99 protein-coding genes are annotated in these 113,919 nt (G+C 69.3%); 57 read left to right on the top strand and 42 right to left on the bottom strand.

All coding sequences use genetic code 11. The annotated features are described in order from the left end of the window. From ACN469_RS21810 to ACN469_RS21820, 3 genes are all read right to left on the bottom strand, one after another. Window positions 1–252, bottom strand: a 252-nt coding sequence (locus ACN469_RS21810; RefSeq protein WP_498770668.1) for a PqqD family peptide modification chaperone, incomplete at its 3' end; no start/stop codon positions are given. 5 nt (window positions 253–257) lie between these two features. Continuing rightward, window positions 258–1,079, bottom strand: coding sequence for a hypothetical protein (locus ACN469_RS21815; RefSeq protein ID WP_498770669.1), 822 nt, complete (start codon window positions 1,077–1,079; stop codon window positions 258–260). A 114-nt stretch (window positions 1,080–1,193) separates the two neighbouring features. Further along, on the bottom strand, window positions 1,194–1,373 hold the full coding sequence (locus ACN469_RS21820) for a hypothetical protein (RefSeq protein ID WP_498770670.1): 180 nt from the start codon (window positions 1,371–1,373) through the stop codon (window positions 1,194–1,196). Between the two features lie 163 nt (window positions 1,374–1,536). Here ACN469_RS21820 and ACN469_RS21825 point away from each other — a divergent pair, with 163 nt between their 5' ends. Beyond that, complete coding sequence (locus tag ACN469_RS21825) at window positions 1,537–2,289, top strand: pyridoxine 5'-phosphate synthase (RefSeq protein ID WP_498770671.1); 753 nt, start codon at window positions 1,537–1,539, stop codon at window positions 2,287–2,289. A 65-nt stretch (window positions 2,290–2,354) separates the two neighbouring features. Here ACN469_RS21825 and ACN469_RS21830 read toward each other — a convergent pair whose 3' ends face one another. The 6 genes from ACN469_RS21830 to ACN469_RS21855 form a co-directional block, all read right to left on the bottom strand. Continuing rightward, window positions 2,355–3,404, bottom strand: a complete 1,050-nt coding sequence (locus ACN469_RS21830; protein WP_498770672.1) for a hypothetical protein — start codon at window positions 3,402–3,404, stop codon at window positions 2,355–2,357. Next, window positions 3,401–4,276 (bottom strand): SDR family oxidoreductase, encoded by an 876-nt coding sequence (locus tag ACN469_RS21835; protein WP_498770673.1) that lies wholly within the window; start codon window positions 4,274–4,276, stop codon window positions 3,401–3,403. The genes ACN469_RS21830 and ACN469_RS21835 overlap by 4 nt, the downstream gene beginning before the upstream one ends. 28 nt (window positions 4,277–4,304) lie before the next feature. Then, complete coding sequence (locus ACN469_RS21840) at window positions 4,305–5,222, bottom strand: carbohydrate kinase family protein (protein ID WP_498770674.1); 918 nt, start codon at window positions 5,220–5,222, stop codon at window positions 4,305–4,307. Window positions 5,223–5,288: 66 nt separating this feature from the next. Next, entirely contained in the window at window positions 5,289–5,933 is a 645-nt protein-coding gene (locus tag ACN469_RS21845; protein ID WP_498770675.1) for a hypothetical protein, read from the bottom strand. Window positions 5,934–5,954: 21 nt separating this feature from the next. Then, window positions 5,955–6,992 carry a zinc-dependent alcohol dehydrogenase gene (locus ACN469_RS21850; protein ID WP_498770676.1) on the bottom strand — a complete coding sequence of 346 codons (1,038 nt, stop codon included), beginning with the start codon at window positions 6,990–6,992 and terminating at the stop codon, window positions 5,955–5,957. Window positions 6,993–7,015: 23 nt separating this feature from the next. Further along, the gene (locus ACN469_RS21855; RefSeq protein WP_498770677.1) at window positions 7,016–8,329 is read right to left on the bottom strand and encodes an aspartate aminotransferase family protein; all 1,314 of its coding nucleotides are present in this window, start codon (window positions 8,327–8,329) and stop codon (window positions 7,016–7,018) included. 144 nt (window positions 8,330–8,473) lie between these two features. On the opposite strand from ACN469_RS21855, the gene ACN469_RS21860 reads away from it, so the two are divergent. Next, window positions 8,474–9,250: an HAD family hydrolase gene (locus tag ACN469_RS21860; RefSeq protein WP_498770678.1), complete on the top strand. Its 777-nt coding sequence runs from the start codon at window positions 8,474–8,476 to the stop codon at window positions 9,248–9,250. Window positions 9,251–9,365: 115 nt separating this feature from the next. After that, complete coding sequence (gene fba / locus ACN469_RS21865) at window positions 9,366–10,460, top strand: class II fructose-bisphosphate aldolase (RefSeq protein WP_498770679.1); 1,095 nt, start codon at window positions 9,366–9,368, stop codon at window positions 10,458–10,460. A gap of 79 nt (window positions 10,461–10,539) precedes the next feature. Here the strand turns inward: fba and ACN469_RS21870 are convergent, their stop codons facing one another. After that, a complete protein-coding gene (locus ACN469_RS21870) occupies window positions 10,540–11,022 on the bottom strand; it encodes a hypothetical protein (protein ID WP_498770680.1) in 483 nt (160 codons plus the stop codon). Window positions 11,023–11,311: 289 nt separating this feature from the next. Here ACN469_RS21870 and ACN469_RS21875 point away from each other — a divergent pair, with 289 nt between their 5' ends. After that, on the top strand, window positions 11,312–12,295 hold the full coding sequence (locus ACN469_RS21875; protein ID WP_498770681.1) for an NYN domain-containing protein: 984 nt from the start codon (window positions 11,312–11,314) through the stop codon (window positions 12,293–12,295). 251 nt (window positions 12,296–12,546) lie between these two features. Further along, entirely contained in the window at window positions 12,547–15,492 is a 2,946-nt protein-coding gene (locus ACN469_RS21880) for a M36 family metallopeptidase (RefSeq protein WP_498770682.1), read from the top strand. 131 nt (window positions 15,493–15,623) lie between these two features. Here ACN469_RS21880 and ACN469_RS21885 read toward each other — a convergent pair whose 3' ends face one another. Further along, window positions 15,624–17,672 carry a PilZ domain-containing protein gene (locus tag ACN469_RS21885; protein ID WP_498770683.1) on the bottom strand — a complete coding sequence of 683 codons (2,049 nt, stop codon included), beginning with the start codon at window positions 17,670–17,672 and terminating at the stop codon, window positions 15,624–15,626. 183 nt (window positions 17,673–17,855) lie between these two features. Further along, on the bottom strand, window positions 17,856–19,424 hold the full coding sequence (locus ACN469_RS21890; protein WP_498770684.1) for a Kelch repeat-containing protein: 1,569 nt from the start codon (window positions 19,422–19,424) through the stop codon (window positions 17,856–17,858). 238 nt (window positions 19,425–19,662) lie between these two features. On the opposite strand from ACN469_RS21890, the gene ACN469_RS21895 reads away from it, so the two are divergent. Beyond that, window positions 19,663–20,154: a YkgJ family cysteine cluster protein gene (locus ACN469_RS21895; protein ID WP_498770685.1), complete on the top strand. Its 492-nt coding sequence runs from the start codon at window positions 19,663–19,665 to the stop codon at window positions 20,152–20,154. An 83-nt stretch (window positions 20,155–20,237) separates the two neighbouring features. Then, window positions 20,238–20,972: a hypothetical protein gene (locus tag ACN469_RS21900; protein WP_498770686.1), complete on the top strand. Its 735-nt coding sequence runs from the start codon at window positions 20,238–20,240 to the stop codon at window positions 20,970–20,972. 6 nt (window positions 20,973–20,978) lie between these two features. Here ACN469_RS21900 and ACN469_RS21905 read toward each other — a convergent pair whose 3' ends face one another. Both ACN469_RS21905 and ACN469_RS21910 read right to left on the bottom strand, forming a co-directional pair. Continuing rightward, window positions 20,979–22,907, bottom strand: a complete 1,929-nt coding sequence (locus ACN469_RS21905; protein WP_498770687.1) for a tetratricopeptide repeat protein — start codon at window positions 22,905–22,907, stop codon at window positions 20,979–20,981. 75 nt (window positions 22,908–22,982) lie between these two features. Continuing rightward, the gene (locus ACN469_RS21910) at window positions 22,983–24,881 is read right to left on the bottom strand and encodes a ribonuclease R family protein (RefSeq protein WP_498770688.1); all 1,899 of its coding nucleotides are present in this window, start codon (window positions 24,879–24,881) and stop codon (window positions 22,983–22,985) included. Between the two features lie 343 nt (window positions 24,882–25,224). Between ACN469_RS21910 and ACN469_RS21915 the strand changes: the two genes are divergently transcribed. From ACN469_RS21915 to ACN469_RS21940, 6 genes are all read left to right on the top strand, one after another. Beyond that, complete coding sequence (locus ACN469_RS21915; RefSeq protein WP_498770689.1) at window positions 25,225–25,623, top strand: helix-turn-helix transcriptional regulator; 399 nt, start codon at window positions 25,225–25,227, stop codon at window positions 25,621–25,623. Window positions 25,624–25,728: 105 nt separating this feature from the next. Continuing rightward, the gene (locus tag ACN469_RS21920; protein ID WP_498770690.1) at window positions 25,729–28,332 is read left to right on the top strand and encodes a protein kinase domain-containing protein; all 2,604 of its coding nucleotides are present in this window, start codon (window positions 25,729–25,731) and stop codon (window positions 28,330–28,332) included. An 88-nt stretch (window positions 28,333–28,420) separates the two neighbouring features. After that, a complete protein-coding gene (locus ACN469_RS21925; RefSeq protein ID WP_498770691.1) occupies window positions 28,421–29,140 on the top strand; it encodes a head GIN domain-containing protein in 720 nt (239 codons plus the stop codon). A 152-nt stretch (window positions 29,141–29,292) separates the two neighbouring features. Continuing rightward, complete coding sequence (locus ACN469_RS21930) at window positions 29,293–30,741, top strand: tetratricopeptide repeat protein (protein WP_498770692.1); 1,449 nt, start codon at window positions 29,293–29,295, stop codon at window positions 30,739–30,741. A 554-nt stretch (window positions 30,742–31,295) separates the two neighbouring features. Further along, window positions 31,296–32,438, top strand: a complete 1,143-nt coding sequence (locus ACN469_RS21935; protein WP_498770693.1) for an SRPBCC family protein — start codon at window positions 31,296–31,298, stop codon at window positions 32,436–32,438. Next, entirely contained in the window at window positions 32,435–34,030 is a 1,596-nt protein-coding gene (locus ACN469_RS21940) for a DUF4166 domain-containing protein (RefSeq protein ID WP_498770694.1), read from the top strand. Before ACN469_RS21935 ends, ACN469_RS21940 begins: the two co-directional genes overlap by 4 nt. Here the strand turns inward: ACN469_RS21940 and ACN469_RS21945 are convergent. Together ACN469_RS21945 and ACN469_RS21950 are read right to left on the bottom strand one after the other, a co-directional pair. Then, entirely contained in the window at window positions 34,015–34,470 is a 456-nt protein-coding gene (locus ACN469_RS21945) for a VOC family protein (protein ID WP_498770695.1), read from the bottom strand. The genes ACN469_RS21940 and ACN469_RS21945 overlap by 16 nt on opposite strands. 126 nt (window positions 34,471–34,596) lie before the next feature. After that, window positions 34,597–36,786 carry a tenascin-X gene (locus ACN469_RS21950; RefSeq protein ID WP_498770696.1) on the bottom strand — a complete coding sequence of 730 codons (2,190 nt, stop codon included), beginning with the start codon at window positions 36,784–36,786 and terminating at the stop codon, window positions 34,597–34,599. A gap of 137 nt (window positions 36,787–36,923) precedes the next feature. On the opposite strand from ACN469_RS21950, the gene ACN469_RS21955 reads away from it, so the two are divergent. From ACN469_RS21955 to ACN469_RS21965, 3 genes are all read left to right on the top strand, one after another. Further along, the gene (locus ACN469_RS21955) at window positions 36,924–37,835 is read left to right on the top strand and encodes a DUF8740 domain-containing protein (RefSeq protein ID WP_498770697.1); all 912 of its coding nucleotides are present in this window, start codon (window positions 36,924–36,926) and stop codon (window positions 37,833–37,835) included. 259 nt (window positions 37,836–38,094) lie between these two features. After that, window positions 38,095–38,385, top strand: coding sequence for a hypothetical protein (locus ACN469_RS21960; protein ID WP_498770698.1), 291 nt, complete (start codon window positions 38,095–38,097; stop codon window positions 38,383–38,385). A 22-nt stretch (window positions 38,386–38,407) separates the two neighbouring features. Then, entirely contained in the window at window positions 38,408–38,704 is a 297-nt protein-coding gene (locus tag ACN469_RS21965; RefSeq protein ID WP_498770699.1) for a hypothetical protein, read from the top strand. A gap of 11 nt (window positions 38,705–38,715) precedes the next feature. On the opposite strand, the gene ACN469_RS21970 is transcribed toward ACN469_RS21965, so the two are convergent. Both ACN469_RS21970 and ACN469_RS21975 read right to left on the bottom strand, forming a co-directional pair. Further along, window positions 38,716–39,603, bottom strand: coding sequence for a hypothetical protein (locus ACN469_RS21970; RefSeq protein ID WP_498770700.1), 888 nt, complete (start codon window positions 39,601–39,603; stop codon window positions 38,716–38,718). Between the two features lie 32 nt (window positions 39,604–39,635). Beyond that, a complete protein-coding gene (locus ACN469_RS21975; protein ID WP_498770701.1) occupies window positions 39,636–40,454 on the bottom strand; it encodes a hypothetical protein in 819 nt (272 codons plus the stop codon). 470 nt (window positions 40,455–40,924) lie between these two features. Here ACN469_RS21975 and ACN469_RS21980 point away from each other — a divergent pair, with 470 nt between their 5' ends. From ACN469_RS21980 to ACN469_RS21990, 3 genes are all read left to right on the top strand, one after another. Further along, window positions 40,925–42,568 carry a serine/threonine protein kinase gene (locus ACN469_RS21980; RefSeq protein WP_498770950.1) on the top strand — a complete coding sequence of 548 codons (1,644 nt, stop codon included), beginning with the start codon at window positions 40,925–40,927 and terminating at the stop codon, window positions 42,566–42,568. A gap of 93 nt (window positions 42,569–42,661) precedes the next feature. Then, window positions 42,662–43,627: a glutathione synthase gene (gshB, locus tag ACN469_RS21985; RefSeq protein WP_498770702.1), complete on the top strand. Its 966-nt coding sequence runs from the start codon at window positions 42,662–42,664 to the stop codon at window positions 43,625–43,627. A 292-nt stretch (window positions 43,628–43,919) separates the two neighbouring features. Next, complete coding sequence (locus tag ACN469_RS21990; RefSeq protein ID WP_498770703.1) at window positions 43,920–45,800, top strand: extracellular catalytic domain type 1 short-chain-length polyhydroxyalkanoate depolymerase; 1,881 nt, start codon at window positions 43,920–43,922, stop codon at window positions 45,798–45,800. A gap of 259 nt (window positions 45,801–46,059) precedes the next feature. Here ACN469_RS21990 and ACN469_RS21995 read toward each other — a convergent pair whose 3' ends face one another. After that, window positions 46,060–47,367, bottom strand: a complete 1,308-nt coding sequence (locus ACN469_RS21995; RefSeq protein ID WP_498770704.1) for a TIGR02270 family protein — start codon at window positions 47,365–47,367, stop codon at window positions 46,060–46,062. Then, window positions 47,364–47,828: a DUF4150 domain-containing protein gene (locus ACN469_RS22000; protein ID WP_163868660.1), complete on the bottom strand. Its 465-nt coding sequence runs from the start codon at window positions 47,826–47,828 to the stop codon at window positions 47,364–47,366. The genes ACN469_RS21995 and ACN469_RS22000 overlap by 4 nt, the downstream gene beginning before the upstream one ends. Window positions 47,829–47,922: 94 nt before the next feature. Here ACN469_RS22000 and ACN469_RS22005 point away from each other — a divergent pair, with 94 nt between their 5' ends. Further along, window positions 47,923–49,080, top strand: a complete 1,158-nt coding sequence (locus ACN469_RS22005; RefSeq protein WP_498770705.1) for a hypothetical protein — start codon at window positions 47,923–47,925, stop codon at window positions 49,078–49,080. A gap of 6 nt (window positions 49,081–49,086) precedes the next feature. Here the strand turns inward: ACN469_RS22005 and ACN469_RS22010 are convergent, their stop codons facing one another. The 5 genes from ACN469_RS22010 to ACN469_RS22030 are packed head-to-tail and all read right to left on the bottom strand — an operon-like array spanning window position 49,087 to window position 52,138. Continuing rightward, window positions 49,087–49,671, bottom strand: coding sequence for an imm11 family protein (locus ACN469_RS22010; protein ID WP_498770706.1), 585 nt, complete (start codon window positions 49,669–49,671; stop codon window positions 49,087–49,089). A 25-nt stretch (window positions 49,672–49,696) separates the two neighbouring features. Then, window positions 49,697–50,044: a hypothetical protein gene (locus ACN469_RS22015; protein ID WP_498770707.1), complete on the bottom strand. Its 348-nt coding sequence runs from the start codon at window positions 50,042–50,044 to the stop codon at window positions 49,697–49,699. A gap of 7 nt (window positions 50,045–50,051) precedes the next feature. After that, on the bottom strand, window positions 50,052–50,636 hold the full coding sequence (locus ACN469_RS22020; protein WP_498770708.1) for an imm11 family protein: 585 nt from the start codon (window positions 50,634–50,636) through the stop codon (window positions 50,052–50,054). Window positions 50,637–50,665: 29 nt separating this feature from the next. After that, on the bottom strand, window positions 50,666–51,250 hold the full coding sequence (locus ACN469_RS22025) for an imm11 family protein (protein ID WP_498770709.1): 585 nt from the start codon (window positions 51,248–51,250) through the stop codon (window positions 50,666–50,668). 15 nt (window positions 51,251–51,265) lie between these two features. After that, complete coding sequence (locus ACN469_RS22030) at window positions 51,266–52,138, bottom strand: MXAN_0050 family toxin nuclease (RefSeq protein ID WP_498770710.1); 873 nt, start codon at window positions 52,136–52,138, stop codon at window positions 51,266–51,268. 102 nt (window positions 52,139–52,240) lie between these two features. Here ACN469_RS22030 and ACN469_RS22035 point away from each other — a divergent pair, with 102 nt between their 5' ends. Beyond that, complete coding sequence (locus ACN469_RS22035) at window positions 52,241–53,035, top strand: Imm49 family immunity protein (RefSeq protein ID WP_498770711.1); 795 nt, start codon at window positions 52,241–52,243, stop codon at window positions 53,033–53,035. Window positions 53,036–53,093: 58 nt separating this feature from the next. Here ACN469_RS22035 and ACN469_RS22040 read toward each other — a convergent pair whose 3' ends face one another. Next, the gene (locus ACN469_RS22040; protein ID WP_498770712.1) at window positions 53,094–54,158 is read right to left on the bottom strand and encodes a DUF2169 family type VI secretion system accessory protein; all 1,065 of its coding nucleotides are present in this window, start codon (window positions 54,156–54,158) and stop codon (window positions 53,094–53,096) included. Window positions 54,159–54,256: 98 nt separating this feature from the next. Between ACN469_RS22040 and ACN469_RS22045 the strand changes: the two genes are divergently transcribed. Beyond that, entirely contained in the window at window positions 54,257–55,057 is an 801-nt protein-coding gene (locus tag ACN469_RS22045) for a tRNA1(Val) (adenine(37)-N6)-methyltransferase (RefSeq protein ID WP_498770713.1), read from the top strand. Window positions 55,058–55,141: 84 nt separating this feature from the next. Here ACN469_RS22045 and ACN469_RS22050 read toward each other — a convergent pair whose 3' ends face one another. After that, a complete protein-coding gene (locus ACN469_RS22050; RefSeq protein ID WP_498770714.1) occupies window positions 55,142–56,098 on the bottom strand; it encodes a hypothetical protein in 957 nt (318 codons plus the stop codon). A gap of 178 nt (window positions 56,099–56,276) precedes the next feature. Here ACN469_RS22050 and ACN469_RS22055 point away from each other — a divergent pair, with 178 nt between their 5' ends. The 6 genes from ACN469_RS22055 to ACN469_RS22080 all read left to right on the top strand — a co-directional run bounded on the left by ACN469_RS22055 (window position 56,277) and on the right by ACN469_RS22080 (window position 63,978). Next, the gene (locus ACN469_RS22055) at window positions 56,277–56,810 is read left to right on the top strand and encodes a DoxX family protein (RefSeq protein WP_498770715.1); all 534 of its coding nucleotides are present in this window, start codon (window positions 56,277–56,279) and stop codon (window positions 56,808–56,810) included. A 581-nt stretch (window positions 56,811–57,391) separates the two neighbouring features. Beyond that, the gene (locus ACN469_RS22060) at window positions 57,392–58,999 is read left to right on the top strand and encodes a CapA family protein (RefSeq protein WP_498770951.1); all 1,608 of its coding nucleotides are present in this window, start codon (window positions 57,392–57,394) and stop codon (window positions 58,997–58,999) included. 281 nt (window positions 59,000–59,280) lie between these two features. Beyond that, complete coding sequence (locus ACN469_RS22065) at window positions 59,281–60,516, top strand: MFS transporter (RefSeq protein WP_498770716.1); 1,236 nt, start codon at window positions 59,281–59,283, stop codon at window positions 60,514–60,516. Between the two features lie 157 nt (window positions 60,517–60,673). Beyond that, the gene (locus tag ACN469_RS22070; RefSeq protein WP_498770717.1) at window positions 60,674–61,678 is read left to right on the top strand and encodes an alpha/beta fold hydrolase; all 1,005 of its coding nucleotides are present in this window, start codon (window positions 60,674–60,676) and stop codon (window positions 61,676–61,678) included. Window positions 61,679–61,776: 98 nt separating this feature from the next. Continuing rightward, the gene (locus ACN469_RS22075; protein WP_498770718.1) at window positions 61,777–63,540 is read left to right on the top strand and encodes an alkaline phosphatase D family protein; all 1,764 of its coding nucleotides are present in this window, start codon (window positions 61,777–61,779) and stop codon (window positions 63,538–63,540) included. A gap of 117 nt (window positions 63,541–63,657) precedes the next feature. Then, window positions 63,658–63,978, top strand: a complete 321-nt coding sequence (locus ACN469_RS22080) for a hypothetical protein (protein ID WP_498770719.1) — start codon at window positions 63,658–63,660, stop codon at window positions 63,976–63,978. A gap of 57 nt (window positions 63,979–64,035) precedes the next feature. Here ACN469_RS22080 and ACN469_RS22085 read toward each other — a convergent pair whose 3' ends face one another. Together ACN469_RS22085 and ACN469_RS22090 are read right to left on the bottom strand one after the other, a co-directional pair. Beyond that, window positions 64,036–65,553, bottom strand: coding sequence for an insulinase family protein (locus ACN469_RS22085; protein WP_498770720.1), 1,518 nt, complete (start codon window positions 65,551–65,553; stop codon window positions 64,036–64,038). Next, window positions 65,553–66,959: a M16 family metallopeptidase gene (locus ACN469_RS22090; RefSeq protein ID WP_498770952.1), complete on the bottom strand. Its 1,407-nt coding sequence runs from the start codon at window positions 66,957–66,959 to the stop codon at window positions 65,553–65,555. The genes ACN469_RS22085 and ACN469_RS22090 overlap by 1 nt, the downstream gene beginning before the upstream one ends. 198 nt (window positions 66,960–67,157) lie before the next feature. Between ACN469_RS22090 and ACN469_RS22095 the strand changes: the two genes are divergently transcribed. After that, entirely contained in the window at window positions 67,158–67,946 is a 789-nt protein-coding gene (locus ACN469_RS22095; RefSeq protein ID WP_498770721.1) for a DUF4190 domain-containing protein, read from the top strand. 87 nt (window positions 67,947–68,033) lie between these two features. Continuing rightward, window positions 68,034–68,519: a DUF2267 domain-containing protein gene (locus ACN469_RS22100; RefSeq protein ID WP_498770722.1), complete on the top strand. Its 486-nt coding sequence runs from the start codon at window positions 68,034–68,036 to the stop codon at window positions 68,517–68,519. A gap of 12 nt (window positions 68,520–68,531) precedes the next feature. Here ACN469_RS22100 and ACN469_RS22105 read toward each other — a convergent pair whose 3' ends face one another. Beyond that, window positions 68,532–70,463, bottom strand: a complete 1,932-nt coding sequence (locus ACN469_RS22105; protein ID WP_498770723.1) for a HEAT repeat domain-containing protein — start codon at window positions 70,461–70,463, stop codon at window positions 68,532–68,534. Between the two features lie 94 nt (window positions 70,464–70,557). Then, window positions 70,558–71,910 (bottom strand): chromosomal replication initiator protein DnaA, encoded by a 1,353-nt coding sequence (gene dnaA, locus ACN469_RS22110; protein WP_498770724.1) that lies wholly within the window; start codon window positions 71,908–71,910, stop codon window positions 70,558–70,560. Between the two features lie 551 nt (window positions 71,911–72,461). Here dnaA and rpmH point away from each other — a divergent pair. From rpmH to ACN469_RS22150, 8 genes are all read left to right on the top strand, one after another. Further along, window positions 72,462–72,614: a 50S ribosomal protein L34 gene (gene rpmH / locus ACN469_RS22115; protein ID WP_141648952.1), complete on the top strand. Its 153-nt coding sequence runs from the start codon at window positions 72,462–72,464 to the stop codon at window positions 72,612–72,614. Window positions 72,615–72,626: 12 nt separating this feature from the next. Then, the gene (gene rnpA / locus ACN469_RS22120; protein ID WP_498770725.1) at window positions 72,627–73,049 is read left to right on the top strand and encodes a ribonuclease P protein component; all 423 of its coding nucleotides are present in this window, start codon (window positions 72,627–72,629) and stop codon (window positions 73,047–73,049) included. Next, complete coding sequence (gene yidD / locus ACN469_RS22125; protein ID WP_176435996.1) at window positions 73,046–73,264, top strand: membrane protein insertion efficiency factor YidD; 219 nt, start codon at window positions 73,046–73,048, stop codon at window positions 73,262–73,264. Before rnpA ends, yidD begins: the two co-directional genes overlap by 4 nt. 48 nt (window positions 73,265–73,312) lie before the next feature. After that, window positions 73,313–75,130 (top strand): membrane protein insertase YidC, encoded by a 1,818-nt coding sequence (yidC, locus tag ACN469_RS22130; RefSeq protein WP_498770726.1) that lies wholly within the window; start codon window positions 73,313–73,315, stop codon window positions 75,128–75,130. Then, a complete protein-coding gene (locus ACN469_RS22135; protein ID WP_498770727.1) occupies window positions 75,127–75,960 on the top strand; it encodes a hypothetical protein in 834 nt (277 codons plus the stop codon). Before yidC ends, ACN469_RS22135 begins: the two co-directional genes overlap by 4 nt. Before the next feature lie 11 nt (window positions 75,961–75,971). Next, complete coding sequence (locus tag ACN469_RS22140; RefSeq protein WP_141648817.1) at window positions 75,972–76,199, top strand: hypothetical protein; 228 nt, start codon at window positions 75,972–75,974, stop codon at window positions 76,197–76,199. A gap of 39 nt (window positions 76,200–76,238) precedes the next feature. Continuing rightward, the gene (mnmE, locus tag ACN469_RS22145; protein WP_498770728.1) at window positions 76,239–77,570 is read left to right on the top strand and encodes a tRNA uridine-5-carboxymethylaminomethyl(34) synthesis GTPase MnmE; all 1,332 of its coding nucleotides are present in this window, start codon (window positions 76,239–76,241) and stop codon (window positions 77,568–77,570) included. A 78-nt stretch (window positions 77,571–77,648) separates the two neighbouring features. Continuing rightward, the gene (locus ACN469_RS22150) at window positions 77,649–78,260 is read left to right on the top strand and encodes a Uma2 family endonuclease (protein WP_498770729.1); all 612 of its coding nucleotides are present in this window, start codon (window positions 77,649–77,651) and stop codon (window positions 78,258–78,260) included. A 15-nt stretch (window positions 78,261–78,275) separates the two neighbouring features. On the opposite strand, the gene ACN469_RS22155 is transcribed toward ACN469_RS22150, so the two are convergent. The 4 genes from ACN469_RS22155 to ACN469_RS22170 all read right to left on the bottom strand — a co-directional run bounded on the left by ACN469_RS22155 (window position 78,276) and on the right by ACN469_RS22170 (window position 82,976). Then, the gene (locus ACN469_RS22155; RefSeq protein ID WP_498770730.1) at window positions 78,276–79,319 is read right to left on the bottom strand and encodes a GspE/PulE/PilB domain-containing protein; all 1,044 of its coding nucleotides are present in this window, start codon (window positions 79,317–79,319) and stop codon (window positions 78,276–78,278) included. Between the two features lie 342 nt (window positions 79,320–79,661). Then, a complete protein-coding gene (gene sppA, locus ACN469_RS22160; RefSeq protein ID WP_498770731.1) occupies window positions 79,662–81,452 on the bottom strand; it encodes a signal peptide peptidase SppA in 1,791 nt (596 codons plus the stop codon). A gap of 207 nt (window positions 81,453–81,659) precedes the next feature. Continuing rightward, entirely contained in the window at window positions 81,660–82,313 is a 654-nt protein-coding gene (locus tag ACN469_RS22165; RefSeq protein WP_498770732.1) for a metallophosphatase domain-containing protein, read from the bottom strand. Between the two features lie 129 nt (window positions 82,314–82,442). After that, the gene (locus ACN469_RS22170) at window positions 82,443–82,976 is read right to left on the bottom strand and encodes a hypothetical protein (RefSeq protein ID WP_498770733.1); all 534 of its coding nucleotides are present in this window, start codon (window positions 82,974–82,976) and stop codon (window positions 82,443–82,445) included. Between the two features lie 280 nt (window positions 82,977–83,256). On the opposite strand from ACN469_RS22170, the gene ACN469_RS22175 reads away from it, so the two are divergent. Further along, a complete protein-coding gene (locus ACN469_RS22175) occupies window positions 83,257–86,091 on the top strand; it encodes a M16 family metallopeptidase (RefSeq protein ID WP_498770734.1) in 2,835 nt (944 codons plus the stop codon). A gap of 129 nt (window positions 86,092–86,220) precedes the next feature. On the opposite strand, the gene ACN469_RS22180 is transcribed toward ACN469_RS22175, so the two are convergent. Then, a complete protein-coding gene (locus tag ACN469_RS22180) occupies window positions 86,221–87,441 on the bottom strand; it encodes a multidrug effflux MFS transporter (protein WP_498770735.1) in 1,221 nt (406 codons plus the stop codon). Between the two features lie 875 nt (window positions 87,442–88,316). Between ACN469_RS22180 and mnmG the strand changes: the two genes are divergently transcribed. The 5 genes from mnmG (at window position 88,317) to ACN469_RS22205 (ending at window position 92,348) form a co-directional block, all read left to right on the top strand. Then, complete coding sequence (gene mnmG / locus ACN469_RS22185) at window positions 88,317–90,164, top strand: tRNA uridine-5-carboxymethylaminomethyl(34) synthesis enzyme MnmG (protein ID WP_498770736.1); 1,848 nt, start codon at window positions 88,317–88,319, stop codon at window positions 90,162–90,164. Window positions 90,165–90,262: 98 nt separating this feature from the next. Then, complete coding sequence (rsmG, locus tag ACN469_RS22190) at window positions 90,263–90,916, top strand: 16S rRNA (guanine(527)-N(7))-methyltransferase RsmG (RefSeq protein ID WP_498770737.1); 654 nt, start codon at window positions 90,263–90,265, stop codon at window positions 90,914–90,916. Window positions 90,917–91,072: 156 nt separating this feature from the next. Continuing rightward, window positions 91,073–91,237, top strand: a complete 165-nt coding sequence (locus tag ACN469_RS22195) for a hypothetical protein (RefSeq protein ID WP_498770738.1) — start codon at window positions 91,073–91,075, stop codon at window positions 91,235–91,237. 51 nt (window positions 91,238–91,288) lie between these two features. Then, window positions 91,289–91,741 carry a hypothetical protein gene (locus ACN469_RS22200; RefSeq protein ID WP_498770739.1) on the top strand — a complete coding sequence of 151 codons (453 nt, stop codon included), beginning with the start codon at window positions 91,289–91,291 and terminating at the stop codon, window positions 91,739–91,741. 214 nt (window positions 91,742–91,955) lie between these two features. Next, window positions 91,956–92,348 carry a VOC family protein gene (locus ACN469_RS22205; RefSeq protein ID WP_498770740.1) on the top strand — a complete coding sequence of 131 codons (393 nt, stop codon included), beginning with the start codon at window positions 91,956–91,958 and terminating at the stop codon, window positions 92,346–92,348. Between the two features lie 52 nt (window positions 92,349–92,400). Here ACN469_RS22205 and ACN469_RS22210 read toward each other — a convergent pair whose 3' ends face one another. Beyond that, on the bottom strand, window positions 92,401–93,285 hold the full coding sequence (locus ACN469_RS22210; protein ID WP_498770741.1) for a hypothetical protein: 885 nt from the start codon (window positions 93,283–93,285) through the stop codon (window positions 92,401–92,403). Between the two features lie 3 nt (window positions 93,286–93,288). Here ACN469_RS22210 and ACN469_RS22215 point away from each other — a divergent pair, with 3 nt between their 5' ends. From ACN469_RS22215 to ACN469_RS22250, 8 genes are all read left to right on the top strand, one after another. Then, on the top strand, window positions 93,289–93,423 hold the full coding sequence (locus tag ACN469_RS22215; RefSeq protein ID WP_498770742.1) for a hypothetical protein: 135 nt from the start codon (window positions 93,289–93,291) through the stop codon (window positions 93,421–93,423). Window positions 93,424–98,061: 4,638 nt separating this feature from the next. After that, window positions 98,062–98,385 (top strand): hypothetical protein, encoded by a 324-nt coding sequence (locus ACN469_RS22220; RefSeq protein WP_498770743.1) that lies wholly within the window; start codon window positions 98,062–98,064, stop codon window positions 98,383–98,385. Window positions 98,386–99,322: 937 nt separating this feature from the next. Beyond that, window positions 99,323–100,123, top strand: a complete 801-nt coding sequence (locus ACN469_RS22225) for a ParA family protein (protein WP_498770744.1) — start codon at window positions 99,323–99,325, stop codon at window positions 100,121–100,123. 67 nt (window positions 100,124–100,190) lie between these two features. Then, window positions 100,191–101,081, top strand: coding sequence for a ParB/RepB/Spo0J family partition protein (locus ACN469_RS22230; protein ID WP_498770745.1), 891 nt, complete (start codon window positions 100,191–100,193; stop codon window positions 101,079–101,081). Between the two features lie 3 nt (window positions 101,082–101,084). Continuing rightward, window positions 101,085–101,540, top strand: coding sequence for a bactofilin BacM (bacM, locus tag ACN469_RS22235; protein WP_498770746.1), 456 nt, complete (start codon window positions 101,085–101,087; stop codon window positions 101,538–101,540). A gap of 1 nt (window position 101,541) precedes the next feature. After that, a complete protein-coding gene (locus tag ACN469_RS22240) occupies window positions 101,542–102,090 on the top strand; it encodes a hypothetical protein (RefSeq protein ID WP_498770747.1) in 549 nt (182 codons plus the stop codon). A 133-nt stretch (window positions 102,091–102,223) separates the two neighbouring features. Continuing rightward, window positions 102,224–102,694: a CoA-binding protein gene (locus ACN469_RS22245; protein WP_498770748.1), complete on the top strand. Its 471-nt coding sequence runs from the start codon at window positions 102,224–102,226 to the stop codon at window positions 102,692–102,694. A gap of 265 nt (window positions 102,695–102,959) precedes the next feature. Beyond that, window positions 102,960–103,145 (top strand): hypothetical protein, encoded by a 186-nt coding sequence (locus ACN469_RS22250; RefSeq protein WP_498770749.1) that lies wholly within the window; start codon window positions 102,960–102,962, stop codon window positions 103,143–103,145. Between the two features lie 65 nt (window positions 103,146–103,210). Here ACN469_RS22250 and egtD read toward each other — a convergent pair whose 3' ends face one another. Together egtD and egtB are read right to left on the bottom strand one after the other, a co-directional pair. Further along, window positions 103,211–104,239: an L-histidine N(alpha)-methyltransferase gene (egtD, locus tag ACN469_RS22255; RefSeq protein WP_498770750.1), complete on the bottom strand. Its 1,029-nt coding sequence runs from the start codon at window positions 104,237–104,239 to the stop codon at window positions 103,211–103,213. 9 nt (window positions 104,240–104,248) lie between these two features. Next, complete coding sequence (gene egtB / locus ACN469_RS22260; protein WP_498770751.1) at window positions 104,249–105,592, bottom strand: ergothioneine biosynthesis protein EgtB; 1,344 nt, start codon at window positions 105,590–105,592, stop codon at window positions 104,249–104,251. A gap of 297 nt (window positions 105,593–105,889) precedes the next feature. Between egtB and ACN469_RS22265 the strand changes: the two genes are divergently transcribed. Then, a complete protein-coding gene (locus ACN469_RS22265; RefSeq protein ID WP_498770752.1) occupies window positions 105,890–106,279 on the top strand; it encodes a response regulator in 390 nt (129 codons plus the stop codon). A 28-nt stretch (window positions 106,280–106,307) separates the two neighbouring features. Here the strand turns inward: ACN469_RS22265 and ACN469_RS22270 are convergent, their stop codons facing one another. Beyond that, the gene (locus tag ACN469_RS22270; protein ID WP_498770753.1) at window positions 106,308–106,577 is read right to left on the bottom strand and encodes a hypothetical protein; all 270 of its coding nucleotides are present in this window, start codon (window positions 106,575–106,577) and stop codon (window positions 106,308–106,310) included. A 366-nt stretch (window positions 106,578–106,943) separates the two neighbouring features. Here ACN469_RS22270 and ACN469_RS22275 point away from each other — a divergent pair, with 366 nt between their 5' ends. Next, a complete protein-coding gene (locus ACN469_RS22275; protein ID WP_498770754.1) occupies window positions 106,944–107,471 on the top strand; it encodes a hypothetical protein in 528 nt (175 codons plus the stop codon). A 185-nt stretch (window positions 107,472–107,656) separates the two neighbouring features. Then, a complete protein-coding gene (locus ACN469_RS22280; RefSeq protein ID WP_498770755.1) occupies window positions 107,657–108,037 on the top strand; it encodes a helix-turn-helix domain-containing protein in 381 nt (126 codons plus the stop codon). A gap of 148 nt (window positions 108,038–108,185) precedes the next feature. On the opposite strand, the gene ACN469_RS22285 is transcribed toward ACN469_RS22280, so the two are convergent. Then, the gene (locus ACN469_RS22285; RefSeq protein WP_498770756.1) at window positions 108,186–109,451 is read right to left on the bottom strand and encodes a serine/threonine-protein kinase; all 1,266 of its coding nucleotides are present in this window, start codon (window positions 109,449–109,451) and stop codon (window positions 108,186–108,188) included. A 298-nt stretch (window positions 109,452–109,749) separates the two neighbouring features. Here ACN469_RS22285 and ACN469_RS22290 point away from each other — a divergent pair, with 298 nt between their 5' ends. Both ACN469_RS22290 and ACN469_RS22295 read left to right on the top strand, forming a co-directional pair. Beyond that, window positions 109,750–110,244, top strand: a complete 495-nt coding sequence (locus tag ACN469_RS22290; RefSeq protein WP_498770757.1) for a hypothetical protein — start codon at window positions 109,750–109,752, stop codon at window positions 110,242–110,244. A gap of 21 nt (window positions 110,245–110,265) precedes the next feature. Continuing rightward, window positions 110,266–110,745 (top strand): cupin domain-containing protein, encoded by a 480-nt coding sequence (locus tag ACN469_RS22295; RefSeq protein ID WP_498770758.1) that lies wholly within the window; start codon window positions 110,266–110,268, stop codon window positions 110,743–110,745. 10 nt (window positions 110,746–110,755) lie between these two features. Here the strand turns inward: ACN469_RS22295 and ACN469_RS22300 are convergent, their stop codons facing one another. Continuing rightward, window positions 110,756–113,602 (bottom strand): Ig-like domain-containing protein, encoded by a 2,847-nt coding sequence (locus tag ACN469_RS22300; protein ID WP_498770759.1) that lies wholly within the window; start codon window positions 113,600–113,602, stop codon window positions 110,756–110,758. Between the last annotated feature and the right edge of the window lie 317 nt (window positions 113,603–113,919).

Here is a 113,919-nt window from a genome sequence, read left to right on the forward strand (position 1 = left end):
CTCCTGCTCGGCGAAGGCGCTCAGCGTTTCGCGGGTGATGGACCGGGCAAGCTCCAGCTCCCAGCCCCGCTCGCGGTGCAGCGCCTCCGCCACCTGGGCCACCGTCCTCACGCCGTCACAGGCGCGCCAGACGGCGTCGGTGCCTTCGTCCAAATCAAAGTAGTAGTTGTCGAGGATGAGGTGCACCTGCCCCTCGGCTCGACGGCGCCGCACTCGCAAGTGCGTGACGGGAACGAGCACGTTCAGGTCCATGGCGCTCATTCCTCGATGACATCCGTGAGCTGGTTGCACAGCCGGATGCACGTCTCCAGATAGGCCTTGAGGTCCTCGGGGCGCTCGCGCAGCCGCGCGCCGTCCGCGAACTGGAGCTCCCAGAAGCGCTTCTCGAACTTGCGCGCCTCCTCGTCTCCACCCGCGGCGAGCTGTCCCAGGATGCGCGTGCGCCACTTGCGGCGGATGTTCGTGCTGCCCCGGTAGTGGCAGAAGGCATCACAGGTGGAGTTGAGCAGCTCCCGCGCGCGCATCAGCGCCACGTCCGGCTGCTCCATCATCCCGTAGAGGTCCTCGAGCGCGTCGTCGACCTCGCGAATCTTCACCTCCAGCAACCACCGCGACAGGCGACGGAAGTCGAAGCGCGAGCGCAGCCGCTCCAGCCGGCTGTCGTGCATCAGCGCCACCCCCGTGCGTACGCGGTGCAGGAAGACGATTTCGTCCTCCGTCATCCGCCGCTCCATCATCACGTTGTCCCGCCCGCCCTCCTGCAAGTCCAACGCGGCGAGCTTCGCGGCGAGCACCTCCACCGACGCCTCGCTCCAGTACTCGAAGTCCACGCGGCGCTTGCCGAGCATGTGCACGGAGAAGAGCGCGTCCCCGGCCTTGTGCAGGCTGGTGCCCGTCGGCTCACCCCCGCCGACGATGAACACGTCGATGTCGGAGAAGGCATTGCCCATGCCCTCCACCAGGGAGCCGGACAGGAACACGGCGGCCTCGACCGCGGGCGTCAGCGACTCGAGCGCCAGCAGCTGGCCGAGGTCCACGCCAAGCAGGTTCATCATTTCGTCACGCGAGGGCTGAGTCATGAGGGCGGCGACACCAGAAGCGAGAAGAGGAAGGAAGGCGCGAGCCGGGTTGAGTGGCCCGCGCCTCCCCTGCATGAACCTCAACGGCTCACGCGGTCAGCCTTCACTTGCGAATCACAGCACCGGGAAGACGCGGCCCGGCCCGACGATGATGGGACCCGTGATGATGGGACCCGTGACGATGGGGCCGGGCAGCGTGACCACGGGACCCGGGATGGTGGAGATGGAACCACCGACGACGCACTTCATGGTGTCGGCGGACAGCTTGATGGCAACGCTACGGGGCTTGTTCATGGTGTTGCTCCTTGATGGGTCTTCGTTCACTGCGTGCTGCGTGCTGCACCTGGCGCGGCCACTCGGCGCCGCTGAACTCGGAAGGAAGCGCTCACGCCACGCGGCGCGTGTCGCGACACGGCGGCCATGCGAGGATGGCCACCTGGAACCGGGAGGTCCGTCGATGCGTGCCGCTGTGCCGACACCCCTGCTGCGCGTGGGGCTCAACAAGGTCGCCCTGCTGCGCTCGTCGCGCGGCGGCGCCGTGCCGGATTTGACGGAGGCCGCGCGCACGCTCATCGAAGGCGGCTGCCGCGCGCTGATGGTCCACCAGTGGTCCGACCACCGGCACGTGAAGCCCCACGACGTCACCGCGCTCGCCGCGCTGGCTCCCGTGCGCGAAGGCCTCGCCACGCTGCATGTCGGCGGAGACCTGCGCGAGGACCTCGGCGCGCTGCTGGAGCGCACCCCCGGCGTCGGCTGCTGGGTGGTGACCCCCTTCGAGGCCCAGCACCTCACCACCCAGCGCGGCTGGCGCCCGGAGGATGACCAGCCCCGACTGGCGCACTGGGCACGAACCCTGAGCGGACACACGCGCATCTCCGTGTTCGTGGACCCGGAGTTGGAGGCCGTGGACCTGGTCGCCCGTGCCGGCGTCGCCGCCGTCGAGCTGAACTGTCGCGACTACGTGGAAGGCTTCGGCACGCCCTCGCAGGAGCGCGCGCTGGAGGCACTCGCGCGCGCGGCGGACCGGGCCCGCGAGCACGGCCTGGACGTCAATGCCGCGCATGACCTCGACAAGCGTCATCTGTCTCCGCTGATTCGCGCTGTACGCCCCACGCTCGTCTCCGTGGGTCATGCCTTCGTGGCCGCCGCCGTCATCGCGGGCCTGCGGGCGGTGCTGCCCGGCTTCCTCCACGCGGCCTCGGAGGAATGAGCACTTCCTCGTGGCGCGCGTCATGACGCCGCCTCGACGGACCGAGGGGCTCCTCACGGTGCGCGTCATGACCCCACCTCGCTCCGGGTGCCGTGACGCTCCAGCGCCTCCGCCAGCATCCTCACGCCCGTGGCATGCAGCACCATGGCGATGTCCTCGGTGCGCGGATTCACTGGCGCCAACTGGAACGGCGCGTTGGCCAGGAGCAGCAGCGGCGTGACGAAGTCACACCGCACGCGCCATTCAGTGTCACCTCGGGCCAGCGCTCGCGCGGGCAGCTCCTCGTCCAGCCACGCATCCAGCGCGGCGAAGCGCTCCAGGGCGGGCCGCGCCCACAGGGCCCAATCCCAGGACAGGCCCTCACCGCTGTCCGTCACCCGGGCCGCGCCCGCGCGCACCAGGTCGTAGAGCCCGCTCGTGCAGGTGCGCAGCTTGGCCAGGTCCTCCAGGTAGTCGCTGTCCGAGTCCCCCGTGGCAGTCGAACCCCGCGGGTCCAACAGCAGGAACCGGCCCGTGGCCGGCTCCAAGAGGACGTTGTCGAACTTGAAGTCGCCGTGGAACCGTCCCACGCGAGGCGGGTTCAAGCGCTCGAGCAGCGTCGTGTCCCGCTCCAGCGAGCGCACCAGCTCGGCGGCGCTCCGGTGAAGCCGGCCATTGATTTCCAGACTCCCCGCCGCACACAGCCGGTCGAAGCGCGCGGACAGGCCCCGGCCCGCGCTGGCTCTTCTCCAGAACTTGTCCACATAGCTGTCGTGGAAGAAGCCCTCGGGCGCGGGCCGCTGGTGGTCCGCGTAGAGCGCGTCGAAGGCGAAGGACACGAAGCTCCGCGTGCCGCTCACGGCCTCGCCCACCGTCAGCGTTCCGTCCACCAGCACGCGCGACAGCTCCGGCCACGGACAGAAGTCCATGTCGTACTCGGCCCAGTCCGCGCCGGTGCGCACCTCCAGCACGCGAGGAAAGCGCTCCGCCGCGCGCGGAGGCAGCGCCTCCAACCACGCGACTTCTCGCAACAGCTTGTCGCGCCCGTGCGTGGCCCGCTTGGTGATGCGGCTGCCCGACACGCGCACGTCGCGCACCACTCCGCGCCAGTCGCCCTCGGCTCGCGCGCCGCTCATACGCCCGCCTCCCGCTGGTGCCGGAGGACATCCAGTCCCTCCGAGAGGGAGAACGGCGCCTTCAGGCCCAGCGCCGCCAGTCGCGTGGACGCCAGCCGGTTGTCGCGAGGACGCACCGCGAGCGACGACTCCTTGCGCGTGCGCACCAGCGACACGTCCAGGTTGAAGGCATGGGCCAGCCGCCGCGCCCACGAGTACTTGGTGGTGGCCTCGCCGCCGCTGAAGTGCAACACGCCCCGCACGCCGCCCCCGGCGAGCCGCGTCAGCAGGCCCGCCACCTCATCCACCAGCACCGGGTAGCGCACCTGCTCGCCATCCACGTACACGGGCTGTCCCGTGGCCAGTTGCTCCAACGTGGACGTGACGAAGGTGGACTTCTCGTCCGGCCCCGTGAGGCCGTAGAGCAGCGGCACACGCAGCACCAGCGCGTCCTCCAGCGTCAGCGCGAGCAGCTCTCCCTCTCGCTTGGTGACGCCGTAGTGCTGGAGCGGCCGGGGCTCGTCCGTCTCCACGTACGTGCGAGCGGGGGCGCCGTCGAAGACGTGGTCGGTGGACACGTAGAGCAGCCGCGTGCGCGTGCGTCGGCACGCCTCCACCACGTTGCCCGTGCCTCCCACGTTGATGTTCGTCGCGGCGGACCGGTGACGCTCGCAGTCGTCCAGGTTGCAGCGCGCCGCCGCGTGGATGCACACGTCGAAGTCGCCCTCCGCGAAGGCGGTGTCCACGGCGCGCGCGTCGGTGATATCCAGGCGCATCAGCCCCTGGCGCGGCGTCGCGCTCCAGGTGCCCCGGGCCTGGACTCCCTCCATCCGCAGCGCGCGCATCAGCCTGCGCCCCAGAAATCCGCTGGCCCCCGTGACGATGACGTTCATGGCTGGCTCCCCCGTGTCCCCATCGCCGCTAGAGCAGCGAGAGAGACGCGCCCCCGCTCGTGCCCAGTCCCACGCCCAGCAGCGCCAGCCGGTCCACGCCCGCGCGCGGCCCCGGGACTCCGCACTTCACCGCCGCCACTTGCGTCGCGAAGCGCAGCGCCTCACCAAAGCCCTGCCCCGACTGCACCGCCGCGATGTAGCCCGCGTGGAACGCATCCCCCGCGCCCGTGGTGTCCACCACCTCGCAGCGCTCCGCGGGGACGCGGTGGTGCTCACCCTCGGCCGTCCACCCCTCGCAGCCCTCCGCGCCCAGCGTGCCCACCACCACGCGCAGACCTCCGGCCAGCAGCGTCCGCGCGGCGGCGGACAGCTCACGCTCCCCCGTCAGCTCACGCAGCACCTTGCCCGGCGCCACCAGGCTGGTGAGGTACGGCAACAAAGGCCGCGCCTCGTCGGCCACCTCCGCGTCCGCCAGCACCGGCAGCCCCAGGGCCCGCGCGCGCTTCGCCAACGCCAGCGAGAAGGCGGGCTCGTGCCCGTCCAGGTACACCAGGCCACACTGCTCCAGCGGCGCGGCCTCGGCCGGAATGCCATCCATGCGCAGCCGCGCGTCCTTGTGCATGACGAGCGAGCGCGTGCCGTGCGTGGTGTCCACGACGATGGCCGCCGAGTGCTGCGGACAGTCCGCCACCGTGAGGCTGCCCTCCACCACCACGCCGGACTCCACCAGCGAGCCGCGCGCCAGCCGTCCGAAGTCCCCGCCGCCGAAGACGCCGAAGTAGCGCGTGCGCACGCCCAGCGCGCCCAGCATCGCCGCGACGTTGGCGCCCTGCCCGCCGCCGAAGAAGCGCAGCCCGTCCGCCTGCACCTTCCCGTCCGTCACCAGCGCCTCGCGCGTGGAGAAGACGATGTCCACCGTGTTGTTTCCGATGACGAGCACTTCCATGGCGCCCTCCCGTGCCTGAATGGCCTCACCCTTCCCGGTGCTCCGCCTGCCGCTCACCGAGCCCACCTAGCGAGCCACCGCCGGCCGCACCTGCGCCGGGGCCTCCGCATGCAGTCGGCGCAGCACGTCCGTGGCGATGCGCTCGGCCACCTGCTCCGGCCGCAGCTCGCTGGTGTCCACCACCGTCCAGCGCTCCTCCGCGGGCAGCAGCGACACGAGGAACTCGTCGTAGGCCTGGTGCCGCTCCGGGTTGTCGCGCAGGTACGTGTCCCGCACCGACTTGGAGGGACGCAGCAGCGCGCGCTCCCGCTTCACCTTCGGCGTGGACGTCAGGTAGTAGTTGAACGCGAACGGCAGGTGCTCATCCCAGATGAGCTGGCTGGGCAACCCCGGTACCTCCGGATGGAAGAAGCGGTTGCGCCCCACCTGGCTGAGCCAATGTCTGTCCTGGACGAGGAAGCCCGACGGCAACCCACGGTGACAGCGCGCCAGGTCCAACAGGATGTTCGCCGAGTAGAACCAGTCAATCTGGAGCAGGTCCGGCGTGCGCTTCGCCTCGGCCAGGAAGTGGTCGAGGATGGGCATGTCGAACACGTAGCAATGTCCCAGCCGCGCCGGCAGTCCCGCCGCCGTCAGGCGCGCGCCCAACAGCTTGCACACCGTCGTCTTGCCCGCGTAGTCCGTGCCTTCAATCAGCAGTCCATGAATCATCGTGAGTGCCTCGCTCGGACTTCAGGGTTGGAGGACGACCTTCAGCGCACCCGCGGGAGCGCCCTGACGCCGGGCCCCCACGTCGCAGCCCACCAGCGCCAGTCCCTCGCGGAACGACGCCAACGGCAGGCGGTGGGAGACGAGCCTTCGCGCGGGCACCACGCCCGAGCTGATGAGGTGCAGCGCGGTGGCGAAGCTGCCATCCAGCGAGTCGATGGAGCCCTGCACGGACAGGCTGCGGTCCGCGATGCCGCCCACGTCCAGCGCCACCTCGTGACGCTTGAGGCCCACCAGCAACAGCTGCCCGCCGCGTGACAGCTTCGACAACGCCTCACCGGCCAGCCGCCCCGTGGTGTCCACCACCACGTCCAGCGGCGTCGCATCCGAGGCGTGGCGCGCGCAGACCTCGTCCAGTGACTCGGCCACCGTCCAGCGCCGGTCCACGACTTCGCGGCACAGCTCGCGCCGCGCCGCCGAGCGCTCCACCAGCGTCCCCGTCAACCCCAGGCCCGCCAGCACCCACGCGTACAGCACACCCATGGGCCCGCCGCCGAGCACCACCGTGCGCAGCGAGGGACGCAGGCGCAGTTGATTGGCGCCCGTGACGGCGCAGCTCAAGGGCTCGGTGAGGCTTGCCTCCTCGAAGCCCACGTGCGCGGGCAGCGTGTAGAGGAAGCGCTCCGTCGTCTTGTGCAGCGGCGCCATGGTGCCGTCGGCGCTGACGCCCGTCTCCGTCTCCCCCTTGCGCTGGCAGTGGTTCTGCCTTCCGGTGCGGCACAGCCGGCACTGGCCACAGTGGAAGGTCGGGTCGATGACGACGCGGTCCCCCACCTGGACATGGCGCACGGCGGGGCCCACGGCGACGACCTCGCCCGAGGACTCGTGGCCCAGCACCACCCCGGGCTTCGCCGCGTACTCACCGCCGATGATGCCCAGGTCCGTGCCGCAGATGCCGGTGGCGCGAACGCGCACCATCACCTCGTCGTGCACGGGCGCGGACGGCTCGGCGCGCTCGCGCAGCTCCAGCTCCCAGGCTGTCGTGTACACCACTGCCCTCATGTGCTCCCCCTCGAGTCCCCGACTCAGCCCACGTCCGCGAGCGTGCGCGCCAGCCGCGCCACGATTTCTTCCAGGTCGTCCTGCGTCGCGATGAGCGGAGGCCGCACCTTCACCACGTTGCCGAAGCTGTACCGGGAGCCGCGCAGCACCAGCTGGTGCCGCTCCCCCGCCACGCGGATGAGCGCCAGCGTCTTCTCCACGTCGGGCGAGCCATCCGCGCGAACAATCTCCAGGCCCCACATGTACCCGAGACCTCGCACGTCACCGATGCACGGGAAGCGCGTGGCCAGTTGGTTCAGCAGCTCTCCCAACACGATGCCGTTGCGCCGCACGTTGGCCAACAGGTGGCCGGTCGTCATCGCCTTCAGCGTCGCGGACGCTGCGGTCAGCGCCAGCGGATTGCACCCCGAGGTGAAGGAGTGCTCGTGGCTCTCCATCACATCCAGCGCGCCCTCGAACAACACCGCCGCCACGGGGATGCCGATGCCGCCCAGGCCCTTGGCCAGCGTGACGATGTTGGGCTTGAAGCCGAGCGCCTCCGAGGCGAACAGGTGCCCGGTGCGCCCCATGCCCGTCTGCACCTCGTCCGCGATGAGGAGGATGCCCCTCTCCTCACACAGCTTGTTGAGTGCCTGGAAGTAGCCAGGGGGCGGAACCACGTTGCCGCCGTTGCCCAGCACGGGCTCCACCAGCATGCACGCCACCGAGCCGCTGCTCGCGTACTCGACGAAGTCGCTGATGCGCTCCACACAGAGCATCCCGCAGCCGGGATACTTCGCCTTGTAGAAGCAGCGATAACAGTACGGCGCCGGCACCTTCACCGAGTGCGGTGACACCGACTCCGGGAAGCCCTTGCGACGAAACGCATTGCCCGAAATCGCCGTGGTGAACTGTGTCTGTCCATGGTGCGAGAGGAAGAGGCTGAGGATGTCCGTCTTCCCCGTGGCCTTCTGCGCCACCTGCACCGCGCACTCGTTGGCGGTGGAGCCGGTGATGTCTCGCATCCACCCGGCCGTCAGGTGCGCGGGCGCATGCGCGAGCAGCTCCGAGAGCACCTGCTTCGCCTGCCCCGCCATCAGCGAGGAGCTGGCGTGCGCCATGCGCCGCAGCTGCTCCATCACCGCGTTCGTCACCTCCGGGTGGTCATAACCGAGAGGTACGTTGAAGGTGCCGGAGGCCGCGTCGAGGAAGGCCGTGCCATCCTCGCGGATCAACCGGATGCCCCGCCCCCGCACGAACTCCTCGGACGAGCGAGTCCCCGCCGACGCGACTTCGGACGCACCCTCTCGTACATCCGGTCCCTCCCCAGAGAGGACCTTCAGGTTGAGATTGGACAAGCGTGTTCCCCCAACGGCGTGAAACGTCCCCCCTTGGACGTTTCAAATCCCCGCGCTGCTGGAGAGTGAACGGACCCTCGAAAATTCCTTCGGTGAATCATCGGGGGTTGGCCGCGCGAAGCCATCCAGCCAGGATGTCTCACCATGAAGATGGAGCACGTGGAGCAGACGCTGGAGCGCATCGCCCGCGAGGCGCAGGCCACGCCGGGGGGCCTGCTGGCGTTCGATGGAGACGGCACGCTGTGGAGCGGTGACGTCGGCGACGACTTGTTCATGGCCGTGACGGGACACGACGCCGTGCGCGACGAGGCCCGCCCCCGGATGGAGCAGGTGGCCGCCGCTCACGGCCTGGAGCTCGCGGGAAGCAACAGCACGCTGGCCCGCAGGTTGTTCACCGCCTTCCAGGCCGGCCGAATCCCGGAGCACGACATCTGCGAGATGGCGACGTGGCTGTTCGCTGGCTGGCAGGTGGAGGAGCTGCGCGCCTTCGCTCGCGGCGTGGTGGAGTCACACGGCGTGGCCGAGCGCGTCCACCCGGAGGTCCGCCTGGTGGTGGACTGGGCCCGCGAGAAGGACATCCCCTGTTACGTGGTGAGCGCCTCGCCGCTCGCCGTCGTCGAGGCCGCCGCGCGCGTGGTGGGCATCCCCTCCGAGCAGGTCATCGCCAGCACCCCCCAATCCTCGGGCGGCACGGTGCTGCCGGACATCATCGCCCCCATCCCCTACGGCCCCGGGAAGGTGACGTGTCTGAGGGCGCGCACCGAGCGGCCCCTGTACGCCGCCTTCGGGGACAACGTGTTCGATTTGGAGCTGCTCACCGAGTCCCGGGTGCCTGTCGCGGTGCGTCCCAAGCCCCGCCTGCTGGAGCGCGCGGACCGCCTGCCCCCGCTGGTCCAATTGCACCCGGTGACCACCCGCTGACAGCGTCGGGTGGGGAACGCGTCCGGAGAGCTTTTGGCGGCGCCCGCCAGCGCGGACGTGCTAACTGGAGGGCGCCTGCACTTACTCGGAACATCCGCCACGGAGAGACACAGTCATGCCGCTCATCGCCCTGCGTCCCCTGCTCGACTACGCCGCCGCCAACAACTTCGGGGTCGCCGCGCTCAACGTCAACAACATGGAGCAGATCCAGTCCATCATGGAGGCCGCTCGCGCAACCCAGAGCCCGGCCATCATCCAGGCGTCGCGCGGTGCGCGGAAGTACACCAATGACTTGTTCCTGCGGAACCTGATGCAGGCCGCGGTGGAGCTCTACCCGGAGATTCCGGTGGTCATGCACCAGGACCACGGCAACTCGCCGGAGACGTGCATCAGCGCCATCCGCATGGGCTTCACCAGCGTGATGATGGACGGCTCGCTCGAAGACGACGGCAAGACGCCCTCCACCTACGAGTACAACGTCGCCGTCACGCGTGAAGTCGTCAACGTGGCCCACCGCTTCGGCGTGTCGGTGGAAGGTGAGCTGGGCGTGCTGGGCTCGCTGGAGCACGGCATGGGCGAGAAGGAAGACGGCCACGGCGCCGAGGGCAAGCTGACGTTGGACCAGCTCCTCACGGACCCGGACCAGGCGGTGGACTTCGTCAACCGCACGGGCATCGACGCGCTCGCCGTCGCCATGGGCACCAGCCACGGCGCCTACAAGTTCTCCCGCAAGCCCAGCGGCGACGTGCTCGCCATGAGCCGCATCGAGGAGATCCACAAGAAGATCCCCAACTGCCACCTGGTGATGCACGGCTCCAGCTCCGTCCCCAAGGAGCTGTGCGACATCATCAACGCCAACGGAGGTCGCATCAAGGAGACCTACGGCGTGCCGGTGGAGGAGATTCAGCGCGGCATCCGCGCGGGCGTGCGCAAGATCAACGTCGACACCGACAACCGGCTCGCCATCACCGGCGCCATCCGCAAGGCCTTCATGGCCAAGCCGGAGGAGTTCGACCCGCGCTACTACCTGACCCCCGCGCGCGCGGCCATGCAGGCCATCTGCGAGGAGCGCATGAAGCAGTTCGGTCAGGCGGGCCACGCGAAGAAGGTGCCGCACGTCACGCTGGAGCAGATGGCGCGCGACTACACGGCCGGCAAGTTCGGCGACAACGCGCGGCCCGACACCGTCGTCGGCACCCAGAAGAAGTAGTCCAGCGCGTCGAGCAGCTTCGGGGGAGGACCGCCGAGCGTGGCGGCTCCCCCGAGTCGTTTCGTCAGGCGGCGCTGGCTCACTTCTCTCCCGCCAGCGCGGTCGCCATGTTCTGCGTCTCGTTCTCCACCTGGTAGTCGGCGATGACGCGCCGGCCCTCCTTGGGAGTCTGCTTCAGCCTGAGCGCCTCCAGGCTCAGGGGCACCACCGCGCCCTCGTCGGGCTGGACGTAGAGCACGCTGCCCTCCAGCGCCACCACGTCACCCTCTATCACCTGGGTGCGCTTGGGGTCCGGTGTCAGCTCCACGTCGGGCCCCTGGACGATGCGGGTCATGCCCTGGGTGGGCGTGACGTCGGCGCCAATCATGCCGCCCAGGTTCAGCGGGGGCACGTTGCCGGCGAGGTTGCCCGTCAAATCCAGTTCGGGCTCCAGGCTCCGCTGCTCCGTGGCGGTCCCATTGGGGACCTCCGCCAGGCCAATGGTGGGTGACAGCAGCGCGGCCAGCGCCGGGGCCACCCAGGCGATTCGCTTCCATCGGCTGGACATCATTCTTCGCGTCATGACTCGTACTCCGGCTGGGGGTCCTTGGACCCGTCTCCCCCGAAGGTAGGCCACGACGTGGCGCTCACGCCTGGACCGTGCCCCGGCCACCTCCCTGAGGGACAGGCCACCGCTCCCACCGAGTGTTCAGCCGGCGAACGCCAACGCCCCAGGGCGTCTGGAACAGGCTAGGGTGCACCCGCAGGGCCCGGCGGGCGCCCTCCGGATGGAGGAAGCGCCAGGGCTCCATCCGCGCCGCACACCGGCGCCCATCGCGCCGTACACCGGCGCCCTATCGCAGAGGCCGCACGTGAACGGTCGCACCAACGAACACCGCATCGCCCTTTTCCTCGACTTCGAAAACCTCGTCACCAACACCGGCATCAGCGCCTCCAACTTCGACCTCCAGCCCTCGCTCGACCGGCTGCTGGAGAAGGGGAAGGTCGTCTTCCGCCGCGCCTACTGTGACTGGTCCCGCTTCAACGAGGCGAAGATGGGCCTCCACCGCTTCGGCGTGGAACTCATCGACGTGCCCCCCTCCACGCGCGCGGGGAAGAACGGCGCTGACATGCGCCTGGTCATCGACTCGCTGGAGCTGTGCTACGCGCGGGAGAGCATCGACACCTTCGTCATCGCCTCCGGCGACAGCGACTTCTGTCCGCTCGCCTACAAGCTGCGTGAGAACGGTCGCACCGTCATCGGGCTGGCGGTGAAGGAGTCCACCTCCCCCCTCTTCGTCAACGCGTGCGACGAGTTCATCTACCTGCGCACCACGCGCCAGCGCTCGGAGAAGGGCGACAAGGACAAGGGTCGCCACGCCACCGAGGAAGTGGGGCACGGCAAGCGGGGCCGCCATGGCCGCGACGCGGGGGGCAAGGCCAGCAAGGCCGAGGCGGAGAAGGCCGCGCCGTCGGGTGGCAAGAACCACTCGAAGACGGAGGTCCCCGAGATTGCGCGCGAGGTGGTGCAGAACCTGATTGCCCGCGCCACCGGCCCGGTCAATCCCTCGCTCATCAAGGAGACCATCGTCCGCAAGGAGCCGGACTTCGACGAGCGCGAGCACGGCTTCCCCACGTTCGCCAAGCTGCTCGCCGCGCTGGAGACAGAAGGCGTGCTGCGCCGCATCCAGCAGGGCCGTCAGTGGTACGTCGTCGGCCCCGATGCGGACCTCGCCGGTGGCAGCGAGGCCAAGAGCGAAGGCAAGGGCAAGAAGCAGGGCCGGGGCCGCAATACCGAAGAGTCTGAAGACGAGCTCGAGTCCTACCCGGACCCCGAGGAAGACGACGGGCTCTGAGTCTCAATCGGAGAGATGGAGTTGCAGCTCCGAAAGAAGACTCCATCCACGAAGAACAAGGGGTTACAAACAACCCCCTGGCATCTGTAACGTGATGGGCCACAACTCGAGCCACGTTGTGACTTCGTTTGTCACATTGATTTCAGGCGTTGCCTGAAAGGCTTCGAGGACTCAGTTGGCACGTCCACTGCTCTGTGCGGGGTAGCCGGTTCTTCATCCCCCACCGGCTTCACCGCAGAGCAGGAGTCCACATGTCACAGGGTCATTTCCGCCGCCGCCTCACCCAGGCGCTGGTGCTGATGGGAGCGCTCGGCGCTCCCACCGCCCTCGCCGCCACGCACGAGGCGAGCGACGCGCGCAACCACGACGCCCGCGTCGCCCGCAACCTCGGCCTGAAGAAGGGCGTGAGCGCGCTGCAGCAGGACAAGGAGTCTGCGCTGCGCCGCAGCGTGCCCGAGCTGCGCGTGGAGCACGACGCCTCCACCGGCCTGGTCCGCTCGCTCGTCAACCCGGTGGGCGCGCTGTCCGGCCGCAGCAGCGGCGACGCGCTCGCCGTGGGCCTCTCCTTCGTCCAGGCGCAGCGGGAGCTGCTCGGCCTGGAGCTGACGGACCTGGCGAACCTGGAGGTCACCGACCGCGTCTACTCGCGGCAGAGCGGTGTCACCCACCTGTACCTGCGCCAGACGCACCAGGGCCTGCCGCTCTACAACGGCCAGCTCCAAATCAACGTGGACAGCGAAGGTCGCGTGCTCAGCGTGCACAGCGACTTCCTGCCCGCGCTGGCCCGCGCCGTCCCCAGCACGCAGCCCCGCCTGGGCGCCGCCGCCGCCGTCTCCGGGGCCGCGCGCCACCTGGGCCTCAAGTCGCTCACCGCGCCCCGCGAGTTGGAGAAGCAGGCCGGCCCGCGACAGCTCACCCGCGTGGAGCAGACGGGCATCTCCCTGGAGCCCATCGACGCGCAGCTCGCGCTGCTCCCCGTCAACCAGGGCGACGCCCGGCTGGTGTGGAACTTCCAGGTCCACACGCCGGATGAGCAGCACGTCTATGACATGACGGTGGACGCGACGACGGGCGAGGTGTGGACGCGCTTCGACTGGGTCGCCTCGGATGCCTACTCCGTCTATCCGCGCCCGGTGGAGAGCCCCAACCACGGCCTGCGGGTGAGCGTGCTCAACCCCGCCAACCTGACGGCCTCCCCCTTCGGCTGGCATGACACGGACGGCGTCACCGGCCCCGAGTTCACCATCCACCGCGGCAACAACGTCCACGCCTACGATGACGCGGACGCCAACAACCTGCCGCCCACCACCCCGCAGCCGGACTGCGGCCCGTCCATCCTCTGCAGCTTCCCGTTGAACCTGGCCAACGCGCCCGGCACGTACATCCCGGCCGCCGTCACCAACCTGTTCTACTGGAACAACATCATCCACGACATCCAGTACCAGTACGGCTTCGACGAGCTGTCCGGCAACTTCCAGGTCAACAACTACGGCAACGGCGGCCTGGGCAACGACGACGTGCGCGCCGAGGCGCAGGACGGCACCAGCGTCAACAACGCCAACTTCCTCACGCCGCCGGACGGCCAGCGTCCGCGCATGCAGATGTACCGGTGGACCACCACCACCCCCAACCGCGACGGTGACCTGGACAGCGGCATCATCGTCCACGAGGCCGGCCACGGCATCTCCAACCGCCTCGTCGGCGGCCCCAGCAACGTGTCCTGCCTCAACAACGCGCAGGCGCCGGGCGAGGGCATCAGCGACTTCCTGTCGCTCGTCTACACCGCGCGCGCCACGGACACCGGCCCCCAGGGGCGCGGCATGGGCACCTACGCGCTGGGTCAGGCGACGACGGGCCTGGGCATCCGCGCGCAGCGCTACAGCACCAGCCAGCTGGTGAACAACTGGACGTACGCCAGCATCAACGGAATGGCCGTCCCCCACGGCGTGGGCTCCGTGTTCGCCCAGGCGGCGTGGGAGGCGTACTGGGCGCTGGTGGACCGCTGGGGCTTCAGCACCAACCTCTACAACGCCGCGGGCACCGCCGGTAACCAGCGCATGATGCTGTACTTCACGGAGGGCCTGAAGAACACGCCCTGCAGCCCCACCTTCACCCAGGTGCGTGACGGCATCATCGCCGCGGCGACGACGCTGCACAGCGGTGAGGACGTCTGCCGGCTGTGGACGGCGTTCGCCGCCTTCGGCCTGGGCAGCGACGCGGTGTCGGGCACCCCCAGCAGCACCTCGCCCACCAACGGCTTCGCGGTGCCCACCGCCTGCCGCACGGACGTGTGGGGCAAGGACAAGCCGTGGGACACCGGCAACGAGCCGGACGCGGCCACCGCGGGCAACGGCATGTGGGAGAGCGAGGACATCTGGGTCCGCAACTCGGCCACCCCCGGTCCGCACGAGAACCCGGAGTTCGGCCAGACGAACTACGTGCACGTGAAGGTGCGCAACCGCAGCACGGTGGACGCGCACAACGTGGTGGTGAAGCTGTACGGCACCAACGCGGCCACCAGCACCTCGTGGCCGGCGGGCTGGACGGAGATTGGCCAGACGACGCTGGTGCACCTGGCTGGCGGCGCGGATGACGAAATCGTCGTGCAGTGGAGCCCGCCCTTCCAGGGCCACTACTGCCTGCTGGCGCGGCTGGTGACGCCGGCGGACCCGATGACGTTCGTGGAGATTGGCAACCCGGACTACAACACGCGTCAGAACAACAACATCATCTGGCGCAACACCAACGTGGTGAACATGGTGCCGTTCGGCTTCTCCAACGCCACGTTCATCCTGCGCAACACGCTGCGCGAGGACCGCCTGTTCAACGTGCGCTTCCGCGAGCTGGCGACGGACGGGAAGCGCCCGTTCATCGCGCGCGGCACCATCATCGTGGACCTGGGCGCGGAGCTGACGGCGCTGTGGAAGGCCGCCGGCGGCAAGTCCGAGGGCATCGAGCAAGTGGGTCAGACGCAGTTCCGCGTCGCCGACCCGACGCGCGCGGTGTTCCAGATTCCCCTCAAGCCGCTGCAGGAGTTCAACGTCGGCCTGGAGTTCAAGGACGACGAGTTCACCGGCAAGCAGACGGAGGACTTCGAGCAGTTCGACTTCGCGGCCGTGCTGGAGGACCCGTCCGCTGACGGGAAGACCCGCGATATCGGCGGCGTGACGTACTACCTGCGCGTGGCGAAGCAGTAAGCCCCTCGCCAGCCGCTTGAAATGAATGAGGCCGGGTGGAGCCGTTCGGGCCACCCGGCCTTTTCATGTCCGCTGACCGGGGTCAGCGGGTTCGTCGGCCCCGAGGCTCGGGGCCCGGAGACTCGCTCAGCTCAGGACGCCGCGCGGGGCGTGGTCGCCTCGCACAGGTGCTCCAGGAACTCGGGCAGCAGCGCGGAGGAGATGATCCACAGCTTGCCCTCGCCCAGGTCGGCCAGGGCGGCGCGCTCGACGTACTCCACGCACGTGGACTCCACGTAGTGGACGAAGACGCGGCGACCGCGCGGCCGGTACCACTCCGCCGCGTGCGCCAAGAGCGCCAGCATGGCCTGCTGTGCCTCCGGCAGCGCGTCATCCACCAGCGGGAACAGGCGCACGCCGTCCAGCACGTTGAAGAGGTTGAGGCCCGGCTGCGCGGACTCCAGCACCGCCAGCGCGACAGGGCGACCGTCGACACGGGCCACGCGCAGCTCGCGCTCGCGGCCCAGTCCGGCCTCGCCCCACTTCGTCCTCGCGCGCGACAGGTCGAAGCGCTCCTCCACCAAATCCAGCGCCTCGCGGTAGGCCACCGGACGGGTGCGCTCCACTTCCTGGAAGAAGCGCGCGCGCTCGGCTTCGGTGGGCACCGCCACCTCCACGTCCGAGGGCACCTCCCACTGGCGGTCGACCTCCGCCTCCATCAACCGGAAGGGCGTCAGGCTGGCCTGGCCGGTGTGCTCGTACCAGCTGGCGAAGTCGAACTTGGTGAAGCGCACCCAGCGCACGTTCGCCTCGCAGAAGGCGATGAACCACTTCACGTCCGGGTCCACCTGCGTGGGCTCGTAGCCGCGCAGGTAGATGTCGCGCAGCGCTTCCCGCGCCGAGGAGCGCTGACCGGGCACGGCCTGACGCGCCAGCTGGTGCGCCATCCACGTGCCCTCGTACGGCTTCACCACGGACAGCGTGGCCTCCAGCGAATCACCCGACGGGCGCACCACCCGGTAGCCCAGCCGCGTGCGGCCCTCCAGCCGCTCCTGCGTGGCGTCGAACCAGGGGCGCTCCTCCGTGAAGTCCTCCTGCGACTTGCCCGGCAGACCGAAGTAGCCGGAGCCCTGGAAGAGCTTCCACGTCGCGTCGCCCCAGTCGCCCTCCACGCGGGTGGACGGGTGCATCTGCGCCTCCACCAGCGCGCGCCACGCCCGGGCACCCTCGGCGTCCAGCGGACGCACGGACATGCCGCACCGACGTCCCGCCGCCGTGCCGGAGATGTTGCGAACCTCCGCGCGCAGCCGAACCGGCGCCAGGCCCTCCATGGCCACCTCGAGCACCGGCTGACGCAGGCCCGGATACAGGAGGTCCTCGCCCGGCTCGGTCATGAAGGCCAGGCCCTCATAGGACAAGTCGAGCACGGGCCGCTTCACGTGCACCTGCGGCCACATGGGGTGGTTGAAGGACAGCGTGCACGTGCTGCTCGGCGGCGCGCGACGCAGCCAGCGGTGGCGGTAGCGCACCAGCTCCGAGGGCACCGGCATCACCACCCAGCCGTCCTCCTCGCGCGCCTCCGTCACCTCCAGGTGCACCACGCTGCTGTAGCCGAAGGCCTCCACCACGAAGGGGCCGCGAGGCATGGGGCCATCGAAGCGCCAGCCCATCCGGTCCTGGAGCGCGTCGAAGGAGACCGCCGTCACGGAGACCTTCTGCCCATCCGCCGTGCGCGCCATGCCGCGCGCCTGACGGCCCGCGAGCGCATCGCAGATGCGCGCGACGCGCTCCTTGCGGTCGATGCGCTCCTTCCACACCGGCCTCGTCTCCGGCGGCAACAAGAGGCCGTTGTCGCGCAGCGCCTCCAGCACCGTGACGATGCGACGACCCGCGTCCAGCGGCGGCGACACGAAGCGGAGGCTGACCTCCGGCTTTCCGCCGCGCACCTCCATCACCTCCGCGTCCAGCGACGTCGCCCAGCGCTCACCCTGGCCCAGCACCACCGAAGCGGCCTGTCCCGGACGCGGCATCGCGTTCGAATCCAGGCTCAGCGTCAGGTGCTCCAGCGAGAGCTGAATCAGCCGGCCCGCCGCATCGCTGTTGCCGTTGCCAAACGAAGCCACCGCGGTCAGCTCCGTCCCCACCCGGTAGCCGAGCACCGACTCCCGGCCGCGCGTCCCGTCCCGTGTGTCCGCCTGCATGCCAGCTCCGTTGTGTGAATGGAGACGATTGTACGACGTCGGGCGAAAGGAAGCAGTCCCCCGGTATGCGTACCACCAGGGTGAACCGGGGTTCATATAGCCTGGGCACTCTCAAGAGTCTGGAAACTTGTTCTCCAGTACAGGCGCAACGGAACCACATCAGGCGTGTGGCGCCCCTGGGATTCAAGGGCAGCGCGGCTCAATGGACCATGACAGACCGTCCGAACCGGCGTCGGGTCTGCTTCCGCCCACGACATAAACGCGTCCGTCGACACCGCCCACCAGGGCATGTCCCCGTCGAGGTGTCGACAGAGAGACGGCGGGGGTGAAGCGCTCCGAGGCCGGGTCGAACCATGCGGCAGCCGCCCCTTCCCTGTCCTCGACGTACACCCAACCGTTGCCCGCTCGAACCGCGCGCGGCGCGCCCCGGGGTGCATCCATGGAGGACAGCTCCCGAACCCGCACCACCCCCGCATTCCGCTCCAGGAGGAATGCGCGCGAGGACGCGACGATGCCGGCTTCTCGTCCGCCGAGAATCAGCGCCCGGCCCGACTTCAGCTCCACCACCGCGGGCGACGTGAGCGAGGTGGGCAGGAGCGGCCCCGCGCCGAGCAGTCCTGGTGGCGCCACGACATCCGTCCGCTCGGAGGGAGGAGCGCTCGCGCAGCCTCCGGCGAGCACGAAGGCGTCTCCCAGCATCGCGCCTCCCGCGGGACACCTCAGGGAGAGCCGGCCCAGCGACGCCCAGGAGCCCGCCTCCTCGCCGCGCAGCGTCATGCGGATCGCCGTGTCCATCGAGGGCCGGGTGCTCCCGCCCATCGAGATGGTTCCTCCGGCGATCAACCCCTCCCCTTCAAGCCGGCCCGCGAGCGCGCCACGAATGCCTATCGGTGGGGTGAAGGGGATGCGGGTGGTGCCGCCATCGGCGTCGAGCCGCTCGGCGCTCGGTTCGAGCTCGTCTTCCTCGCGCACGCCGCCGAGCACCACCACCTGGCCATCCTCCAGCACCAGCGCGGAGGCCTCCGCGCGGGGCACGGCGAGGTTGCTCGCCAGGAAGCGGCTGGTGGCGGGGAAGAAGATCTCCACGGTGGAGACGGGCTTGCCCGAGTCGTCGCGGCCTCCCACCATCACCAGCGCTCCGGCATGAGGGCCGGTGCCAGGCGCGACGACCAGGGGGTCCGAGCGGCGCGCGAAGCCCGGGCGCTCGGAGATGACGCCGGTGACGCCACCGGGACAGGCGCAGACGCTGTTGGCGCAGACGAGTCCTCCGGGCTGGCAGCTGGCGCCCACGCAGTCCGGGTCCGCGCAGTCACCGAGCCCGTCACCGTCGTCGTCCACGCCGTTGTCGCAGGACTCCACGGGAGGGCCCGCGTCCGGGGTCTCTGGAATCGCGGGCAGGGTGAGGGACAGCCTGGCGCCGGAGCCGGCGGTGAGCGCGGCTTCACCGGAGGCGGTGGACTGGATGATGCCGGCGCGCTCGGCGGTGGCGCGCACGGAGACGCGGGTGCCCTCGGGCGTGGCGGGGCCGGACTCGAAGTTGAAGGTGGCGGGGAGCCGGAGCGCCGCGCCCTCCAGCGTGGCCACGGCGAGGGGCACGCCGTCGGGGAGGGAGGCGATGACGGACAGCCGGTCGAAGTCCACGCCGGGCGTCAGGGGCCCGTCCACCACCACATGGACACCACCGGGCGTCTTCTCGCACGCGAGCAGCGTCGACAGCAGAGCGAGCGTCAGGACTCGAAACGCGGCACGCATGGGCCGCACTGTAGTGCAGCCCGGCGCGCGAGCCAGGGCCCCCTCGAGAGAGAGTGTCCTCCGCGTCGTCCCGACACAGGGCTCCCCGAGCGTGTCCTCCTCCCAGGCCCGGCGCGGAGCCTCCCGAAGCGGGGGCGCCTCGCGAACGAGAGAGCGGGCGTGCCTTCCCCGCCTCGCCGCGATGGAACGCCGTCCCGTGGCGGGTTAGTGGAGGGATTCCTTCCCGTTCCGAGGCCCCATGCCCCTGTCCACCCTCTGCCTGCGCTGCGGCATGTGCTGCGACGGAACCCTCTTCACCCACGTCTCGCTCCAGCCAGAAGAAGCCCAGGCACTGGAGCGGCGCGGAGTTCCCATCGACCGGCGTGAGGATGGTGCCCCCGCGCTCGCGCAGCACTGCTCCGCGCTGGATGGGCGCACCTGCACCGTCTACTCGGACCGCCCCGCCAGCTGCCGCCGCTACCACTGCCAGCTCTTCGCCGCGCTGTCGGAGAAGGAGGTCACGCTCGACGAGGCGCTCGGCATCGTGGACCAGGCCCACGCATGGGTGGACGCCATCGCACGCGAGCTGCCTCCCGCGACTCCGGAGGAGCCCCGCTCGGTGATGCAGCGCGCCCGCCGCGCGGCCCGGGCCCACCCCGAGCAACCCCTGTCCTCCAAGGCCCAGGACGCCTACGCGAGCGCCGAGTACCACCTCGACAAGCACTTCCGCGGACGCTTCGGCCGACGCTGACGACCGCGGGAATCCGGGTGCCTCGGGGGTCCGCGTGGATACGATGGGGCCTCTGGCTTCAGCGCCCTCACGAGGTCCCTTGCATGAAGACGCAGCTCCCCGCTCTCGCCGTGACGACCTTCGCGCTGCTCGGCGCTCCGCTGGCCCTGGCCGGTGACGAGCTCCCCACGCAGTCCGCCTCCGCCGACCTGAACGGCGACGGCAAGCCGGAGGCCATCGCCGTGAAGTGGAAGGACGGCGACGCGGAGTTCGTCCTCACCGCCGGCCCCGCCACGGTTCGAGGCAAGACGGACTCGGAGGTCCACGGCATCTCCATCATCGACGTGGACAGCAGCGACTCGCGCAAGGAAGTCGCCGTGCACACGGGCATGACGGACAGCGACCAGCTCACCACCGTCTATGCCTTCGACGGCAAGAGCCTGAAGGCGCTGGGCAACGTCCACGCCCTCACCGAGGTGAAGGGCAACGGCATCATCCTCTCCGACACCTGGGAGACGTTCTGGAACCGGCGCGACAAGTTCGCCCTGGATGCCAAGGCCGGCAAGCTCAACCCGGTGCCGCAGGAGCTGTTCTACGTGGGCCAGGAAGCCACCGTGCGCGAGGGCTTCCCCATCACCCACTCGCGCACCGACAAGAAGCCCGTCGCCACCCTCGCGGCGGCCTCGAAAATCCTGGTGCTCGCCGCCGCGCCCGTCCCCGTGCAGGGCGGACGCTTCACGTCCTACGTCTACCTCGTGAAGTCCTCCACCGGGCTGCTCGGCTGGGTGAGCCAGGACACGCTGCTGGCCAAGACGGAGGGCCTCACCATCGCCGGGTAGTCCCGCTCACCGGGACACATCGAGCGACGCGCGCGCGAGCAGGGCCTCCTCCAACAAGGGCAGGCGCTCGTCCTCGGGCCGGGCCTGACGCAGCCACTCCAGCGCGCGCTTCGCCCGGCCCAGGTCTCCCTCGAACACGAGGAAGCCCGTCGCCTGCAAGCGCTGCTCGGCCGTCGCATCCGGCGCGCCCAGCACCGCCTCCCAGCTCAGCGCCGCTTCATGTGGCGCGCCCAGCTCCTGGAACAGCTTCGCCCGCGTCTCCGCCATCGACGCGGGCTCCGCCACCCCGGGAGCTCCTCGCGGGAGCCTCGCCAGGGTGTCGCGCGTGCGCTCGAACAACCCACGCAGCTCTGGGATGACCGGGTCCCCCGAGGACAGCGTCTCCAACTGCTGGAGCCGTGAGAGCGCGGCCTCGAAGCGCCCCGCCCGCGCCAGGGCCATGGCGAGGTTGAGGTGTCCTCTCCGGTAACCCGGTTGCTGTCGCACCATGTTCTCGAAGAGGGAGATGGCCTCCTCGTGCTGGCCCAGCTTCGTCAGGCACAGCGCCAGGTTGTTGTAGCCCTTGATGCCGGTGAGCCGGCTCTTCTGGCGCACCGACTGACGCAGGTGTCCGAGCGCCTCCTCGTACCGGTGCGCCTCCATGTAGAGCCCGCCGAGCTGCTGCTGGACAAAGGCGTCCTCCGGGCCCGACACCTGCTCCGCCACCCGCCACAGCCGCAGCTCGTCCATCCAGTCGCGGTTGCGCAGGTGCGTCGCTCCGGTGAAGGCCGTCAGCGTCACGAGCGACATGCCCAGCGCCACCTTCGGCCGCGTCCGAGCGGCGCGCTCCAGTGGTGCCGCCAGCGCCACCGCGAGCATCGCCACGGGCACATAGAGGAAGCGGTCCGAGGCCAGCGTGTGCAGGCCCAGGGGAATGGCGTGGAGCACCAGCGCCAGCGCGCACGCCCCCGCCGCCAGCGCCGCCTTCTCCAGCGGCGTGAGCTTGCCTCCCCACTTCCACACGGCCAGGCCCAGCGCGACGAGGACTCCCACGCCCAACAGGACCCACGGGAGAGGATGTTCACCCAGGACGCCCTGCTGGAGCCGGGGCCGCAGCGCGGCCACCAGCATCACTGCGTAGTGCCCCAGCGCGGCGAGCCCCGCCTGGACGCGCTCGAACAGCGACAGCCCCGACGTGGCGCCCGCGTCCAGCTCCCGCACGTCCGAGCGCAGCGCGTTCAATCGCAGGCCGCCATACAGCGCGAGCGCCGCTCCCATGGGCAGCAGGTTGCGCACGGCCTGTCCAAGACTTCGCTCCCGCGCGCGCACGGCGGACAGCTCCAGCACGGCGAGCCCCACCACCCCGGCCACCGCCACCTCCTTGCAGAGCAGGCCCAGCAGCACCAGGCCCGCCGCGCCCCAGCGTCGCGAGGCCTTGTCCGAGCGGTAGACGAGCAGCGCGCCCAGCATGAAGACCGCGGCCAGCACATCCGTGCGACCGGAAATCCAGGCCACCGACTCCGTCAGTCGCGGGAAGACGCCGAAGGCCGCCGCGCCCACCGCCGCGCCCCAGGGCGAGGCCCCCGTCCTCCGACACAGCAGGAACACCCACCCCACCACCACCAGGTGGAAGAGCAGGTTCATCAGGTGGAAGCCCTCGGGCGCGCCCGCGAAGAGCGCGTGCTCCACCGCGTACGCGAGCGTCACCAGCGGCCGGTAGTAGCCGCGCGAGACGCCCATCGGGTCGCTCCAGAACATCCGCGTGAAGTAGTCCGTCAGCGGCGCCAGCTCGCGCACCACCTGCTGCTCCTCGATGAGCGAGTGGTCGTCCCAGACGAAGCCGCCTCGCACCGCGTTGCCGTAGGCGAGCGCCACCAGCAGCAACGGCAGCAGCACGGCGCGGCGTCGCAAGCGGGCGCGCGCGTCCTCGGCGACGGGAGGTGAGGGTTCGCTCATGGAGAGAGAGGGAGTCTATCCCCCTCGTTCCTTCAGGGGGGCGGGCAGGAAGGCATCCCCCCGCCGTGCACCCGCCTACTCGACCAGGGCCAGCTCCACGCGGCCGAGCTGCTCGTCCGTGGAGGCCACCTTCACCTTCACCGGCATGCCCACGGTGAAGGTCCGCTCCTTGCCCACCAGGGACAGCTCGCGCGCGTCCGGACGGAAGGGGCCTCCTCCCGGCAGTCCCTCCGCCGGCAACATCCCCTCCACCAACATGCCGTCCAGCTGCGCCACCAGGCCGAAGGGCCGCACCCGGACGATGCGCGCGGAGAACTCCTTGCCCACGTGGCCCGCCAGCCACCGCGCCTCCAGCACGTGGTGCCGGTCCGCCTCGGCGCGACTCGCGGCGCGGGCCCGCGCGTTGATGTGCACGGCCAGCGTCTCCACCGCCGGGTCCTCGTCCAGGTAGTCGCGGCGGCCGTGCAGGTAGCCCTTCAGCGTGCGATGCACCGCCAGGTCCGCGTACCGACGGATGGGCGACGTGAAGTGCAGGTACAGCGGCGCCGCCAGTCCGAAGTGCGGCCCCGGCTTCACCGTGTAGCGCGACGGGCCCAGCGAGCGTCGCAACACCGAGCGCAGCGCCGGCTCCGCCGCGGCGCCCGCGATTTGCCGGTCGAACGCCGTCAGCGCCAGCGGCGTCAGCTCGCGCCCGAAGCCCGCCGCGAAGCCGGAGTGCTCCGCGAAGGCATTCAGGTCCGCCACGCGAAGCGGGTCCGGCTGCTCGTGCACGCGGTACACGCCCGGCAGGCCGCGCACCAGCATCCACATGGCGATGGCCTCGTTCGCCGCCACCATGAAGCGCTCAATCATCCCGTGCGCGGACGTGGGCTGCTCGCTCACCAATCCGGAGACCTCGCCCGTGGCGGCGTCGAAGGTGAACCGCGCTTCATCTCGCGCGAACTCCATACCGCCGCGAGCACCACGCGCCACCGCCAGTCGCGCCGCCGCCAGCCGGAACCACGGCATCACGTCCCGCACCGGCTCCATGGGCGCTGACACCTGCCCCCGGTCCAGGAAGGCCGCGACCTCCTCGTAGTTCAGCCGCGCCCAGGAGCGGATGACGCTCTCGTAGACGTCCGCCGCCGTCACCCGGCCCTGCGGGTCGATGCGCAGCTCCACCGTGAGACAACGGCGCTCCTTGCCCGGCACCAGGCTCAGCCAGTCCGAGGACAGCGACTCCGGCAACATGGGAAGCACGCGCCCCGCCATGTACACACTGGTGGCCCGCTCGCGCGCCTGCAGGTCCAACGCGCTGCCCTCCTTCACCAGCTCGCTCACGTCGGCGATGGACACCAGGAGCCGCAGCGCTCCGTCCGGCCCCGCGGGCAGCACCGAAATCGCGTCGTCGATGTCTCGCGTGGACGGCGCATCCACTGTCACCGTCGGCACGTCGCGCAAGTCCCGCCGCGCGCCCACGTCGTGCGGCACCTCGCGGGCGACTCGCGCGTCCTCCAGCGCCTCTGGGGAGAAGTCCTTGTTCAGCGCATGCCGGGCGATGATGCGCTCCAGCGAGCGGTCCTCCCCGGGCTCCACCTTGTAGAGCAGCGCGAGCTTGCCCTCGTGGATGCTCGCCACCACGGCGTCACCGTGCTGGACGCGCGTGGTGCCCGCATCCAGGGCCCAGTCCGCGTTGCCTACCTCGCGGTCGATGCGCAGGAAGAACGCCCCCTTGCGGGCGACGACTTCACCGTAGACGCGGGTGCGGGGCCGCTCCACCAGCGTCAGCCCGCTGGCCGTCCAGCGCCCATCCGCGGCCGCCGTCACGGTGCCAGTGACGATGTCACCAGCCAGCAGCGGGTTGAGGTCCGGGGGTGGAATGAAGGCGGACAGCACCTCTTGCGTGCCGGGCGCCTGCACGGTGAGGAAGCCGAAGCCCCGGGGGTGGACGTCGATACGGCCGGTGACGGAGCGGGGAGAAACAGAAGTGTCCATGGAATCTTGAGAACCTTGGGAGCGCGTCTTAGCCCAGGTCCACCGAGGGACGGGCAGGAGGGACGCGCGGAATGTGAAGTGAAAGGGGCAGTCCCGGGGCCGACTCGAGTGAGTGGCCTGTGCTCGCCAGGGACCGCGAAAAGTCAGCGAACGTCCCGCTGGACGCGGCGCGCGACAGGCTCCTGACGCCCCTCCCCCGGCCTTCAACCCGCCGGGTACACCTCCGTCACACATGGCATCGCGCGAGACTCTCTTCACGGAGGGTGCGTCCCGCGAGGAGCGCGGAGTAGGGTGTCCTTTGGCGGTGGCGAGCGAGCCCCGCGTCCTTCCCGACGGGCACCGAATGAAGACCGAGCTTGGAGTCCACCTGGGTTTGTCCGCGCGCGCGGCCCGCAGGAATCTGGGACTGACGCAGGCCGCCGTCGCCCAGCGGCTCGGCGTGGCCCGCGAGGTGTACGCCCGCCTGGAGCGCGGCCACATGCTCCCGAGCATCCACACCCTGCGGGGCCTCTGCACCGTGCTCCACGTGCCTCCCCACGCGCTGCTCGCCCTGGACGCCTCCATCGAGACGCCCCCCGGCCGCAAGCGCCCGCCCCCGTCCACCCGCGCCGAGCCCCCCGCCCTCGTCGACCTCCAGAAGAACCTGCGCGGCCTGTCCCGCTCCGACTTGCGCCTCCTCAACGCCCTCGCCGTCACCCTCCCCGCCTCTCCCGCACGGCGACGCTCTTCTCCCGAGGACTGAGAATGTGAATTCACGGCAAAGTCAGAGATGTCGATATTCATGGACTTTTCTTCGACCCTGACTTTCGCGTCCGTCCAGGTGCCGGTGTAGATTGAGCACCTTCCGATGAGTGGGACGACGCTGCCGCTCGCGCCGGATGCCTCCAAGGGCCGGTCGCTGGGCAAGTATGAGGTTCTCAGCCGCCTATCCACGGGCGGGATGGCGGAGATCTTCCTAGCGTCTCAGCGTGGGCTCGCTGGATTCCGCAAGTTGGTGGTTCTCAAGCAGATTCTGCCGGACATCCGAGGCGAGGAAGAGTTCATCCGGATGTTCCTGGACGAGGCCAAGGTGACGGCCGCGTTCAACCACCCACACATCGCCCAGGTGTTCGATTTGGACATCGCGGAGGGCGAGCTGTTCCTGGCCATGGAGTTCGTGCCGGGGGCCACGCTGGTGGAGGTGGCGCGCGCGTGCCGGCAGGCCAGCCACCCCATCCCCGTGGGCTTCAGCTTGATGGCGGTGCGGGACACCGCCGTGGCGCTGCACTACGCGCACACCTTCACGGATCCGCTCGGCCACCCTTCGCCCGTCATCCACCGTGACGTGGCGGAGAAGAACATCATGGTGACGTACGAGGGCGTCACCAAGCTGTTGGACTTCGGCATCGCCAAGAGCCTGGCGCGCGCCAGCCGCACCGCGGTGGGCATGGTGAAGGGCACCAGCGGCTACATGTCGCCCGAGCAGATCATGGGCGAGCCGCTGGACGCGCGCAGTGACTTGTTCAGCCTGGGCGTGGTGCTGCACGAGCTGCTCACCGGCATGCGGTTGTTCTACGCGAAGCAGGCCGAGGCGATGATGAACGCGGTGCTGAAGTGCGACGTCACGCCGCCTTCCCGCGCCAACAAGCAGATACCGCCGGAGCTGGACGCCATCGTCCTGCGCGCGCTGTCCAAGCGCCGCGAGGACCGCTACGCCTCCACGCTGGAGTTCGCCCGCGCCCTGGAGCGCGCGGTGGGCCCGCTCATCTGGCACCCCGAGCAGAGCAGCGAGGTGATGCGCCGCCTCTTCGCCGACCGCCGCGAGCAGACGCGCCAGTTGCTCATGGCCGGCCCCGCGTCCGGTGACGTCACGGGCGAGACGAGCGTGGCGGCGATGCTGGCCAAGGGCAGCGCCTCCAACGCGGCCCCGGCTCCGGAGGCGCCCGAGCCACTCACCCTCAACAACACGACGTCCTCGGGCCCCCCGGAGCCCCCGCCCCGCCGCCCCACGGTGACGGCGCCCGCGCCGAAGCAGCCCTCGGCCTCTCCTCGTAAAGCCACCAACACGCAGCCAGCGACGACGCCTCCCCCGCCGCCTCCGCCAGACCCGGAGCCGCGCAAGGCCGTGCTCAAGGCGCCGCCCCAGAAGCGCCTGGCGGGACGTGGCGCCTCCTCGGAGCCCGCGCGTCCGCCGCCTCCTCCTCCGTCGGAGTCTCCGCCGCCTCCTCACGAAGAGCACACGGCCCGCACCCAGCCGGGGCGGCCCGCGCTTGCTCCCTCCGAGCACACCATCCGCGCACAGGCGCCCTCGCGCCCCGCGCCGCCCGTGTCGGAGGAGCCCGTGTCCCGGAGCGAGGCACGTCCGCGCGCCAACCGCGGCGCGGACACGCCGCGTCCCGTGGCGGCCCCGCAGCCTCCCGCGCGCAACGAAGAGACGGCCATGGTCCGCGTGCCCACGCTCTCCGCGGAGCCAGGCAGCCACGCGGGAGTCCCTTCCCGGCGCGGCGCACCGGCCCGACGCAGGCCCCCGCCCCAGCTCCCCGCCGCCTTCCCCACTGGCGACGGCGACATCACCGCCAAGCCTTCCCGCGGCTTCCCCGCTGGCGACGACGAAACCACCGCCAGGCCTTCCCGCGGCTTTCCCTCCGGCGACGGCGAAGCCACCACCAAGCCTTCTCGCGGCTTCCAGGAGAACCGTCGTCCTCGTCCCGAGCACCAGGACGACGACGAGGACGCCCACGTCCACACCCAGCGCGGCATCCCCGCCGTGGGCTCCGAGTCCCGGGTCGGACGCAAGGTCCTCGCCGGGTTGCTCGTCCTGCTCGCGGTGGGCGCCGGAGTGGTGGGACTGGGACTGGATGGGGGCCTCGTGTCCTCCCAACTGGGGCTCGGCCAGGAGGACCCGGACGTGGCGCGGCCCACTCCGATTCCTCCCCCGAAGCAGCGCGCCCCTCCTCAGGAGCAGGGCAAGGCGCCTCCCGCCAACAACGGCGCGGGGACGGGCACTCCTCCGCCCGCCATCGTCGAGAACGTCCCGCCCCAGGCTCCCGTGACGCCGGTGGTCGTGGACACGGTGGAGGCCCCGCCCGAACCGGAGCCGGACCAGGCCGCTCCCGTCGCTGACGTGGAGGAGGACAAGCCGGCGAAGAAGCCGGGGCGCACCACGGTGAAGCGGTCCAAGGAGTCGACCCGGAACAGTCGGCGCGTCACCCCCGACTCGAGCGAGAGCAGCCCGGTGGCCCCCACGGGGGAGCCGGGGTTCCTCACCCTCGTCACGGAGCCCTACGCCAAGGTGTACCTGGGCGGCCAGTCGCTGGGTGACACCCCGCTCTTCAAGGTGAGCCTGCCTTCGGGCAAGCACACGCTGAAGCTGGTGGACGGCGACGGCAGGGCACTCAAGCTGTCGGTCGACATCAAGCCCGGCGACACCACCGCCGTGCGAGTTCCGCTGGAGATGCTGTCCCGTCAGTAGTTTCCCAGGGGCGGCAATCGCTCGGAGCGCCGTGCGTAGCTCGCCATGATGGGGCCCCTCCCGGGCCCCCTGCTCTTGGGAGCGCGCCATGAAGACCGCCCGGATGTCCCTGCTCGTCCCCCTGCTGATGTTCTCGGGGGTGTCTTTCGCGGAGGACTCCCACGCCCAGAAGACCGAGACGCGCGAGGTCGATGACTTCGAGAGCCTGGCGGTGGGTCACGGCATCAAGGCCAAGGTGAAGGTCGGCCCCAAGTCCGTCCGCGTCGAGGGGCCCTCGGAATTGCTCTCCCGCCTGCGACTCGTGGTGAAGGACGGGCAGCTCACCACCGAAGTCGAGCGCAAGGGCGTCTTCAGCAACAACTTCTCCGGCGGCAAGGTCCGCCTGTACGTCTCCAGCCCCCACCTGGAGGGCGTGGACGCCAGCGGTGGCAGTCACGTCGAGGCGGAGGTCGCCGCCTCGGACGAGTTCTCCGCCGAGGCCAGCGGCGGCGCGGCCCTCACCATCCGGGGCCTGGACGCGGACAAGGTCGAAGTCGAGGCCAGCGGCGGCGCAGCCGTCAACCTGGAGGGTCGCGCCCGCCAGTTGGACGTCGAGGCCAGCGGCGGCGCCGTCATCAAGGCCATGGACCTCAAGGGCGTGAAGTCCCTGGAGGTCGAGGCCAGCGGCGGCGTGCACCTGGAGGCGGACCCCTCGGAGAGCCTATCCGTCGACGCCAGCGGAGGCACCACCGTCCAGTGCGTCTCCCGTCCTCCCCGCACCGAGGTGAAGGCACGCGGAGGTACCCGCGTCGTCTACCTGAAGGACTGAGCGGGGTGTGCAAGGTGTCCGGGGAGGTCCCGGACGTGGGTGGAGGCCCCCTGGGTAGGGACTGACACTACCTCTGTCGGTGAGGGCCACCTTGCTCCGGTGCGCGGGGACGATTGGAATGCGGGTCCCCCCACCGCCGGAGACGCCTCACCATGACGGACCCGATTCCTCCTCCTTCCTCGCAGGGTGCATCGGGACGCAACAAGGCAGCGCTGTGGAGTGGCGTGGGGCTGGCCGTGGCCCTCGCCGCCGGCGGTGCCCTCTACTTCCGGGCAGGCCGCTCGACGAGCCATGACGGGCACGGGGAACACGGCCACCACGACGAGCCGTCAAGAGCGCCGCGCGCCGCGAAGCCCGCCGCCTCCATGGAGGTGCTGCGACACACGGACCGCGCCGCGCGCGCCGCCGCCACGGGGGAGTTGAAGAAGGCCCGCGAGGCGCTCGGCGAGGCGCTGATGCTGGCGCCCCAGCACGCGCCCGCCCTGCTGGTGCACGCGTGTCTCGCGCTCGAGGAAGGCAACGACGCCGAAGTCACCACGGTGCTGGGGCAGCTCAAGGCCGCGGCGCCGGAGAGCCAGGAGGCGAAGCTGCTGGAGACGCTGCGCGAGCTGCGACGCGCGCCCGGTGTCTCCTGGCAGCAGGCCTTCCGCGAGGCCTGGGTGAAGCTGGGCCGCCCCGACTTCCGCAAGAGCGAGCTGCTGCCGGGCGCCACGCCCCTGCCGCCGGACCCCACGCTGCCGGACTGGGAGAAGGCCGCGTGGGAGACGGCCACCTCGGACGACGTGAAGCTGCGGCTCGCGCTCACCACGCGCAAGCTGGACGCGGACAAGTCCCTCTTCCTGCTGTCGCAGGTGCCCAGGCTGGAGAACCCGGACCTCTACCTGGCCACGCGGGACGCGCTGAGGGGCGAGTCCCTGCCGGAGTCCGAGCACGAGCGGGCCCGCAAGACGTTCCGCGAGAAGCTGGAGTCACTGGCCAAGGCGCACCCGCGCTCGATGCAGCTCCAGTTGCTCCTGCTATTGGGTGACACGGAGGCCGGCACGGAGCTGACGACCGCGGAAATCGACGCGTTGGAGCGCGTGGCCACGCTGCCCGCGTGGCGGGAGACCTCTTTTCACGACGGCTACGCGGCCACTCGCCAGCTCCTGAAGGAAGCAGGCGTGCCGGATGCCAGCGCGTTGGCGATGGGCGTGGCCATGCGGGGCATCAACGAGCGCGGGACGTGGATTCTGCGCACCCGCAACGTGGGCACGCGAGGCGCGCTCTCCGAGGAGGGCCGCAAGCGCCTGGGCCGCATCACCCGAGACATTGGCGCGAGCATGGTGAAGCAGAACACCGTGGTGGAGCGGATGACGGGCCTGCAGCTGGTGCGCGGCGGCGCGACGGACATGGGAGACGACGCGGGCCGGACGCTGGCGCTGAATCAAATCCAGGCGCTGGAGCAGACCATCGCGCGGTTCCAGCAGACGGCGATGGAGCGCTGGCCGTTGAACTCGCTGACGGAAGAGCTGACGCAGGAGAGCACCCGGGACGAGCTGCGCTACCTGCAGTCCTTCTCGGCGGAGACGCCCACGGGCACGGCGGCCCGGGTGGCGCCGTAGTCAGCGGGAAGATGACGAGGTGACTCGGGCCCCAGGGAACACGCTTCCCCCTGGGGCCCGAGCGGGCCCCCCACGATGCAACGGAGCCGCCGCACGCCGGACCTCCAAGGTCGTCCGGGCAACCGCACTCCTTCCACTCAAGCGCCGGGACCAAGGGGGTGCATCCCGGACAGGCCTCGCGTGGGCAATGTGGAACACGTCTACGTCTTTCAACGCAACGATGGCCGAAGAATATCGGGTACGCGTGGCATGTCCACCCGCAGGGTCGGTGGCCCCGGGTGTGCCGTGTCAGGCTGGGTTCCCGAGGGTCGCATTCACCGCCGGCCCTGGAAATCTTTCCGGAAAAATTCGAGCACGACCGATTGACAGCGCGCCCGGGCTGGATTTCGCCCACGCGCGGCGTCCCTTGTGGACACGTCGGGGACGTCAACGCGGGTTGTCAGGGCTGTCTACCGTGTTGACAGTTCCTCGCGTCGAATCCGCTGAATCCCTGGCGTTCCATGGGCTTGCATCCGCGGGAGACGCTGGCCGTGCCGTTGCACTGAGGCCGGTGCATGCACGTCGCCTTCTACCTGTTGCTCGCCATTGGCCTGCTGGGGACCTTCGACGTCCTCTACTTCCACCTCTGGCGCGGCCGACTCCAGGAGCGTCCCGAGTGTCAGCGCGAGGTGCTCTGGCACACCGCGCGTCACCTCATCTACGCGCTCCAGTTCCTCTGGGTGCCGCACGTGCGCTTCCAGGGGTGGGCGCTCGGGCTGCTCGGGGTGCTGTACGCCGCGGATATCTTCGTCGCGCTCGGAGACGTCTGGGAGGAGCGAGACAGCCGAGCCTCCCAAGGCGGTGTCCCTCGCGGTGAGTACTTCATGCACGTGGTGCTGAGCGTGCTGGTGGGGCTGTACCTGATGGCCACGCTCCAGGCGGTGTGGAGCGACTGGCTCTTGCCCACGGGCCTGCGCGTTGACCCGCCCGCCGTGCCCGTGGCGCTGCGCGCGCTGATGACGGTGATGGGCGTGACGGCGCTGGTCGCCTTCGTGAAGGACCTGGCGCAATGGCTCGCCTTCCGTCGGCGGCCCGTGGCCACTCCATTACGACAACCCACGCTCCAAAGGATTGTCGTGGAGGTGCTCATCCCCGCGCCCGTCGAGGTGGTGTGGGAGCGCACGCAGGACCCGGAGCTGCACACGGCGTGGGACGTGCGCTTCACGTCCATCCGCTACCTGCCGGAGGCCGATGCCCGGGGGTTCCACCTGATGGACTACCGGACGCACCTGGGCTTCGGGCTCGAAATCGTCGGGTGGGGTCGCTACCTGGCGAACACGCCGCACGTGCGCTCGACGTTCGAGTTCGGCTCGGAGGACTGGCGGAGCCTCATCCTCCGCGGCCGTGGCGTGTGGCTCTACGAGCGCAGGCCCGAGGGGACGTTCTTCAAGACGGTGTTCGACTACCGCGCGCGGTACGGAGTGGTGGGGGAGGTGCTCGACGCGCTGCTGTTCCGTCCGGTGATGCGGCTGGGCACGGAGTGGGGCTTCGAGACGCTGCGGCGGTGGTGCGCGGGGGACGAGCACGCTCCGGCGCGAGGCCGCTCGCGCTGGCGCTTCGGGCTGTTCGTCCTCGCGCGCCTGCTCGGCAGGGCGCCGGCACCGGGCGCGGCCACCTCTTCAAAACCCTGTGGAGAACTTGTGGAGGTGTCGTCATGAGCGCCGGAGCCGTGGAGCGCGGCGTGTTCCAAATGAACTCGACGAGGGATGCGCGACTGGAGGCCTTGCTCCGTTCGGAAGCCTCCCTGCTCGCGGACGCGCAACTGGAGGCGCTGATGCATTCGGGAGAGCTCCACCCCGGGGACTCTCAGTTGGAGGCCCTGCTCCTGACGGACGCGAAGCTGGAGGCCCGGCTCCACCCGGAGGAGCTCGAGGAGGCGCGGACGGCCCTGCCCCAGGCGTCTGTCGAGGAGCTGCGGGACTTCGCGCTCCGCCACCGGGCCTGTCGACGCTCGCTGGGCCTTCTCGCGGACTTCTACCGCGCGCATCCGTGCCGCATGGCCAGGGTCCACGTGCTGGCGGCGAGCGCGGTGACCCTCGGCCGCTTCTGGGGGGTGTCGAAGCCCTTCGCTCGACTGGGCGCGGCCGTGATGCCCGTGGATGAGCAGGGCCAGCCTCGGACTCCGGAGTGGGCCTCCTACGCGCGCGCCTGCGAGGAGCACCTCCCCCTCGAAATCCGGGACGAACACTGGATTGAAGCCCACATGCGGGACGTGGCTCGGGCCCGGGACGTGGGCCATGAGGCGGCCTTCCTCGAAGAAGCCCGGGCCCATGAACATGAGCCCCTGTGGCGTCTGCTGGTGCAGCACGTGGAGATGACGCTCGGCGCGCGCCTCTTCGACCAGCCCGCCCTCGCCGGCGCTGTCCCGGGTGAGACGGCCATGGCCCACGGACTGGCGCTGTCCCTGTCGCGCATGGTGAGCGCGAGCTGGAGCCTGCTGCGCCACTACGCCTTCGCCACCTTGCGCGCGCTGTGCCTGCCCCGCTGGCGCGATGACTCGGGCCTCGTCGACGAGCGGCGCACGGCCTGTCTGCTGCTCGCGAGCTTCGTCACCGCGTGGACGGCGGCCAGTGTCTACCGTCGCGGGGTGAAGGCCATGCACCGGGGCCAGCGCTCGCGGCCCTCGGATGTCTGGCCGTTGCTCGCGGCGGCGCTGGGCCCGGACCTGCACCGCGTGGATCCGCGTGTCATCCGCTTCTATGCCAACCCCGGCGCGTGGGGAGCGCGCGCCTCCGTCACCTTCTCCTCATGCACGGCGCGGCTGTTCGCCTGGGTGGCCACCCGACTCTCCGGCCAGGGCCTCTTCGAGCACGGGGCACATGCCTTCCCCGGACGCTTCCTCACCTTCCGGCGCGCGGACGGCTCCATGCACTTCGTCCGGGAGCTGTACTGCGACGGCGTGCTGCGCAGGTTCGACTCGGACTTCGTCCTGCGCGGCGGCCGACTCCACGAGGTCTTCGTCGAGCACGGCCTGGCTTTGGAGCTGGACGTGTCGGTCCTGGAGGACGGTGGCATCTGTCTGCGCGGCCAGACGCTGCGCTGGCACGGCCTGGTGCTGCCGCCCTTCGGGCGCGGCGTGGAGTTCCGCATCCACCCCGCGTCGGACTCGACGGAGCGCGTGGACATCATCGGGACCTTCGGCGGAGGGCCGACGTCGAGAAGAGCCCCCCTGGCCCGCATCCACTACGAGGCCTGGCGTCAGGTCGACGCCGCGCCTCCCAGGACGAGGGAGCCTCAGTTGCCCGCGTAGGCGCGCTCCAGGGCGGCGATGTCGATTTTCTGCATCCCGAGCATCGCCTGCACCACGCGCCCGGCCTTCGCCGGGTCCTTGTCCCCCATCAGGCGCATCAGCGTCCGGGGGATGATCTGCCAGGACACGCCGAAGCGGTCCTCCAGCCAGCCGCACTGCTTGTGCTTTCCACCAGCGGAGAGCTGGTCCCAGAGCGCGTCGACCTCGGCCTGCGTCTCACAATCGACGAAGAGCGAAATCCCCTCGGAGAACTTGAACTTGGGGCCTCCGTTGAACGACAGGAACGTCTGCCCTTCCACCTCGAAGGTGACGGACATGGCCGCGTCGTCCGGGCCTCGCGTCACCGAGACAATCTTCGAGTTCTTGAACACCGACGTGTAGAGCTTCGCCGCCTCTTCCGCCTGGTTGTTGAACATCAGGAACGGGGTGATCTTCTGCATGGGGGACATCCTGGGTGGGGGCGGCACCAGGAGGGTGCCGGCCTTTTGCCCTACGTCGAAGCCACCTTCGATTCTTCGACATGCCCCTCATTTTTTCTTCGAGAAAGGCATCCCGCCCTCTCGACCTCAGTGGTCGGCCCCCTCGTGGTGGTCATGGCCCGGGCCACCAAAAGTCCCCGGCCACGGCTCCTTCGCGGGCAGCAGGCCCGGCATGGGGAAGCGCTGGAAGCGGGACTGGCTGTAGGCAAAAGGTGGGTCACACTCGCCACAGGTGGTGGCCCCGTCCATCAGCAGCAGGGCCCCGGGTGCCAGCTCCATCAACTGCGGAGTCGTGCGGGCCGAGTAGTCGAGCCGGCACTGGAAGGCCTCGGCGCCGTCCGACATGCTCACGCCCACCAGCAGTTGGTGGTTCTCGCTGTTGGTGGCCGTCGTGAGCACCAGCGTCCGGGGTGGCAGGCCCGGCGCATCCGGCCAGGACGCGAGCCGCAGCTCCTTCGTCGTGAGCTGCTGTCCCGAGCGCAGCGAGTACGTCCACGCGGGGTTCAGCGAGGGCAGCTGGAAGCCCTTCAGCTCCGTGGCCATGGGCAGCGCGCCGCCCTCGTTCGGATTCACGGTGGTGCCCGGCGCGCTGGGCACCAGTCGCTCCCGCGTGGCCACCATGCGGCCGAACTGCTGGGGAATGGTCGCCGCCACCGAGCCATCCGCCGTGAGCAGCGCCTGCGCCGCGCGCTCCTGGAACAGCAGCCCGTTCACCACCGCGAGCTCTCCGGCGCGCTGCGACTGCGGCTTGCGCCAGCGCGGCACCCCGTCCGAGGAGAAGGCCATCAGCAGCGAGGGCGCGCCCGCCTGGAGCGGAGCCCCCACGTTCAGCGTCTGCGAGAAGGAGACATACAAGTCCCCCAGCGCGTCCGAGACGACGCCGAAGGGGTGCGGGTGGTTGCACTCGGACAACAGCGGGTCGGTCAGCTCCTGGGCGGACACCATCTGTCCGTACGCGTCCAGCACCACCAGGAAGTACAAGCGACACAACGTCTCGCGGTTCAGTCCCACGGGGTAGGCCTCGAACAAGGCCGCCAGCCGGTCCGGCGCCATCACCGCCAGCCGCGCCAGGAAGAGGCTGGACGTGCGCTGCGCGATGTCCGGCCGCGCCTGCTCCAGGGAGAAGGTCCACCGGGGCGCGCCCGTGTAGCGCTCCACCAGCGACACCGAGCCGTCCTCCGGCAGGTCCATGCACAAGAGCCTGTCGTTCCACAGCATGCAGCGCCGGGCCGCGTCGCCGCTGAGCATGGGCACCGGGGCCGCCGCGTCCAACAGCGCGGACGTGTAGAAGCCCGCCAGCGTCACGTCGCCCTCCGGCCCCACCAGCAGGTCATGCAGGTTCACCCCCCGCACCCGCGCGTCGAGAATCCAGTCCGGCTCCAGCGGCACGGCGGCGGGACGCGCGCACACAGGCCCCCGGCAGCGGCCCTCCGCCTGACACGGACTGGCCGCCGCGCAGACGAAGCCGTCCGGCAAATCTCGCCGCGCGCACGCGCCTTCGATGCACACGTCGGCGGCATCACAGCCGCGCTCCTCGCCGCAGAAGGTGCCATCCGGCGCATCCGCCAGACCGCAGCCGAGCTTCGAATCACACGTGCCCACCTGACACGCTCCCGCCCCGGGACAAGGGGGCGCGGCCACCGCGCGACAACCATCCAGCGCGTGGCACACGTCCGTGGTGCAGGCGTTGGCGTCGTCACACGGCCGCTCCAGGCCCTTGCACCGGCCCTGCTGACACATGGCCATGGAGAGGCAGGCGTTGCCCGGGTCGCACCCGGTGCCATCCGGCAGCAGCGTCTCCACACAGCGCTCGGACACGGGGTCGAACACCGCGCTGGCGCACACCACCGCCTGACACGCCGGCGTCGGCCGCGCCTCGCCCGCGAGCACCAGCTCCGCGCGACCTCCATCCGACGCGGTGCCGATGAGCCGGGCCTCGTACGTACCCGCGGCCTGGGGGCTGAAGCGCAGGCGCACCGGCACCTCGCTCCCGCCCACGCGCGCGGGCAGCGCATCCACCAGCGAGAAGGGCGCTTCCACCGAGGTCCAGGTGACATCCAGCGGCGCGCGCCCCGCGTTGAGCACCCGCACCTCCGCCTCGCGCACCCCGCCTGGGAATGTGACGGGGAAGTCCAGCCGCGACAGCGACAGCCTGAGCCGGCCCTCGGCCCCGGTGAGGGGAGGGTCCTCGCGGCACGCCGTCAGACAGGTGCCGAACACCGTCACCCACAGGATGAATGCCCACCCCACCCCGCCTGCCCTCGTCGCGCGTGCCATGGGTGCCTCCCGTGCTCCTGTCACCGCGTATAGTCCTCGGGCCCGGAGGATGCGAGGGGTGCGCCTCGCCGCGCTGTCGGCCACCCGGCCTCTGGCGCCTGTAGACTCCCCGCGTCCGTTCTCCATTGGGAGCCCCCATGTCCTCGCGTCCCACCCTCGTGCTCGTCCTGGCCCTGCTCGCGACCTGGGCCCTCCCCGCCTTCGCGCAGGACGTGCCGCGCACGATGACCTTCCAGGGGCGCCTGGTGCGCGCGGACGGCACCCCGGAGAGCTCGCCGCAGGACCTCACCTTCACCCTCTACGCCGCGCCCGTGGGCGGCTCCCCGCTGTGGCAGGAGAACCACCTGGCCGTGCCGGTGACGAATGGCTACTACGCGGTGGTGCTCGGCTCCTCCGTCGCGCTGGGGGACGACCTGGTGCGGCGCTCGGAGATGCACCTGGGCGTCGCGCTCGCCAGCCAGTCGGAGCTGACGCCGCGCTTCCGCATGGCCTCGGTGCCCTTCGCGTTGCGCTCGAGCGACAGCATCCGTCTGGAGGGCCGCGCCGCCAACACCTTCGCGCCCGTGAGCCACACCCACGCCAACGCCACGGCGACGACGGCGGGCTTCATGTCCGCGGCCGACAAGGTGAAGCTGGATGCGCCCGCTCCCACGTATGGCGAGGGCCTCATCGCCACCGGCACCCCCCTGGCCGTGCGCGTCAGCTTCCCGACGACGGGCGGCACCAACGGCACGGCGCGCGTCGCGGCGCGCTCCGACCACACCCACGCGAAGCCCGCGCTGTCATGCGGTTACAAGAGTGCCACCGGCAACGATTCGGCGGACACGCGCGCCGCCATCGCCTGGTGCGCCACGGGTGAGACGTTGATGGGCGGCGGCTGCGTGGGACTGGAGGAAGGGCCCACCGGCGTCGCCTTCCATCCCACCGGCGTCACCTTCGAGAACAGCCCCACGCAGGCCGCCCCGGGAGTGCCCGGCTACCGCTGCCGCAGCCACGCCAGCAGCAACAGCGCCCCCACCGCCTACGCCATCTGCTGCCGCATTCCGTGAGCCTCGAGACAGCGCGCCGGATGTGTCACCCACGCAGGCAATCCGTCGCAGTCTCGCCGGAGAGCTGAACATCGAACGGAATCCCCATCCTCTCGGGGCTGGAGGCGAGCGAACCCACGGAAGCCCTGCTTGCTCGCGGACACTTCAGGCAGCGGGTGATGAAACCCTGTCATTTTTTCAGATGGTCTCTCTGGACCCACTGCAACCGCGCGGAATAGTTGGATCACAGAAGGGTATGGTTCTAGCAATCGGGGACGGCATGACCTCCGTCTCGGACACGGGCTCGCAATCCTCCCAGGCCTTCACCGTGCTCATCCCACGCGGGCTACAAGGCAGCGTGGACGGCCTGCCTCAGGATGTGCGGCAGGCCCTGCTCTCGGAGCTTTTCCGCATGGCCTCGCTGGCGCACCAGGAACGAAGCCTGTTGCCCGCGTCGGGGCCGTATGCGTTGAACCTGGACCTGGATGGATGCCACGTCACCGTGGAGATGGACCCGTCCCGCTCGCGGCTGACCCTGGCTGGGCTCACGCGCGCACGAGCGCTGGGCTGAGCCCGGCGATACGTGAACCACGATGTCTCGACGGGCCGGCTACGAAGAATCCTGGGACCTCACCTACCTGGTGGAGCAGCTGCGTGAGCTCATCAGCCGCGACCTGGAGCTCGATGACGCGCTCGCGGAGGAGCTCGAGGACACCCTGGCCCGGCTCGTGCTGCGCAACCAACGCCTGCGCGGGCTTCAGCGCATGGTGAACGCGGAGCGCGACGCGGAGGACCTCGAGGTGCTGCGCAACGCGCTGGAGTACACGGACCGAGAGCTGCTCGCCCACCTGCCCCAGCTCCTGGAGCGCCTGCGAGAAGTGCACGCCTGAGCCGCCCTGCCCTACGGCGTGGCGCCCGGATACAGCGTGTGAGTGGGCCCCCGCGCGGGAGGACCTCCCACGCCCATGCCCACCGAGCCCGGGCCGACAGGGAGCACGCCCGCGGCCGGCACCAGGCTCCCGGACTCGGCGCGCACGGGGCCCTCGCACGCGCCCGCGCGACAGCCCTCCAGGCCCTGACACGGCCTGCCCGCGCCACACGCCACCGCCTGACACGTGCCCGCGCGGCACACCTGCCCGGAGGCACACGGGCCCACGGCCGCGCACGCCTCCGTGGCGGACAGGCACGCGCCCGCGCGGCACACCTCACCCGCGCCACACTGCGCCGAGGTGGTGCAGGACAGCGCCAGACACGCGCCCTCGCGGCACACCTGCTGCGCGGGGCAGCTCACCGTGGCGCACCCCGCGTTCGACACGCAGCGGCCATCCACGCCACAGCGCTCGTCCGACGCGCAGGCGAAGTCCGCCGTGCAGAGGACACCGCGGCACTGTCCACCCAAGCGGCACACCGTGCCCTGGGGACAGGCGACGCCCAGGCAGCCATCCCTCACGCACTCCGAGCCCAGGCAGCGCTCGGTGGGAAAACACGTCGCGGTGCCGTCGCAGCCCACGCGGCGGCACGTGCCTCCGCGACACACCTCGCCAGCCGCGCAAGCCGTCCCCAGACACGAGGGCTCCACGCACGCGTCCAGCTCGCACACGCGCCCGGCGCCACAGGCCACGTCCTGGCACGTGGTGGCCAGGCACCGGCCCTCCACGCAGGCTTGCGCGTCCGGGCAGACCACGCTGGAGCACAAATCCGGCGGCACCAGCGGGACACTCTCGTCGCAGCCCGCCAGCGCCACGAGCACCATCAGCAGCAGCCCCCTCAGCGGCATCCGGGCCTTCATGGCAACAGCCCCCCTCGGAGGCCTCCGGGGGCTCATGGCAGCCGCTCCGTGCGGTCCGCCGCCGGCAGTGCCAGCGACTCCGGCCGCGTCAGCACCACGCCCAGCACCACGCCCGCCGCGGCCAGCCCCACTCCGCCCACGACGTAGGGCCAGAGCGCGCCGCGCGGGGCCTCTTCCACCGCCGTCTCCGACGTAGGGAACGTCGCGGCGTCACGCGCCGAGGCCACCGCCGCTGGCAGGTGCTCGGTGGCCTCCAGCCGCAGCGGCGCGCGCGGGCTGCCCTGCTCGAAGAGGACGAGGCCCCCGGCGTCCCTCGCCACCGCGTAGGCCTCCACGGCGCGCGCGGGAGGTGCCTTCACGGACACGGGTCCCGACGGCGAGCCCACCGCCGCGGAGAAGCCCGCCGCGCCCGGCAGGCGCACCGCCACCATCACCTCCGTGGCCACCTTCCGGGGCTGCTTCAACACCGCCGACACCCGGCCATCCGGCAGCCGCGTCACGGTGAGTGTGGGCTGCTGGCCCTCCAGGGCCGCCCGTGCCGCCAGGAACGGCACCTGGACCTTGGGCCCCAGCGAGTCCTTCACCTGGGCGGAGGGCTCCAGGACGAGCAAGACCTCGAAGGCCTCCTGGGCCTCCTGGCGCTGCCCCATGAAGGCGCGAGCCAGTGCCAGCCCCCGCCATGCCCGCAGACGCTCCACGCGCGTCCCAGGGCCCTCCAGGGCCTCCAGGAAGGACGTGGCGGCGGCATCGAACTCCAGGGCGTCGAACTGTTGCTCGGCGCGCACCAGCGGCGGCACCGCGCCCCATGCCTGGGTGGCGAACAGCCAGAGCATGATGAGCAGCGCGCGCACGGTTCATCAGTCTACAACCGTGTTGCACCCATCCACAGATGTTGTCCCCAGCGGCCTGCTGCTTCTTCAAAAGCTTAATGTAGGTATTGATCAAATGGTCGAAGCAGTAGAGGGCTCGGATTTGGGGATAAGTCAGCAAGCTCGCGGGATGACTGACGAATTCGGCCGATGCTACATGTGGGTAAACTGGCGGTTTCCCCCGGCTTCCCACAGGCGCTGATCCACGCCACCGTTTCTCCACAACCCGACCCCCGCTATCCACAGGCCATCCACAGGTCTCCAGTGGACGAGGGGGCGACCGGGCGTGACGGTGCATTCTCACCGCACGTCCGCGCCCTACAAGCCTGTTATCCTCCGTTGCGGTGCTGCTCCGGTGTCGGGGCGCTGTCGTGGAGGTTGCACCCATCGATTTCTATCGGGGCGAGCGCATCGGGAAGTACGAGGTCGTCACGCAGCTGTCCGTGGGTGGCATGGCCGAGCTGTTCCTCGGCTTCACCTCGGGTCCGGGTGGCTTCCGTAAATACGTGGTCGTCAAGCGCATCCTGCCGGACGCTCGGGACAACGAGCAGTTCGAGCGGATGTTCCTGGACGAGGCGCGCATCACCGCGGCCTTCAACCACCCCAACATCGCGCAGGTCTTTGACTTGGGGCAGGAGGAGGACGGCCTCTACCTGGCGATGGAGTTCATCGCCGGGCAGAACCTGAACCAGATTACGAGCGCGTGCCTGCGCGCCCGGCAGCCGGTGCCGCTGGGCTTCACGCTGTCGGTGGCGCGCGACGTCTGCATGGCGCTGCACTACGCGCACACCTTCACCGCGCCCTCGGGCGAGCCCAGCCCCGTCATCCACCGTGACGTCGCCCAGAAGAACATCATGGTGACGTACGACGGCATGGTGAAGCTGCTCGACTTCGGCATCGCCAAGGCGAAGGGCAGCCTGGAGCGCACCCACGCGGGCACGGTGAAGGGCACCACCGGATACATGTCTCCGGAGCAGGTGCGCGGCGACAAGCTGGATGGTCGCAGCGACTTGTTCTCGGTGGGTGTGATGATGCACGAGATGCTCACCGGCGCGCGCCTGTTCGCGGGACGGACGGAGCGCGACGAGATGATGAAGATCCTCGAGGCGCCCATCCCCTGGCCCACGCACGTCACGCCGCACGTGTCCGAGCAGGTCTCCAAGGTGGTGATGCAGTCGCTGGAGCGCAGCCGCGAGAAGCGCTTTGCCAACGGCCGGGACATGGCGCGGGCGATTGAAGCGGCGGCGGGCTCGCTGATTCAGGACGCGGACCACCGTGGCTCGCTGATGAAGGAGCTGTTCACGGAGCGGATGGCGGCCACGCGCGCGCTGCTGGAGAGCGCGGACGGCACCACCAACGGCCTGATGCTGGACGCCGCCAAGCGCGCCCTTCGCGGGGATGACGGGCCGTACCTGCCGGCGCGCGAGAACCAGGCCACGCCCCGGACGGGCAACCCGTCGGTGCCGAACCTCAAGAAGGCCTCTCGCAAGATGTCCACGGTGAAGCCCCGGGACGGACAGCCTCCGGCGGACACGGACCTGACGCCCGGACAGCGCTTGCGCTCGAACGCCCTTTGGGGGCTGGTGCTGCTCGGCATCCTCGGGGGCGGTGGCTATGGCGCCGTGCGCTTGAGCAGCGTGATGGACGAGACGATGACGCCCGTGGTGGAGCAGGAGCCGCCTGGGGGGGAGCTGAAGAGGTTCGACCCGGGACTGCCCATCTACCCGGGGCCCGCGGATGGGGGAGCGGTGGCGGAGGCGCCAGAGCCGGTGAAGAAGCCGGAGAAGGTCAAGCCGACCTCGGCCCATCAGGAAGAAGACAAGGACAGGAAGCCGGCGCTCGCCGTGAAGTCCTCACGGGCGATGGGCATGCTGACGTTCGTCGTGAATGACGCGGCGACGCCCACCTATAAAGCGCCCCTCAAGGTGGACGGCAAGGATGCGGGAAAACTCCCCATGTTCAAGATGTTGCTGCCAGTGGGCAAGCACACCCTGAAGGTGCTCGACCCCGAGGGAAAGTGGCGCACCCTTCCGGTGGTCATCGACGCGAAAGAACCGATGATCCTCAACTTCAAGCACTGGAAGGACTTGCCGTAGGGGCGGCGGGCTTGCCTGCTGGCCCATGAAGCTGGGGATGTGACACGCGGTCCTGTTATCGTCGCGCCCCCTTCAACCACCTGCGACGAGACTATGGCCGCGCTCACCATTGGCTTCCTGATGGACCCGCTCGAGACAGTGCGAGTGGACCATGACTCCACCTTCGCGCTGATGCTGGAGGCGCAGAAGCGCGGCCATCGGGTGCTCTACTTCGAGCAGGGGTGGCTGCGGTTCAACGGGCGCTGCGCGGAGGCGCGCATGCGCCATGTCACGGTGCGCCGGGAGCCGGGGCGGCACTTCGACGTGCTCGACGAGACGGCGCGGCCGTTGTCGGAGCTGGACGTGCTCTTCCTGCGCAAGGACCCGCCGGTCGACGCGGAGTTTCTCCACGCCACGCAGCTGGTGGAGCTGTGTCAGGGCCGCAAGCCCGTCTTCATCAACGACCCGGCGGGCATCCGCGACGCGAACGAGAAGCTCTTCGCCCTGCGCTATCCGGACCTGATGCCGGACACTCGCATCACCAGCGAGCTGCCGGTGCTGCTGGACTTCATCGCCCGCAACGAGCAGGGCACCATCATCAAGCCTATCGACGGCTTTGGCGGCAAGGGCATCCTCTTCCTGTCCCAGGGAGACCGGAACGCGCGCTCCACCGTGGAGCTGCTCACCCAGGGAGGCCGCGAGGCCGTCGTCGCGCAGGCGTACATCCCGGAGAGCCGCCTGGGCGACAAGCGCATCATCATGGTGGACGGCGAGCCGGTGGGTGGCGTGCTGCGCGTGCCGTCCGGTGATGACCACCGGGGCAACATGGCCGCCGGTGGGACGCCTCACAAGGCGGTGCTCACGGCGCGTGATTTGGAGATCTGCGAGCGGCTCAAGCCGGAGCTGCGCAAGCGGGGCCTGCTGCTCGTGGGCATCGATGTGCTCGGCGACTACCTCACCGAGGTGAACGTGACGAGCCCCACGGGCCTGGTGGAAGCCAACCACCTGGATGACGTGTGCGTGGAGGCCCGCGTGCTCGACGTGGCCGAGCGACTCGCCGCCGAGCGTCCTTCGGCCTGAGGGACGCAGGGCAGCGCCGAGTCGCACTCCGCGAAGGTCGGTTGTTTCGCGCCGGACGGAGGACGTTGGCTCGGCGTTTCGGGCGGTGCCGCGTCCGGAGCCGGATTCCCGAGCGAAGCGTGAACTGAAGAATGGTTCATGTTTCATGGAACTTCGACGCGGTGCATAAAATGAATCCTGGTTCAGATTTCACCGTCGAGGCGACGCGGCGCGCCTTGAACCCGGGAAGTGCGGGGGAGTCACGTTGCGGCCCGTGGCCGTCCTTTCCCCCCATGGCGGCCCGGGAGGCACCATGTCCTCGCAGCGTCCTCGCTTCACTTCGACGTGTTCTCGATTCACCCTCGCCGCGTGGTTGTTCGCGGGAGTCGTGGGCTGTGGCGGGCTCGACGCCGAGCCCTCCGCGCTGACCGAGCCGGAGCTACAGCAGTCCGAGCAAGGGCTGACGCAGGTGACGGGCTTTGGCAGCAACCCGGGCAACCTGGCGATGTATCGCCACGTGCCGACGGGCGTACCGGCGAACGCGCCGCTGGTGGTGGTGCTCCATGGCTGCACGCAGAACGCGACGGGCATGGAGGCGAGTGGTTGGAGTGCGGCGGCCAACGTCTACAAGTTCTACGTCGTGTATCCGCAGCAGGCGAGCGGCAACAACGCCACCAGCTGCTTCAACTGGTTCGAGCCGGGTGACATCGCGCGCGGCTCGGGCGAGGCGCTGTCCATCAAGCAGATGGTGGACGCGATGAAGGCGGCGTACTCCATCGACGCATCGCGGGTGTACGTCGTGGGCTTCTCGGCCGGTGGGTACATGGCTCCGGCGCTGCTCTCCGTGTATCCGGACGTCTTCTCCGCGGGAGCCATCAACGCGGGAGGGCCGTACAAGTGCGCCACGTCGATGAACGCGGCGTTCTCGTGCATGAGCCCGGGCACGGACAAGACGCCCGCGGCCTGGGGCGATTTGGTGCGAGGCGGCTACCCCGGCTACACCGGTCCGCGTCCTCCGGTGTCCATCTGGTACGGGACGAGCGACTTCACCGTCCGGCCGATGAACGGCACGGAGGCGATGGAGCAGTGGACCAACGCGCACGGCATCGACCAGACGCCTGACACGACGGAGACGGTGTCGGGCTTCCCGCACAAGGTCTACCGCGATGGCGCGGGCCGGGCGCTGGTGGAGACGTGGGAAATCACCGGCATGGGTCACGCGGTGGCGTTCGACGCGCAGTACAACTTCCCCGGGAGCACCACGGCGTGTGGCTCCGTTGGCGGGTTCGTGACCGACATGAACATCTGCGCCGTCTACCACCAGGCGAAGTTCTTCGGAATCACCGGTGGTGGTGGCGAGCCGAGCGGTGACACCACGCCGCCCGCGGTGAACGTGACGTCTCCGGCGAGCGGGACGACGGTGAGTGGCGCGGTGAAGGTGGTGGTGAGCGCGTCGGACGCAGTGGGAGTGACGCGGGTGGAGCTGCTGGTGGATGGCAGCCCGGTGGCCTCGGCCTCGGCGGTGCCGTACGAGTTCACCTGGAACAGCCAGGGCGTGGGCAACGGCGCGCACACGCTGGGGGCGCGGGCGTATGACGCCGCGGGCAACCAGGCGACGGACAGCGATACCAGCGTCACGGTGAACAACACGGGGACGCCGACGTCCATGACGGCCACCTTCACCAGCATCGCGGCGGAGGATGGCTATCTGAAGGCGAACGCGGACGGCAGCGGCGCGGCGCTGGGGACGCTGACGAACCTGGCGTTGGGGCGCGGGACGGATGGGAAGTACAACCGCTCCTTCCTCTCGTTCGACACGTCGAGCCTGCCGGATGGCGCGACGGTGACGCGGGCGTATCTCACGGTGAGCTACTCGTCGGGCTCGGGAGACCCGTGGTCGTCGCCGGCCGGGAACACGGTGGTCATCGACGTGAAGGCGGGGACGTTCAACGCCGCGTCCACGGAAGTGGGTGACTGGGCGGCGGCGGCCGGTGCGAGCGCGGTGGCGAGCATCGACAAGTTCGCGAGCGGGGCGAAGGCCTCGGCGGACTTCAGCGACTCGGGCCTGGTCTCCCTCAACAAGACGGGGAGGACGCAGCTCCGGCTGCGCTTCAGCCAGGAGCAGACGGCGACGCAGTACCTGTTCGTGAAGGACTCGACGAACGCGGTGCTGACCGTCGTGTACACGCAGTAGCGTGAAACGGAGGGGACGGTGGCGTGCCCACTGTCCCCTCTTCCGCCGTGGCTTCAGGTGTCTCGCGTGAGTGGGTGATGCGCGCCTGTATTCACGGTGGGCTCGGACCTGTGGGGTGCGGCGGCCCGTCGAGCTGTCTCCCGCGCGAGTCAGACACGTTCTCGATGAGCACGTGGGGCAGATGGCTCAGCGGCCCATCGAGCTGTCTCCTGCGTGAGCCAGACATACGGCCTCAATGAGTGCGTGGCGTAGAGGGCTCTCATCGGCTCTGCAAACGGTTCCAGCCGCGCGTGAGCTGCGCCACCAGGGTCCGTGCCTGCTGTCGCTGCGAGTGGCTCCACAGTCGGGGCTCGATGAAGAGCGCGCCGCCGCTGCGCAGGGCGGCCTCCCAGGCGAGCGCGGGACGGCGTCGCATCGGCTCTGTCTCCAGCGCCGTGGCCAGTCCCTCCACCGTGAGGCGGACACCCCGCAGGTAGCGCTCCGTCTGCGTCAGGTGCGCGCGTCGCCCCGTCCACCAGTGCTCCACGGCGTGGGCATCCACGCGTCCGGGCAGCACCCGAGGCCCGGGCAGCGTCTCGCGGAAGTCTTCTGGCGAGGGAGCTTCCTCTTCCTCCTCGGCGGAGTCCTCCTCGGAGAGCTCCTCCAGGATGAAGGGCGGTTCGAGGGGCAGGCCGGTGATGGCGGCGAAGGACGACGCGGCGAGCAGCCCGCAATCCTCGTCATGAAGCAGGGGGAGCAGTGCCTCCGCGGCGGCGAGCTTGCCGCTGAAGCCCAGTGCCCAGATGACCTCCTCGCGGACGTGTTCATCCGAGAGCCGACCCACCAGGTCCGCGAAGTCCTTCGAGTCTCCCGCCACGGCCAGCGAGAGCAGCGCCGTGCGCGGAGAGGGCTCCTGGGACAGGGCCCGCTCACGAGCCAGGTTCCATGCGTCACGTGAGCCGAACAGCAGGCCCACCTCCAGCGCGGCGTCACGCAGGACGGCGCTGTCGTGGCCGAGCGCGCGCTTCACCTGGGTGTCGCCCAGCGCGGTCCGAGGCGAGAACGGCAGGGCGCGGAGGACCTCGGCCTGAAGGGCTTCGTCCCTGTTCAGCGTGTCGGGCAAGGCGAGCCGCTGGAGTCGTCTCGCGCGGACGAGTCCCGCCTGGACCTCCGGTGGAAGTCCGGGCAGTCGCTTCAGGAAGGCCGCGTGGAGGTCATCACGCGCGAGCAACTCGAGTGCGCGGAGGATGCCGGGTCCCGCCTCCTCGGGAGTGGCTTCGAGGCACTTGAAGACGGCCTCGTGTCCGCTCGTATCCTCGGAAGTGAGCAGCACCCAGGTGGCCACGGCGATACGAGCGGGTTCCTCGGAGGCGAGGGCGGGCAGCAGGAAGCGCCGGGCCGCGGGAGGACCTCCCAGGACGAGCGCATCCAGATGGGCGAGCAGACGTCCCTCGTCCCCCTGCGAGACCTCCGGAAGGGTGAGCTCCGGACTCCAGAGAGCCTGTTCCCATTGGGTCCAGAGGAACTCGGCTTCTTCGAGGTGATGCTCGAGCAGCTCCCAGCGAACGGTGGGCCGGCGAAGCCTCACAGCTCCTTTTCGCAGACCAGGCACCTGGCCTTCATCTCGTCCTGGCCGAGCGCGATGACGGGCCCCTGGAGCAGCGGCGCGGGCGGGGTGTTCTTGTCGTTGTGGAGCATGAGGTCGAAGGTCCGGGCGACGCTCTTTCCCTCGAACTTCACATCGAAGGAGTAGTTGACGAACTCGGCCTTGCCCTTGGTCTTGCTGGAGGCGACGCCGCCGCCCGCGGTGCCGGCCTCGTCACCGCTGCTGGTGCTGAAGTTGGAGTCCTCGACGCAGACGGGCTTGCCGTCCACGGAGACCTTCTTCGTGCCCTTCGCGGTGTCGGAGGACATGGCGATGTTGGGGTACGGGATGGGGATGGGGCCGGCGGGGCTGGGCGTCTTGCACACGTCCGGGAAGGCGATGGTGTTTCCGCCGGTATCCTTGTGGACGACGGACAGCTTGTTGACACCGACGGTCGCGCTCATGGTGGGTGACTCCTGACGAGGCCGGGGCCTCGTGTGTCGTGAGACAAGTGTATCGCTCCCGGGGCGCTGGCACGAGCGGGGGCGGTGGTTCGTGATGACGCCTCGTGGAAGACTCTGTTTCACGGCGATGGAGGCCGAGGCGCGCATGGTGGGATGGGTCCAGGTGATGGGAATGTCGTCGTCGTTGGGGGGGCTCTGGCCCGCCTCGGCGGCGTTTCGAGCGGGGACGGCCTGGCCGTCGGCGGCGCCCGACTTCGAGGTCTTCCTGAAGGGCGACGAGGAGCCGAGCCCCGTCACGGTGCACGCGGCGGGAGATGCCACCCTGGGGTTCTCGGGCGTGGGGCGGCTGGTGGCGCTGCTGGCGGAGGCGCTGGTGGACCTGGGCGCGCGGGAGGACCTGCGGGCGCTGGGGCCCCACGTGGGGCTCTACCTGGTGTTGCCGGACCCGGAGGCGCGGGGCTTCACGACCCAGAAGGACCCGTTCGAGGAGGACCCGGACCTGGTGTCGGAGCGCATCGCGTTGCTGGTGGACCGGCTGGTGAAGGGGACGTGGCAGGCGTTGGGTTTGCCGGCGTGGAGGGGACAGGTGAAGGCGTTCCACGCGGGGAACGTGGCCTTCGCGCAGGCGTTGGCTGCGGCGGGAGACGACCTGCGAGGTTCGAAGGTGGAGCGGGCGCTGGTGTGCGCGGTGGACAGCTTCGTCTCGCCGGAGACGCTGACGTTGTTGCATCAGCGGGAGCGGCTCAAGACGCCGGGGATGGCCACGGGGTTGATGGCGGGAGAGGCTGCGGTGGCGCTGTTGCTGGGGCGTGAAGCACCGGTGGAGCCGAGCCTGGCGGTGGTGCGGGTGGCGCAGGGGCGTGATGCGGCGCTGTTGGATGGGGAGCAGCCGCCGGATGGTCAGGAGCTGACGCGGCAGGTGCTCGCGGCGCTGGGGCCGATGGGGGCGGAGGCGTCCGCGCCGTTGCTCGTGTCGGACCATGATGGCCAGTACGCGAGGGCGTTCGAGTGGGGGATGCTCCAGGTGCGCCTGAGGGACACGGATGCCCGCTTCGAGCGAGGCGCGGTGTGGATGCCGGCGAAGAGCTTCGGGCACACGGGAGTGGCGTCAGGAGCCGTGGCGACTGCGCTGACGTTTCGGGCACTGGAGCGGGGTTACGCGCCTGCGCCCGTGGTGCTGGTGCTCTCCTCGGCGGAGGCAGGAGAGCGGGCGGTCATCCACCTGACGGCGGGGCGCAAGCGGGGCACGTAGCGGGGCTCAGAGCTCCATGCCGTTCCAGCCTTCGGCCTCATAGACCTTGAAGCCGGTGAGTCCTGCCTGCTCGAAGGCGGCGAGGACGTCTTCGCTGATGAGGATGAGGCGGAGATACGTGGTGCAGCGGAACATCTTGGCCTGTGGATGGATGGTGCCGGATTTGAGCGCCAGCTTCTCAATGAGACCAATCTGGTCCTTGACGATGAAATTCATGTCGTAGACCGAGCGGTCCATGTCGATGGCATCTTCGGCGCCGAGCAGATTGAGGAAGGCATAGTCAGGACCGACGACGTTGCCCTCTTGGTCCTTGAGCACAACGGGGAGCCACTCGGCGTTGGTGACTCCCAATGACTCGATGACCTTGCGAGCCCGCCCTGAAACCAGGAGGGCGCTCATCAGGTTGGGTTGGAAGTCGTAGAGGTTCCGGCTTTCGGGGTAGTTGTCCGAGAAGGAAACCTCGCCTCCCATGGGGAACGCCCTTGCGAGGCTGATTCCTTTCGAGAACTTCCAATCCGTCGGACTGCCACGAGGGTACTCGTCGACGAATCCTGCTTCCTCGGCCATGACCTTGAAGACGAAGTACTTCACAGCCGGTCCTGTGCTCGAACGTACTTCATGCTTCCTCTTCGGACTCTTCCATCCAACGCAGGAAGCGCATGGCGCCCACCAGTGCGAGGACGGGTTCCCCCTCTTCATCACTGAAGCGGATGGCGTCATGTTCGTCCGAAAGGCTGACCTGGATGCAGTACATGGCCATGTCCTTGCCGGGTCGGACCAGGTCCTTCATCTGGGCGTCGATGACGCGAGAATGCAACTCCAGGACCTCGGTGTAGACCTCATCCAGGGGAAGCAGAATCCCACGGACTCCCTCGCGCGCCGTGACGAAGCACGGCACCTGTTCCTCGAGGACCCGAGCGACGATGTCAGCGGGCTGTTCTTCGATGCAATTGGCTTCGAACATGGCGATTTCAGAGCTCCAGGCCGTTCCAGCCTTCAGCATTATAGACTTTGAAGCCAGTCAGTCCCGCTTCGACGAAGGCAGTATGTACGTCTTCGCGGATAAGGATGAGGCGGCGCTCCATGGTGCAGCGGAACATTTTGGCTTGGGGACTGATTGCGTCAGACTTGAGTACCAGCTTCTTGACGCGACTGATCTGGTCCTTGGCGATGGCATTCATCCGATAGACCGATCGCTCCAGGTCGATGGCGTCTTCAGCGCTCTGCAAATTGAGGAAGGCGTAGTCCGGACCAACGATGTTGCCCTGCTGGTCCTTGACCACGACGGGGAGCCACTCGGCGTTGGTGACCTCCAGCGACTCGATGAGTTTACGCGCCCGTCCGGAGACGAGCAGATCGCTCATCAAATTGAACTGGAAGTCATACAAATTCCCATGGTCAGGATAGTTAGCGGAGAAGGAGACCTCGCCACCCATGGGAAATTCCCGGACGAGGCTGATGCCTTCATCGAACTTCCATTCCGCCGGACTTCCACGTGGGTAGCTATCGATGAAACCTGCTTCTCCATTCGTGACCTTGAAGACGAAGTATTTCATGAAAATGGTTACCTTCGGCTCTAGGGGACTCAGACTTCCAGGCCATCCCAGCCTTCGGCTTCGTAGACCTTGAAGCCTGTCAAACCTGCCTGCTCGAAGGCATCGTGAACATCTTCGCGGATAAGGATGAGGCGGCGCTCCATGGTGCAGCGGAACATTTTGGCCTGAGGACTGATGGCGTCATGCTTGAGCACCAGATCCTTGACGCGATCAATTTGCTCCTTGTCGATGGCATTCATCCTGTACTTGGAGCGGTCCATGTCGATGGCATCTTCGGCACCTTGCAAGTTCAGGAAGGCATAGTCGGGACCGACGACGTTGCCTTTGTGGTCTTTGACCACAACAGGAAGCCACTCGGCATTGGTGAGTTCCAGCGACTCGATGAGTTTGCGCGCCCGTCCTGAAACCAGGAGGGTGCTCATCAAGTTGGGCTGGAAGTCGTAGAGGTTCCGGTCATCAGGATAGTTCTTGGAGAAGGAGACCTCTCCGCCTGTTGGAAACTCCTTGGCGAGGCTGATGCCTCTGTCGAATTTCCAGTCCGTCGGGCTACCACTAGGATAACTCTCGATGAACCCTGCTTCTTCTGCCGTGATCTTGAAGATGAAGTAATTCATAAAGCCTTTCGCTTCTTAATAGAGAGAGCCCCACTCGTAACGGCTCTTGGCCTTCGGATCCTTGGGGGCGTAGCGCACGAGGGCATGCTTGTATTCTTTGCCCTTGGTGACAGATGCCACCACGGCTCGGCTCAACTTCACGAGGACATCCCAGTAGTCTTCCTCCAAGTTTTTCAGTTGGGTGAAGATGTCCAGAACAAGCGCTTTGTGGTCTTTGTTGGCGTCGATCTTCGCCTGGATGTCACTGGCGATGCGCTTCATGTGCCGCATCACCTGCTGCGTGTAATTGGGATGGTCACCCGGATGTTGCAGGAGCGCGTGGACCGGCACTGCCCACGCCTGGTCCGGCAGCATGATGATGTTGTGACCGTGATTCAGGTTGTACTCGGACTGAAGAATCAGTCGGAGCTGCTGGTAGGTGAAGACCGGTCCATTCTCCAGCTCGTAGTAGAACGCCGAGCCCGGGAGGATGTGGTGGGCCTCCCATGCGTACGGATACTTCTGGAGCGCGGGCTTCTTCTCCTTGTCCTTCGCCCCCGGATTGAAGTTCTCCGGCGGTCCTCCCGGGAACTCCGCTGTCTCGCGCACCATGTCCCGGATTTCATCCAGGTGTGGATGGTCGAACACCCGGTACACGCCGCGCCCATCCAGCGACCCGATGTAGTTCGAGCCATTCTGCGCGTAGTGGTTGTCCTTGCCGAGCACCCCGCGTGGCGGCGCGTTGCTGTCGACATGGTCCGCGTCGTCCGCGGACTCCTCCGCGGGCTTCGGCTTATTCTTCTTGGCTTCCTTGGCCGCCGCGTACTTCCGGTCCCGGCTTCGCTCGAAGATGGCCAAGAGGCGCTGCGACAGCGCCGTGTTCATCTCGTTCGCACTGAGGTTGCTCATGAGCACACCCACCTGGAGCGAGGCTGGCGCAAGGTCGCCGCCTCTTGACGTCAATGCTGCCCGAAGGCTCGTTTCCAGGCTACGCTCACCCGCACTTCTCCCATGGCTCGCCTGATTTCCCTTCGCGCTGACGCGGCTGACTCACTGGGTGAAAAACTGAGCCGGTTCGAACCCGGTGCCGACCGCCCCAGCCTCCTGACCCGGCTCGACGGCATCACCCTCGACCTGCACGTCATCGCCGTCGCCACCCTGCTCGTCGATGGCAACCCCCAGGGGTTCTTCCTCAACCTCTGCCGGATGGCCGAGAACGCTCGCCGTCTCCACCTGCTCCTCGGCACTCGCGGCCTCCCCCCTCCCCCCGCCCGGCGCAATACACCCCTCCTGGGTGCCCTCGCCGCGGGCCACTTCCCTCTCGCCGAGGCCGTTGCCGCCACCTCCAGCACTCAGTGGCAACAAGGCGCCGAATACGAAGACGAGTTCCTCTGGGCCTCTACCCTCCAGCTCCTCGCGCGCACTCCACCCGCCTCGCCCGTCGCCCTGGAGCGCGTGCTCGTTCCCCTGGAGAAGGTGGGCAAGGAGCCCTACTCCAGCCGCGTCGCCGTCGCTCGGGCCCTGGCCTCCTCTGACCGGACCGCCTTCGTCGAGGCCTTCTCCACCGCGTGTCTCGAACATGGCCTCGACATCGAGAAGCGCGCTCGCTCGCAGTCGACGCCCGTGACGTCCTTCGCGCCACATCGGTTCATCTGGCTGGAAGGACTCGCCCTGCTGCGACTGGCCGAGCGTGCCGGCATCGCTCCCGAGGACACGAGCTTCCGCTACTGCCCTCCCCTCGCCCGCGTCCCCATGACGGTGACGTACACGGGCGACTGGGCCCTCCAGACGACTCCGACGCAGTAGCCCGCGTTACCTTTGGCGACGGATTGACCGGGGACGAGCTTCGCCGCGCCTTCGGACGTCACCCCGTCCCGACGGGCTGCCCGGCTACGAGCTTCTCCGCGCCATCACACGTCACCTGGATGGAACGCAGCTCCGTCGGCTCGCGCTGCAGGGTGAACGTGCCTCGCCACACGAGGAACAGCTTCATCGCATCCGTGTCGATGACGACGGTGTCCAGCTTCAGCTCCAGGTCCACGTCGTCCAGGTTCCGTGCTCGCGGGGCCACCACTCGTGGCGGCGACAGCGCGGGCAGCTTGAAGCCCATCACCCCTCCGGGCGCCACGTGCGCGAGCAACACGGACTCACCGCCCCGCAGGTACTCCGTGACGAGCTGGTCCTTGGGCGCGCCATTCAGGAAGCGCCGGTCAAAGTCCTTCGGCAGCAGCGGGCTGCGCGACTTGCGCCACGCGTCGTCGTACGTCCCAGCGTAGGACGCACGAGGTTGCCAGTGCGGCTCAATGAAGCCGAACCCCATCGGCGTCGGGCACTGGCCCCACAACTTCAACACGTCGTTGGGCGACTCCAGATTGGGCAGCCGCAGCCCTTCCTCGAACCGACTCCCCTTGGCTCGGAAGCCCGTGCCCAGCGGGTTGCGAGGCTCGAACGCGTGTTTCGCGGCGTCCTGCGCGCTCTTGTCCCAGCCACCGAAGGACCGCTCGTAGCGCAGGGGAATGCGCTCGAAGGCGAGCGGCTGGGTGATGCCGATACCACCCAGGCTCTTGAACCAGGTCCGGTTCCCCACCACGCGCACCTGCTTGTGGATGGGGCCGACATGCAGCTCCGCGAGCAGCTCGCGCGTCCCCACCTTGGGCGCATGCGCGTGTCCCAGCAGCACCACGTCCGTGCCGACCTTGGTGAAAGCGCTCTCGGGCTCCAGGCGCAGGCTGGCGGTCTCCTCTCCGTCCCAGCGCTCGCCCGCCACCATCAAGGGCGCCTGCTCCTCCGCGAGCACCGGCGCGCCGCGAGGCTTCAAGTCGAACGTCGCCTTCACCACCGGCACGAACAGGGGGCGCAACACCTCATCGGTGAGGAACAGGGGCTCGAAGGTGAACGGGGTGCGATTCTCGGTGGACGGGTGCCCCATGTTTCATCTCTATCAGTCCCCGTGAGCCCACGACAGGACGGCAGGGCCCGCCGAGTGGACGCGTGTGCGACGCGGATGCAAGCTTGCTGGAATTCCCCGTGACGCCCTCCCACCTCCAGCCCGGCCCGGACGAAACTGTCGACTCCATCGGCACCGCGGGCGTGCGCGTGTTTCAGCGACGCAATGGCTACCGTTTCACGCTGGATGCCGTGCTGCTCGCGCACTTCACGGCCACCGAGTCCACGACGGGCACAGCGAGTCCTGTCCTTGAGCTGGGAGCTGGCAGCGGTGTGGTGTCATTGCTCCTGGTGAAACAATTCGGCCTGGGGCCCGTGGATGCGCTCGAACTCCAGCCCGCGGTGTTTGCTCGGCTCACTCGTGCCGTGGCGCTCAATGACTGTGAGGCCCGAGTGCGGCCGGTGCTCGGAGACCTGTGTCGCATCCGGGAGTTCGTCACCGGCGGTGCCTACGGCCACGTCGTGTCGAACCCTCCGTTTCGAGTCGCCGACGCGGGAATCCGCAGTCCGGATGACGAGCGCGCCATCTCCAAGTCGGAGGTGGCCTGTGATGCCCAGGCCGTCATCACGGCGGCGCGCTACGCACTCGCTCCCGGTGGACTGGTGAGCCTGGTGTATCCCGCGTCGCGCGCGGCGGCGGTGCTGGGGTTGCTGGCCCAGGCGAAGCTGCATCCGCGTGTCCTGCGCTTCGTGCACGCGCGCGTGGATGCCCCCGCGACGCGGTTCCTCGTTCAGGCCGTGCGGGACAGGGACAGAGGCCTCACCGTGCGCCCACCGCTCGTCGTCCACGGCGAGGGGCCTGGAGGCTACGCGCCCGAGGTCGCCGCGCTGATGGACCCACCCCTCGCGGAGCAGACCCTGCCGTCGAGCGAGAGCAACTGAGCGGCTCCGCGCCCGAGGTCGCCTCGCTGATGGACCCGCTCCTCGCGGAGCAGGACCTGCCTCCGCGCGAGAGCGACTGAGCGACTACTCAGCGCCCAGGGGCTTCGTGTTCGTCACCTGGAGGCCGCCACCCTCGGACGCGGTGATGAACACCTCGCTGCGCGGGGGCACGTCGAGTGTCACGCGGCGCTGCTGCTTGCCCAGGGTGAACGTCACCGCCATCTCGCGCCGCCCTGGCTTCACGTCCTGGATGACTCCACCCGAGCCTCCTTCTTCACCCTTGCGAGCGCCGTCCAGTGACACATCGCAGGACTTGAGACAGCGGACATGCAAGCGCGACGCGTCCGCGAGCCCCGCCCGCTCACGGGCCTCCTCGACGTCCGCGAGCGCACGGTGTCGCGTGAGGATGACCCGGCCCTTCGAGTCACCCTGATACGTGGCCTCCGTGCCCGCGGGCACGTCGATGTAGCTGGCGAAGAGCTTCCGGCTGAGCAGGTCCGCCGTGCCCTCCACGCGGCGCTTGCCGGGCTCAACGTTCCGGAACTCCCAGGTCCGCTCGTCTCGACGCGTTCCCCTGCGCTCGTCGAGCATCACCGTGCAGGTCTCCAGACAGCGCACGAGGGCCACGCTCTTCTCGGTGGACGGTGGCGGCGGAGGAGGGCTCGGGGTCTTCTCGGTGCCGGGGGAGACTCGCGCGGTTCCCTCCACCCACTCGGGAGTTCCGGGTGAGGTGGTGCTCTCCTTGCGCACGACGATGCGCTGATTGCTGACGAGGTAGACGGTCGCCAGGGCCGTGTCGGGGATGTTCGCGAAGCCGCTTGCCAGCGGTCGTCCGAGCACTCCCGTGGCCTCGACTCGACGGGCTCCCGGGGTGATGCCCTGGAACTCCCAGAGGGCCTCGTTGACTCGGCGCCCTCGCTTCCCGTCGAAGACCACCGTGCATGTCTCCGTGCAGCGCACGCTCACGGTGACGCCTTCTTGCGCGAAGGCCGGGGCGGACAGCGACAACGCCAGGGACAGCAACACGTCGCGGAGGGCCATGGGCGGACCGGTCTGGCGCCGGCCGTGCTCCGGGTCGAGCCGCCGGGTCTTCCACCCGTGAGGCATCGAGTGGAGCGGCCGTGAGCCCGCCTGTTCACCGAGGGAGGGCGATGGGGCCCTGCGTGCGATGCGCTCGGTCCGTTCCCAACGTACCCAGGTTTCCCGGAGGGGCTCATGCATGGCCCCCCAGCAAGGAGAACAGGGCATGAACGCGGTGATGCTGACCGAGCAACCCGACATCCTCAAGGCGGCGGCCTTGCTGCCTCCGCGCCTGTCACTCGGCTCGACGATGGTGGTCCATGGGCTGGCCAAGCTGCGCAAGGAAGGCACCGAGCAGCACGCGGGCTTCTTCGAGCAGCTCGGACTCACTCCCGCCCGGCCCCTGGTGCTGGCCACGGGCGTGACGGAGGTCCTCGCGGGCGTGAGCGCCATCCTGGGCTTCGCCACCCGACCCGCCGCGTTGGCCGTGCTCGTCACCCAGGCCTTCGCCATCGCGAAGGTGCATGGCTCCAAGGGCTTCGACAACACCAAGGGCGGGTACGAGTTCAACGTCGCCCTGTGTGCCATCGCCCTCGGGTTGCTGCTGCGTGGACCGGGGGCACTGTCGGTGCACAGCGCCGTGGAGAACCGGGTGAAGCGCAAGGAGCTGCGTCGGATGAGGCTGCTGCCTCGTCAGCGCCGTCGCTCCTGGCTCCTGGACCTGATCGGCTAGGGGGCCCGCGGGGGGAGTGAGGGTGCCCGGTGACACACATGCCAGCGTCGGGGCTGGATGTGTGTGTCGCCTGCCCGCCTGCTGATGAGGCGAGCACATGTGGGCTGTCCCTGGAGGGCCCGGAGCCTCGTAAGATGCGCGGGCCCATGCTTCCGTCCGCCTTCGTCCTGCTGGCGCTCGCCACCTCGCCGGGTACCTCCCCGGCGCACGAGCCCGCTCCCGCCCACAAGTTCTCCACAGCGCCCGTCACCGAGAGCGCCGAGCTGCTGTCCTCGGCCGGCTCCCACTCCGTGCGCTCCGCGCTGGGCGTGGACTCCTCGGTCGCGAGTGCCGCGAAGCGCGCGGGGGATGGCTCCGCGCGGGCTGTGCTGGGCTCGGATCATCCGGGCGTGGCCTCGGGTGATGGCTCCGCGAGCGTGGTCGTGGTCGCCCATACGGGCATGGCCACCCATGCGAGCGAGAGCTCCGCGAGGGCATCGACGAACCAGGCCGCCTCGGGCGTCGCCTCCGCCGCGATGAGCGCCGGGGCAGGCTCCGTGAAGGCCGTGGTGGGCACCACTCACGCCAGCGTGGCCTCCGCGATGCTGAGCGCGGGCGCTGGTTCCGTACGCTCCGCCGCGAGCCCGTCTCCGTCCAGCGTGGCCTCCGCCGCGCTTCGCACGGGGACGCAGGCCGTGAGCACCGCGCTGGCCCGAGGCACTCCCGTCGCCACGGTGCAGCCGGCCCTGGCTTCCTCGTCGAACACCCTGCCCACCGTCACCGTGCAACCCGCTCCCGCGCAGGGCACCGTCTCCGACCTCGGCAACGCGGCGGCCCGAGCCGGCGCGGGCGCCCTCCGTGCCGCGGCCTTCGCCCTGGGCTCCGGCGCCTCATTCGTGCCCTCCCCCGAGGAAGCCGAGGCTCGCTACGTCCGAGGCCTCGCGGCCCTCAAGTCGAAGGACACCGCCGCCGCCATCATCGAGCTCTCCGCCTGCGTGAAGGCCCTGCCCTCGCGCGTGGACTGCCGCTGGGAGCTGGGCTGGGCGTACTCCGTCGAAGGCCGCTGGGCGGAATCACTCACGGAGTGGACCGAGGTCCATAAGCTCGACCCCGAGCACGCGGACTTGGAGACCGCGCTCGCCCAGGCTCGAGGTCAGGCCGCCCTCCAGGCGAAGCTCTCCCAGTCCCCGCAGGCCAGCAACCGCCCGCCCCCTCCCGCCGACGCCAAGGTGCGCATCCGCGCCGTGGGCGACATGATGCTCGGCACCACCCTCCCCGAGGACAACCTGCCACCCGATGGCGGCGGTAGCGTGATTGCGGGAGTCCTCCCCTTGATGCAGGACGCGGACGTCACCTTCGCGAACATCGAGGGCCCGCTCTGCGACAACGGCAAGACGACCAAGTGCCGCTCGTCCGGCAACTGCTACGCGTTCCGCTCGCCCACGGCCTACGGCCAGTTCTTCAAGGACGCGGGCGTGGACCTGGCCTCCACCGCGAACAACCACTCGGGTGACTTCGGCGAGCTGTGCCGCCGCGAGACGGAGGCCACGCTCGACGCGCTCGGCATCGCCTGGAGCGGACCTCCGGGCTCCGTGGCGACCGTGGACCGCAACGGCCTGCGCATCGGCATGGTGGCCTTCCACACGTCGGCCTCCTGCAACCACCTCAACAACACCGCCACGGCCACGGCCCTGGTGCGCGCGGCGGCGGCCGAGCACGACATCGTCCTCGTCTCCTTCCACGGCGGCGCAGAGGGCGGCAAGGCGCTCCACGTCCCCAACGGCCGGGAGATGTTCTTCGGCGAGGACCGCGGCGACTTGCGCGCCTTCACGCACGCCGTGGTGGACGCGGGCGCGCACGTCGTCATCGGCCACGGGCCCCACGTCGTGCGCGGCCTGGAGTTCTACAAGGGCCGCCTCATCGCGTACTCGCTCGGCAACTTCGCCACCTACGGCCGCTTCAACCTCAAGGGCCCGCAGGGGCTCGGCATGGTGCTGGAGGTGGAGCTGGACCGCGCGGGTGACTTCACCGCTGGCCGCGTCCTCGCCACGAAGCAAGTGGACAAGGGCATCGCCGTCCCCGACGAGAAGGGCGCCGTCATCAAGCTCCTGCAGGACCTCACCGCCGCCGACTTCCCCGACTCCGGCGCCCGCATCTCCGAGGACGGCACCGTCCGCCCCGCCGGCAAGGGCCCCGTCTCCGTGCGCTGAACCTCGCGCCCTCCTTCACACGAGGACACCGCTGTCCCGACAACCGCACACCCACGCCCACGCGATTCACCGCTGGGCTTTCGTGGAATGCGCCGTATCAGGACGTGCCTGAGCGACTGTGCCGCACGCCACGCGTGTGAGCTGTGTGCCACGAGGACGCATCACCCGTCGCACGCTGAAGCCTGACTGTTGGTCGCACCATCACTCTCGTGATTGCGGCACCAAGCATGACGCGGCTCGCGGAAGCGCGTTTCAGTCGCGTGCGTTACAAGGACTTCGCCGTGCGCGCACTTCGACTGCCACAGCTCTCCTCGCTTCGCGCCTTCGAGCATCCCGGCTATCTCGCGGTCTGGCTGGGCGCGCTCATCTCCAACATCGGCACCTGGATGGAGACGGTGGCGATGGGCGTGTACGTCACGCAGGTGACGGGCCGCGCGGAGTGGACCGGCGGCATCGTCGCCCTCGCCTATCTTCCCTCGCTGGTGCTGTCGCCCCTGGGCGGCGCGCTCGCCGACCGCTTCGACCGTCGCGCCTATGTAGCGGTGGGCACCGCCGTGCAGCTCGCGCTGGCCGCCGTGCTCACGGTGCTCGCCTTCACCGGCCACCTCAGCGTGCCCATCGTCGGTGTCGTCACGCTGCTCAACGGCTGCGCGAACACGCTCACCTATCCGGCCTTCTCCGCGATGCTCGCGGAGCTGGTGCCGCCCCGTGACTTGCACAGCGCCATGAGCCTCAACTCGGCGCAGTACAACCTGGGGCGCATCCTGGGCCCGCTGCTCGCGGCGCTGGTGCTCCAGGCGGGTGGCCCGCCGTGGGCGCTGTTCGTCAACACGCTGTCCTTCGTCGGCGTGCTCGTGGCGCTGTCGCGCGTGAGCATGCCCGTGCGTGACACCCCACGCACGGTGGAGAGCCTCTGGGCCGGCATCACCCGAGGCATCTCCGTGGCGCGCACGGACGAGGACATCTCCCTGGTGCTGTGGGGCACGCTCTTCGTCGCCGCGCTGGTGGCGCCCTTCATCGGCCTGGTGCCCGTCTTCGCCATCAACGTCTTCGGTCAGGGCGCCGCCGCCACGTCGCTGCTCGTCGCCTGTCAGGGCGCGGGCGCGGTGGTGGCCGCCGTGCTCGTGGGCACGCTCGCGGACACGCTCGGTCATCGCAAGCTGCTGGGCTTCGCCGCCCTGTCCATCGGCGGCGTGTCCGCGCTCTACTGGATGTCACCCACGCTGATGGTGGCCGCAGCCGGCATCTTCGTGCTCGGCGCCAACTACCTCACGCTGATGAGCGGCCTGCACGCCTTCGCCACCGCGCGCGTGCCTCGCGAGCTCCAGGCGCGCGTGAGCAGCCTGTACAGCATGGTGCTCGGCGGCGCGTACGCGGCGGGCGTGTGGGCCCAGGGCGCGCTCGCGGACCGCGTGGGCCTGCGCTTCGTCACCATCAGCGCCAGCGTCCTGTTCCTCGCCCTGGTGCTCACGCTGCGCCTGCTCAGCCCGCGCAGCTTCGAGCGCTCCCCGAGCTGACCTCCCGCACCCTCGGTGCCCACGCCCTCCACGATGAGGGCGTGTCCGGGGTCCTCCTCCGAACATGAAGGTCGGTTCAGGTGCCGAAGGCCCTGCGGCCCGGTGCCTCGCGCGCTACACACGGACGCCGACCCCCTTCCGAGAGGAGCCCCACCGCATGTCCGTCCGTCCCTCCCTCCTGGCTTTGACTGCCCTGCTGCTGTCGGCCCCGCCCGTCCTCGCCCAGACGAAGGCCAGCGCCGAGCCGCTCGGCACCGCGCTGGAGGGCCTCCCCTCCGCCTTCCCCGTGCAGCAGTTGCCCCTGACGGTGGAGGGCCAGGACGTGCGCATGGCCTACCTCGACGTGAAGCCCACCGCGCGCGCCAACGGCCGCACCGTGGTGCTGCTGCACGGCAAGAACTTCTTCGGCGCGTATTGGGAGTCCACCCTCCGCGCCCTCACCGCCGCGGGCTACCGCGTCGTCGTGCCGGACCAGCTCGGCTTCGGCCGCTCGTCCAAGCCGGACCTCCACTACAGCTTCCACACGCTCGCCTCGCTGACGAAGAAGCTGCTCGACTCGCTGGGCGTGAAGCAGGCCGTCATCCTGGGCCACTCCATGGGCGGCATGCTCGCCACGCGCTTCGCCCTCATGTACCCGGAGACCACCGAGCGGCTCATCCTCGAGAACCCCATCGGCCTGGAGGACTACCGCGAGAAGGCGCCCTGGCAGCCCACGGAGGCGTACTACCGCGAGCAGCTCGCCGTGACGGAGGCGTCCACGCGCAAGTACCACGAGACGTACTACGTGAAGTGGAAGCCCGAGTACGACGTCTGGGTCCAGGTGCTCTACCGACAGACGCTCAGCGGCGACTACCCGCGCCTGGCCCGCGTGGCCGCCGCGACGTCGCAGATGATTTACGAGCAGCCCGTGTCCCACGAGTTCCCGCTCGTGAAGCCGCGCACCCTCGTCGTCATCGGCCAGGAGGACCGCACCTTCATCGGCCGAGGCAAGGTGCCCGCCGACGTCGCCGCGACGCTCGGCCAGTACCCTCGGCTCGGGAAGAAGACCGCCCAGGCGATTCCCCAGGCCACCCTGGTGGAGCTGCCCGCCGTCGGCCACATCCCCCACCTCGAGGCCCCCGAGAAGTTCCACGCCGCCGTGCTCGACTTCCTCGCGAAGTAGGCCCGCCTCGCCCCTCCCTCCGGGCCTGTGGGTAACTTGGGGACGCCAGACACACTCCCCGCATGGGCTCCTGTCCCTCGGGTTCCGGATTAGAGTCCGTGAATCCGGGGCTTGCGGCCCTGGTGCAGACCGGGGGGGCGCTGATGAAGAAGCTGCTCGGGCCGATGCTGTACGCGAGGAACCAGCCGTCTGGGGACACGTGGTCCTTCTTCGTGAACCTGTACCTCGGGGACTCGGACCCCTCGCGGCCCCCGCCGTTGCGGCTTCGCTTCCAGCGCATCGACGGCACGGAGCTACCGGACGCCGTCCATGCTCCACCCGAGTCAGTGGCTGACTTCTCCGCGCTGGGTGGCCAGGCCGCCGGGGTGATGTGGCGATGGGAGGTGACGCTCTCGCGCGAGGACTCGCCCACGCGGGTGATGTACCGCTTCGAGCCCGGTGAGGGCTGCCCCGCGCTGTCGCAGGTGGACTTCGCCGCGCGAGGCAACCCGGTGAAGCCGTGGGGCGGGGAGGACGTGAAGACGGTGGTGGTGCCCGCGAAGGGCGCCCTGCCTCGCGCGGCCTTCTTCTCCTGCAACGGCGCCAGCGACGCGAAGACGTGGGGCTCGGTGATGCGGATGAAGCGGCCCTTCGGCTGCTGGGCGGACATGCTGGCCCAGCACGAGGAGACGCGGGAGGGAGGCTTCGAGCTGCTGCTCGGCGGCGGAGACCAGGTGTACGCGGACTCGCTGTTGGACCAGGAGCCGCTGGTGGAGTTCCGCAAGCGGGAGCTGGAGCAGAAGCTGGACCGGGACTTCGGGCCGCCCCCGGGCTTCCACGAGCAGATGCTGGCGCGCTACGTGGAGCTGTACTGCGAGCGGTGGAGCGGCTCGGCGGGAATCGCGCCCATGCTGGCGCGGGTGCCAGGCCTGTTCACCTGGGACGACCACGACATCTTCGACGGCTGGGGCTCGCACGAGGCGTTGCAGTCCTGCGAGTGGTTCGAGTCCATCTACAGCGCCGCCGCGCTGGCCTTCGAGGCCTTCCAACTGGGCGGACTGAAGACGGAGGAGAAGCGGCCCTCGAGGCGCAGGCCTTGTGACGCGCACTATCTCCAGACGCTGCGCTTCGTGGGCGGGGAGTGCGACGTGGACCTGGTGGCGTTGGACTTGCGCAGCGGGCGCACGTACCGGCGACAGGTCCACGGGAAGATGGCGCACCAGGTGATGAGCCCGGAGCAATGGGGCGCGCTGGATGCGTGGCGCCATGAGCACGCGAGGGACGCGGGGGTGAAGCCGAGGCACGTCATCGTGCTGTCCTCCATTCCGCTGGTGCACCTGCGCTTCGGGCCGTCGGTGGAGACGGTGGGCGGCGACACGGAACTGCACGACGACATGCTGGACCAGTGGGAGTCCGTCGTGCATCGCGGCGAGCGCATCCGGTTGATGGTGGACCTGCTCCAACTGGCGAAGACGTCGTGTTGCGCGGTGACGGTGGTGTCCGGAGACGTGCACGTGGGCGCGCGCGGGCTCATCCGCTCGCGCAATCCCGACCACATCCCCGCGGGCCTCGCGGAGGCGGCCATCGAGCAGGTGACGTCCTCGGGCATCGTCCACCCTCCCCCCAACCTGCTCCAGTTCATGGGGATGCGGCTGTTGGCGGAGGAGTCGGTGGATGACCTGCCCTCGTACATGCAGACGGAGCTGCTCCCGGTGGGCAAGAGCCGCTACCTGCGCGAGCGCAACTGGCTGTCATTGAGGGTGGAGCCCGCGCGCTCGAAAATCGCTCGGCCCAAGCTGTGGCTGCGCTGGGAGGCCGAGCACACGTCGCTGTCCATGCAGGTGGTGGTGGAGCCTCCGCCGCTCGTCGCGACGCGGTTCTGAGGTCCGAGGCGCCACCTCGCCCGGCGGCCATGCGGGCGGGCCCCGCTGTCGTTGCACGGAGCTTGGTGCGCGCTGTCGTCGCTCCGACATTGAGACCCATGTGGAGTCGGCGTGGGGATGCACTCCGCGCCCTTCGACGAGGAGCGCGACATGACCACGGGCAGCAAGAAGAACGACCCCTCGAAGGGTGGCCACCACAAGCCGACCTTCGCGAAGGACCGCGTGGAGCGGGGCCTTGAGGCGGATGACACCCGGCCCCTCTACGCCGCCGAGTCCATCCACAGCACCCGGGAGCAGAAGTTCGCGCTCGACAGTGACGCTCCCGTCGGCGGCGACGTGCCCGACATCCGCAGCCCCATCGACGAAGCGGACGAGCTGGAGCGCGAGCGGAAGGGACGCGAGCGGGTCCTGGAGCGGCAGGTCGAGGAGGAGGACTGACGCCCTCCTGTCCCAGGCCCGACGCGTCCAGGTGACGCGCCGGGCTCCTTCACGGACTCAAGGCCGCGCGCTGGCGCTGCCCGGCTGCGTGTCGGGCTCCACCGCCATCAGCTTGCCCAGGTTGAGCCCAGACACCTGCTCCTGGATGAGCAGCGGGTCACCCACCAGGATGATTTGCAGCGTGGCCGGGTCCAGATACTTCTCGGCCGTGCGCTGCACGTCGGCCGCGGTGGCGGCGCGCAGCCCTTCCACGGTGCGGTTGAACTCATCCAGCGGGCGGCGCTTGCGGAAGAGCTGCGACGCGCTGGAGCCCAGGCCCTCCACCGACTCGAAGGCGCCCGGGAAGGCGCGGATGAGGCCCTCGCGCGCGGCGGCCAGCTCCTTCTCGGTGATGGGGCGCGACTTGAGACCGCTCAGCTCTCCCATCGCCTCGTTGAGCGCGGGGCCCGTCACGTCCGCGCGCACCGACGTATAGGCCGTGAGCGGACCCACGCCCAGGCGCGGGTCCATGCTCGCGCCCGCGCCGTAGCTGTAGCCCTTGTCCTCGCGCAGGTTCATGTTGAGCCGGCTGCCGAAGAAGCCGCCGAACACGGTGGTGGCCAGCTCCAGCGAGTACTCGTCCGGATTGCCCGCGGCGATGGCGGGGCGGCCCAGCATCATCACCGTCTGGTCCAGGCCGGGCTTGGGCACCACGTACACCGCCTGCCGCGCGGGCGTGGGTGGCGCGGGCGGGGCGGGCGGAGGAGTCGCGGGAGCCTTCCACGCGCCGAAGTGCTGCTTCGCGAAGGCGACGGCCTCGTCCAGCGTGATGTCACCGGTGAGCACGAGCGCCGCGGCGGCCGGGCCCACGTGCTTCTTGTAGAAGCCCTGGATGTCCTCCAGCGAGAGCGCCTGCACGGAGTCCGGCATGCCCTGCGAGGTGTGCCCGTACGGGTGCGTGTTCCCGAAGACGGAGGACAGGAAGACAATCTGCCCCAGCGCGCTGGGCTGACCCAGGCGGCGCACCAGGTCCGCGAGCTGCTGCTTCTTGCGCCGCTCGAAGGCCTTGGGCGCGAACGTCGGCCGGAGGGTGACGTCCGCCAGCAGCGCCAGCGCGGCGTCCACGTTGCGCGTCAGCACGCGCACGCCCACCTGCGCGCCGTCCGGAGTCACCTCCTGGAAGGGAGACACGCCCAGGTCCGCGAAGGCGTTGTCCAGCGCCACCGTGTCGCGCGTGCCCGCGCCCTCAATCAGCATGCGGTACGTCAGGTCCGCCAGGCCATCCTTGCCCGTGGGGTCCTGCGCGCTGCCCGCCGCGAAGGTGACTCCCGCGAAGACGAGAGGCAGCTCGCGCCGGGTGCTCACCAGCACGGTGAGCCCGTTGTCGAGCGTGGCCTTCTGGAAGGTGGGCAGCACCAGCTCCGGCGGCTTGCCCGGCTGGGGCGGCGTGGCGCGGAAGGCCTCCGCGTCGGCGGGCGTCGCGGGCTTCGGAGCCTGGGGCGCGGCGGTGTCCTGGGGCTCGGACGTCGCGGGCTTCTGCTGACTGGCGCAGCCGGCGAGCGAGACGGTGACGAGGGCGGTGATGAGGCGGCGCATCAGTGGCGCTCCTTCGGTTCAGCGGGTGCCTGCTTCCGCGCGGGAGGCACGGCGTGGAGGATGACGCGAGCATCGGGGCGCAGCGTGTCGCGAGCGAACAGCTTCACGGCCTCGGGCGTCACCGTCTCGTAGCGCGCCAGGTCCTGCGCGACGTAGCTGGGCTCGCCGACGAAGTGGTTGTAGCTCTGCAGCACGTCCGCCTTGCCACCGAAGCCGCCGATGGACTGGAGGCCCGCCAGCGTGCGCGTGTCATAGCGGGTGCGGGCGCGCTGGATTTCCTCCGGGGTGATGCCGTTGCGGCGGATGTCTTCCAGCACCGCGTCCACTTCCTTGAGCAGCGCGTCCGTGGACACGCCGGGCCGCGCCACCACGTCGAGCGTGAAGACGGACTGCGCGCCCTGGCTCTGCTGGGTGACGTTGACGCTCTGGGCCAGCTGCTTGTCGAGCACCAGGCGGCGGTAGAGGCGGCTCGCCTTGCCGGTGCCCAGCGCCGTGGCCACCACGTCCGCGGTGGCGTCACCGTCCTCGAAGTACCCGGGCGTCAGCCACTGGATGGACAGCAGCGGCAGCGTGGCCACGCGCTCCTCCTGACGGAGCACGACGGGCTTGGAGAGCTTCACCGAGGCGACCTCGGGCTTCGTCGGCTTGGGGTGGCTGGGCAGCGAGCCGAAGTACTTCTCGATGAGGGCCTTGGTCTTCGCGACGTCGAAGTCACCGACGACGGCGAGCGTGGCGTTGGAGGGCGCGTACCACTGGCGGAAGAAGGCCTTCACGTCCTCGGGCGTGGCGGCGTCCAGGTCCTTCATCGAGCCGATGACGTCCCCGTGGTACGGGTGCGGCAGGGGGAAGAGGGCGTGCCAGGCCGCCTCGCGGGCGAGGCCATAGGGGGCCGTCTCGGTGCCCTGGCGGCGCTCGTTCTTCACGACTTCGCGCTGGGTGGCGAGCTTCTCCGGGGTGAGCGCGTCGAGCAGGAAGCCCATGCGGTCGCTCTCCAGCCAGAGGGCGGTCTCCAGGTGGTGGGTGGGCACCGTCTCGAAGTAGTTGGTGCGGTCGAAGCTGGTGGTGCCGTTGAGGTCCGTGGCGCCGAGCTGTTCGAGCATGGGGATGTGCACGTCATCGGCCACGTTGCGCGAGCCCTGGAACATCATGTGCTCGAAGAGGTGGGCGAAGCCGGTGCGGCCGGGCTGCTCGTGGTAGGCGCCGACGTGGTACCAGACGTTGACGGAGACGACGGGGAGCTTGCGGTCGACGGAGAGGATGACCTCCAGTCCGTTGGGCAGCGTGTATTTCTCGTAGGGGATGGCGAGCGCTTCGCGACCGGGCTCCAGCGGCTTCGCCTCTTGTGTGGAGAGGGCGAGTGCCGGGAGCCCGAAGACGACGAGGGCTGCGGCGACGAGGGCCTTCATTTTGGACAAGGTTCCTCCGGGGCTTCCGTGCCAGGGACTCACCTCTCGCGCTTAGCACGCGTCCCTCGCCGGGTGGGCAAGGAATGACAGTCGGAATGGGTGGCGGGTGACAACTGTTGAGGGCCGCCTCGGCTCGGGGGGCGAGGTGTCCGCTGACTCGTGTCCACGCGCGTGACGCTCCATGAGACACTGGAGTGCATGGTTTCCTCTGTCGGCGTCACGCCTCGTTGCGCGGTCCACCCGGAGGTGGACGCGGGGGCGACGTGTCAGCGCTGCGGCGGCTTCGTCTGCGAGGCGTGCACGACGTGGGTGATGGGCGTGCTGTATTGCGCGGCCTGCTCGCTCCGCCCGGAGGTGAACTACCTGGAGACCTTCCGGTTGAAGTTCTGGGGGCGGCGCGACCCGAACACGTGGATGGTGGGAGGCGGGACGCTCGTGTTGCTCGCGGGGGTGCTGACGGCGTTCGTCCAGGGGGCGTGGCGGCTGGCGCTGGTGTTGCTCGGCGCCGCGGTCGTGGGTGGAGCGTTCTATCTGGGACAGCGCTGGGCGAGGACGGCCCTGGTCTTCACGCCGGTGGTCACAGGGCTGATGGGCGCCGCGCTGTTCGGTCCGGTGATGCTCGTGGGCGGGTTCCTGCTTTTCGTCACCGCGTTGCAAATCCTCCTCGACCCGAGGAACCGGCTCTTCTTCCGGATGGAGGTGTCGGAGAAGGAGCTGCGGCGAATGTGGGACTTGCGCGTCAACAACCCGCTGGCGAGGTTCGCGTTGTCGATGGGCATCTCGTCGTTCTTCTTGCCGTTTCTCGGTCCGCTGGCGGTGGTCCTTGGGGTCATCGCGTTGCGGAAGGTGGATTCGAGGGCGCGGCCACCCATTGGCCGGGGAGGGCACGCGCTGGCGAGCATCCTGCTGGGCGTGGGGAGCGTGGCGCTGTGGCTGCTGGTGTTGTGGCCGCTGATGAAGAGCTTGCTGGAGCGGCTTCACGCCTGAGTGCCGGCTCGGCGCCCCGGCGCACGGCGGGGGCGTGATGTCTTCCATGGTGGAGGTGCCCACGGTGAAGGGTGGGAGGACCACGACATGGCGAATGAAAACGAGGGATGGAAAGAAGCGGGCGAGCGCCCGAGCATGTCGACGGAGGAGCTTCGTGCGAAGCGGCACGAGTCGAGGACGTCGCGGACGTACACGTTCTTCTTGAGAGACTTGGAGGCGAGGGCGGGCATCGGCCGTCCGCTCGCGGAGCGGGCGGCGGAGGCGGTGCTGTGCACGCTGGAGCAGCGGTTGATGGGCCCCGAGGTGGAGCACCTGGAGGCGCAGCTTCCGCGGAAGGTGACGGACTTGCTGCAGCGCTGCCCGCGACACGAGGGCATGCCTCCTCGCAAGTTCAAGATGCTGGAGTTCCTCCAGATGGTCGCCGACGACCTGGACACGACGCCGAACGAAGCGGAGCGCCTCACGCGCGCCGTGTTCGCCACGGTGCGTGAGCACATCTCCGAGGGCGAGGCCGATGATGTGATTGGGCAACTGCCTTCGGATTTGCGTTCGCTGTGGGTTCCGGAGGCGTGAACCCAACGCGTGCTACTCCGCGAGGAACGATGAAGCCAGACGGCGCACCTCCTCGGAGTCATCGCGAGCGACCACGTCGCGCAAGAGCTCACCAGCCAGATGCTCCACGGTGAGCAAGGTCCCCAGCATCCGCACCACCTCGGCGCGGACCTGGGGCTCGGTCTCCATGCGCAGCGATTGCGCCGCCGCGCGCAGGTGAGGTCCGGCCACGCGCCGTGAAATCATCACCGCCGCCTGCGCACGCACGCGCACCTCCGGGTCCTCCAGCAGCACGCGGTCCAACAACACATCCACATCCGCGCCCGCCATCGCCCCGAGTGCCTCGGTGGCCGCCACGCGTACCTCCGCCGAACGGTGGGACAGAGCGGTGCGTGTGTACTCCAACCCCCGCGACGAGCCCGCCCGCGCCAGCGCTCGCAGGCACGTCTCCGCATCCAACCGCTTCGCCTCACATCGCCCCATCAACCCGTCGAGCACCCCCAGCGCACGCCCAGGTTCAGAGCGCTCCATCCCCTTCACCATCGAGCCCAACGCCAACCCCACCGCGTGCCTCAGCTCCCCTTCCTTCGTCGCCCCCACGGCCCGCGCCAGCGCCTGCGTCAGCTCCGCCGACGGCTGAGCCACCTTCCCCGCCGCGGTCGCCGCCCAAGCCCGAGTTGTCACCCGCAACCGTGATTCCCCCAGCAACCGAGCCAGCTCCCGCTGTGACTCAGGCGTGCCCGCGCTCCCCAGCGCCTCCATCACCTGCGCCACCACGCCGTCCTTCACCGCGCCCTGTCGCACGCGTCGCGCCGCCAGCCCCGCCTTCGCGGGCAGCAGGCGAAACAGCGCCGCCAATCGCTCACGAGCCTGAATCCGCTCCTGCTCTCGCGTCTCCGTCTCCAGCACACGGAGCAGCACGTCCAGCGTCGCCTCCCCCACCAGCCGTCGGTCCCACTCCACCGCCGCCGCTCCCACGCGCGGAGTCGCCAGTCCCGTGAGCGGCTCCGCATGCAGCCGACCCCGAGCCTCCCGAAACATCCGCATCGACAACGACGTATGCCGCGGAGTCTCCAGCCGGGTCAGCGCCACCCGCGTCTCCGCGCGAGTCTGGGGCAACCCCGTCTCGCGGCCTCCCTGCTCCACCACGTCCGAGCCCGCCACCTCCCGCACCAGCCCGTCCTCATCGAGCATGAAATCCAGGTGCCCCCGCAGCCGAGGCACCACAACGCCCGGCCCCCGAGGCCCCGTCGGCGCCCACAGCGGCAACGCCGTCCGCAGATACCGCCGCTTCGTCTTCACGTACGTGTTCGCGCTGCCCCCCGCGCGGTACTCCGACTCGTAGTCCCCCGTGGGGTCCGTCTCCTCCGTGCTCCAACTCCGTCCGTCCTCCGCGACGAACTGGGTGGCCGCCAGCAACAAGCGCAGGAACCGCCGCGCCCCTGTCTCCAACCCCTCCTCGAAGTGGACAGCGAGCACACGTCCACGTGAGTCCTGAGCCACGTACGAGGGCCGCTCCAGTTGCGAGCGGAAGGCACTCAGCGCCTCCTCGCTCAGCGACTTCTCCGCCTCCACCCGCGTGGCCTCCACCCGCGCCGAGAAGAAGTGCTGTCCTCCCTCCACGCCCAGGTACGCCAGCTCCAGCACCCCACTCCAGCCGTTGTGTCTCCAGTTGCGCCCCGTCTCCGCGCCAGGAATGTGCTCGGCCGAGCGCACGTCCAAATCGAACGCGTACCGGTGCTCCAACCCCGGCGTCAGCACGCGCTGGCGGCCGCGCTTCCCGGAGGGAACTGTCTTTGGGACAACGGTGGGAAGGGGCTCGTCGGAGCGCGGTGCGGGGTGGCTCACCGAGATGACCTGGGTCGTCGCGGGCGGCTTCCAGCCCCTGGGCGACTCGAAGCTCCACAGGGCCACCAGCGCCAACAAGGCGATGAGGGGCACCAGGCTCTTCAGGCGAGGGGACACGGCTCCTGGAGATACGGAGCCTGCCGCGCTTCCTGGTTGTCAGCCTGTCGTGACGCGGTGCCCCGACCTCCGGGCACCCGCAATCACCGAACGCTCAGTGACCGCCGAGCCGCAGCTCCAGCTCCGCCAGCTCGCGCTTCACGGTGGGGTCCGACTCGCGAAGTCCCTCCACCTTGCGCACGGCGGAGATGACGGTGGAGTGGTCCTTGCTGAAGCGCGACGCAATCTCCGGGAACGAGCTCTTGGTCAGCTTGCGGCTCAGGTACATGGCCACCTGCCGCGCATGCGCCAATGCCTTGTGACGGCGGTCTTCCTTCAGCGACTCCACCGTGACTTTGTAGAAGCGGGCCACCTCGCGCTGGATGGCTTCCACGTCCACCACATGCTGCGCGGGGAGGATGTCGCGCAGCACCTCCGCGGCGAACTCCTCCGTCACCGGCTGGCGCGTCAGGCTGTGCACCGCCGACAGCTTCACCAGCGCACCTTCGAGTTCGCGCACGTTCTTCTGGATGTGCTTGGCGATGAAGTGCGCCACCGCGTCCGGCAGGTCCAGGTTCTCCGTCAGGGCCTTCTTCTGGAGGATGGCCACCCGTGTCTCGTACGTGGGCTCGCGGATGTCCGTCATCAACCCCATGGTGAAGCGACTGCGCAGCCGCTCCTCCAGGCCCGGAATCTCCGCGGGCACCGTGTCGCTGGTGAGGATGATGGCCTTGCCCAGCTCGTAGAGCGTGTTGAAGGTGTAGAAGAACTCCTTCTGCGTCTCCTCGCGCTTGCCCAGGAACTGGATGTCGTCGATGAGCAGCACGTCGCACTCTTCCCGGAACTTCCGCCGGAAGTCCGTCATGCGGTGCTCGCGGACGCTCTCTACGTACTCGTTGGTGAACTGCTCGCTCGACAGGAACACCACGCGCTGCGAGGGGTCCTTCTCCCAGATGTGGTTGCCCACCGCCTGGAGCAGGTGCGTCTTCCCCAGGCCCGTGCCGCCGTAGATGTAGAGCGGGTTGTAGTGGTGGCCCGGCTTGTCCGACACGGCCTGCGCCGCCGCCGCCGGCAGCTGGTTGCTGTCCGCCACCACGAAGGTGTTGAACGTGAAGCGGCTGTTCAGCCTCGAAGGACGGCCGATGCTCACCTTCACCGTGGGTGTGGGCGGGAAGTGGCCTTCCGGGACGAGTCCCTCCACCACTTCGTAGGCCACGGACACCAGTCCGTCACCCAGCCGGGCCAGGTGTCCCTCGAGCAATCCGCGGTAGTGGTCGTCCACCCAGTCGCGGAAGAAGCGGTCCGGAACACCCAGGACGAGGGCCCCTTCACGGACCTCCAGCGCGCGGACCCGATCCAACCACTGGAGCGCGTACTGACGGCCTTCCTGACGGATGGCCTCCAGCATCTTGTTCCAGAGAATTCCAGCACTTGGAATGGAAGGTGCGGCGTGAGCGAGGGCGTTCAAGTGTGTCTCAACCGTGCAAAGCGGAAGGAGTTACGAGCGTCGGGCGGTGCTAACAGACGCTTCCGGGTGGATCAAGCTACCGACCCAAAGCGGCGCCGTTGAAGGATCTTTTCCGGGCCCGGATGATCGGCAACGGCCATGCCGCCTCGGCGCCATTGTGGGGATCCGCTCGACTCCCCCCAACCGCTGGGGTTCACCTGGCCCGACTTGACTGTGAGTGCGGAATGCAAAAGGGCACGGGTTCGCGCGCGCGGGCATTTGATGAAGCCCGGCCGTCCCTTCAAGGAGGCGCATGGGGACGTCATCAGGGCGCGGGGTTCGATCGGCCCGAGGCTCCTTGGACACCCAGTTCCGGACCCCTGCAGGCAGCCAGATGCTCCCTCGGTGGGCAGGGGACGACGGTTTCGTTCCCAGGATCGGGAAAATGGGGCGTAAGAAGGTGATCCTCCGTTGACTTACCCCGGAAATGGGGTTACGCCCCCGGCCCTTTCCCTAGTTCAGGTCGCGCCGGAGCAGTAGGAGGCGCCGCCCATCATCAAGGAGTTAGAGCCGTGTCCAAGCGCACGTACCAGCCGTCGAAGCTGCGCCGCAACCGCACCCACGGGTTCCGCAAGCGCAACGCCACCAAGTCCGGCCGGGATGTCCTCAAGCGCCGCCGTGCGAAGGGCCGCAAGCGGCTGGTCGTGTCGGCTGCGAAGAAGTAAGCGAGTCCGCGTGTGAGGGCCGAGGGTGCGACGCCGGGGCAGCAGGGCCCGGCAGACCAGCGCTTCCCCAAGGCCCTTCGCCTGCTCAGCAGGCGTGAGTTCCTCGAGGTCCAGGACGGCGGGCAGAAGCTTCCCTCCGACTGTCTCCTCGCTCTCTACAAGCGCAATGGCCGGGCGTACTCCCGTGTTGGCCTCACCGTGTCGAGCAAGGTGGGAAACGCGGTGGTACGGGCCCGTCTGAGGCGGGTGCTGCGGGAGTTGTTCCGCAAGCGCCGCATGCAATGGCCCGCGGGCCTGGACGTTGTGTTGGTGGCGCGCTCGTCCGCGAAGGAAGCCTCCTTCGTGGCTCTGTCCCGCGCCTTCGACGGTGTCACCCGTAAGCTGCAGCGGCTCCCGCCGGCCGCCGAGCCGAAGCCGAAGGAGCCTCCCAGATGAGCCCGCTCGCCTTCGCCATCTCGCTGCCCATCCGGTTCTACCGGAAATTCCTCGGGCCGCTTTTGCCGAAGGTGTGCCGCTTCTATCCCTCTTGCTCCACCTACGCCATGGAGGCGCTGGAAAAGCACGGAGGCCTCAAGGGCTCCTGGCTCACCCTGTGGCGCTTGATGCGCTGCCAGCCTTTCCACCCCGGTGGCATCGACCCGGTGCCGTGACGGGGCTTCCACCCCTTGCCGCACCCTCCCCCGCGGGGAGGGACCTCTATGAACGATCCGCTCTCGCCTCAGTCGAACGACTCCCAGAAGCGGCTGCTGGTCGCCCTGCTGCTCTCCTTCGCCGTCACCGCCGGATGGATGTTCCTCTTCCCGCCCCCGCCGGCCGCCCCTGGCGCCGACGACGCGGGTGTGACGACCACCGGCATGACGCAGGACGCGGGCACCACCGCCCAGGCCGCACTCCCCCCGTCCGGTGAGGGCACGCCGCCCACCGGCACGCCTTCCGACGCCACCCCTCCCCCGCCCGCACGGCAGGTGGAGCTGATGCGCAAGGACTCCGTCTACCGCTTCTCCTCGCAGGGCGCGGGCCTCACGGAGGCCCAGCTGCAGGGCGTGAAGCTGCGTGAGCAGCACTCGCTCACGCTGGCCCAGGGCTGGCAGTTGCTGGTGGGCAAGGAGGTGCCTCCCGCGCCGCAGATGAACCTGGCGCAGCCGGTGCCCAACGAGCCGCTGCCCCTGTCCGTCACGATTGAGGGCTCGAGCCCCCTGCCGAAGAACGTGCCCTACACGGTGGAGGAGAAGAAGGGCGGTGGCGCCGAGTCCATCACCTTCACCGGCCGCCAGGGTCCGTGGGAGGTCGTGAAGGTGCTCCAGTGGCCGCACGAGGGCTTCGAGCTCACGTACACCATCCAGGTGAAGAACACCTCCGGCCAGCCTCAGAACGGCGAGCTCCAGGTGCACTACGGCCGCGCCATCGACCCGAACTTCGAGCACGCCCCGTCCTTCTTCGGCGGCGTGGGCAACCTGAGCCGCTCCGCGTGTTGGGTGGACGAGAAGCTCCACAACATGAACCCGGGCGACGACAAGCCCGAGGACACCAAGGGGCAGATCCACTTCTTCGGCATCAACCAGCAGTACTTCCTGTCCGCGCTCTACCCGCTGGACGGCCCGCGCCCCGGCCACTGCATCCTCACCGCCACGCCCACCGCGCGGCAGGTGACGGCGGCCTTCCCGCTGAGCGTGGGCGCGGGGGAGACGGTGACGCTGCGGCTCGGCGGCTACCTGGGCCCCAAGGACCCCGACCTGATGGCCGTGGTGCCCGGTCCCGAGCTGCGTCAGGCCGCGGGCCTGGGTGAGGCCGTGTTCCACCCGAAGCTCGAGGACACCGTCGACTTCGGCATCTGGGCGGTCATCTGCAAGATTCTGCTGGGCATCATGAAGTTCTTCCACGGCCTCACGGGCAACTGGGGCGTGGCCATCATCCTGCTCACCGTCGTGGTGAAGCTGGTGCTGCTGCCGCTCACCTACCGCTCCATGGTCAGCATGGAAGAGGTGAAGAAGCTCCAGCCGCGCATGGAGGAGATCCGCAAGAAGCACGCGGACAACCGCGAGCAGCAGAACCTCGAAATCATGAAGCTGTACCAGGAGGCGAAGGTCAATCCGCTCGGCGGCTGCCTCCCGCTGCTCATCCAGATGCCGGTCTGGATTGCGCTCTTCACGGCGCTGCGCAACAGCTTCGACCTGTACGGTGAGCCCTTCTTCGGTCCCATCTGGAGGGACCTGACCTACAAGGACCCCACGTACCTGCTGCCCCTGGCGCTGGGCATCTCGATGATCATCACCCAGAAGATGCAGCCGCAGATGATGGATGCCACCCAGGCGAAGATCATGACCTGGTTCGTGCCCGGCATCTTCACGCTGACGCTGCTCCAGTACCCGGCGGGCCTGTCGCTCTACATCTTCACCAACAACATCCTCTCCATCGCGCAGCAGTACGGGCTCCGGAAGTGGCTGGACCGGAAGAACAAGCCCCAGGCAGGTGGCGGGACGCCCGTGGTGGCGACAGCGGGAGGAAAACGCAAGTGAGCGAGCAGCAGGTTCCTCAGCAGGCCCCCGTGGGCGGCACTCCCGCCTCGGGGGGAACTCCCGCCCCGGACTTCCGGCCGCGCGTGGAGAAGCTCCTCGGCGACATCCTCGGGTTGATGGGCTTCCCCGCGCGCCTGGACATGCAGGACGCGGCGGATGGCAGCCTGTCCGTCGCGCTGCACTTCGAGGCGGGCCCTCCTCCCGGCGTGGAGCAGGGCCGCCGCAGTCAGGTGCTGGACTCGCTCCAGTTCCTGCTCAACAAGATGCTGCACCGTCCCGGCGTCGACCGTCGCTGGGTGGTGCTGGGTTGCGGCGCGCACCCGGAACCCCGGCAGCGTCGCGAGCCGCAGCAGCAGGCCCCCGCCCCGGCGCCCGCTCCTGGGGCTGTCGCGGCCACGGAGGCCCCCGCGCGAGCGGCGGCTCCTCGGGCGCAGGCCCAGGCGCCGCAGCCTCAGGCCCCAGCCCAGGCGAAGCAGGCTCGGGGAGGAGCGGCTCCGGCCGCGGCACCTCGAGGCGCGGCGGCTCGTGGCACGGCGGGCGGCGATTCGGATGAGCGCTCGGTGGCGGTGGAGGAGGATGCGGCGCTGCGAGAGGCCATCCGCCGGCTCGCGGAGAAGTCCGCCAGCCTGGGGCGCTTCTACGCGCTCGCCGCGATGAAACAGGACGACCGCGCGCGCGTCTTGAAGGCGGTAGAAGGTGTTGCGGGGTTGAAGGTGACGGCCGAGGGCGAGGGTCGCAATCGCCGTGTGGTGTTCACTCCGGAGAAGCCGGCACCGCTGCCCAAGCGGAGCTTGCTGCCGGATGATGACGAGGACGACTTCGACGAGTGAGAGGGCGGTGCATGGGCAAGGCGAAGGGTCTCAAGGACAAGCTGTACGGCGCGGCGGTGCTGAAGATGAGCTTCCGCCTGCGCGGGGATGAGGAGTCTCCCGCCTTCCGCTTCGTCTACCCTGGAGTGCTCCGGGATTTGGAAATCGAAGACGGGGCGGTGGAGAAGTACATCGAGGAGAATCGCGAGGCCGTCGAGAAGGCCGCCCGTGGTTCCACGCCCCCCATGGGGCCTCGGTAGCTCCCGTGCGCGGAGGGGAGCGCCCGCTCCCCAGCCCACATGACGTCAGCCACTTCCACCATCGTCGCCCTGGCCACGGCTCCCACTGCTGGGGCCGTGGGAATCCTGCGGCTGTCCGGCCCCGCCGCGCTGGAGGTGGGACGCCGCCTGGCGCCGGGCGTGCCCGTGGAGCCGACGCCTCGCCATGCGTACCTCGCCAGCTTCGTGGATGCACAAGGCCGCGCGCTGGATGAGGGCCTCTTCCTCTACTTCCGCGCGCCCGCCTCCTTCACGGGCGAAGAAGTGGTGGAGCTGCAGGCCCATGGGAGTCCGCGACTGCTCCAGTTGCTGCTGGCGCGCGCGCTGGAGGACGGCCTCGCGCGTCCCGCCGCGCCCGGTGAGTTCACCCGCCGCGCCTTCCTGAATGGCCGCATCGACCTGACACGCGCGGAGGCCGTGGCGGACCTGGTGGCGGCCGACTCGGAGTCCGCCGTGCGTGCCGCGGCCGCGGGGCTGTCCGGTGCGCTCACCGAGCGGGTGCGCGCGCTGGAGGAGCCGCTGCGCTCGCTGCACGCGGACCTGGAGGGCGTGCTCAACTTCCCCGACGAGGCGGAGGGCGCGGACGAGGACTCGGAGGCGCGAGTCCAGGCGCTGCGAGCCCAGGCGGAGGCGCTGCTCTCGGAGGCGGGCCACGGTCGACTGGTGCGCCGTGGCGCGCGCGTGGCGCTGTTCGGCCCTGTCAACGCGGGCAAGTCCACGCTGTTCAACCGACTGGTGGGCGAGGCTCGTGCGCTGGTGGACGATGAGCCTGGGACGACGCGAGATTCCCTGGAGGCCCGTGTCGAGTGGAACGGCCTGGGCGTCACGCTGTTCGACACGGCGGGTTTGCGCGAGACGCCGGGCCGCGTGGAGGCGCTCGGCATCGCCCGGACGCGCGAGCTGCTGTCGGGTGTGGACCTGACGGTGCTCGTGTTGCCGCCAGGGACTTCCGAGGCCGACGCGGAGCGCTGGCGGGCCGAGGCGGGCGTGACGGACGTGCTGGTCGTCGACGGCAAGTGCGACGTGGGACTGGAGGCGCTCAGCGCGCCGCGCCCCCGCGTCAGCGGGCTCACGGGAGAGGGCGTTGACGCCCTGCGTGAGTCCCTCCTCTCACGTCTGTGGGGTGGCGGGACTCCCTCCGCGGTGGCCCTGGTGTCCGAGCGTCACGCCGATGCCCTGCGTCGCGCCGCCGAGGCGCTGTCGCGCGCGGAGTCCGCGTCGCGCCTGTCCACCCTGGAAGTCGTCTCCGGCGAGGTCTCCCTGGCCCTGGAGGCCCTCGGCGAACTGTCCGGAACCTCCGCTTCCGAGGCACTCATCGACGCAATCTTCCAGCGGTTCTGCATCGGAAAGTGACGCGTTCCGAGCAGTCCGGGGACGTGTCAGACCCCTTCCTAGAATGCCGCCCTCAACCGACGCACCTTCGGAGGCGCTGTGACGGAAGGCATCATCCACCTGGCGAACCACTCGATGCTCTCGGCCCTGCCCTCGGGCTGGGTGGGAGAAGTCCTCGACGAGGAGTTCGTCGCTTCACCCAGGCTGACTCCCGCGCAGACCCGCGCCGCCTTCATGCTGGGAGTGGAGCTGGGCGAGCAGCTCGACCGACGCCGGGGTGGCAGTGGCCGCTGGTGCTTCCTGCGCGCCCCCGAGCTGCGGCTGGGCCACGACGTGCTCGTGCCGGATGTCGCCGGCTGGCGTCGAGACCGCGTCGCCTCCCCCATCGACCCGGACGTGCCCTTCCTCACCCTGGCGCCTGACTGGGTGTGCGAGGTGCTCGCGCCCTCCACCGCCGCGCTGGACCGCACGCGCAAGCTGCCCGTCTACGCGCGCCAGGGCGTCTCCCATGTCTGGCTGGTGGACCCCATCGCGCGCACACTGGAGACCTACCAGCGCGTCAAGCGGGGCTGGCTCCTCACCGGCTGCTACGAGTCCGACGCGCTGGTGCGCGCCGAGCCCTTCTCCTCCGCCCCCGTGGAGCTCGAGTCGCTGTGGCTGCCCGAGTCCGCGCTGTGCGGTGAGACGTCGCTGCTCGCCGCCGTCCCCTGAGTCCCTTCGCGCCCTTCAGCTGGCGCGGCGGAGAAACGTGGCATCACCCGAAGGCGACACCATCCTGCGCACGGCACGCAGCAGGAGGTCTGGATCCACCGGGGCGGCCAGGAAGCCCCGGGCCCCCACGGCCTGGGCGCGAGGCAGGTCCACCTCGGGCATCTTCCCCGCCACCACCACCTGCGCGGGGACCTTGCGACCCAGGGCCTCCAGCGACGGCAGCGGCGTCACCACCACCTGCGTCTCGCTCGAGGCCAGCAACTCCTCGGTGCTCGCCACGCGGGAGGTGAGGCCCGCGCCCGCCAGCACCTTCACCAGCCCCGCCGCCGCGTCCACGCCCCAGCCGTACACCAGCACCTGGGCCATCGGCTCCGGATGGGCCGCCGTCAGCGTGGGCAGCTTCGAGCGCAGGGGCGCTCGCGGCGCGGGCACCTTCACCACGGGCTGGGGACGCGCCGTCTCCTCCTCCAGCGAGGACAACAGCGGCAGCCCCTCCTCGGGAGGCGCCTCCATGTTCGTCAGCTCCACCATGCTGGCGCCGAGCACCATCGTCATCTGCTCGTCCGCCTCGGGCAGGGAGAAGCTCTCCATGCCGGGCCGCCGGACGGCGACGTCCGTCTCGCCCCGGTACATGCGGCCGATGGCGCGGCGGATGGACGCGTCCGTGGCCAGCTTCGCCACCACCCGCGCCCGCCCCGTCACGCTCTTCACCGCGTCCAGCGACGCCAGGCTCCCCGGCGCGGCCATGGCCACCACCAGCGTGTCCCGAGGTGCGTGTCCTTCCAGCCGCAGCGGCACCACGCGGTGCGTCTCCGCCACCCGCTCCGGAATCAGCCGCGCCATCCCTCGGTCGGGCGGCTGGGACTCCAGGTCCACCGTCTGCATCCCCACCTGCTCCGCCAGCGCCTCCAGCACCTGATCCGCCGAGCAGAAGCGTTGATCCACCACCACCTGCCCCAGCGGCACCCCCCACTTGCGCTGATACGCCAGCGCGGAGTGGAGCTGCAGCGCATCAATCACGCCACGCGCCAGCAAGATGTCCCCCAGTCGCTTCTTCATGACCCGGCTCCTCCGGCCCCCCACGGCGGCCACTACCCTTGGGAACGCGCTCGTCCCGGAAAATTGAAACAGTTCTACGCCCGCACCGACCGTCCTGGCTTCCTCGCCGACGACAGACGGTTCCGCGTCCACGACATCTGCAAGGCAGGGGCCCAGGAGGTCCACCTCCCGTGGCGCGTCGTCACGTCTCCTCTGGGAGACGGAGCGCGTCCAGGACGGTGACGGCACGAAGAAGGGCCTGAAGGCGCGAGCGGCACCCTCAAGCCCTTGGATCCACGGCGTTCCCGCATCACGCCCCTGCGTCCGACGGGCACGCAGGGCGGCGCGGAAACAGAAGCTCCGCTACCAGCGCGTCTCGGGCACCGGTGCGTACAGCGAGCCGCGCTCGGGTGCGAAGACACCCAGCTTCACGCCCAGGCCATGCACCACGCGCGTGGCCTCCACCAACGGCGCCCAGGGCGTGGCGACCGACGTCGTCGCGGAGGTGTCCTCGCTGTTGTCGCCCGTCTCGCCCAGCACGGCGGAGAGGACCTCGGCGGGGCTCTTCTTGCGCGGGTACTCCTCGACTCGCACCCGAGCATCCGCGGGGAGCTTGGCCGCTTCCTTCGCCAGCTCGAGCGCCTTGGCGTAGCCACCCAGCGCGTCCACCAGGCCGTTCTCCAGCGCGTCCTCGCCCGTCCACACGCGGCCCTTGGCCAGCCCCTGCAGCTTCTCCAGCGGCATCTTCCGGCTGCTCGCCGCGCGCGTGGTGAAGTCCGTGTAGATGCGGTCCAGCTCCGCGTCCACGCGCGCCTGCTGCTCCGGCGTGTAGACCGCGTCCGAGCTGGCCAGCGTGGCGTTGCGACCCATCGCCACGGTGTCGAAGTTGACGCCCAGCTTCTCCCAGAAGCCATTCGTGACGAACTTGCCCGTGTACACGCCGATGCTGCCCGTCAGCGTGCCGGGCTGGGCGACAATCTTGTCCGCGTCCATGGCGAAGTAGTACCCGCCGCTGGCGGCGTACGTGCCCATGGTGACGATGACGGGCTTGCCCGCCTCGCGAGCGCGCTGCACCTCGCGGCGCACGGTGTCGCTGGCCACGTAGCTGCCGCCCGGGCTGTCCACGCGGAAGACGATGGCCTTCACCTGCGAGTCCTCCGCGGCCTTGCGCAGCGCCGCCGCGACGCTGTCTCCGCCCAGGGCCTCCTCACCGAACGGGCTGCCCCCGCTCTTGCCGCGCGCCACCGCGCCCACCGCGTACACGAGGGCAATCGTCTCCCCCGACGTGTTCGGCCGGCCCGCGCGCTCCAGGTACTTCTTCACGTACAGCAGCTCCGCGCCGTCGCCCGCCGCTTGCTTCTGCTCGGCGTAGACCTCGTCGCGGTAGCGCAGGCCGTTGAGCAGCTTGCCGTCCATCGCCTCCGGCGCGAGCAGCGGCGCCCGGTCGATGAGCGCGCGCACCGCGTCCTCCGTCAACCCGCGCCCCTCGGCGATGCCCCGCACCATCTGCCCGAAGAGGCTCCCCGCGAAGCGCTCGGTGGCCTCCAGGTGCGACGGGGTGTAGCCCTGCTCGGTGTAGCTGTTGACCGCGTTCTTGAACTCGTAGCGCTTGTCGAACTGCGGCTTCACGCCGAGCTTCGCCAGCGCATCCCGGGCGAACGGCGTCTCGAACGCGAGGCCGATGACGTTCACCGCGCCGGACGGCTGCATGTAGATTTCATCGAAGGCCGACGCGAAGTAGTACGCGCCGGTGGCGTTGCCCTCCTCGCCGAAGGAGTCGGTGAAGGCGATGGCCTTCTTGCCCTTGGCCCGGAAGGCCTTCACCGCGTCGCGAAGCTCCTGCGTCGTCGCGGGGCTGCCGGGGCTGGTGCCCACGCGCACCACCAGCGACTTCACGCGCGAGTCCTCGCCGGCCTTCTCCAGCGCATCCACCACGTCGCGCACCGTGAGCGGGTCTTCACCGAAGGCCCCGGCCAGCGATTCGCCCGACACGTGCTCGGGCAGCGGCTGCGACAGGTCCATCTCCAGCACGAGGTTGGACGGCACGCTCGGGCGGCTCGTGGAGGCCATCACGATGAGGGCGATGAGGCCCAGCATGAAGAGGACGGACATCGCGCCAATGAAGGCGAGCGCGCCGATGAGAAATCGTTTCATCCGAAGAAGCTCCTGGTACCTGGGAGACGGGCCACGAATCCGGCACGCGGTCCTTACTACTTAACGGGCCAGGGTGCCGATGCTTGCATGTTCCCTCGGGCCTCCCCGCCGACCGAGCGACACTCTGGAGGACGGGGACCGGACTTCCCGGCTCCCTCGCCCGGGGACGGGGCACTCGCCCCAGGACGGCGAGCGCGCCTGAGCGAGTCAGGGCGCGAGGGCCGAGGGCTCCAACTCCAGCAGCATGGGAGGCCGCATCCCGAACGGGTGGAGGTGGCAGTTGGACGCGTTGATGAAGCGGGTGGGCACGTCGGGGAGCACGTGCTCGCCCGGGGACTCGTGGATGTGGCCGAAGACGTGGAGGCGCGGGCGGACCTGCCGCACGCGGGCGAGCAGGTCCGCGCAGCCCACGTGCGCACCGAGGAACGTGCGGTCCCCGAGCCCCTTGGGTGGGCCGTGGGTGATGAGGACGTCCAGGCCCTCGGGGATGAGGTTCCAGTGGGTGAGGATGTCCGCGCCCCGCTCGCGGTTGAAGGCCATGCCTCCGAAGCGCGGCGTCACGGGTGAACCCCAGAGGCGCAGTCCGCAGATGAGCGCCTCCTCGTCGTCGAGGTAGTGCACGCCCGCTTCTCTCGCGAGGGTCCGGGTCGGCACGGGCTCCTTCTCGCAGATGAAGTCGTGGTTGCCCGCGATGAACACCTTCTCGCGGGCCGGGCGGCTGGCGAACCAGGTGAGGAAGGACTCCAGCTCCGGCCGCTTGCCCCGGCGAGAGAAGTCGCCCGCGTGGATGAGCACGTCACACGCGGGGACCTCCAGCTCCTCGTGCCGATTGTGGGTGTCGGAGATGAGCACCACCCTCATACGAGTCCCTTCGCTTCGGACGTGGCGGCCCGAGGTCGGGGACGGACGCTACACCGACACGGGGCTGACCCGCCGCGAAGGGAAACGCGAGGGCCTCCCTCCGCGACACTTCGCTTTGGAGTCAGTGCCTCAGTTCTTGAGCAGCTTGCTCAAGATGCTCTCGTGGGCTTGCAGCCGCTGCTCGGTGACGTCCCGGTCAGCGGTGAGCCGGGCGACCTTCCCGTTGACGTGGAACAGGCCCCGACGCAGCTCCGAGGTCGAGGCACCCACATGCTCGCTCAACTTCGCGAGGGACTCGACGGCTTGTTCGAAGCCAGCGCGGACCACATGGAGGTCGCGTGAGAACACGTCGACCTTCTCCTCGACGACCAGCAACCGATGGTCCGAGGTCTGGAGTTTCGCCTCGAAGGCCACTGTCTTGTCATCCAGCGTGTCCACCTTCTGCTTGAGCGCACTCACATCATGCTTCAGCTCCGTGACCTCCCGTCGCAGCTCCCCGACCGCAACCGTGGCCTCTTGGGACGCCCTCCGTCCGTCCCGGATGGCCTCCTTGAGCTCCATGTGGCTCCGGTCGAGCGCATCCAGCCGTACTCGCGTGCGCTCCATGACCTTCGAGAGGTCTTTGAGCGCCGCGTCCACTCCCCCACCGTCAAATCTCGCCATCCCGCCTGCCTCCCTCCGAGCGGCCCCATGCCGCTTCCAAGGTTGAAGACACCCTACCAAACCAATCTGACACGGTGGTAGCCATACAGCCAACCCATGAGGTCGTCCCGGAAACCCAGACGAACCCGTGCGTCGAGGGCCCGGAGGGCGGGTCCAGGCGCTCCCTCCCCTGTCTCACGGTGGACGCCTGTCTGGAGGAAGTGCCGGCTTCCGGGATGGCGGACGAGCCGTACCGGGTTAGAAGCGCCGTGCACTTTCTGAAGACCCCCGCGAGGACCGCATGAAGCGTCGTACCCCGCTTTCCCTGTTGGCCCCCCTGATGCTGGTGGCCACCACTCCAGTCTGGGCCCAGGCCCCTGTCCCCTCCCCTTCCGCCGCCCAGGCCCCCGCCGCGAAGGCCGCTCCCGCGAAGGCCAAGGGCTCGGCGCTCACCCCGGTGACGAGCGTGGAGGGCATCACCGAGTACCGCCTGGCCAATGGCCTGCGCGTGCTCCTCTTCCCCGACCCCACCAAGCCCAACGTCACCGTGAACGTGACGTACTTCGTCGGCAGCAAGCACGAGGGCTACGGCGAGACGGGCATGGCCCACCTGCTCGAGCACCTGCTGTTCAAGGGAACGCCCACCACGAAGAACGTGCCCCAGGCGCTCACCGAGCGCGGCGCGCGTCCCAACGGCACCACGTGGCTGGACCGCACCAACTACTTCGAGACGCTGCCCGCCTCGGACGAGAACCTGCGCTGGGCGCTGTCCTTCGAAGCCGACCGCATGGTCAACAGCTTCATCGCCAAGAAGGACCTCGACAGCGAGATGACGGTCGTCCGCAACGAGTTCGAGTCCGGCGAGAACGACCCGGGCAGCATCCTCCAGGAGCGCGTCCTCAGCGCCTCGTACATCTGGCACAGCTACGGCAAGTCGACCATCGGCGCGCGCTCCGATTTGGAGAACGTGCCCATCGACCGGCTCCAGGCCTTCTATCGGAAGTACTACCGCCCCGATAACGCCATGCTGGTGGTGGCCGGCCGCTTCGACGAGGCCAAGACGCTGGGCTTCATCCAGTCCTCCTTCGGCAAGCTGAAGAAGCCCGCCGCTCCCCTGCCCGTCACGTACACCGCCGAGCCCACCCAGGACGGTGAGCGCGAGGTGACGCTGCGCCGCGTGGGCGACAACACCCTGCTCGCCAGCGTGTATCACGTGCCCGAGGGCGCCCACCCCGACTTCGCCGCCATCGACGTGCTGACGCTCGCGCTCGGTGACCATCCGTCGGGCCGGCTCTACAAGAGCATGGTCGAGACGAAGAAGGCGTCGAACGTGTCCGCGTACAACTACCAGTTCCGCGACCCGGGCATCATCGGCTTCAGCGCGGACATGCGCGAGGACCAGCCCCTGGCCGCCGCGCGCGAGGCGCTGCTGAAGACGGTGGAAGACTCGGCGCGTACGCCCTTCACCGAGGAGGAGGTCTCCCGCGCGAAGACGACGCTCTTGAAGATGATGGAGCTGACGCTGAACAACTCGGAGCGCGCCGCCATCGGCCTGTCCGAGTGGGCCGCCACCGGCGACTGGCGCCTGATGTTCCTGCACCGCGACCGCATCGAGGCGGTGAAGCCCGTGGACGTCACGCGCGTGGCGGCCACCTACCTCAAGGCCTCCAACCGCACGCTGGGCGCGTTCATCCCCACGGCGAAGCCGGAGCGCTCGGAGCTGCCGCCGCCGGTGGAGATGGCGAAGATGATGGACGGCTACAAGGGCCGCGCCGCGGTGGCGCAGGGCGAGGCGTTCGACCCCTCCCCCGCCAACATCGAGGCGCGCGTGCAGCGCGGCGAGCTGCCGGGCGGCATGAAGTACGCGGTGCTGTCCAAGAAGACGCGCGGTGAGATGGTGAACGCGTCCTTGTCCTTCCACTGGGGCACGGAGGCAGCGCTGCGCGGCAAGGCCGACGCGGCGTCGTATGCGGGCCGCATGCTGATGCGCGGCACCAAGAAGCACACGCGGCAGCAAATCCAGGACGAGTTCGACAAGCTGAAGGCGCGCGTCAGCGTGGACGGGGGCCTTGCCGGAGCGTCGGCGTCCATCGAGTGCCCGCGCGCGAGCCTGCCCAAGGTGCTGGCGCTGGTGGCCGAGATTCTTCGCGAGCCCTCCTTCGACGAGAAGGAGTTCGCCCTGCTCAAGCAGGCGCGGCTGGCGGACCTGGAGTCGCAGCGCAGCGAGCCGGAGACGCAGGGCAGCATCGCCTTCTGGCGGACGCTGTCGAGCCACTACACCAAGGGCCACCCCTACTACGTGCCCACGCTCGACGAGCGCATCGCCGGCACGAAGGACACCACGCTGGAGCAGGCCCGCGCCTTCCACAAGGCGTTCTACGGCGGCGCCCACGCGGAGCTGGCCGTGGTGGGTGACTTCGAGCCGAAGGACATCATCGCCGAGACGGGCAAGCTGTTCGGCGACTGGAAGAGCCCGGCGCCCTACGAGCGCGTGCCGGAGGTCTTCAACGACGTGGGCCCCAAGGTCGTGGCCCTGGAGACGCCGGACAAGGCGAACGCGTACTTCTACGCGGGGCAGACGCTCAAGCTGCGCGAGGACGACAAGGACTGGCCGGCGCTGATGCTCGGCAACTTCGTGCTCGGCGGCGGCTTCCTCAACTCGCGACTGGCCACGCGCATCCGCCAGAAGGACGGCCTGTCCTACGGCGTCGCCAGCAACATCGACCCCGGTGATCTGGACGCGGTGGGCACGTTCATCACCTACGCCATCTACGCGCCGGAGAACGCGAGCCGGCTCGAAACGGCGATGCGCGAGGAAGTGACGAACGTGCTGCAGAAGGACTACTCGGCGGAGGAGCTGGAGAAGGCTCGCGCGGGTCTGCTCGAGTACCGGCAGGCGGCTCGGGCGCAGGACGGCAACCTGGCGCGCAAGCTGTCCAGCTACCTGTACCTGGGGCGCACCCTCACCTTCGACGCGGGTGTGGAGCAGCAGCTCTCCAAGCTCAAGCCGACGGACGTGCGTCAGGCCATGTCGCGACACCTGGACTGGACGAAGGTCACCCAGGTGAAGGCCGGTGACTTCGCCACCGCCGAGAAGAAGGCGAAGGCCCCCGTGCAGGCTCCGGCCGCGCCGTGACGCGGTGACGCCTCACCCCTTCATTGGGTGAGTCATCAGCCCCGAGGTGCCCACGTGGCGCCTCGGGGCTTTTTCATGTCCGCGCGCGCCGTGCTTCGCGTCGACTCCCCTGCCCTCTCCTGCCTCCGCTCAATGACTGACAGCGGTGCTCGCGGCTCGCGAGCGCGCACGGTGGCCCAGGAATCCAGACAGCCACGCCAGCACGGCCGCCGCCAGCACCACGCCGCCCATCGGCTTCGCGGTGTTGTCATTGAGCACGCTCACCGCCCACGACGCGGAGGCTGCGGCGGTGAACTGGAGCGCGCCCAGCATCGCGGACGCGAGCCCCGCGTGCGCGGCGTGCCGCTCCAGCGCGATGGCCGCGGAGTTCGGGCCCACCAGCCCGAGCGTCGGCACGAACAGGAACAGCGCGGCGGCAATCCCCCAGAAGCCCCCTACCCCACTCCAGGTGACGGCCATCACCCCCACCGCCGTCAACACATACAGCGTCAAGGCCAGACGCAGCAGCCGGTGCAATGGGATGTGACGCAGCAGCTTGCGATTGAGCTGCGCCATCGCCACCAGCCCCACCGCGTTCGCCCCGAAGAACCAGCCGAAGTCCTGTTCCCTCACCCCGTGCAGCGTGATGAACACGAACGGAGCGCCCGCGATGTATGCGAACATCCCCGCATACGCGAAGCCGCCCGCGAGCGCCGGGCCCACGAAGTCCGCGTCCCGCAGCAACTCGCCCAGGCGCGCGCGCATGCTCTTTGTCTTGGAGTGCTCGGGCGCGGTCTCCGGCAACACCCTCCATGTCGCGACCAGGGCCACCGCGCCAATGATTGCGAGCAATATGAAGATGACCCGCCAGCTCGTGTGCTGGAGCACGAAGCCACCCAGCAGCGGCGCGAGCACGGGCGCCACGCCCACCACCAGCATCAAGCGCGACATCGTCCGCGCCGCTTCAGCGCCGGACCACAAGTCCCGCACCACCGCGCGTGGCGCCACCAACGCCACCGCGCCACCCAGCGCCTGGAAGAAGCGCATCGCCACCAGCGCCGTCGCCGTGGGCGCGAGCGCACAGCCCAGCGAGCCCAGCACATACACCGCCAGCCCCGCGTACAGCGGCCGCGTCCGGCCGAAGCGGTCGATGAGCGGCCCGGTGAAGAGCTGCCCCAGCGCCAGCCCCGCGAAGCACGACGCGAGCGTGAGCTGGATGATGGACTGCGTCGACTGCAAGTCCGTCGCGATGCGTGGCAGCGCGGGCAGGTACATGTCGATGGACAGCGGCGCGAACGCGGTGAGCGTCCCCAGCAGCAGCTCCAGCGACAAGGTGCTCGACGGAGGCGACTTCTTCGTGAGGGCGTTCATGCCATCCCAGGCGTGAGGCGCGCACCGCTGCGCGCGCGAGTTCGTGTCGGGCTCCGGAGGTCGAGCAGACGCCCCCTCGGCGGGCCGCTCGCGAGCAGCGCGGTGGCGACTCCCTGGGAGGTTCTCCGGAGCTTCATCATCGTCGACGCTGGATAGCGGCGCGGGCCCTGGCTGACCAGCACCACGAACCACCACGCAGCGTTCCACGCCGGGAACAATCCCCGGGCGGGCGTCACACGCCACCCCTTCGAACGTCTTTAGGAGACAACGACGGCGGCGGAGAAGGGGAGGGGCTCGAGACCCACCTTCACGCCGACTCACCCCCCAGAGGAGCCGGTCAGGCGAAAGCCGGCATGTCAGACCCCTCGGCTATTCATATCCCCGTCGCGCACACGGGGGTGCAGGACCCATAGGAGTCTCGAGCTCGAGTTTACCGTCGCGCCCTCACCGCCACGGTCCCAGGTCCGCCCTCCGTGTGTGCGACACCATGAAGTGAAAGCGCGCGAGGCGGCAGGGGCCCTCTCGCGCGCAAGGGGGGATGGGGCGCCGCGCCGGGGAAGCGCGGGCCCTGGTGGTACCGGCGACGCCTTCGGGCCCGCCCGACATTTTTGAATCGCCATCCAGGCCGGAGGGAAAGCCCGTTGCACGGGACTGACCTTCTGGAGGATGGCCGGTGCGCGCGAGGCAGGCAGCCCTCAACCCCTCCCACTGCCCGCCTCGCGCGCTCCCGTAAACCTTCCCTTTGCTTGCCAAGGGGGCGCACCGGAGACATAGGAAACCTCACAGGTCGCGGCGCGCGGAGCCAGGGTGCTCGGTGCCTTGACGGAGCGGGGGCCGCGTCAGGTCCCGAAGCCCTCCGGCGACCCTCGTGAGCGATGGGACTCCAGTACGACGTCATCGTGGTGGGCCTGGGCCATGCGGGCTGTGAGGCGGCGCTCGCCTGTGCGCGCCTGGGCCTGGCCACGCTGGGAATCACCCTCAAGCGCGAGCGCTCCGCGGTGATGAGCTGCAACCCCGCCGTGGGTGGCACCGCCAAGGGCCACCTGGTGCGGGAGCTGGACGCGCTCGGGGGACAGATGGGGCGCGTGGCGGACCTCGCCGGCACCCACTTCAAGACGCTCAACGCCTCCAAGGGCCCCGCCGTCCAGGCGACGCGCGTGCTGTGCGACCGCGAGCAGTACTCGGCCCTGATGCAGTCCGTCCTCTTCACCCAGCCGAACCTCACCGTGCGCGAGGGCGAGGTCTCCACGCTCGTCGTCGAGGACGCGCGGGTGACGGGCGTCCTGCTCGGCGACGGCACACAGGTGTCCGCGTCGGCGGTGCTGCTCACCACGGGCACCTTCCTCCAGGCGCTGATGCACGTGGGGGAGAAGAAGGAGGTCGGCGGTCGGCTGGGTGACGACGCGGCTCGCGGCCTGTCCGACTCGCTGCGCGCGCTCGGCTTCACGCTGGGCCGCTTCAAGACAGGGACACCGGCGCGGCTGGCGCGCGCGAGCATCGACTGGGACGCGGTGCAGCCGCAGCACGGCGACTTCCCGCCGCGTCCGTTCTCCTGGCGCACGCGCGAGGAGTCGGCCCGAGGCGTCCCATTCCCACGTCAGCCCTCGGTGACGTGCGGCATGACGGCGACGACGCTCCAGACGCACCGCGTGCTGCGCGACAACCTGCACCGCTCGCCGCTGTACCAGGGGGAGATTGTCGGCCGGGGGCCGCGCTACTGCCCGTCACTGGAGGACAAGGTGGTGCGCTTCGCGGACCGCGAGCGGCACCAGGTGTTCTTGGAGCCCGAGGGGCCGGACTCGCCGCTGGTGTACCCGGCGGGCCTGTCCACCAGCCTGCCCGCGGACGTGCAGCTCGACTTCCTGCGCACCATCCCCGGACTGGAGCGGGTGGAGGTCATTCGCTACGGCTACGCGGTGGAGTACGACTATTCGCCGCCCACGCAGCTCAAGCCCACGCTGGAGACGAAGGCCGTCGCCGGCCTGTTCTTCGCGGGCCAGCTCAACGGAACCTCGGGCTACGAGGAGGCCGCGTTCCAGGGCCTGTGGGCCGGGCTCAACGCGGGCCTTCAGGTGAAGGGCGAGCCGCCGCTGCTGCTCGGCCGCGACGAGGCGCATGGCGCGGTGCTGGTGGATGACCTGGTGACCAAGGGCGTGGACGAGCCGTTCCGCATGTTCACCAGCCGCTCCGAGCACCGGCTGCGATTGCGCGAGGGCAACGCGGACCTGCGACTGGCGCGTCACGGGCACCGCGTGGGGTTGTTGCCGCGAGAGGCATTGGAGCGGGCGGAGTCGCGAGGGCGCGAGGTGGCGGGGGAAGTGGCGCGGCTCAAGCGCACGGGATTGGCGGCGCGGTTGAAGCGGCCCGAAGTCACGTACGTGCAGCTGGGGGAGGGGAGGGCGGACTGGCCCGTGGTGGCGGAGGACGTGGCCGAGGAGGTGGAGGTGGAGGTGAAGTACGAGGGCTACATCGCCCAGGCGGCGCGAGCGGCGGCGCGCGAGTCGGAGGCGACGGACCGGTGGCGGATTCCGGAAGGCTTTCGCTTCACGGAGGTGCGAGGCTTGAGCAAGGAGGCGGCCGAAAAGCTCGGCGCGCACCGGCCTTCGACGGTGGGTCAGGCGCGGAGGATTCCAGGCCTGACGCCCACGGCCGTGTCGCTGTTGCTGGTGGCGCTCAAGCGCGTCTCAGGCCCCTCGGGCGGCGGCGAGACACCCCTGGAGTGATCAGAACAGGGGGTGTGGACAACGTGTGGACAACTTTCGGGATGGAAATCCCCTGAATGATTCCGGAGGGTTATGACCCTCTGGGCTGTGGAGGTGCTGTGGATAACACGAGGTTCGTAGATCTGCTGGCATCCGGCTGCCAGTCGCTGGGCGTGTCGGTGGGCGAGGACGTCGGGCCCCGGTTGCAGCGGCTGATGGCGGAGCTGCTGAAGTGGAACGCGAAGGTGAATCTCACGGCGATTACGGCGCCGGAGGAGGTGCTGGAGAAGCACTTCCTGGACTCGCTCGCGGTGCTGCCGGAGGTGACGGGCGCGGCGTCGTTGCTGGATTTGGGCGCGGGTGCGGGCTTCCCGGGACTGCCGTTGAAGATTGCGTTGCCGGCGCTCGGCGTGACGTTGGTGGACACGGTGGGCAAGAAGGTCGCGTTCATCAAGGCCGCGTCGGCGAGCCTCGGGCTGCAGGGCGTGCGCGGGTTGCACGCGCGCGCGGAAGGGACGCCGGAGACCGAAGGCATTCCGCGCGCGGAGCTGTTGATTGCGCGAGCGTTCAGAGACCTGCCGGACTGGCTGGCGTTGGCGCCTGCGTATGTGGAGCCGGGCGGCCGCGTGGTGGCGATGCTCGGCAAGTCGCAGTCGGACGCGGAGCTGGCGGCGCGCGCCGAGGAGCGACAGCTGCGAGTGGTCTCCGCGAGGGCGTACCGGCTGCCGTTCTCCGGCGCCGAGCGTCAAGTCGCCGTGTTCGCGAAGCAGTAGGGCAGGGGAGCCTGGGCGCGCGCGTGCACGGTGGAGGTGCGCGCGTGGCGCCATGTGGACAACTGCCATCCAGTATCAGTTGAGGATGTGTCGTGGGGGCGAGCCGGCGGGCATGCGGGGAGGGACCTCGTTAGCTTCAGGATGGAGGTGGCTCGCATGCAGCCGATTCCGACGGACCGGCCGGTGGTCTGGGGTGACGACGAGCCGACACTGCCCATGGCCGCCGTCGCGCGAGTGTCTCGCGCCGAGTTCGAGCGACGCTGGGGACCTCCGCATCTCCGAGACGTGGAGGGTGATGGACTTGGACCCACTGCCTCCTGAGGTTGGCGCGCGGACTGCGGCTTCCAGTTCTTCGTCTCCTATTTGGAGGTCGTGGATGAGTTGCATGTCGTGACCTCGGAGGAGGAGCTGAGCCATGCGCTCGCGCATCTCGACTGGTGGCGCGACGAGGTCGTGTGGCGGGCCAACCCAGGAGCGCCGCCGCTGATGGATGGCTGGGCGGTGTACCGGCAGGACGACACGGGCCATCGACATGATGTCTGTGTGATGACGAGCCGAGGACATGCGGAGTGCCTGGCGCGTCGGATGGAGGCTCGGGCGCACAAGCAGTGGTACGCCGTCGAGCAGCGTGGAACGCCGCCCGTGCGGCAGTCTCGTCCGCGTCAGGGTTGGGCCGTGATTCGGCAGGATGAGCACGGCAACCGGGCGGAGGTGGCCGTGTTTCGGAGAGAGCAGCGCGCGCGGGAGCTGGCCGCCGCGTATGACTCCGAGCCTCGACACAAACAGGCGTACTTCGTGGAGCCCGTGTCTCCTCCGAATCCGTGAGCTGGCGGCGAAGGGGCTCGCCCAGGGCGCTGTCTCTGATGCGTTGGACTTCTGCCATTGCCTTGCCGTGTGTGAACACGCGCGCCGGGGATGGCGTGATGCTCCCGCGACTTCATCGTGCACCGGGTGCTGCTCGTCGTTGAGCGCGCACGCGTCACGACCGCGAGACGCGCGAGCCTTCACCGGGTTCGCTCGTGGTGAGGACGGAGCTGGGATGGAGATGTGCAAGCTGCGAGTCGCTCGACCGACGCGAAGCCTCTCGACGGTGGTGCGGTTCTATCGAGAGGGGCTTGGCTTCGAGCTCGTGGGAGGCTTCGAGGACCATGCGGGCTTCGACGGTGTGATGCTCGGCCAGGTGGGTACGCCGTACCATCTGGAGTTCACGGTGGAGCGCGGACACGAGGCGCCTCGCTCTCCTTCGCCGGACCATCTGCTGGTTTTCTACGTGCCGCTGCGCGCGGAGTGGGACGCGCGGGTGAAGCGCATGGTGCAAGCGGGCTTCCCTCCGGTGCGCTCGCACAACCCTTACTGGGATGTGCACGGAAAGACCTTCGAGGACCCCGATGGATATCGCGTCGTGCTCTACCAGGGTGAGTGGACGCGCTGAGCCGTGCGAGTCCGTCCGGTGAGGCCGTCGAGGTCTGGGTTCTCCTTGGGGGTTACTCCAGGTCGCGCAAAAGCGCGTCGCGGTCCGCGATGAGCTTCTTCGAGTTGAGCTGCTTGCGAATCGAGCTTCGTGCCTCCTCGCGGACCGTGGGGTCGCTGAGTCGAGCGAGCCACTGCGTGCGCAGCGCTTCAAGCTGTTGTCGCTGGGGCAGGGGAGTCGATGCGAACCATTGCTCCAGCTCGAGGATGACGGCGGGACGGGTGGGGCGAGCCGGAGGCTCCGCGATGAAGTCCGAGGGCTTCGGTGTGTATCGAAGCGAGGCCAGTTCATCGGAGAGCGGACCCCATGATTCGGCGAGTCCGCGCAGTCCTTCTCGGACCATGTCGAGCGGTGCTTCCTGTCGCGCGTCGGAGAGCAGGCCCCAGTCGACGAGTCGTCGCTTCACTGCTTCGCGTCCGTGGACTTCGTCATGCGCTTCCTCGCCCAGGTGGGCGGTGCCCCAGACGTTGAATTGATGGTTGTGGGAGAAGATGGCGCTCTCGACGTGGGCATCGCCGAAGACGCAGGTGCCCAGGGGTTCGTCTTCGCCGAACAGGCGGCGGACTCGAAGGTCCCCGAGGATGACGAGGTACTCGGAGGTGTAGACGGTGTGCGCGATGAGGTTGCCGCGCACGAAGACGAGTCCGCCTGGGTTTTCGAGCCAGCCATCGACGACCAGGTCGCCGTCGATGAACGTCGAGCCTCGGCTGTTCTCCAAGCTGAGTGACGAGACGCGTCCGCCTGCAAACAGCCCGGCACCGCTGCTGGCGAAACCGTCGGAGAGGACGAGGGGGTCCACGTCCATGCCGTTGCCGGCGCTTCGTTGCCGGAAGGCCGCGTAGGGACGGAGCACTTCGGCGGCTTCCTCGGGGGACAGCCAGCGCTGGAGCGGGAGCACGGAGTGAGCCTTCGGAGGATGGTGGAGGTTCGCGTGTCGTCGCGGACGATGCCCGCGATGCGGCGTGGCGCGAAGCCCGTCGTCATGTGGCTCATGCACTATCGCAAGGGTTCGAGCGCCGCGGTTGCCGGGCTGTGATTCGACCTGCCAGTCGCGCGGAAGCTGGCTCGGTACGCGGGCAGGGGAGGGTGGGTTGCTGGGGGAGCTGGAGGGCTGGGGGTTCCTTCATGTGAGCGATGGGGTGATTCGCGTCTGCTTCGATTGGGGGCGAAGTGAGGTGCGAGAGCACTCGCTTGCTGGGCTGCTCACTCGACCTGCGAGAGACCCAGGGGTGGACCTGTCTGTTCGTGGAGCGTGAGGTGATGAGACGAGCTTCGGAGCCAGGGCGCGGACTCCGGCGCACGAAGCCGTGTGGCCACTCATCGCTCGGAGGTTTTTCGGTGCGCGCGGCGCGACGTTTCGAGGCTCCTGGTGTCGAAGCGTGCGCGTGATGCGAAGACCGTTCGCGACGGATGCCGGGTCGAGTCCGTGATGACTGAGCGCTCTCGTCCTCACGAAGCCCGCGTTGGAAGGACGCCTGTCTCAGAGGTTCGCTAGCTCGGAGGGGCCTGCTCAGTTCCCAGCTCCGCGCGGGGCTGCATGCCGGAGTGAGACGGACAGCGCGGGCTCATCCGGCTGGAGCAGGAGCACGCCTGCATGCTCAGCCCTGCACGGCTGTCATGACTTGATGCGAGCGTCCAAGCAGGTGCACGAGAGGCCCGTTGCGTTCGCGGAGTTCCGAGCCCCGGTTGATGCTCGTTCCACGTGGAACAGGGCCGACGCGGCTCTGTGTCAGCGCGGGCTCCGACCGTGAAGTTCGGAGTCGTCGTCTTGAAGTGAGGGGTCGCGACCCGAAGGTGCTTGAACCCGCGCGTGAGGGTGGCGCTCGTGGCTGGAGTTCACGAAGCCTATGAGACCGTTCGACGGGCGCATCCCGGATGCTCGTGACCATGGTTCGGACTCCTTGTGCCCCAGCCCACGTGAGCGGTCCGCACTCAGGCGGTTCGCGGTGGAAGCCTGGGGCTCCATCGCGAGAGCCACTTGAGCCGAATCGGTCAGGGCTGATGGAGGCCTTGGTTGTGAGGCGCGCGCTTCAGCCCAGGTGCTGTGTCGCGTGTGCTGGAGGTGGGGTGCTCGCGGTGACGGGAGTTGGCGCGAACCTTCGAGGCGACCGCCGAACCCGGTCGGGTGAGGGTGCGGCAGGGGGACTCGCGCGGCCGGGGAGGTGAGCGCACCCGTTTCGCGTGGCCACTGGATGTCCGTTCGCGTGAGGGCTCCTTGAGCTTCTCGTTCGCGGGCCTTCGATGCGGGGAGTGGATGGGGCAGGGGAGTGGATGCCGTCCGTCACTTTCAGCCTCCTTCCCATGTCGCGAGCGATGGAGTTCGCGAACCGTCCAGGTCCTTTGGTCAGTTTTGCGGAGGGGTGCTTCGCTGGTGATGCCGAGCATGAGCTCCGTTGGGTGGCGCGAAGAAGGAGTGAGCCGACTTCACCGCACGGCTCCTGCAGCAGTGCCTTGGGTGGCGCTCCAACCAGGAAGGCTCGCGTGAGGTTCAGTGCCTGAACGGAGACGAGTCCATGTGGTGAGTGCGACGCGTTGGTCCTTCTGGAGAGGTCGCCGACCCGTGGTGCTCGTGGCGATGGGTTCATCCGTGCGCCCCGTCATGAGTGCCCGCGGAGGCTGCATCGCGTGAACGAAGGCGCCCAGTCGCAGCGGCATCGTGGTGGTCCCATCCACATCCGTGCGCCGGTGCTCACGCGCGGGTGCCGCGCCTCCACCCTGTTTCGCGAGGTCGCCGAGAAGCTCCTCCGCGATGCCAGTGCTCATCGACTTGCGTGAAGGCCGCGCCACCGAGCTTTGCCGCGCGTCGCGTTCCACGTGGAACGGCGAAGGGTTCAGATGAGCGCCGCGTGCCGGCCTCACGCGGGCGAAGTCACTTCGCGGTGCCTTTCATGCCGACTTGCGTGAGGCACCATCCATCCAGTGCCGGCGCGTGGAGGGGCGACGGAGCCTGGGTGAGTTCCTCCAGGTGTCCGCAACGGGTCGATGAGGCGCTTCGTGGTGGCGTGCATGGCGCTTCGACGGAAGCCGTAGTCATCCAGCGAGTCCGCATGCCGTGTTCCACGTGGAACGGCGACGAGCTTGGGGTGAGCCCTTCTTGGAGTCCGCACCTGGTTGAAGGCGACGCTTCGCGATGCCGCGCAGGGCGACTCGCGACAAGCCCCAGCTGGCCCGCGATGCCGTGCGGCGTGTTCCACGTGGAACGAGAAGCGACCTGGATGGGGTCGCGTGCTGGCCGCCCGGGGTTGAGGAGGTCGCCGCGAAGTTCCTTCACGTGCTCATGCCGACAACGCGCTTCACGGTTCGACCCATCCGCGATGCCGTGTTCCACGTGGAACGAGAAGCGGCCCGGATGAACGCCTCACTTGGTTGAAGAGGTCGCTGCGAAGGTCTCTTCAAGTGCCGGTGCCGGACAACTCGTTCGAAGGTTCGGCCCACCAGCAATGCCGTGTTCCACGTGGAACGAGAAGCGGCCTGGATGAGCGCGGCGTGCCGACCGCACGTGGTTGCCGAGGTCTCCGCGAAGGTCTCTTCACGTGCCTGTGCCGGACAACTCGTTGGAAGGTTCGGCCCGCCACAGATGCCCGTGCGCGGTGTTCCACGTGGAACGAGAAGAGGCTTGGAAGCACGCCGCGTATTGCCAGCCTCGCCTTGCCGATGAGGTGGCTGGGAAGGCGCTTCGTGGTGGCGGTGGCTGATGGTTCGCCGTGCATGCCGTGCACGGTGTTCCACGTGGAACGGGTTCGAGGATGAGCGCAGCGCCAGTTGATGGGCTTGGGCAAGGACGCGCTGAGCAGATGCGCAACGGCGCGACCCGATGACGTCTTCACGAACAGGTGCTCCGGAGCGCATCCGTGTTCCACGTGGAACGCAGCTCGTTCCATGTCGTGATGACCGTGCTTCGCCACCTCATCAGCGGACCGCTGAGGCGGGCATCCGGAGGCTCACGTGATGCGCTCGTCGCCACGTGTTGTCGCGAAGTGAGTGGCTGGTGAAGACCTCGCGCGGGTCCATGAAGTGGGTCGTGTTCCACGTGGAACCAGGTGGTGCGTGAACTGGCGCGAAGGGTCCAACGAACGGTGCTGGGCGGGCCGTCATGCATGCGCGTCCGTGTTCCACGTGGAACACGGAAGAGGCAGCGCGCGACACGTTGTTGAGCGAGTGCTCCACGATGTCCGCGCCCCGCGCCATGCGTGAGGTCGAGCGACGTTGGTGTGACGCGAGTCGTGTTCCACGTGGAACGAGAAAGCGGTCAGCGTGAGCGGCCGAAACCCGTGCTGAACACGGTGCCGTGTTCCACGTGGAACGCGGTGACGTCTGACGGGCGCAATGAATCGCGGTGACCGTGGTGCTTGATGCCCGCGTGTTCCACGTGGAACGCGGGAGCAGTTCACGTGGTGCCGCGAACCAGGTGCCGTCACCTCATCAACGTGGTGATGGATGAAGGCTGGTGAGGCTCATGGACGAGGCCTCGCGTGGTGGCATCGCGAGCAGTTGAGGTGACGCGAGTCGTGTTCCACGTGGAACGAGAAAGCGGCCGAGCGGTGGTGGCTGAGCGCGGGTGTCGTGTTCCACGTGGAACGTGGAAGCAACCAGTGTGGTGATGACCGCGACAGGTTCGCGGTCTTCTCGATGTGGTGCTGAGGACCGCGAAGAAGGCGACCTCGCGTGGCGGCTCTCGCGACGGCTTGAAGGCACCATGTGCCGTGTTCCACGTGGAACGCGGTGATGAGCCGGAAGGAGAGGGCGGCATCGGTGAAGGCATCGGGCCACTGGTTTCCAACCGATGTCGTGGACCGGCAGATGCCTGATGCGTGGTTGCCGTGCGTGAGTCCGCGTGACCTGGCGGACGTCGTTGAGTCCTGCCGCCTCTTCCACGTGGAGCGCCGTGATGGCGTGCACCGATGTGGCGTTCGCGTGTGCATCCGATGCGCGCTTCAGCGCATGTGATGTTCCACGTGGAGCGGGTGTCGTGGTCGATGGGTTCGGACAACGGCACGGCACGAACACGGTGGGCCACTTCGGCACGCGTTGCCGCCGCCGGGTTCCATGCGGAACGAGAAGAGGTCCGGATGCGCGCCGAGGTGGCGATGAGCTCGTGTTGAGTTCCACGTGGAACAGGTGGCGTGACCGCGGCGGGTCCGGGTGGCGGAGATGAGGACGCATGCGGACCGGTGCAGCGTCGGCTTCAACGTGGAGCGTGTGCCGGTTCGGTTCCCTGTTGTGGCGATGCGGCGCGCTCAGGCTCACCGGGTTCAGCGTGGGGAGAGCTGCGCGGTGGACCGTCAGTTCACGCGCTGGTGCCGAACAACGCTTCGATGACTTCGCGGCATCGGCACCACGTCAGGGGCGTGCCTTGGGCAGCGTGGTGCGCGACATCCACGCATGCCGAGTCGCTCACGGTTGAGGATGTCCGCCACGGGTTGGCTACCTGGATGCGGCGCGAGCTGGGGCCAGGTGGACCGGCGTGGAGGTCCGTGGCCTCGCGTCCGGATGGAGCCGAAAGGTCACCTGTATTTCGGCGCTCATCGCGGAGACCCGTGTGTCACTTCATGTGGAGCGCGATGGAGGTGGCGCGCCGGTTCATGACGGCGCGGGGCTCGCGCACTGGATGGTGTGTCGAACGGGCCGGTGAAGCGGCGGGTCAGTTCAGGCAGCCGCTTCTGGCAGGAGGCTGATGGCGGGACGAATCAGCGAATACGGCTGCACCCACTTCATCGAACAGGTGATGGAGGTGGCGAGCCGGTTCACGCTGCATCGGTTGGCACCACCGCACGGAGGTCGTCCAGGTGCTGCCGATGAGGGCGGCGAACTTCTTCATGCGAAGGCTCTCGATGATGGCGAATCGATGGGCACCGCACCGGAGGGTGGTCGTGCGGCGACTCATGGCGCGCAGTCGATGGATGCGGCGAACGGGTTCATGCGGAGGCCCTTGATGCTGACTCCTCGCCAAGAGCTGCATCGGAGAGTGGCCGCACCGGGCCGCATGCCGACCGGGTGATGGAGGTGACGCGCTCGTTCCTGAGAAGACGCGCGGCAACTCAGCAACGGATGGTTGCCGCATCGAAGTGTCGTCGCGCCACGCCGCATGTCGAACGGGAGCCAGTTCGTGCGGCGGTTCCCGATGAAGGCGCATCAACGGGTGCCTCACCTGCGCCACCGCGCTTCATGGCTCGCATTCGATGGAGGCTGCGAGCCGGTTCATGAGGAGTCTCTCGATGATGACGCGTCGATGGACTCGCGCACCGGGGAGTGGGCGCTCAAGGAGATGGCGAGCCGGTTCGCGTGGCGGCGCTCATGGATGACGCATCGGTGAAGGGTCGTCGCACAGGGCGGTGGCCGCGCTTCAAGGTCGAACGGGCGATGGAGGAGACGAACCGGTCCGCGCCACATCAAAAGGCGGTCGAACCGCGCTTCATCGAACCGCAGTGAAAGCGGGACGCCGGTCAGCGGTTGGCCTGCGCTCCATGTCGAACGGGCGAGTGCCGTGGCGAACCAACTCAAGCGAGGGCGTCCAACAACGCACCAAGAGAGGTCGCCACTTGGGACCGCGGACGCACCGTCCTTCATGACCACCCGTCGATGAAGGCGGTCTCGGTCGGCCTCATGGTGAACGGAGCTGGCGGACCCGTTCATGTGAGGCCTCATCCAGAACCCCCCCTGCGCCTCCTTATATGGAGGGCATCCGAGCAGCCTCCGCCCACCACTCGAATCCAGGATGCGAACGCCCGGTCGGCCGGGTTCTGGACGTAGGAAACCGTGCGTCCAAGTCTCCGGAATCAGGCCTTCCGGCTTGCTCGGGCGCCCTCGAAAAGAGTCGTCACTCCAGGAGCGCCGTGAATTTGATCCAACACCGAATCGCGTGCTAGCAGCGGATCAGCGTGCAGTCGTGCACCGCATCACGCACGGCGCCTGGCTCTCGCCGGGCAAGAGAGAGGATGGGGCTCGTGGGTCGAATCATCTGCATCTCCAATCAGAAGGGTGGCGTGGGGAAGACCACCACCGCCATCAACCTCGCCGCGAGCCTCGCCTCCGCCGAGCGCCGCACGCTCCTGGTGGACATGGACCCGCAGGGCAACGCCGGCAGCGGCCTGGGCCTCAAGCAGGACAAGCTCCACGGCACCATCTACGACGCGCTCCTCAATGGTCGCCCCATGAAGGAGCTCTTCCACCCCACCGAGCTGCGCTACCTCCAGGTCGTCCCCGCCACCCCCGACCTCACCGGCGCCGAAGTCGAACTCGTCAACATGGAGAACCGCGAGTTCCGCCTCCGCGACGCCCTGCGCCCCCTGGCCTCCGAGTTCGACTACATCATCATCGACTGCCCGCCCTCGCTCGGCCTGCTCACCCTCAACGCCCTGTCCGCCGCGGACTCCGTCCTCATCCCGCTGCAGTGCGAGTACTACGCGCTCGAGGGCCTCTCCCAGCTCACGCACACCATCGAACTGGTGAAGCAGGGCCTCAACCCCGACCTCAAGATGGAGGGCATCCTCCTCACCATGTTCGACGCTCGCGCCAACATCGCCCACCAGGTCGTGGACGAGGTGCGCGGCTACTTCAAGGAGCAGGTCTTCCAGGTCGTCGTCCCGCGCAACGTGCGCCTGTCCGAGTGCCCGTCCTTCGGCAAGCCCATCATCCTCTATGACATCAAGTCCAAGGGCTGCGAGAGCTACCTCGCCCTCGGCCGCGAGCTGATGAAGCGCGACACTCCCAAGACGCCCCGCCGGCGGGTGGCGTGAAGCCCTCCGCGAGCCCTCGCGTCGCCCCTGCCCGCCGTGAGTCGTCTCGCGGCGCTGGAGTCCTGACTTGGTGAAAGCAGACACGCAGAAGCGCGCCCTCGGTCGTGGGCTCTCCGCACTCATCCCCCAGGCCGCTCCCGGCAAGGCCGCCGAGCAGGCCGCCCTCAAGGCCGGAGTCCTCAAGCTCCCCATCGAAGCCATCCACCGGGACAAGGACCAGCCCCGGCGCTACTTCGACGAGGAGAAGCTCAAGGAGCTCACCGAGTCCATCAAGACGCAGGGCATCCTCCAGCCCATCCTCGTTCGCAAGGACGGGGACGGCGGCTACAAGCTCATCGCCGGCGAGCGCCGGTGGCGCGCCTCCCAGGCCGCGGGCCTCAAGGAAGTGCCCGCCATCATCAAGGACGTCACCGAGGTCCAGGCCTTCGAGCTGGCCTTGGTCGAGAACCTCCAGCGCGCGGACCTCAATCCCATTGAAGAGGCCGAAGGCTACAAGCGCCTGACGGACGAGTTCCGCCTCACGCAGGAGCAGGTCAGCCAGCGCGTGGGCAAGGAGCGCTCCACGGTGGCCAATGCGCTGCGGCTGCTCGCGCTGCCCGCCGATGTGAAGCTGATGGTGGCGGACGGTTCGCTGAGCATGGGCCACGCGCGCGCCCTCCTGGGCGTCCCCCGCCTGCCCGAGCTTCAAAACCTGGCCAAGCAAGTGGCCGAGAAGAAGCTGTCCGTGCGTGACACGGAGCGGCTGGTCCAGCAGAGTCGCACCCACGGCAAGAAGGATGCGGGCAAGACGCCGCAGAAGCAGAGCCCGCAGGTGAAGTCCCTGGTGGAGGAGCTCCAACGCCGCTTGGGGACCAAGGTCCGGTTGACCGAACGAAGCCCCGGAAAGGGCACCATCGAGGTGGACTTCTTCTCCTACGATGACCTGGACCGACTGTTGAAGCTGCTCAGGAAGGAGTAGCGCGTGGCGCTCCTTGGCGGGAAGAAAGACGATTCACCCAGCAAGCCCCTGTTCAAGCGGGAGGAGGAATCCGTGTCGCAGCGCTCTGGTGAGGTTCATACGCTTCTGGGCAAGGGAAGCGAGTTCGAGGGGAAGCTCACCTTCGAGGGACAGGTCCGCATCGACGGAAAGTTCCAGGGGCAGATCATCACCAAGGACGTGCTCGTCATTGGGGATGGCGCCAAGGTCCAGGCCGAAATCCAGGCCGGCACCGTCATCATCAACGGTCAGGTCGAAGGCAACGTGAAGGCCACCCAGATCATCGAGCTCAAGACTCCGGGCCGCGTGAAGGGAAATCTAGAGACGCCGTCGCTGTCCATGGACAAGGGCGTCATCTTCGAGGGCACGCTGAAGATGGAGAACATCGGTGGCAATGCGCCCTCGCGTCCTCCTCCTCCTGGCGGCGAGTCGAAGAAGTAAGGTGCGCCAGCACGCGCACATCGCGCCAGCCCTGGTGCTGGCGCTGTCGCTGCTGTCCGGCTGCAAGGGCTGCAAGGACGAGGGTGCCGACTCCGGCGCCCTCTCTCCGGACGACGCCGCGCAGACTCCCCGCTCCGGCGTGAAGGTGCCCCTGCCGGACGGTTGGTCCGCGCAGGTCGCTCCGGATGACAGCTTCCAGGCGGGCCCGCCCGGCCGCCCGGTGCTGCGCGTGGACCTGCGCCGGGGCCAGGGCGAGCAACTGCCCACCGTGGATGCCCTGGCGGACCGCGTGCGCGAGGAGTCGAAGAACTTCGAGGTGTCACTGGACCAGGAAGAGTCCAAGGACACCTACTCGCTCCTGCGCGTGACGATGGCGCCGAAGCTCGGGGATGGTGGCGTGGGCCTCCCGTCTCCCGCGCTCTTCGGGGCCCGCCGCGTGGGCAACGACTTGTTCCTCTGCGCCACGCTGCCCGGCGCCTCGCCGGAAGACGTCCGGCTGGCCACCGAGGCGTGCCGCGAAATCGAAGTGCAGCCCTCGCAGGGCAAGTAGCCGCTGGGGCGGGGTGCTCCCCTGCTCGCTGGACCTCCAGGGTCCATTCGCACCGCGGAACGTGCCTGCTCCCCCAGTCCAGTGAGTCGCCGCCAGGGCCGTGCGTGGCAAGGTTGCCTCTCAGGAGGTTGCCATGGACGACTGGAGAGCGAAGCTCGTCGAGGACGACGCGGGCGTGAGGCAGGTGCTGGAGCAGTCCCGGAGGGTGGCGGTGCTGGGCATCCGCTCGGAGGCGCAGGCGCACAAGCCGGCGTACTCGGTGCCGGCGTTCCTCCAGAAACACGGCTACGACATCGTCCCCGTGTCGGTGCACGGCGAGACGGAGCCCATCCTCGGCCGGCCCGTGTACTCCGCCGTGGCGGACATCCCCGGGGAGGTGGACCTGGTGCAGGTGTTCCGTCGCCCGGAGGATATCGACGCGCACGTGGAGGATTTGCTCGCGAAGAAGCCTCGCGCCGTGTGGTTCCAGCTGGGCATCCGCAATGACGCGGCGGCGGAGAAGCTGGCCCGCGCGGGCATCCGCGTCGTCCAGGACCGGTGCATGAAGGTGGAGCTGGCGAAGGTGCTGCAGGAGCGGCAGCTCGGTGGCGCGCTCCCGGTTTGAAGCCAGGGAGCAGGCAGGCGTGGCGCGGTGCTGAACATTCCGCGCGCGACGGGCGTCCATCTCATTATGGATGAGGGGATGGTCCTGAAGGCTCCGTGGTTGGGACGAGGGGTGCACTTCCGTGCACGCCGCGTCGTCTTCGTTGCACGGGGACTTCCAGATTTCGTCGCGAGTCCCTAACCTTGTCGTTCGCCGGCCCGTGATGGGTCAACACCCCAGCCCATCATCCGGATCTCCACGCAGCGCCCCGCAAGGAGTTCCCCGCATGTCGTTCACCGGAATGCTCCCCCTTCACCTTGCCACCGTGGACCTCAGCCCGTTGGGGGAGAGGATGTTCGCCGCTGGAGGGCTCGCCGTCACCGTGCTGGCCGCGCTGTGGTTCGCCTGGACGCGTCCCCAGCCGCAGCCCATCCCCGTCCGGGTGCAGTCCCGTCGCAACCCCCGACGCTAATCGTCGGATGCAGTCCGGACCTGGTGGCCGGGTGAGGCCCGACCCCAGGTCCGAGTCCGTGGAGCTCAGCCGCGCTTGAGCGCGAGGGACAGGGCGAAGTCGCCAGCCCTGTCGGTCCACCACGCCGCCAGTCCCAGCCCCGCCGCGTCCAGCTCCGCTTCGACGCGCGCCTGCTCGAACTTGCAGCTCACCTCCGTGCGCAGCACCTCGCCCTCGGCGAAGTCCACCCGTCGCTTCAGGGAGGACAGCCAGACGGACTGCGAGCGCTGCGACACCAGGCGCATCTCCACCCAGGAGTTGTCCTCGCAGAAGGGCGCGACGTGCTGGAAGGCGTCCGGGTTGAAGTCCGCGCCCAGCTCGCGGTTGAGCACGCGCAGCACGTTGCGGTTGAACTCGGCCGTCACGCCCGCGCTGTCGTTGTAGGCGGCGAACAGGCGATGGCGGTCCTTGATGAGGTCGGTGCCCAGCAGCAGTCCGTCGCCGGGCTGGAGGCCCGCGGACAGCTCGCGCAGGAAGCGCGCGCGCTCCGTCGGCTTCAGGTTGCCGATGGTGCCGCCCAGGAACGCCACCAGCCGTCGTCCACCCGAGGGCAGACAGGACAGGTGGTGCTCGAAGTCACCCACCACCGCGTGCACGGTGATGCCCGGGTACTCGCGCGCCAGCGTCGCCGCCGCGCGGCGCAAGAAGGCCTCGCTCACGTCGAAGGGCACGAAGCGCGACAGCTGTCCGGCCTCCTCCATCGCATCCAGGAGCAGGCGCGTCTTCTCGCTGGTGCCGCTGCCCAGCTCGATGAGCGTCGTCGCGCCGCTCAGCCTCGCCACGTCCCCGGCGTGGGCCAGCAGGATTTCCCGCTCGCGCCGCGTGGGGTAGTACTCCGGCAGGCGGGTGATGTCGTCGAAGAGCTGGCTGCCCCGCTCGTCATAGAGCCACCGGGGTGACAGCTCCTTGGGTGAGTTGCACAACCCCTGGAGCGCTTCCTGCCGCAGCGCGCGCTTGGCGTCGCCCGGCTTCACATACACCTCCACCTTCACCCCGGGAACGCCCCGCGTCCCCTCGCCCGAAGTCGTCTCCACTGGCTGCACTGTCGACCTCATCGCTTCACCTCACACCTCTGACGCACAACGGAAGCCGGCGAAAATCTGCCGACGGATGGGGTAATCCCAGTTGCGAAAGCCATTGCGTACCGCCACGGGCGCGCTCGCCCAGGCTCCTCCTCGAAGCACCTTGTAGTCGTCGCCGAAGAACACCTCCGAGTACTCGCGATAGGGGTACGCACGGAAGCCGGAGTAGGGCTGGAAGTCGCTCGCCGTCCATTCCCAGACATCTCCCAGGAGACCCCAGACACCGTCGCGGCTGACGCCCTGGGGATGACTGCCCACCAGCGCGGGCCCCCACGTGTCGCCGCCCAGGTTGGCGTGCGCGAGCGTGGGCGCGTCGTCACCCCACGGGTGCTCGCGCGAGACCCCATCCGAGCCGCGCGCCGCCGTCTCCCATTCGGCTTCCGTGGGCAGCCGCCGTCCCGCCCAGCGCGCGTACGCGTCCGCCTCGTACCAGCACACGTGCTGCACCGGCTCGTTCGAGGGCAGCGGCTCCACCTGTCCGAAGCGCCTGCGCAGCCAGCGTCCGCCCTGCTGCGGCAGCCAGAACTGCGGATGGCGCAGCTGCTCCGCGCGCACGAAGTCCCAGCCCTTCGGGTGCCACCAGCGCGCGTCGTCGTAGCCCCCGGACTCGACGAAGGCCAGGTAGTCCCCATTCGTGACGGGGTGCGCGTCCATCAGGAAGGGCGCCACCTCGCGCACGTGCGCGGGCTTCTCGTTGTCGTACGCCCACGGTGACTCACTGCCCAGGCGCACGGTGCCGCCGGGGATGAGGACGGGCTGCCGGGAGATGGGCACGGGACGCGGGTGGGGCCGCGTCGAGACGATGCGGTACTCCACGTCCGTCATCAGCTGCAGCGTGGCGGCGAGCGTCTCCGCGTGCTGCTGCTCGTGCTGCGCCACCAGGCCGAAGACGTAGCCGTCTTGAAGCAGGGGCGCGTCGCTGTCCTCGGGCACGTGGTCCGCCAGGTGCGCGCGCACGGCCTCACGCACGCGCGCGGCGTAGGCGAACGCGGACTCGGGCGGCAGCAGCGGCAACATGGCGCGCGTGCGCCGGGGGTGCTGGAAGGCGTCGTAGATGGCGTCGAAGGCAGGGTCCGTCAGCGCGGGTGCGCCGAGCGCGCGCAAGAGCCACTGCTCCTCGTAGTTGGCGACGTGCGCGACGTCCCAGATGAGCGGCGACATCAAGGGCGAGTGCTGGTTCATCAGCACGTGCTCCGGCAGGCCGGCCAGCATGCGCAGCACCCGCGCGCGCGCCGTCTCCAGCTCGGCCCACGCCCGAGCCTTCCAGGCCCTTCCCGTTCCACCGCGAGGGTGTCGTGTCATCGAGCTGTCCGTCGTGCGGGACATGGCACCTCAAGCTAGGGAGTGAAAGGGCGCGCGGGTAAGTCCCGGGCCCCTGGGGCCCGAGGCTCTCGTGCGGGAATGTACGTTTCCGTGGTGAGCGGCCGACCTGGCCCGTGCTCCGTCACCTCGCCGCCACCCCACCCGTGACATTCCCCCACGCCTCGCGTGCACGCCCGGCGGAGCATGAGAGCGCATCCTCCCTGGGGAGATGCGTGACTGGCGCCGCGCGCACGCACGATTTTGTCCACTATCGCCGTGTCGCGCGAGACACCGGGTCGCGGTGAGGGGGACGGGGCCTCTATGCTGTCGGCCATGGTCAGCGTCGCGAAGCACAGCTCCGTGCTCGTCGTGGAGGACGAGGACGACATCCGTGCCGCCATCGCGGAGATTCTCGAGAGCGAGGGCTACGACGTCACCATCGCGACCAATGGACGCGAGGCGATGGAGGAGCTCTCCGACGTGCGCTACGTGCCACGCCTCATCCTGCTCGACTTGATGATGCCGGAGATGAACGGGCATGAGTTCCTCGCGCGTCGCCAGTCCATCCCCCGGCTGCGCAACGTTCCGGTGATGGTGCTCACCGCCGTCACCACGGACATTCCGCCGGGCGCCAATGGCCTCTTGCGCAAGCCCTTCTCCGTGGAGGAGCTGCTGGAGGCCGTGCGGAGCATGCTGCCCATCGCCGCTTGAGTGCCGCCGCCGCCCGCGCACCGGGTGCTCACGGCGCGCGCTCCAGCGACAGCAACGTGAGCGTGCGCGTGCGCTCGTCCCACGTGTAGTCCAGGACCAGTCCGTGGCGCGGCACCTCGTGTCGGCCGGTGCCGCTCGCCTCGGAGGGCGCCTCGCGCACCAGGCCGTCGCCCAGTCGCTCCAGCGCGCCTTGGAGCGCGCCGAAGGTCTCCGCGCTCATGCGGCCCACCTCTCGCCACGCCTGGGGCGAGTAGTGGATGCGGTGCGGTCCTGGGAGGCGGGGACGGAGCTGAGGCATCTTCCGAGGGCGACGGTCCTTTCGGTGTCTCCCCCTTGCCAGTGCCGTGCCCGCGCGGATCCGCCCCGTGTGTCCCCGCCAGCTGCGGGGCAGATGCTTCGACTCTGAAGGAGTTACAGAGGAGGGCCCGTGCGGGGCGGAAGAAACGACAGCCGCCGAGGGGCCCCCTGCCCGGGCGTGGAGCGAGGGAGCGTGCGTGGGGGCGCGTCGGTGGCTTCGCGGTGGGCGGGGACGGGCCCGCCCGCGTGGCCGGTGGGGAGGCGGCGCCCCGAGCCGTCCTCGTGCTCTGGCTGCCCTCCCGAAGGCCGCGTGCTCACGTTTTGACACACGGGGAGGGACGCGGCCCCGACAAGACAAGGAGAAGCCATGGCGGCGCGGCGCGGATACACCCCCTGGTCTGCCACGAACGGGCTGCTGTTCGGCATGGTCGCGGGCGTGGTGCTGGGGTTGGCGGAGGTGGTGATGGCGCTGGCCTCGGGCGACAGTCCGATGCGGCCGGTGCGCATGTCCGCGGGCACGGTGCTGGGGCCTCGCGTCTTCGGTGAAGGCTTCCCGTTGGGCACGCTGGTGCTGGTGGGCGTGGGCATCCACCTGGCCGTGTCCGCGATTGTTGGCGTCTTCTATTCGTTCCTCGACGCGATGCTGCCGCCGGATGGACGAGGACGCTGGGAGTTCCAGGCCGCGGTGGGAATGCTCTTCGGAATCGCGGTGTGGCTGGTGGACTTCCAGTTCATCGCGCGCGGCTATTACCCGTGGTTCCTCGACGTGCCGCAGTTCCCCCAAATCGTGTTGCACGCCGTCTTCCTCGGGTTGCCGTTGGCGCTGCTCTTCACCGCGGCGGAGCGACGTCGCGCGCTGATGGATGTGGAGGAGAGCGTGTCGTCCGCACCGTGACGTGATGATGGTGCGCGAGGCGCGGACACGAGTGAAGCAGGAGGCCGCGACAGACGTGCGCGAGGGGCGGCGCGCGTTTGAAAAAACGCTGAAGGTATGGTGAAAGTACCCGACCTTCAGGGTTATCTAGGGGCTTGCGAGGCGCCTGGAGCGGGGCCCTTCTTTCGTGGACGACTGACACACGCATGGACACAGAACTGGCGAGCATGCTGGGCGCGGCGGCGAGGGCTGCCCGGGTGCGGATGGGCCTGACGCAGGCCGATGTGGCGGAGCGGATTGGCATGGCGTCGGAGGTGTACGGCCGTCTGGAGCGAGGCCACATGCTGCCCAGCGTGCAGAACCTGCGGCGGCTGTGCGTGGTGCTGAATGTTCCGCCTCACCAGCTGCTGGGGTTGGGTGATGACCTGGCCGCGCCGCCGCCGTCGAAGGAGAAGACGGGCGGCAAGTCTCGCGAGGACGACACGCCGGAGATGCGGCGGCTGATGCGCAACCTGCGCAAGCTGTCCCCGGTGCAGCTGAAGCTGATGAACCTGGTCGCCTCCGCGATGCAGCAGAAGAAGAAGTGAGGCCCCGGGCCCCGGCTCCATGAGCGCGGGGGGCCCGGTCTGGGGCTCGCGGACCTGGTGGTGTGGAGGTCCGCTGGAGCCCGCCGTGGATCCGCTGGATGCGTGGATCCGCCATCGTGAGCCATCGAAGGGGCCTTCCGGGCCCGGCTCACGGAGAGGCGCGCAAGTCCCCGGGTTTACTGCTGGAGCCGAGGTGCTCCGAGCGGGAGCCCTCGGGTGCGCAGCGCAGGGCGGAGAGCGCCCAGCCCGCGAGGAGGAGCAACGCGACCCATGCGCCCAACACCCAGGGCCTCAGCGTGATGATCAGCTCACGCCGCGCCTTGGGCGCACCCGGTGCGCGGGTTCCTTCTCCGGACGGAGACGGAGTGGGCCTCGCCTGGTGGGACCGCGAGCCTCCGGACGGGGTGTTTCTCCTCGGAGGTCTGCGGATCATCGGCACGGGCCTGACGGAGAGGTACCTCGGCTCGGGCTCGTGTCGCTCGGGAGGCGGGCGCGAGAAGAGGGGCCGGTCCCAGTCGGACGTCGCGTCGCTCAGCGCCGCCTCGAGCGCGTCGTGCAGCGCGCCGCCATCCGGGAACCGGTCCTCGGGACGCTTGCGGAGCAGTCGCTGGGTGATGGCCTCCAAAGACAGGGGCACGCGCGCGTTCAGCGTGGAGGCCGGGGCGGGCATGCGCGTCTCGATGTGCTCGGCCAGCACCTCGCGAGGCAGGGTGGGCGAGAAGGCCGGTGTGCCCGTGAGCACCTCGTGGAGCGTCACGCCCAGCGCGTAGAGGTCATCCGTGGCGCGGAAGGCATAGCGCGCGCCGCGCTGCGAGTGGTGCTCGCGGTGGAAGCGCAGGGCCTCGGGGCTGCGGTACTGGGGCGTGCCCGGTGGGAGCGGGCCCTCGGTGAGGGGCAGGGACTCGGCGTGGTTCGCGCTGCCGAAGTCGACGAGGACGGGGGCGTCATCGACGGCGCGCACCAGGATATTGGAGGGCTTGAGGTCGCGGTGGAACACGTTGCGCGCGTGCAATTCCCCGAGCGTCCGGGCCAGTCGGGAGAACAGGCGGGCCACGCGTCGCGCGGAGGGGGCCTCGCGCTGCACCCACGCGGCCAGCGTGGTGCCCTCCACGTAGTCGAGCACGACGTAGTGAAAGCCCGTGCGCGCATCCGGCCAGCGCCCGTGGGCCCAGACGCGCACGACGTGGGGGTGCACGGCATGGAGCAGACACGCCAGCTCACGGACGGCTCGCGCGTCCGTGCGGTCCAGGTCCTCGCTGCCCGGAGCGCGCAGCGCGAACTTGAGCGCATGGAGCCGACCGCCGTGCTCCACCTGGAACACCGCGCCGAAGGCCCCCTGTCCCAGTCGCCCGAGGACGCGCCAGGGGCCCACCCTCATCCCCGGACGCAGCGCGAGCGGATGGCCTGTCGTCATGGCGACCTCCGAGGCACGGTGACCGAGGGTGGGGTGGCGGGGCGGGAGAAGAGGGCAATCATCGACAAGACCCGGGGGTTGGGTTGGAACAATGGGTGACGACCTCCTGGGTCACAACCTAACAGGGTGGCTCCACGTTGGAAGATGGAACAGGTAGGGGGCTCGCGCTTGGAGGACGGAGGACCCTCCTGGAATCCAAGCCCCTCCGGGCTGTAACCACGGGACGCGCGGCGACGTAGAGGGGACGACACCCTTCGAGTGGGCCCAGGGCCCGCCGTCACGTCACGAGGTCCCCTCCGTGAGACTGTGCTTTGCGCCGTGCGTCGTGCTCTTGCTGCTGGTCGCCTGTGGCCCTTCCTCTTCGGTGGATGAAGGGCTGGGCGTGGTGGGGGAGCTGGACACGTCGGAGGCGGGCATCACCGCCTTCGTGCGGCAGGGGCGCTATCGGGAGTGGCTCGCGGAGCCGGCGCCGCGCAAGTCGGTGAACTCCCACGGGGACAAGGTCCGCGTGTTCTTCAACCCGCTGCTGGCTGAGTCGATGGCGGCGGGAAACGCCACGCACCCGGTGGGCAGCATCACGGTGAAGGAGCTGTTCGAGTCCGACGGGAGGACGGTGCGCGGGCACGCGCTCGACGTGAAGGTGTCCGCGGGCTCGGGCAAGAACACGTGGGTCTTCTACGAGGGCTTCGGGCCGGACTACGACGACAACTACTACGGCCGGGGACATGACACCTGTCATGGATGCCACGCGGACAACGGGACGGACTACGTCGCCACCCCGCTGCCTCGCTGACGGCGCGTAGACTCCCCGCCCATGGTCGATGAGCTGATTCGCGGGCTGGGCCTCGTGCCGCATCCCGAGGGTGGTTTCTACAAGGAGATGTACCGCGCGGCGCTGAAGGTGGAGACCCCTCGGGGGACTCGCTCCGCGAGCACGGCCATCTACTACCTGCTCACCCGGGACACCTTCGCCGCATGGCACCGCGTCACGTCCGACGAGGTGTGGCACGCCTACGAGGGGGCGCCGCTCGCGCTGTATCTGGTGGGCGCTGACGGGCGGTTGGAGGCGGTGATGCTGGGACGCGACGTGACGAAGGGCGAGCAACCCCAGTTCGTCGTCCCCGCGGGCGTGTTGCAGGCGGCGGAGTCTCGGGGCGCGTACTCGCTGGTGGGCTGCACGGTGGCCCCGGGCTTCGACTTCTCCGACTGGGAGATGCCGACCCCGGAGTCGCTGGTGTCCGAGCACCCCGCGCACGCGGACCTGATGCGCCGGCTGTCTCGGACCCGCCCCTAGCCGCGCGGCGCTACGGCGTGTTGGCCGTGAAGAAGGGGAACGTCTGGAGGCTGAAGTTCCCCGCGTCGTCCTCCAGCCAGACCTCCACCGTGTGCGCGCCGTCCACCAGCTCGCGCGTGTCCAGCTCCGCGGTCCACAGGCCCGCTTCGTTCAGCGTCGCGCCGCGAATGCCCGAGCCGTCCCGCGTGAAGGCCACGCTCCTCACGCCGCTGACGTCGTCCGTCACGCGCGCCGTCAACGTCACCACGCCGCTGTACGTCCCCTCCGCCTGGGGAGTCAGCAGCTCCGCCACTGGAGGCGCGTTGTCGTAGCGCACCGTGCGCGTGAGCGTCGTGCTCAGGCCTGACTCGCCCGTCACCGTCACGGTGAAGACGTTGTCGCCCGGAACCAGGGGCAGCAACACCTGCACTCCGCCACCGCCGCGCGGCACCGAGTGCGTGCCTCCTTCGGGCGCAACCTCCACCTGCGTCGCCGACTCCGCGTACACGCCGATGTCATAGGCCAGGACGTCCTCGGGCTGTGTCCCGACGAGCCACCCGTCCGGGAGCCCCGTGGCCACCCACGGCGCCTGTGTATCCACCCAGACGCGGACGATGCGCTCCGTGACATGGCCCACCGCGTCCGTCGCGATGATGAGCAGCTCGTTCGCTCCCGGCTCCAGCCCCACCGTGTGAGTCACCACGCCACCGCCCGAGGGCAGGTCCGTGGTGTGAATCCAGTTCGTCTCCACGCGCACGGGTGACCAGTCGCGCACCACCACGCGGAGCTCCACCTGTCCCTCCGCGAGCACCGAGTCCTCCACGGGCGAGAGCACCGTGATTTCCGGCGCAGTGGCGTCCACCATCACAGTGGCCTCCTGGCTCGCCACCGCGCCCAGGGTGTCCATGGCCACCAGTCGGATGACATTCGCGCCGTCGCGCAGCGGGAGCCGCGTCTCCACGAAGCCGCCGCTGAAGTCCGGCACCAGCGGGTAGCGCTCGCCGTGGAGGATGAAGGCCACGGATTCAATCGTGGCGCCGGGGGCCAGGGCCGTCACGAAGCCACACACCTCCAGCGTGGCGTCGCTGGTGAAGTCGGGCAGTCCGCACATCGTCACCAGGGGCGGTGGGTAGGGCGACGGCAGAATCTCCACCGCGCGCGAAGAGGAGCTGCCCAGGCGGTTGTCCCGCACCGGCTGGAGCGTCACCCCCGAGTACACCGCGCGGATATCCGACGCCCCCAACACGTCCCACGTCCCACGCGGTCTCCAGACCAGCGAGTACACGCCGTCGCCGTCCCCGTCGTTGTCCACGCCCACGGTGACGCCCGCCACCATGAACGTCACCACGCCCAGGCCCGGGCCTCGCGCTTCCCAGCCGTCCTCGCCTGTCACTCGCGCGGAGAGCACGTTGTCCAGCGCCACCGTGAGCCGCCCGTCTTCCGGTGCCACCACGGCGGTGGTGGTCGGCAGGCCCTCCGTGGGCGGCGGCGGATTGGTGTACGTGGTGACGAGCGCGGAGTCCTTCACGCCGTGAGTGCTGTCCGACGTGGCCACCACCATGACGCCCGACGTGAGCGACGGAGCGAGCCCCGGAGGCGCGGACACGGTGAGCGTGACGGTGGCCTCGGCGTCGGGGCCCAGCTCCAGCGTGGTGCGGTCCAGCGCCGCCGTCCACCCCGTCAGTCCGCCCTGCGTGTCGAGCGTGTACGTGTCCGCCTTGTAGCCGTGGTTGCGCACGGTGAAGGTGTACTCGGCGCTCTGCGCTCGCGGCAGGTCCTGCTCCAGCGTCCTGCGCGGAGCGCCCTCCACGGCGACGGTGACGCTGAAGTCCCCGAAGCACGCGAGCGCCAGCGCGCCGAACGTGGTCGGGATATCTGGATAGCGCGTGCCCACGCCCCAGCTCCCCTCCACTGTCTGCCGCGACTTGAGCCACTCGAGCGCCTGCGTCATCCGCCCGTCCGTGCCCGGCTTGCGGCCCGCGAGGCACAGGGCGTACAGCGCCAGGCTGGTGGACGTCTCGTCCGCGGGCGCGCCGTCCAGGTTGCCCCAGCCCGGTGTGTCGCCCTGCGCCCGTGTCGCGAGCAGGCGCGAGGCCAGCGCTTCGAGCGCGGCGGTGTTCTCCCCCTGCTCACCGGGGCCTGCGGCCTTCATGCCCACGACGGTCCAGGCCACCTGGAACGTGTAGCGCTGGCTGTCCTCCAGTGGCCCGTCGGTCATGTCGTCCAGGTGCGCGCGGAGGTACGCGGCGGCGCGCTCCAGCGACGCCTGGTAGTGGGCTGCCTTGGCCGGGTCCACGCGCTCGCGGGCCTGGGCCACGGCCGTCATCAGCCGCGCGGTGATGCCCATGTTGGAGGCACCCACGGGCTCGAAGGGGAAGTCCTCCACCCAGCGGCCGCTCAGCTCCTGCGTGCTCACCGCCCAGTCGGCCGCGCGCACCAGTGCGTCCGTGTAGCGCGTGCCCACCTTCGCGTCGTAGCCCGCGAGCCCGAAGGCCGCGTAGCTGGAGCGCGCGTTGCGGTAGTGGATGCGCTCGTGAATCCAGGAGCCGTCGGGCTCCTGCTGCTCCTGGATGTCGCGCGCCATGACCTCCAGGTTCTCCCGGTTGGTGCGGCCGTTGCGCGTGACGGCCTCCAGGTTGAAGCCGGAGGCGCCCGCGTGGGCCAGTCCGTAGAGCGCCGGGCCATGCCGATGACAGGCGGTGCAGCCGTGGATGCCGGACCACGTCACCGCGTCCGCGCTGACGAAGTCGAGCGCCTTCTGCGCCGCCTCCGCGTTGGTGGCCGCGCGCGCCGACGTGACGGACAGCAACAGCAGCGTGAGCACGAGCCCCAGCGAGGTGGGCGAGGCGGCACGAGGTGGGAGCGCGCGGATGGACATCGGTCATGTACCCATGGGCCGGACCGCGCGTGGTTCACGCCCAGGTGCCTTGGCGCCTTGGACCGAATCATCGCGCGGATGCGCTCAATCACAAACAAAGCGAGGCGAGTCGTCACGGCCCCTCCCCGTCAGAGGGCGGAACGTGAAGTGGAGCCGTCCTCCGAGCGCGGATGACGCGGCGCTGAAAGCAGGAAGCAATGGCAGCGCGGGCGCTGGGGAGAGGAATCCACGAGTCGTGTCATCGAGTCCGTGGAATCCCGAATGACAGTCATTGTGGAACGAGCCCAGGGGCCAGGGGCCGAGTGCTGAAGTCGGAG

The organism is Corallococcus terminator, assembly GCF_049194865.1.
GTDB lineage: Bacteria > Myxococcota > Myxococcia > Myxococcales > Myxococcaceae > Myxococcus > Myxococcus terminator_A.

Bases quoted from the DNA above. Each gene is read 5' to 3' on its own strand.
- mnmE (WP_498770728.1), top strand. From the start codon at position 76,239: ATGACGTCAGCCACTTCCACCATCGTCGCCCTGGCCACGGCTCCCACT.
- gshB (WP_498770702.1), top strand. From the start codon at position 42,662: ATGGCCGCGCTCACCATTGGCTTCCTGATGGACCCGCTCGAGACAGTG.
- mnmG (WP_498770736.1), top strand. From the start codon at position 88,317: ATGGGACTCCAGTACGACGTCATCGTGGTGGGCCTGGGCCATGCGGGC.
- ACN469_RS22015 (WP_498770707.1), bottom strand. From the start codon at position 50,044: ATGTTCGAAGCCAATTGCATCGAAGAACAGCCCGCTGACATCGTCGCT.
- yidC (WP_498770726.1), top strand. From the start codon at position 73,313: ATGAACGATCCGCTCTCGCCTCAGTCGAACGACTCCCAGAAGCGGCTG.
- ACN469_RS22000 (WP_163868660.1), bottom strand. From the start codon at position 47,828: ATGAGCGCGACCGTCGGTGTCAACAAGCTGTCCGTCGTCCACAAGGAT.
- ACN469_RS21905 (WP_498770687.1), bottom strand. From the start codon at position 22,907: ATGAGCGAACCCTCACCTCCCGTCGCCGAGGACGCGCGCGCCCGCTTG.
- ACN469_RS21910 (WP_498770688.1), bottom strand. From the start codon at position 24,881: ATGGACACTTCTGTTTCTCCCCGCTCCGTCACCGGCCGTATCGACGTC.
- ACN469_RS22060 (WP_498770951.1), top strand. From the start codon at position 57,392: ATGCTGAGCGCGGGCGCTGGTTCCGTACGCTCCGCCGCGAGCCCGTCT.
- ACN469_RS22275 (WP_498770754.1), top strand. From the start codon at position 106,944: ATGGCGGCGCGGCGCGGATACACCCCCTGGTCTGCCACGAACGGGCTG.
- ACN469_RS22270 (WP_498770753.1), bottom strand. From the start codon at position 106,577: ATGCCTCAGCTCCGTCCCCGCCTCCCAGGACCGCACCGCATCCACTAC.
- ACN469_RS22140 (WP_141648817.1), top strand. From the start codon at position 75,972: ATGGGCAAGGCGAAGGGTCTCAAGGACAAGCTGTACGGCGCGGCGGTG.
- ACN469_RS22280 (WP_498770755.1), top strand. From the start codon at position 107,657: ATGGACACAGAACTGGCGAGCATGCTGGGCGCGGCGGCGAGGGCTGCC.
- ACN469_RS22020 (WP_498770708.1), bottom strand. From the start codon at position 50,636: ATGAAATACTTCGTCTTCAAGGTCACGAATGGAGAAGCAGGTTTCATC.
- ACN469_RS22285 (WP_498770756.1), bottom strand. From the start codon at position 109,451: ATGACGACAGGCCATCCGCTCGCGCTGCGTCCGGGGATGAGGGTGGGC.
- fba (WP_498770679.1), top strand. From the start codon at position 9,366: ATGCCGCTCATCGCCCTGCGTCCCCTGCTCGACTACGCCGCCGCCAAC.
- ACN469_RS22205 (WP_498770740.1), top strand. From the start codon at position 91,956: ATGGAGATGTGCAAGCTGCGAGTCGCTCGACCGACGCGAAGCCTCTCG.
- ACN469_RS22030 (WP_498770710.1), bottom strand. From the start codon at position 52,138: ATGAGCAACCTCAGTGCGAACGAGATGAACACGGCGCTGTCGCAGCGC.
- ACN469_RS22095 (WP_498770721.1), top strand. From the start codon at position 67,158: ATGGTTTCCTCTGTCGGCGTCACGCCTCGTTGCGCGGTCCACCCGGAG.
- ACN469_RS21830 (WP_498770672.1), bottom strand. From the start codon at position 3,404: ATGAGCGGCGCGCGAGCCGAGGGCGACTGGCGCGGAGTGGTGCGCGAC.
- ACN469_RS21895 (WP_498770685.1), top strand. From the start codon at position 19,663: ATGCCCCTGTCCACCCTCTGCCTGCGCTGCGGCATGTGCTGCGACGGA.
- ACN469_RS22225 (WP_498770744.1), top strand. From the start codon at position 99,323: ATGGGGCTCGTGGGTCGAATCATCTGCATCTCCAATCAGAAGGGTGGC.
- ACN469_RS21835 (WP_498770673.1), bottom strand. From the start codon at position 4,276: ATGAACGTCATCGTCACGGGGGCCAGCGGATTTCTGGGGCGCAGGCTG.
- ACN469_RS22180 (WP_498770735.1), bottom strand. From the start codon at position 87,441: ATGAACGCCCTCACGAAGAAGTCGCCTCCGTCGAGCACCTTGTCGCTG.
- ACN469_RS21860 (WP_498770678.1), top strand. From the start codon at position 8,474: ATGAAGATGGAGCACGTGGAGCAGACGCTGGAGCGCATCGCCCGCGAG.
- ACN469_RS22070 (WP_498770717.1), top strand. From the start codon at position 60,674: ATGTCCGTCCGTCCCTCCCTCCTGGCTTTGACTGCCCTGCTGCTGTCG.
- ACN469_RS22170 (WP_498770733.1), bottom strand. From the start codon at position 82,976: ATGGCGAGATTTGACGGTGGGGGAGTGGACGCGGCGCTCAAAGACCTC.
- ACN469_RS22050 (WP_498770714.1), bottom strand. From the start codon at position 56,098: ATGGCCCTCCGCGACGTGTTGCTGTCCCTGGCGTTGTCGCTGTCCGCC.
- ACN469_RS22040 (WP_498770712.1), bottom strand. From the start codon at position 54,158: ATGGGGCACCCGTCCACCGAGAATCGCACCCCGTTCACCTTCGAGCCC.
- ACN469_RS21945 (WP_498770695.1), bottom strand. From the start codon at position 34,470: ATGCAGAAGATCACCCCGTTCCTGATGTTCAACAACCAGGCGGAAGAG.
- ACN469_RS21845 (WP_498770675.1), bottom strand. From the start codon at position 5,933: ATGATTCATGGACTGCTGATTGAAGGCACGGACTACGCGGGCAAGACG.
- ACN469_RS21935 (WP_498770693.1), top strand. From the start codon at position 31,296: ATGCACGTCGCCTTCTACCTGTTGCTCGCCATTGGCCTGCTGGGGACC.
- yidD (WP_176435996.1), top strand. From the start codon at position 73,046: ATGAGCCCGCTCGCCTTCGCCATCTCGCTGCCCATCCGGTTCTACCGG.
- ACN469_RS21930 (WP_498770692.1), top strand. From the start codon at position 29,293: ATGACGGACCCGATTCCTCCTCCTTCCTCGCAGGGTGCATCGGGACGC.
- ACN469_RS21870 (WP_498770680.1), bottom strand. From the start codon at position 11,022: ATGACGCGAAGAATGATGTCCAGCCGATGGAAGCGAATCGCCTGGGTG.
- ACN469_RS21965 (WP_498770699.1), top strand. From the start codon at position 38,408: ATGTCTCGACGGGCCGGCTACGAAGAATCCTGGGACCTCACCTACCTG.
- ACN469_RS22080 (WP_498770719.1), top strand. From the start codon at position 63,658: ATGCACTCCGCGCCCTTCGACGAGGAGCGCGACATGACCACGGGCAGC.
- ACN469_RS22265 (WP_498770752.1), top strand. From the start codon at position 105,890: ATGCTGTCGGCCATGGTCAGCGTCGCGAAGCACAGCTCCGTGCTCGTC.
- ACN469_RS21960 (WP_498770698.1), top strand. From the start codon at position 38,095: ATGACCTCCGTCTCGGACACGGGCTCGCAATCCTCCCAGGCCTTCACC.
- ACN469_RS22005 (WP_498770705.1), top strand. From the start codon at position 47,923: ATGACGCCTCGTGGAAGACTCTGTTTCACGGCGATGGAGGCCGAGGCG.
- ACN469_RS22250 (WP_498770749.1), top strand. From the start codon at position 102,960: ATGTCGTTCACCGGAATGCTCCCCCTTCACCTTGCCACCGTGGACCTC.
- ACN469_RS22245 (WP_498770748.1), top strand. From the start codon at position 102,224: ATGGACGACTGGAGAGCGAAGCTCGTCGAGGACGACGCGGGCGTGAGG.
- ACN469_RS21815 (WP_498770669.1), bottom strand. From the start codon at position 1,079: ATGACTCAGCCCTCGCGTGACGAAATGATGAACCTGCTTGGCGTGGAC.
- ACN469_RS21920 (WP_498770690.1), top strand. From the start codon at position 25,729: ATGAGTGGGACGACGCTGCCGCTCGCGCCGGATGCCTCCAAGGGCCGG.
- ACN469_RS21880 (WP_498770682.1), top strand. From the start codon at position 12,547: ATGTCACAGGGTCATTTCCGCCGCCGCCTCACCCAGGCGCTGGTGCTG.
- egtD (WP_498770750.1), bottom strand. From the start codon at position 104,239: ATGAGGTCGACAGTGCAGCCAGTGGAGACGACTTCGGGCGAGGGGACG.
- ACN469_RS21820 (WP_498770670.1), bottom strand. From the start codon at position 1,373: ATGAACAAGCCCCGTAGCGTTGCCATCAAGCTGTCCGCCGACACCATG.
- ACN469_RS21840 (WP_498770674.1), bottom strand. From the start codon at position 5,222: ATGGAAGTGCTCGTCATCGGAAACAACACGGTGGACATCGTCTTCTCC.
- ACN469_RS22195 (WP_498770738.1), top strand. From the start codon at position 91,073: ATGCAGCCGATTCCGACGGACCGGCCGGTGGTCTGGGGTGACGACGAG.
- ACN469_RS22085 (WP_498770720.1), bottom strand. From the start codon at position 65,553: ATGCGCCGCCTCATCACCGCCCTCGTCACCGTCTCGCTCGCCGGCTGC.
- ACN469_RS22300 (WP_498770759.1), bottom strand. From the start codon at position 113,602: ATGTCCATCCGCGCGCTCCCACCTCGTGCCGCCTCGCCCACCTCGCTG.
- ACN469_RS21890 (WP_498770684.1), bottom strand. From the start codon at position 19,424: ATGCGTGCCGCGTTTCGAGTCCTGACGCTCGCTCTGCTGTCGACGCTG.
- ACN469_RS21950 (WP_498770696.1), bottom strand. From the start codon at position 36,786: ATGGCACGCGCGACGAGGGCAGGCGGGGTGGGGTGGGCATTCATCCTG.
- ACN469_RS22155 (WP_498770730.1), bottom strand. From the start codon at position 79,319: ATGAAGAAGCGACTGGGGGACATCTTGCTGGCGCGTGGCGTGATTGAT.
- sppA (WP_498770731.1), bottom strand. From the start codon at position 81,452: ATGAAACGATTTCTCATCGGCGCGCTCGCCTTCATTGGCGCGATGTCC.
- ACN469_RS22100 (WP_498770722.1), top strand. From the start codon at position 68,034: ATGGCGAATGAAAACGAGGGATGGAAAGAAGCGGGCGAGCGCCCGAGC.
- ACN469_RS21850 (WP_498770676.1), bottom strand. From the start codon at position 6,992: ATGAGGGCAGTGGTGTACACGACAGCCTGGGAGCTGGAGCTGCGCGAG.
- ACN469_RS21885 (WP_498770683.1), bottom strand. From the start codon at position 17,672: ATGCAGGCGGACACACGGGACGGGACGCGCGGCCGGGAGTCGGTGCTC.
- ACN469_RS22175 (WP_498770734.1), top strand. From the start codon at position 83,257: ATGAAGCGTCGTACCCCGCTTTCCCTGTTGGCCCCCCTGATGCTGGTG.
- ACN469_RS22035 (WP_498770711.1), top strand. From the start codon at position 52,241: ATGGCTCGCCTGATTTCCCTTCGCGCTGACGCGGCTGACTCACTGGGT.
- ACN469_RS22055 (WP_498770715.1), top strand. From the start codon at position 56,277: ATGGCCCCCCAGCAAGGAGAACAGGGCATGAACGCGGTGATGCTGACC.
- ACN469_RS21970 (WP_498770700.1), bottom strand. From the start codon at position 39,603: ATGAAGGCCCGGATGCCGCTGAGGGGGCTGCTGCTGATGGTGCTCGTG.
- ACN469_RS22090 (WP_498770952.1), bottom strand. From the start codon at position 66,959: ATGAAGGCCCTCGTCGCCGCAGCCCTCGTCGTCTTCGGGCTCCCGGCA.
- ACN469_RS21915 (WP_498770689.1), top strand. From the start codon at position 25,225: ATGAAGACCGAGCTTGGAGTCCACCTGGGTTTGTCCGCGCGCGCGGCC.
- ACN469_RS21990 (WP_498770703.1), top strand. From the start codon at position 43,920: ATGTCCTCGCAGCGTCCTCGCTTCACTTCGACGTGTTCTCGATTCACC.
- ACN469_RS22025 (WP_498770709.1), bottom strand. From the start codon at position 51,250: ATGAATTACTTCATCTTCAAGATCACGGCAGAAGAAGCAGGGTTCATC.
- egtB (WP_498770751.1), bottom strand. From the start codon at position 105,592: ATGTCCCGCACGACGGACAGCTCGATGACACGACACCCTCGCGGTGGA.
- ACN469_RS22295 (WP_498770758.1), top strand. From the start codon at position 110,266: ATGGTCGATGAGCTGATTCGCGGGCTGGGCCTCGTGCCGCATCCCGAG.
- ACN469_RS21940 (WP_498770694.1), top strand. From the start codon at position 32,435: ATGAGCGCCGGAGCCGTGGAGCGCGGCGTGTTCCAAATGAACTCGACG.
- ACN469_RS22165 (WP_498770732.1), bottom strand. From the start codon at position 82,313: ATGAGGGTGGTGCTCATCTCCGACACCCACAATCGGCACGAGGAGCTG.
- ACN469_RS22220 (WP_498770743.1), top strand. From the start codon at position 98,062: ATGGCGGGACGAATCAGCGAATACGGCTGCACCCACTTCATCGAACAG.
- ACN469_RS21900 (WP_498770686.1), top strand. From the start codon at position 20,238: ATGAAGACGCAGCTCCCCGCTCTCGCCGTGACGACCTTCGCGCTGCTC.
- ACN469_RS21825 (WP_498770671.1), top strand. From the start codon at position 1,537: ATGCGTGCCGCTGTGCCGACACCCCTGCTGCGCGTGGGGCTCAACAAG.
- ACN469_RS21955 (WP_498770697.1), top strand. From the start codon at position 36,924: ATGTCCTCGCGTCCCACCCTCGTGCTCGTCCTGGCCCTGCTCGCGACC.
- ACN469_RS21980 (WP_498770950.1), top strand. From the start codon at position 40,925: ATGGCCGAGCTGTTCCTCGGCTTCACCTCGGGTCCGGGTGGCTTCCGT.
- ACN469_RS21925 (WP_498770691.1), top strand. From the start codon at position 28,421: ATGAAGACCGCCCGGATGTCCCTGCTCGTCCCCCTGCTGATGTTCTCG.